The organism is Thermoanaerobacter brockii subsp. finnii Ako-1, assembly GCF_000175295.2.
Taxonomy (GTDB): Bacteria; Bacillota; Thermoanaerobacteria; order Thermoanaerobacterales; family Thermoanaerobacteraceae; genus Thermoanaerobacter; species Thermoanaerobacter pseudethanolicus.
The window spans coordinates 610,515-725,857 of record NC_014964.1; the positions used below are offsets into that span (position 1 = coordinate 610,515).

At 33.6% G+C, this 115,343-nt stretch carries 105 protein-coding genes, 3 pseudogenes and 2 riboswitches (2 of these 110 cut by a window edge); of the genes and pseudogenes, 100 read left to right on the forward strand and 8 right to left on the reverse strand.

Going from position 1 to position 115,343, the window contains the following annotated elements; translation table 11 throughout:
• On the reverse strand, positions 1-243 hold the 5' portion of the coding sequence (locus THEBR_RS02950; RefSeq protein WP_012269069.1) for a biotin--[acetyl-CoA-carboxylase] ligase. Its footprint begins 738 nt before the window's first position; 243 of the gene's 981 nt are visible here — the first part of the coding sequence; it begins with the start codon at positions 241-243; its stop codon lies off the left edge, out of view.
• 146 nt (positions 244-389) lie between these two features.
• Here THEBR_RS02950 and hprK point away from each other — a divergent pair, with 146 nt between their 5' ends.
• From hprK to THEBR_RS03045, 20 genes and pseudogenes are all read left to right on the forward strand, one after another.
• Complete coding sequence (hprK, locus tag THEBR_RS02955) at positions 390-1,307, forward strand: HPr(Ser) kinase/phosphatase (protein WP_009052761.1); 918 nt, start codon at positions 390-392, stop codon at positions 1,305-1,307.
• A gap of 15 nt (positions 1,308-1,322) precedes the next feature.
• Positions 1,323-2,060 carry a phosphatase gene (locus tag THEBR_RS02960; RefSeq protein WP_003866606.1) on the forward strand — a complete coding sequence of 246 codons (738 nt, stop codon included), beginning with the start codon at positions 1,323-1,325 and terminating at the stop codon, positions 2,058-2,060.
• Complete coding sequence (locus THEBR_RS02965) at positions 2,057-2,995, forward strand: ROK family protein (protein WP_012269070.1); 939 nt, start codon at positions 2,057-2,059, stop codon at positions 2,993-2,995. The genes THEBR_RS02960 and THEBR_RS02965 overlap by 4 nt, the downstream gene beginning before the upstream one ends.
• A 12-nt stretch (positions 2,996-3,007) precedes the next feature.
• The gene (locus THEBR_RS02970) at positions 3,008-4,486 is read left to right on the forward strand and encodes a long-chain-fatty-acid--CoA ligase (protein WP_012269071.1); all 1,479 of its coding nucleotides are present in this window, start codon (positions 3,008-3,010) and stop codon (positions 4,484-4,486) included.
• 13 nt (positions 4,487-4,499) lie between these two features.
• The gene (locus THEBR_RS02975; RefSeq protein WP_012269072.1) at positions 4,500-5,099 is read left to right on the forward strand and encodes a YesL family protein; all 600 of its coding nucleotides are present in this window, start codon (positions 4,500-4,502) and stop codon (positions 5,097-5,099) included.
• Between the two features lie 132 nt (positions 5,100-5,231).
• Positions 5,232-6,638, forward strand: coding sequence for an AmmeMemoRadiSam system protein A (amrA, locus tag THEBR_RS02980; RefSeq protein ID WP_012269073.1), 1,407 nt, complete (start codon positions 5,232-5,234; stop codon positions 6,636-6,638).
• Between the two features lie 112 nt (positions 6,639-6,750).
• Positions 6,751-6,921: pseudogene (locus tag THEBR_RS11710) on the forward strand (MerR family DNA-binding transcriptional regulator); the annotation flags it as partial.
• 48 nt (positions 6,922-6,969) lie between these two features.
• On the forward strand, positions 6,970-8,406 hold the full coding sequence (locus THEBR_RS02985) for an IS200/IS605 family accessory protein TnpB-related protein (RefSeq protein ID WP_012269074.1): 1,437 nt from the start codon (positions 6,970-6,972) through the stop codon (positions 8,404-8,406).
• 149 nt (positions 8,407-8,555) lie between these two features.
• Complete coding sequence (locus THEBR_RS02990) at positions 8,556-8,783, forward strand: hypothetical protein (protein WP_004404829.1); 228 nt, start codon at positions 8,556-8,558, stop codon at positions 8,781-8,783.
• Positions 8,784-8,851: 68 nt separating this feature from the next.
• On the forward strand, positions 8,852-9,190 hold the full coding sequence (locus THEBR_RS02995) for a hypothetical protein (RefSeq protein WP_004404828.1): 339 nt from the start codon (positions 8,852-8,854) through the stop codon (positions 9,188-9,190).
• A gap of 252 nt (positions 9,191-9,442) precedes the next feature.
• Positions 9,443-9,868 carry a hypothetical protein gene (locus THEBR_RS03000; RefSeq protein WP_004404827.1) on the forward strand — a complete coding sequence of 142 codons (426 nt, stop codon included), beginning with the start codon at positions 9,443-9,445 and terminating at the stop codon, positions 9,866-9,868.
• Complete coding sequence (locus THEBR_RS03005) at positions 9,847-10,065, forward strand: type II toxin-antitoxin system HicA family toxin (protein ID WP_003866615.1); 219 nt, start codon at positions 9,847-9,849, stop codon at positions 10,063-10,065. Before THEBR_RS03000 ends, THEBR_RS03005 begins: the two co-directional genes overlap by 22 nt.
• Before the next feature lie 285 nt (positions 10,066-10,350).
• Positions 10,351-10,944 carry an IS607 family transposase gene (locus THEBR_RS03010; RefSeq protein WP_013570789.1) on the forward strand — a complete coding sequence of 198 codons (594 nt, stop codon included), beginning with the start codon at positions 10,351-10,353 and terminating at the stop codon, positions 10,942-10,944.
• On the forward strand, positions 10,925-12,361 hold the full coding sequence (locus tag THEBR_RS03015) for an IS200/IS605 family accessory protein TnpB-related protein (protein WP_012269077.1): 1,437 nt from the start codon (positions 10,925-10,927) through the stop codon (positions 12,359-12,361). Before THEBR_RS03010 ends, THEBR_RS03015 begins: the two co-directional genes overlap by 20 nt.
• 149 nt (positions 12,362-12,510) lie before the next feature.
• The gene (locus THEBR_RS03020) at positions 12,511-13,503 is read left to right on the forward strand and encodes a LacI family DNA-binding transcriptional regulator (protein WP_004404819.1); all 993 of its coding nucleotides are present in this window, start codon (positions 12,511-12,513) and stop codon (positions 13,501-13,503) included.
• Positions 13,504-13,560: 57 nt separating this feature from the next.
• Complete coding sequence (locus THEBR_RS03025) at positions 13,561-14,649, forward strand: Gfo/Idh/MocA family protein (RefSeq protein WP_012269078.1); 1,089 nt, start codon at positions 13,561-13,563, stop codon at positions 14,647-14,649.
• Positions 14,650-14,663: 14 nt separating this feature from the next.
• Positions 14,664-15,713 carry a Gfo/Idh/MocA family protein gene (locus THEBR_RS03030; RefSeq protein ID WP_012269079.1) on the forward strand — a complete coding sequence of 350 codons (1,050 nt, stop codon included), beginning with the start codon at positions 14,664-14,666 and terminating at the stop codon, positions 15,711-15,713.
• A gap of 17 nt (positions 15,714-15,730) precedes the next feature.
• Entirely contained in the window at positions 15,731-16,480 is a 750-nt protein-coding gene (locus tag THEBR_RS03035; protein ID WP_012269080.1) for a sugar phosphate isomerase/epimerase family protein, read from the forward strand.
• Position 16,481: 1 nt separating this feature from the next.
• Positions 16,482-17,408, forward strand: coding sequence for a sugar phosphate isomerase/epimerase family protein (locus THEBR_RS03040; RefSeq protein WP_012269081.1), 927 nt, complete (start codon positions 16,482-16,484; stop codon positions 17,406-17,408).
• 107 nt (positions 17,409-17,515) lie between these two features.
• Positions 17,516-18,436 carry an AEC family transporter gene (locus tag THEBR_RS03045; protein WP_009052751.1) on the forward strand — a complete coding sequence of 307 codons (921 nt, stop codon included), beginning with the start codon at positions 17,516-17,518 and terminating at the stop codon, positions 18,434-18,436.
• Positions 18,437-18,590: 154 nt separating this feature from the next.
• Here THEBR_RS03045 and THEBR_RS03050 read toward each other — a convergent pair whose 3' ends face one another.
• A complete protein-coding gene (locus tag THEBR_RS03050; RefSeq protein ID WP_172632708.1) occupies positions 18,591-19,829 on the reverse strand; it encodes an IS110 family RNA-guided transposase in 1,239 nt (412 codons plus the stop codon).
• Between the two features lie 501 nt (positions 19,830-20,330).
• On the opposite strand from THEBR_RS03050, the gene THEBR_RS03055 reads away from it, so the two are divergent.
• From THEBR_RS03055 to THEBR_RS12000, 5 genes and pseudogenes are all read left to right on the forward strand, one after another.
• Positions 20,331-21,302 (forward strand): 2-hydroxyacid dehydrogenase, encoded by a 972-nt coding sequence (locus THEBR_RS03055; protein WP_012269082.1) that lies wholly within the window; start codon positions 20,331-20,333, stop codon positions 21,300-21,302.
• Between the two features lie 246 nt (positions 21,303-21,548).
• Entirely contained in the window at positions 21,549-22,304 is a 756-nt protein-coding gene (locus THEBR_RS03060; RefSeq protein ID WP_012269083.1) for a DeoR/GlpR family DNA-binding transcription regulator, read from the forward strand.
• Positions 22,305-22,342: 38 nt separating this feature from the next.
• Positions 22,343-22,918 (forward strand): annotated as a pseudogene (locus THEBR_RS03065) (NAD(P)-dependent oxidoreductase); the annotation flags it as partial.
• A 56-nt stretch (positions 22,919-22,974) separates the two neighbouring features.
• A complete protein-coding gene (gene gndA / locus THEBR_RS03070) occupies positions 22,975-24,381 on the forward strand; it encodes an NADP-dependent phosphogluconate dehydrogenase (protein WP_009052747.1) in 1,407 nt (468 codons plus the stop codon).
• 108 nt (positions 24,382-24,489) lie between these two features.
• Positions 24,490-24,669, forward strand: coding sequence for a hypothetical protein (locus THEBR_RS12000; RefSeq protein WP_012268654.1), 180 nt, complete (start codon positions 24,490-24,492; stop codon positions 24,667-24,669).
• A gap of 14 nt (positions 24,670-24,683) precedes the next feature.
• Here the strand turns inward: THEBR_RS12000 and THEBR_RS12005 are convergent.
• Positions 24,684-25,036 (reverse strand): annotated as a pseudogene (locus THEBR_RS12005) (DDE-type integrase/transposase/recombinase); the annotation flags it as partial.
• A 17-nt stretch (positions 25,037-25,053) separates the two neighbouring features.
• Here THEBR_RS12005 and THEBR_RS03080 point away from each other — a divergent pair.
• Positions 25,054-26,574 carry a gluconokinase gene (locus THEBR_RS03080; protein WP_009052745.1) on the forward strand — a complete coding sequence of 507 codons (1,521 nt, stop codon included), beginning with the start codon at positions 25,054-25,056 and terminating at the stop codon, positions 26,572-26,574.
• A gap of 61 nt (positions 26,575-26,635) precedes the next feature.
• Here the strand turns inward: THEBR_RS03080 and THEBR_RS03085 are convergent, their stop codons facing one another.
• On the reverse strand, positions 26,636-26,995 hold the full coding sequence (locus tag THEBR_RS03085) for a Uma2 family endonuclease (protein ID WP_009052744.1): 360 nt from the start codon (positions 26,993-26,995) through the stop codon (positions 26,636-26,638).
• Between the two features lie 310 nt (positions 26,996-27,305).
• Here THEBR_RS03085 and THEBR_RS03090 point away from each other — a divergent pair, with 310 nt between their 5' ends.
• The 16 genes from THEBR_RS03090 (at position 27,306) to THEBR_RS03165 (ending at position 50,033) form a co-directional block, all read left to right on the forward strand.
• Complete coding sequence (locus THEBR_RS03090; RefSeq protein WP_012269084.1) at positions 27,306-28,883, forward strand: UDP-glucose--hexose-1-phosphate uridylyltransferase; 1,578 nt, start codon at positions 27,306-27,308, stop codon at positions 28,881-28,883.
• A complete protein-coding gene (locus tag THEBR_RS03095; RefSeq protein ID WP_012269085.1) occupies positions 28,880-30,043 on the forward strand; it encodes a galactokinase in 1,164 nt (387 codons plus the stop codon). The genes THEBR_RS03090 and THEBR_RS03095 overlap by 4 nt, the downstream gene beginning before the upstream one ends.
• Before the next feature lie 13 nt (positions 30,044-30,056).
• Complete coding sequence (gene galE, locus THEBR_RS03100; protein ID WP_012269086.1) at positions 30,057-31,046, forward strand: UDP-glucose 4-epimerase GalE; 990 nt, start codon at positions 30,057-30,059, stop codon at positions 31,044-31,046.
• Between the two features lie 14 nt (positions 31,047-31,060).
• Positions 31,061-32,251 carry a transcriptional regulator GalR gene (gene galR / locus THEBR_RS03105; protein ID WP_012269087.1) on the forward strand — a complete coding sequence of 397 codons (1,191 nt, stop codon included), beginning with the start codon at positions 31,061-31,063 and terminating at the stop codon, positions 32,249-32,251.
• A gap of 91 nt (positions 32,252-32,342) precedes the next feature.
• Complete coding sequence (locus THEBR_RS03110) at positions 32,343-33,248, forward strand: TTE1925 family mutarotase (protein WP_012269088.1); 906 nt, start codon at positions 32,343-32,345, stop codon at positions 33,246-33,248.
• A gap of 439 nt (positions 33,249-33,687) precedes the next feature.
• The gene (locus tag THEBR_RS03115; RefSeq protein WP_012269089.1) at positions 33,688-34,989 is read left to right on the forward strand and encodes an ABC transporter substrate-binding protein; all 1,302 of its coding nucleotides are present in this window, start codon (positions 33,688-33,690) and stop codon (positions 34,987-34,989) included.
• Positions 34,990-35,113: 124 nt separating this feature from the next.
• The gene (locus THEBR_RS03120; RefSeq protein WP_012269090.1) at positions 35,114-35,989 is read left to right on the forward strand and encodes a carbohydrate ABC transporter permease; all 876 of its coding nucleotides are present in this window, start codon (positions 35,114-35,116) and stop codon (positions 35,987-35,989) included.
• Positions 35,986-36,798: a carbohydrate ABC transporter permease gene (locus THEBR_RS03125; RefSeq protein ID WP_012269091.1), complete on the forward strand. Its 813-nt coding sequence runs from the start codon at positions 35,986-35,988 to the stop codon at positions 36,796-36,798. Before THEBR_RS03120 ends, THEBR_RS03125 begins: the two co-directional genes overlap by 4 nt.
• Before the next feature lie 20 nt (positions 36,799-36,818).
• The gene (locus THEBR_RS03130; RefSeq protein ID WP_012269092.1) at positions 36,819-39,008 is read left to right on the forward strand and encodes an alpha-galactosidase; all 2,190 of its coding nucleotides are present in this window, start codon (positions 36,819-36,821) and stop codon (positions 39,006-39,008) included.
• 3 nt (positions 39,009-39,011) lie between these two features.
• Positions 39,012-41,243, forward strand: a complete 2,232-nt coding sequence (locus tag THEBR_RS03135; RefSeq protein ID WP_012269093.1) for a glycoside hydrolase family 2 TIM barrel-domain containing protein — start codon at positions 39,012-39,014, stop codon at positions 41,241-41,243.
• 206 nt (positions 41,244-41,449) lie between these two features.
• Complete coding sequence (locus THEBR_RS03140; RefSeq protein WP_012269094.1) at positions 41,450-44,611, forward strand: alpha-mannosidase; 3,162 nt, start codon at positions 41,450-41,452, stop codon at positions 44,609-44,611.
• Positions 44,612-45,183: 572 nt separating this feature from the next.
• On the forward strand, positions 45,184-46,566 hold the full coding sequence (locus THEBR_RS03145) for an ABC transporter substrate-binding protein (protein ID WP_232195909.1): 1,383 nt from the start codon (positions 45,184-45,186) through the stop codon (positions 46,564-46,566).
• A gap of 82 nt (positions 46,567-46,648) precedes the next feature.
• Entirely contained in the window at positions 46,649-47,551 is a 903-nt protein-coding gene (locus THEBR_RS03150; RefSeq protein WP_012269095.1) for a carbohydrate ABC transporter permease, read from the forward strand.
• A gap of 24 nt (positions 47,552-47,575) precedes the next feature.
• Positions 47,576-48,418 (forward strand): carbohydrate ABC transporter permease, encoded by an 843-nt coding sequence (locus THEBR_RS03155; protein WP_012269096.1) that lies wholly within the window; start codon positions 47,576-47,578, stop codon positions 48,416-48,418.
• A gap of 131 nt (positions 48,419-48,549) precedes the next feature.
• The gene (locus THEBR_RS03160) at positions 48,550-48,999 is read left to right on the forward strand and encodes a glycosyl hydrolase-related protein (protein ID WP_232195911.1); all 450 of its coding nucleotides are present in this window, start codon (positions 48,550-48,552) and stop codon (positions 48,997-48,999) included.
• Between the two features lie 143 nt (positions 49,000-49,142).
• Positions 49,143-50,033, forward strand: a complete 891-nt coding sequence (locus tag THEBR_RS03165) for an AraC family transcriptional regulator (protein ID WP_232195938.1) — start codon at positions 49,143-49,145, stop codon at positions 50,031-50,033.
• 217 nt (positions 50,034-50,250) lie between these two features.
• Here THEBR_RS03165 and THEBR_RS03170 read toward each other — a convergent pair whose 3' ends face one another.
• Entirely contained in the window at positions 50,251-51,150 is a 900-nt protein-coding gene (locus THEBR_RS03170) for an acetamidase/formamidase family protein (RefSeq protein ID WP_003866662.1), read from the reverse strand.
• Between the two features lie 573 nt (positions 51,151-51,723).
• On the opposite strand from THEBR_RS03170, the gene THEBR_RS03175 reads away from it, so the two are divergent.
• The 4 genes from THEBR_RS03175 to THEBR_RS03190 all read left to right on the forward strand — a co-directional run bounded on the left by THEBR_RS03175 (position 51,724) and on the right by THEBR_RS03190 (position 56,931).
• Positions 51,724-53,133 carry a sodium-dependent transporter gene (locus THEBR_RS03175; protein WP_012269097.1) on the forward strand — a complete coding sequence of 470 codons (1,410 nt, stop codon included), beginning with the start codon at positions 51,724-51,726 and terminating at the stop codon, positions 53,131-53,133.
• Positions 53,134-53,448: 315 nt separating this feature from the next.
• A complete protein-coding gene (locus tag THEBR_RS03180) occupies positions 53,449-54,756 on the forward strand; it encodes an ATP-binding protein (protein WP_012269098.1) in 1,308 nt (435 codons plus the stop codon).
• A 120-nt stretch (positions 54,757-54,876) separates the two neighbouring features.
• A complete protein-coding gene (gene fsa / locus THEBR_RS03185; RefSeq protein WP_009052728.1) occupies positions 54,877-55,527 on the forward strand; it encodes a fructose-6-phosphate aldolase in 651 nt (216 codons plus the stop codon).
• A 96-nt stretch (positions 55,528-55,623) separates the two neighbouring features.
• Positions 55,624-56,931, forward strand: a complete 1,308-nt coding sequence (locus THEBR_RS03190; RefSeq protein ID WP_009052727.1) for an ABC transporter substrate-binding protein — start codon at positions 55,624-55,626, stop codon at positions 56,929-56,931.
• Between the two features lie 23 nt (positions 56,932-56,954).
• Here the strand turns inward: THEBR_RS03190 and THEBR_RS03195 are convergent, their stop codons facing one another.
• A complete protein-coding gene (locus THEBR_RS03195) occupies positions 56,955-58,616 on the reverse strand; it encodes a peptidoglycan D,D-transpeptidase FtsI family protein (RefSeq protein ID WP_009052726.1) in 1,662 nt (553 codons plus the stop codon).
• Positions 58,617-58,781: 165 nt separating this feature from the next.
• Positions 58,782-58,841: riboswitch (Fluoride riboswitch) on the forward strand.
• A 52-nt stretch (positions 58,842-58,893) separates the two neighbouring features.
• Between THEBR_RS03195 and THEBR_RS03200 the strand changes: the two genes are divergently transcribed.
• The 10 genes from THEBR_RS03200 to THEBR_RS03245 all read left to right on the forward strand — a co-directional run bounded on the left by THEBR_RS03200 (position 58,894) and on the right by THEBR_RS03245 (position 68,447).
• Positions 58,894-59,550: a DUF6062 family protein gene (locus THEBR_RS03200; protein ID WP_013570791.1), complete on the forward strand. Its 657-nt coding sequence runs from the start codon at positions 58,894-58,896 to the stop codon at positions 59,548-59,550.
• A 268-nt stretch (positions 59,551-59,818) separates the two neighbouring features.
• A complete protein-coding gene (locus THEBR_RS03205) occupies positions 59,819-61,144 on the forward strand; it encodes an ABC transporter substrate-binding protein (RefSeq protein WP_012269100.1) in 1,326 nt (441 codons plus the stop codon).
• Between the two features lie 80 nt (positions 61,145-61,224).
• Positions 61,225-62,109 carry a carbohydrate ABC transporter permease gene (locus THEBR_RS03210; protein WP_013150613.1) on the forward strand — a complete coding sequence of 295 codons (885 nt, stop codon included), beginning with the start codon at positions 61,225-61,227 and terminating at the stop codon, positions 62,107-62,109.
• The gene (locus THEBR_RS03215; RefSeq protein WP_012269102.1) at positions 62,109-62,936 is read left to right on the forward strand and encodes a carbohydrate ABC transporter permease; all 828 of its coding nucleotides are present in this window, start codon (positions 62,109-62,111) and stop codon (positions 62,934-62,936) included. The genes THEBR_RS03210 and THEBR_RS03215 overlap by 1 nt, the downstream gene beginning before the upstream one ends.
• Positions 62,937-62,955: 19 nt before the next feature.
• On the forward strand, positions 62,956-64,431 hold the full coding sequence (locus tag THEBR_RS03220) for a glycoside hydrolase family 32 protein (RefSeq protein ID WP_013570792.1): 1,476 nt from the start codon (positions 62,956-62,958) through the stop codon (positions 64,429-64,431).
• A 66-nt stretch (positions 64,432-64,497) separates the two neighbouring features.
• Positions 64,498-65,466, forward strand: a complete 969-nt coding sequence (locus THEBR_RS03225; RefSeq protein WP_012269106.1) for a carbohydrate kinase family protein — start codon at positions 64,498-64,500, stop codon at positions 65,464-65,466.
• A gap of 87 nt (positions 65,467-65,553) precedes the next feature.
• Positions 65,554-66,528 (forward strand): LacI family DNA-binding transcriptional regulator, encoded by a 975-nt coding sequence (locus THEBR_RS03230; protein ID WP_003870830.1) that lies wholly within the window; start codon positions 65,554-65,556, stop codon positions 66,526-66,528.
• A gap of 143 nt (positions 66,529-66,671) precedes the next feature.
• Entirely contained in the window at positions 66,672-67,748 is a 1,077-nt protein-coding gene (locus THEBR_RS03235) for a bis-aminopropyl spermidine synthase family protein (RefSeq protein ID WP_004403525.1), read from the forward strand.
• A gap of 96 nt (positions 67,749-67,844) precedes the next feature.
• Positions 67,845-67,994, forward strand: a complete 150-nt coding sequence (locus THEBR_RS12010) for a hypothetical protein (protein WP_156770930.1) — start codon at positions 67,845-67,847, stop codon at positions 67,992-67,994.
• Between the two features lie 27 nt (positions 67,995-68,021).
• Positions 68,022-68,447, forward strand: coding sequence for a hypothetical protein (locus tag THEBR_RS03245; RefSeq protein WP_004403529.1), 426 nt, complete (start codon positions 68,022-68,024; stop codon positions 68,445-68,447).
• 17 nt (positions 68,448-68,464) lie between these two features.
• Here THEBR_RS03245 and THEBR_RS03250 read toward each other — a convergent pair whose 3' ends face one another.
• Positions 68,465-69,094 carry a class I SAM-dependent methyltransferase gene (locus tag THEBR_RS03250; RefSeq protein WP_003868041.1) on the reverse strand — a complete coding sequence of 210 codons (630 nt, stop codon included), beginning with the start codon at positions 69,092-69,094 and terminating at the stop codon, positions 68,465-68,467.
• Positions 69,095-69,422: 328 nt separating this feature from the next.
• Here THEBR_RS03250 and THEBR_RS03255 point away from each other — a divergent pair, with 328 nt between their 5' ends.
• The 9 genes from THEBR_RS03255 (at position 69,423) to THEBR_RS11725 (ending at position 75,113) form a co-directional block, all read left to right on the forward strand.
• On the forward strand, positions 69,423-69,782 hold the full coding sequence (locus tag THEBR_RS03255; protein ID WP_003868042.1) for a DUF5320 domain-containing protein: 360 nt from the start codon (positions 69,423-69,425) through the stop codon (positions 69,780-69,782).
• Between the two features lie 194 nt (positions 69,783-69,976).
• Positions 69,977-70,339: a NifB/NifX family molybdenum-iron cluster-binding protein gene (locus THEBR_RS03260; RefSeq protein WP_012269107.1), complete on the forward strand. Its 363-nt coding sequence runs from the start codon at positions 69,977-69,979 to the stop codon at positions 70,337-70,339.
• Positions 70,340-70,353: 14 nt separating this feature from the next.
• Positions 70,354-71,202 carry an ATP-binding protein gene (locus tag THEBR_RS03265; protein WP_009052721.1) on the forward strand — a complete coding sequence of 283 codons (849 nt, stop codon included), beginning with the start codon at positions 70,354-70,356 and terminating at the stop codon, positions 71,200-71,202.
• Positions 71,199-72,074, forward strand: coding sequence for an ATP-binding protein (locus THEBR_RS03270; protein WP_012269108.1), 876 nt, complete (start codon positions 71,199-71,201; stop codon positions 72,072-72,074). Before THEBR_RS03265 ends, THEBR_RS03270 begins: the two co-directional genes overlap by 4 nt.
• A complete protein-coding gene (locus tag THEBR_RS03275) occupies positions 72,071-72,415 on the forward strand; it encodes a NifB/NifX family molybdenum-iron cluster-binding protein (protein ID WP_012269109.1) in 345 nt (114 codons plus the stop codon). The genes THEBR_RS03270 and THEBR_RS03275 overlap by 4 nt, the downstream gene beginning before the upstream one ends.
• A 10-nt stretch (positions 72,416-72,425) precedes the next feature.
• A complete protein-coding gene (locus tag THEBR_RS12015; protein ID WP_156770931.1) occupies positions 72,426-72,563 on the forward strand; it encodes a hypothetical protein in 138 nt (45 codons plus the stop codon).
• 32 nt (positions 72,564-72,595) lie between these two features.
• Positions 72,596-74,032 (forward strand): IS200/IS605 family accessory protein TnpB-related protein, encoded by a 1,437-nt coding sequence (locus THEBR_RS03280; protein WP_012269110.1) that lies wholly within the window; start codon positions 72,596-72,598, stop codon positions 74,030-74,032.
• A gap of 149 nt (positions 74,033-74,181) precedes the next feature.
• Positions 74,182-75,000: an MBL fold metallo-hydrolase gene (locus THEBR_RS03285; protein WP_012269111.1), complete on the forward strand. Its 819-nt coding sequence runs from the start codon at positions 74,182-74,184 to the stop codon at positions 74,998-75,000.
• Positions 75,001-75,035: 35 nt separating this feature from the next.
• The gene (locus THEBR_RS11725) at positions 75,036-75,113 is read left to right on the forward strand and encodes a 4Fe-4S binding protein (RefSeq protein ID WP_255345465.1); all 78 of its coding nucleotides are present in this window, start codon (positions 75,036-75,038) and stop codon (positions 75,111-75,113) included.
• 23 nt (positions 75,114-75,136) lie between these two features.
• Here THEBR_RS11725 and hydE read toward each other — a convergent pair whose 3' ends face one another.
• Entirely contained in the window at positions 75,137-76,180 is a 1,044-nt protein-coding gene (hydE, locus tag THEBR_RS03290; RefSeq protein ID WP_003868047.1) for a [FeFe] hydrogenase H-cluster radical SAM maturase HydE, read from the reverse strand.
• A 200-nt stretch (positions 76,181-76,380) separates the two neighbouring features.
• Between hydE and THEBR_RS03295 the strand changes: the two genes are divergently transcribed.
• The 35 genes from THEBR_RS03295 to THEBR_RS03465 form a co-directional block, all read left to right on the forward strand.
• Entirely contained in the window at positions 76,381-77,721 is a 1,341-nt protein-coding gene (locus THEBR_RS03295) for an FAD-dependent oxidoreductase (RefSeq protein ID WP_009052718.1), read from the forward strand.
• A 171-nt stretch (positions 77,722-77,892) separates the two neighbouring features.
• Positions 77,893-79,029, forward strand: coding sequence for an iron ABC transporter substrate-binding protein (locus tag THEBR_RS03300; RefSeq protein WP_003868049.1), 1,137 nt, complete (start codon positions 77,893-77,895; stop codon positions 79,027-79,029).
• 61 nt (positions 79,030-79,090) lie between these two features.
• Complete coding sequence (locus THEBR_RS03305; protein ID WP_003868050.1) at positions 79,091-80,155, forward strand: FecCD family ABC transporter permease; 1,065 nt, start codon at positions 79,091-79,093, stop codon at positions 80,153-80,155.
• The gene (locus THEBR_RS03310) at positions 80,152-80,904 is read left to right on the forward strand and encodes an ABC transporter ATP-binding protein (protein WP_009052717.1); all 753 of its coding nucleotides are present in this window, start codon (positions 80,152-80,154) and stop codon (positions 80,902-80,904) included. The genes THEBR_RS03305 and THEBR_RS03310 overlap by 4 nt, the downstream gene beginning before the upstream one ends.
• Before the next feature lie 23 nt (positions 80,905-80,927).
• A complete protein-coding gene (gene tsaA, locus THEBR_RS03315) occupies positions 80,928-81,344 on the forward strand; it encodes a tRNA (N6-threonylcarbamoyladenosine(37)-N6)-methyltransferase TrmO (protein WP_012269113.1) in 417 nt (138 codons plus the stop codon).
• A 17-nt stretch (positions 81,345-81,361) separates the two neighbouring features.
• Positions 81,362-81,871 carry an FmdE family protein gene (locus tag THEBR_RS03320; RefSeq protein ID WP_041589947.1) on the forward strand — a complete coding sequence of 170 codons (510 nt, stop codon included), beginning with the start codon at positions 81,362-81,364 and terminating at the stop codon, positions 81,869-81,871.
• 85 nt (positions 81,872-81,956) lie between these two features.
• Positions 81,957-82,559, forward strand: coding sequence for a DUF1847 domain-containing protein (locus tag THEBR_RS03325; RefSeq protein WP_012269115.1), 603 nt, complete (start codon positions 81,957-81,959; stop codon positions 82,557-82,559).
• A 154-nt stretch (positions 82,560-82,713) separates the two neighbouring features.
• Positions 82,714-83,006: riboswitch (cobalamin riboswitch) on the forward strand.
• A gap of 105 nt (positions 83,007-83,111) precedes the next feature.
• Entirely contained in the window at positions 83,112-85,190 is a 2,079-nt protein-coding gene (locus THEBR_RS03335) for a ribonucleoside triphosphate reductase (protein ID WP_012269116.1), read from the forward strand.
• Positions 85,187-85,873: an anaerobic ribonucleoside-triphosphate reductase activating protein gene (locus tag THEBR_RS03340; protein WP_012269117.1), complete on the forward strand. Its 687-nt coding sequence runs from the start codon at positions 85,187-85,189 to the stop codon at positions 85,871-85,873. The genes THEBR_RS03335 and THEBR_RS03340 overlap by 4 nt, the downstream gene beginning before the upstream one ends.
• 165 nt (positions 85,874-86,038) lie before the next feature.
• Positions 86,039-86,233: a hypothetical protein gene (locus THEBR_RS03345; protein WP_041589949.1), complete on the forward strand. Its 195-nt coding sequence runs from the start codon at positions 86,039-86,041 to the stop codon at positions 86,231-86,233.
• A 75-nt stretch (positions 86,234-86,308) separates the two neighbouring features.
• Entirely contained in the window at positions 86,309-86,665 is a 357-nt protein-coding gene (locus THEBR_RS03350; protein ID WP_012269118.1) for a DUF134 domain-containing protein, read from the forward strand.
• A gap of 62 nt (positions 86,666-86,727) precedes the next feature.
• The gene (locus THEBR_RS12020; protein ID WP_156770932.1) at positions 86,728-86,886 is read left to right on the forward strand and encodes a hypothetical protein; all 159 of its coding nucleotides are present in this window, start codon (positions 86,728-86,730) and stop codon (positions 86,884-86,886) included.
• Between the two features lie 34 nt (positions 86,887-86,920).
• Positions 86,921-87,667 (forward strand): cysteine hydrolase family protein, encoded by a 747-nt coding sequence (locus THEBR_RS03355; RefSeq protein WP_012269119.1) that lies wholly within the window; start codon positions 86,921-86,923, stop codon positions 87,665-87,667.
• 367 nt (positions 87,668-88,034) lie between these two features.
• Positions 88,035-89,078 (forward strand): IS30 family transposase, encoded by a 1,044-nt coding sequence (locus THEBR_RS03360; RefSeq protein WP_011025138.1) that lies wholly within the window; start codon positions 88,035-88,037, stop codon positions 89,076-89,078.
• Positions 89,079-89,259: 181 nt separating this feature from the next.
• Positions 89,260-90,600, forward strand: coding sequence for an ISLre2 family transposase (locus THEBR_RS03365; protein WP_156770933.1), 1,341 nt, complete (start codon positions 89,260-89,262; stop codon positions 90,598-90,600).
• A gap of 287 nt (positions 90,601-90,887) precedes the next feature.
• Positions 90,888-91,457, forward strand: coding sequence for a TetR/AcrR family transcriptional regulator (locus tag THEBR_RS03370; protein WP_009052951.1), 570 nt, complete (start codon positions 90,888-90,890; stop codon positions 91,455-91,457).
• A gap of 14 nt (positions 91,458-91,471) precedes the next feature.
• Complete coding sequence (locus THEBR_RS03375; RefSeq protein WP_003868725.1) at positions 91,472-92,335, forward strand: patatin-like phospholipase family protein; 864 nt, start codon at positions 91,472-91,474, stop codon at positions 92,333-92,335.
• A 750-nt stretch (positions 92,336-93,085) separates the two neighbouring features.
• Positions 93,086-93,991, forward strand: a complete 906-nt coding sequence (gene murB / locus THEBR_RS03380) for a UDP-N-acetylmuramate dehydrogenase (RefSeq protein ID WP_009052950.1) — start codon at positions 93,086-93,088, stop codon at positions 93,989-93,991.
• 12 nt (positions 93,992-94,003) lie between these two features.
• Complete coding sequence (locus tag THEBR_RS03385) at positions 94,004-94,735, forward strand: PHP domain-containing protein (protein ID WP_012268667.1); 732 nt, start codon at positions 94,004-94,006, stop codon at positions 94,733-94,735.
• Between the two features lie 5 nt (positions 94,736-94,740).
• Positions 94,741-95,595, forward strand: coding sequence for an RNase adapter RapZ (rapZ, locus tag THEBR_RS03390; RefSeq protein WP_003870534.1), 855 nt, complete (start codon positions 94,741-94,743; stop codon positions 95,593-95,595).
• A 1-nt stretch (position 95,596) separates the two neighbouring features.
• The gene (locus THEBR_RS03395) at positions 95,597-96,571 is read left to right on the forward strand and encodes a gluconeogenesis factor YvcK family protein (RefSeq protein ID WP_003868730.1); all 975 of its coding nucleotides are present in this window, start codon (positions 95,597-95,599) and stop codon (positions 96,569-96,571) included.
• Positions 96,572-96,757: 186 nt separating this feature from the next.
• Entirely contained in the window at positions 96,758-98,338 is a 1,581-nt protein-coding gene (locus tag THEBR_RS03400) for an alpha-amylase family glycosyl hydrolase (RefSeq protein WP_012269122.1), read from the forward strand.
• Between the two features lie 56 nt (positions 98,339-98,394).
• The gene (locus THEBR_RS03405) at positions 98,395-99,684 is read left to right on the forward strand and encodes a sugar ABC transporter substrate-binding protein (RefSeq protein ID WP_012269123.1); all 1,290 of its coding nucleotides are present in this window, start codon (positions 98,395-98,397) and stop codon (positions 99,682-99,684) included.
• Positions 99,685-99,753: 69 nt separating this feature from the next.
• Entirely contained in the window at positions 99,754-101,043 is a 1,290-nt protein-coding gene (locus tag THEBR_RS03410; RefSeq protein ID WP_012269124.1) for a carbohydrate ABC transporter permease, read from the forward strand.
• Positions 101,040-101,930: a sugar ABC transporter permease gene (locus tag THEBR_RS03415; RefSeq protein ID WP_012269125.1), complete on the forward strand. Its 891-nt coding sequence runs from the start codon at positions 101,040-101,042 to the stop codon at positions 101,928-101,930. Before THEBR_RS03410 ends, THEBR_RS03415 begins: the two co-directional genes overlap by 4 nt.
• A 247-nt stretch (positions 101,931-102,177) precedes the next feature.
• Positions 102,178-104,451 (forward strand): alpha-amylase family glycosyl hydrolase, encoded by a 2,274-nt coding sequence (locus THEBR_RS03420; protein ID WP_012269126.1) that lies wholly within the window; start codon positions 102,178-102,180, stop codon positions 104,449-104,451.
• Between the two features lie 405 nt (positions 104,452-104,856).
• A complete protein-coding gene (locus THEBR_RS03425; protein WP_003868313.1) occupies positions 104,857-105,846 on the forward strand; it encodes an acyl-CoA dehydratase activase-related protein in 990 nt (329 codons plus the stop codon).
• Positions 105,843-106,919, forward strand: coding sequence for a 2-hydroxyacyl-CoA dehydratase (locus tag THEBR_RS03430; RefSeq protein WP_012268668.1), 1,077 nt, complete (start codon positions 105,843-105,845; stop codon positions 106,917-106,919). Before THEBR_RS03425 ends, THEBR_RS03430 begins: the two co-directional genes overlap by 4 nt.
• A 99-nt stretch (positions 106,920-107,018) precedes the next feature.
• On the forward strand, positions 107,019-107,819 hold the full coding sequence (locus THEBR_RS03435) for a helix-turn-helix domain-containing protein (protein ID WP_012269127.1): 801 nt from the start codon (positions 107,019-107,021) through the stop codon (positions 107,817-107,819).
• Between the two features lie 14 nt (positions 107,820-107,833).
• Positions 107,834-109,558 carry a glycoside hydrolase family 13 protein gene (locus THEBR_RS03440; protein WP_012269128.1) on the forward strand — a complete coding sequence of 575 codons (1,725 nt, stop codon included), beginning with the start codon at positions 107,834-107,836 and terminating at the stop codon, positions 109,556-109,558.
• 92 nt (positions 109,559-109,650) lie between these two features.
• Positions 109,651-109,884 carry a hypothetical protein gene (locus THEBR_RS03445; protein ID WP_003868318.1) on the forward strand — a complete coding sequence of 78 codons (234 nt, stop codon included), beginning with the start codon at positions 109,651-109,653 and terminating at the stop codon, positions 109,882-109,884.
• A gap of 106 nt (positions 109,885-109,990) precedes the next feature.
• Positions 109,991-110,947 (forward strand): DNA-binding protein WhiA, encoded by a 957-nt coding sequence (gene whiA, locus THEBR_RS03450; RefSeq protein ID WP_012269129.1) that lies wholly within the window; start codon positions 109,991-109,993, stop codon positions 110,945-110,947.
• Positions 110,947-111,213: an HPr family phosphocarrier protein gene (locus THEBR_RS03455; RefSeq protein ID WP_003870522.1), complete on the forward strand. Its 267-nt coding sequence runs from the start codon at positions 110,947-110,949 to the stop codon at positions 111,211-111,213. Before whiA ends, THEBR_RS03455 begins: the two co-directional genes overlap by 1 nt.
• Positions 111,214-111,263: 50 nt before the next feature.
• A complete protein-coding gene (locus THEBR_RS03460; RefSeq protein WP_003870521.1) occupies positions 111,264-112,571 on the forward strand; it encodes a DRTGG domain-containing protein in 1,308 nt (435 codons plus the stop codon).
• 10 nt (positions 112,572-112,581) lie between these two features.
• Positions 112,582-115,343: the 5' portion of a DNA polymerase III subunit alpha gene (locus THEBR_RS03465; protein ID WP_012269130.1), read on the forward strand. Its footprint extends 676 nt past the window's final position; 2,762 of the gene's 3,438 nt are visible here — the first part of the coding sequence; its start codon is at positions 112,582-112,584; its stop codon lies off the right edge, out of view.

The following is a 115,343-nucleotide window of genomic DNA, read 5'->3' on the forward strand; positions in this document are numbered from 1 at the left end:
TTTTCCTATAAAATTTGTAGTAAGATAAGGGGATACTTCTTCATAAATTAACAAATCAGGCTCAGAAACTAACATATACCCCAGCTTGTGATGGGCTTCTATTTGGTATCCTTCATTTTTTAATTCATTTATATGTTTCCATATAGCAGTTCTTGAGACGTTGAGTTGATCAGAAAGTTTTTGCCCAGAGATATATTCCCCTTTGTTTTCTTTTAAAAGTTTAAGAAGCTTTGACCTTAACATTTTTTCACCTCAAAAGTTTATATAGCTATAAACATATTATAATTTACATCTTCCAAGAAGAAAAGGTTTTGTCTATTTACTTATTTTACATTAAATAATATAATTGAATTAAATGCAGCGTTTTGTTGCTGGCTGGAGGTGAAAAAGTGGATAAGATTCCTGTTGAAACTTTGATAAAGGATTTAAATTTGGAAGTTATTGTTGAGGCCAAAAATAATAAAATAGATATAACTACAAGTGATGTAAATAGGCCGGGCTTACAATTTTCCGGCTTTTATGAGCATTTTGCTTACGAAAGAGTGCAAATCATTGGAAAAGTTGAAACAACTTTTATAGAACAGTTGCCAGATGATGTATTAGCTGAAAGAGCAGACAGGTTTTTTAATTATCCCATTCCCTGTCTTATTGTAACGAGAGATTTAAATATTCGTCAAGAGATCATAGATGCTGCGCAAAAACACGATAGATACCTTTTAAGGACAAAAGAAGCTTCTACCAAGTTTATAAATAGATTAATTAATTACCTTGATGAAAAGTTAGCACCACAAATTACTATTCACGGAGACCTTGTAGATGTGTATGGTATAGGTGTTCTTTTATTAGGAGAAAGTGGCATAGGTAAAAGTGAAACGGCATTAGAGCTAATCAAAAGGGGACACCGACTGGTTGCTGATGATGCGGTGGAAATCAGCAAGATAAGTGAGGACAAGCTTCAAGGGAGTTCACCTGAGATAATAAGGCATTTTATTGAAATAAGAGGTATTGGCATACTTGACATAAAGACATTGTATGGTGTGGGTTCTGTTAGAAATTCTATGAACATAGACTTAGTTATTCAATTGGAAGAATGGGACGAAGATAAGTACTACGACAGGTTAGGATTAGAAGACGATTATATCAAATTTTTAGATGTCAAAGTTCCAAAGCTTACTATACCTGTAAGACCAGGAAGAAATCTCGCGATAATAGTAGAAGTAGCAGCGATGAACCACAGGCAAAAACAAATGGGATACAACGCTGCTCACGAACTTAACAAAAAATTATTAAAACAAATAGGGAATTAAAGGGAGAGGATAAAGTTGAAGTTAGTTTTGGATACTCACACTCACACAATTTCCAGCGGTCACGCTTACAGCACTATTACAGAAAACGCAAGGGAGGCTTATAAAAAAGGGCTTCAACTTATATGTATGACAGACCACGGACCTAAAATGCCAGGAGCTGCTCACCTTTGGTATTTTGGAAATTTAAAAGTGTTACCTGAAAAAATAGAGGGGGTGGAGATATTAAAAGGGGTAGAAGTTAATATAATGGATGAAGAAGGAAATTTGGACTTACCAGAAGGAATACTTAAAAAACTAGATATAGTGATTGCCAGTTTACATGACGTGTGTTTTGAACCAAGTGACGATATAGAAAGAAACACAAAAGCTATTATAAATGCTATAAAAAACCCTTATGTAGATATAATAGGACATCCTGGGAATCCCATCTATCCAATAGATATTGAAAAAGTTTTAATGGCTGCTAAAGAATATGGCAAATTTATTGAAATAAACAACAGCTCCTTTGTAAGTTCAAGAAAGGGCAGTGAAGAAAATTGTTTTCTCATTGCTAAAAAAGCGAAAGAAATGGGAGTAAAAATTGCTGTGGGAAGCGATGCACATGTAAGCTTTGATGTAGGAAGGTTTGAGGAAGCTCTCAAAGTTATTAAGAATGCCGGTATAACTGAGGATTTAGTGCTTAATACTGATGTTGGAAAAATAAAAGAATATCTTAAAGAGAAAAAACGGAAAATTGGAGGAGAGGAAGAATGAGAATTGGTGTTGACCTTGGAGGCACTAATATTGCTGTTGGATTGGTAGATGAGGAAGGACGTATAGTAGCAACAGGCAGTAGACCCACAAAACCAGAAAGAGGTTATGAAGCGGTTGCCAAGGATATAGCAGAAATAGCTCTTGAGCTTATTAATAGAACTAATACTGATATAAAAGAGATTAAATCAATGGGTATTGGAGTTCCAGGAGTAGCAGACAGTGAAAAGGGTATAGTGATACGGGCAGTTAATCTTTTTTGGACAAAAGTACCTCTTGCAAAAGAAATAAGAAAATATATTGATTTGCCAATATATATGGACAATGATGCAAATGTAGCGGCTTTGGCAGAGGCGGTATTTGGTGCTGGCAGAGGTTCAAAATCATCTGTGACAATTACTTTAGGCACAGGAGTAGGGTCTGGATTTGTTCTAGATGGCAAAATATATAACGGTGCTCACCATTTTGCACCTGAGATTGGGCACATAGTAATAGGTAACAATGGCGTAAGGTGTAATTGTGGTAAAGTTGGTTGTTTGGAAACATACGCTTCAGCTACTGCTTTAATAAGAGAAGGGAAAAAGGCCGCTAAAAAAGACCCTAACTCTCTTATTTTAAAATTTGCAAATGGGGATATAGAAAATATAACGGCTAAAAATGTAATTGATGCCGCAAAGCAGTATGATGAAGAGGCTATCAAGATTTTTAATGACTATGTCAAATATTTAGCTATTGGAATTGTAAATGTCATAAACATGCTTGATCCTGAAGTGATAATATTAGGCGGCGGTGTCGCAAATGCGGGGGATTTTCTTATAAAGCCTCTCAAAAAAGAAGTGGCGGAGAATATTTTGTTTAAAGACCTTCCTTATGCTGACATACGAAAAGCAGAGCTTGGAAATGATGCGGGAATCATCGGTGCTGCTATACTAGGTTAAAGGAGGATAATTATGAAAATATATGAAATTTACAAAAACTCAGGAGTATCGGATAACCACATTGCTATAAAATTTAAAGACAAAATTTATACTTACAGAGAAGTTGATTTTTTAATAGATAAATACGCTTCTTTCTTTCAATCAATAGGTGTAAAAAAAGGTGATAGAGTAGCATTGAGTTTTCCCAATTGCCCTGAGTATATATTTTCTTTTATGGGGGCATCCAAGGCAGGGGCTATTGTTGTCCCATTGAACATGATGCTTACACTTGAAGAAATTGCTTATATAATTATGGAATCGGGAACAAGTACCATTGTTTTACATCCTGTAATAGCTCAAAAAATTGACAAGTCTCAATTGGGAAGATTGAACATTAAAAATGTTGTCATTTTAGATGAAAATACGATTGCTACTATATTAAAGATGAAAGTAGCTAAACCTGTTGATGTAGAAGCTGATGAAGTTTGTGCTTATTTATATACGTCAGGGACGACTGGAAAACCAAAAGGCGCAATGCTTACTCACAATAATTTCCTTGCTGATGTAAAAGCGTTGGATGAAGTTTCTGATTTGGGACCAAACGATAATTTTTTGGCTTTATTGCCTTTATTTCACAGTTTTTCATGGACAGTTAACATACTTCTTGGGTTTTATTTAGGTTCTACTATTACGATAAAAGAAAGTTTTATGCCAAAAGATACATTGGAAACGCTAACCAATGAAGATGTAACCGTATTCTGCGGGGTGCCTTCAATGTTTGCAGTTTTAATGAGAATGGCAGAAAAAGGTCAGTTTAAAGCATTAAGGTTAGCAATATCTGGAGGAGCTCCTTTAGCTCCTGAGATACAAAGGGGATTTGAGGAAAAATTTAATTTTCCGCTTGTAGAAGGTTATGGTTTAACTGAAGCGGCTCCTGTTGCACTTTTGAATCCTTTAGAACCTGATGCTATAAGGAAACCGGGGTCTATAGGATTGCCACTTCCTTGTGTTGAAGCGAAAATAGTAGATGAAAATGACAACGAACTTTCCGTTGGAGAAATAGGAGAGCTTGTTTTAAAAGGGCCTAATATAATGGTGGGGTATCACAACATGCCAGAAGAAACTGCCAAGACTTTAAGGGGTGGTTGGCTTCATACAGGTGACCTTGTAAAAAAAGACGAAGACGGATATTTTTATATTGTAGACAGACTAAAAGATATGATAATATTAGGTGGATTTAATGTATATCCAAGAGAAGTAGAAGATGCTTTGTTAGAGCATCCTGATGTTTTAGAAGTGGCTGTAATAGGTGTAGGTGACCAGTTAAAGGGAGAAGAAGTCAAAGCTTTTGTGGTATTAAAAGAGGGAGCAAAAGCCGACAAAAAGGAGCTTCAACACTTTTTAAAGAATAAACTAGCATCATATAAAATTCCAAAGATTTTTGAGTTTGTACCTAAACTACCTAAGAATGCGGCAGGAAAAATAGAAAAGAAATTATTAAAAGAGATGTAAAGGTGAAAATGCAATGAGAGATTCAAAACTTTATGACATAGCTTATTTTATAAGTGATTTAATGATATTAAACTTTCTGTGGATTGTATTTTCGCTTCCTATAGTGACGCTTTTTCCCTCTACAGAAGCTCTTCTTCATTCTATGCATCTTTTAAGAAAAGACGAAGGAGAAGGAGTATGGAGAGAATTTTGGAAAGCTTTTAAAAAACACTTTCATTGGATGCTTATAAATTTTGTGGTTACTGTTGCTGTTATTTTAATACTTTATGTAGATGTAAAATTTTTTACACATCAAAACACAGCTTTTGCATACCTTCTTGCTGGTTTATTATTGTCAATAGGGTTTATGTTTTTAATTACATTAATTTATACTTTTTTGACAAGCCAATATTATGAAGGAAGTCTCTTTAACTTATGGAAGACTTCATTTATATTAGGACTTGGACATTTACCCCAAACAATGCTTATAATTTTGACGTTGTTAGCTGCTTTTATTCTTGCCAATATTATACCAATATTGGTTTTTATAATATTAGCAAGTGGCTCAGCTTATATAATAGATATGATTTTTGAGGGAATAATTAGGAAGTATATAAAGAAAGATGAGGAATAAAATAATTAACACAGGCATTAAAATTATGTAATTTTTAAAAAGCTTCACCCTAATATTAATTTATAAGGGATGAAGCTTTTGTTATTGTGGTATAATCAATATATGAAAAATAAATTTTTCGAGGTGTTAAAAATGGGAACCTTGTTGTCTTGTTATCTCATGCCTCATCCACCTATAATCGTACCTGAAGTAGGGAGAGGAGAAGAAAAAAAGATTCAAAAGACGATAGATTCACTTAATACTGTTTCAATCAACATAAAAGAAAAAAAGCCTGATACAATTGTAGTTGTCACTCCTCATGGATACGTTTTTAGAGATGCTGTGGCAGTGACTGTTTTTCCTAGTTTAGAAGGGGACCTTGGACAGTTTGGTGCAAGAGATGTAAGGTTTAATTTTGAGAATGATTTGGAACTTGTTGAAAAAATTGTAGAAGAATCGAGAAAAAAAGATATACCTATTGCAGAAGTAAATGATGAATTGACCAAAAAATATGTGCTTTCAAAAAAGCTTGACCATGGAACTATTGTACCTCTATATTTTGTTACAAAACATTATTCTAACTTTAAATTAGTCCATATTTCTTATGGATTTTTGTCCTTTGAACAGCTTTACGAATTTGGAATTGCAATTGGAGATGCTATAAGGAATTCAAACAAAAAGGCTGTTCTTATCGCTAGTGGGGATTTATCTCACAAATTGACTCCCAATAGTCCAAATGGCTATACGCCAAAGGGAGAAGTTTTTGACAGAAAACTTCTAGACTTGCTTTCTGAGATGAAGGTAGAAGAAATAATTGGAATGGACAAAGGCCTAATTGAAGAAGCTGCAGAGTGTGGATTTAGATCGGTTTGTGTTATGCTGGGAGTCCTTGATGGATATGAAGTTAAAGCGGAAGTATTATCTCATGAAGGACCTTTTGGTGTAGGATATGGTGTTGTACAATTTGACGTTGGGGAGTACAAAGGCACAAGTCTGATAGAAAAATTGTACAGATTAAAAAGACAAAGGATTGAAGAGATAAGGCAAAAAGAAGACCCCTATGTCAAACTTGCCAGAGAAAGCCTTGAATATTATGTGAAAAATAGAAAGCCAATGCTAGTACCACAAGGTTTGCCGGAGGAGATGTATAGTAGGAGAGCAGGAGTTTTTGTTTCTCTTCACAAAGATGGGGAATTAAGAGGATGCATAGGTACAGTGTTTCCACAGCAAAAGAACATAGCAGAGGAGATAATAAGAAATGCTATAAGTGCAGGTTTTGAAGACCCCCGCTTTGAGCCTGTCGAAGAACACGAGTTAAAGGATATAGAGTATTCTGTTGATGTTTTAACTCCTCCTCAACCTGTTAAATCAAAAGAAGAACTTGACCCTAAAAAATACGGAGTAATAGTAAGAAGCGGCTATCGTTCAGGATTGCTTTTACCTGACTTAGAAGGAGTAGATACTGTTGAAGAACAAATTTCTATTGCCTTGAGAAAAGCTGGAATTAGTCCAGATGAGGATTACACCATAGAAAAATTTGAAGTTGAAAGACATAAATAGTAAGGTAAAAAGGAGGTCAAAACAGTTGGAATTAGTAGTAAAAAATGATACACCTTTAATTGAGTGATAATGAATGTTATTAACTATAAAAAAGGTTAAATAGCTATATGATATAAGCAGAATTACATTAATAAACTGGGAAAAGGAAGGATTAATAACCCCAGTTAGAACACCAAAAGGAAGAAGATACAAAAAAGAAGATATAGAGAAGTTATTAGGCATGCTGGAAGAAAAACCAAAACCTAAAGTAGTTTTGTATGAAGGAGTGTCCACAAAAAAGCAATAGTAACATCTTTCGCAGCAAAAATTTACGGACAAAGGAGCAAAAAGCATGATAGTAATACAGGCTAAACTCATTTTTCTAAATCAACAAGACAAACAAATAGTATTAGACTTAATGAGAAGATGGTCCTCCTGCATGAGATTTGCATACAAAAGGCTTCTAGAAGGTTATGATAGAAAAACATTAAAAAGAGACCTTCAAGGGATTTTCAATTTAAACTCAAGATATGTAGATGATGCAATAATGAAAGCAATAGGTGTATTAAAATCATCTAGACAATTAGACAACAATCCAAAGAAAGTCATTTTTGGAGGAAGAGACTTATTTAGAAAACTTCAAAAGCGCCATATAAATGGGAAAGAATATCAAAAGCTAAAAACAAAGTGGCAAGAAAGAAGAAAAGGAAATCTCTATTCAAGAGGGGATAAAAGCAAAAAGGGAAATCTCAACACAAGGATAGAAGTAAAAGAAAATGGCACTTTCTTAAGGATAAATGTAGGGGAAAGAAAATATGTCTATGCCAGAATAGAAGTAGGCTACAAAAAGAATAAGAGAAGAGAAGAACTTCTACAGGAAATTAGAGAATCAAACATACCCTACTCTGTAGAATTAAAACTTAAAAATGGCAATATATACGCCTATTTTGCTATTGAAGAAGAATATTCAGAAATAAAAATAACAAAAGAAAAAGGAGCAATAGGGATAGATATAAATGCATATCCGTACAACATATCATGGGCAGAGACAGATGAAAAAGGGAATCTAATAAACTATGATAAAATGTCAATGCCAGAGCTTGCAAGTGGAAATAAAGACAAAAGAGAATACTTCAGATGGCACTATGCTCATGAAATAGTAAAAATAGCAAAAGAAAAAGGAAAAGCAATTGTAATTGAAGAATTAGAAATAAAAGACAAAGGCAGAAGAGGGGACTTTTCAGGGAGAAAATCAAGAAGAATAAGACATAACTTTAGCTATAAATCACTTCTTTCAAAAATAAAAACACTGGCAAAAAGAGAAGGGATAGAAGTAATAGAAGTCAATCCTTCTTACACCTCAATAATAGGCATGTTAAAATATGCACCGCAATACATGATAACGAAAGATATAGCAGCGGCCTATGTAATAGCAAGAAGGGGATTAGGACTACAAGAAAAGATACCAGATAATTATATAAAGTTTCTCAACGCATTGACTGTAGATGAATTAGAAGAATTAAAAGAGTACGTAAAGAAAACAGTCAGAAACAAGCATTTGAAGAAAAAGCATATAAGGGAAATAAATAAAGCAATAGAATTTTTACAAAGCCTTGAGAGTGAGCCAGGGAGGGTGCTAGAACCTCTGTATGGAACAAGTTTTAGTGCCTATAATTTGTGGCAAGTTCTCAAGGTAGCGGTGGTAACGCCACTCTCTCCTGAGAAGGTACCAAGAGACTTCTCTGTCCTGAAGGAATTACTAATTCAGGGCAAGTGGGGAGGCCCGTAAGGGCGCAAGTTCCTGCTTCTTGGGGCAGGGGCTATGGCTTTCCCAAATACCGCCTGCTGGGGTTGGGAAAGCCTGAAGGGCGGACTACAAATACCCCAGCTATCTAAACTGTACAGTTTTGTACAGTTTGGGTAACCAGGTAAATAATAATGGATGACATAAAAAAAGAATTTCAAAAGGCAGTTGATGCCTTAAAATATGCGATGGAATTGTCTTTTAAGGAATATAAAAAAGACCCGTCTAAAAAGAATGAAATAGTAAATTTATGGCAAGAGACAATAGGAGAATTTTTACAATATTTTTCTAAAATTAGTGAAAAATATAATGCAAAGGATTTATATAAAGCGATAACAAAAGTTATGATTTTTGGTAAATAACACATTAAATTATATAAAAAATTGAGGGCAAAATATTAATGGAGCAAAAGAGAGGAGGAGAGAAGAAAATGGGTATTTTAAAATTTCTTTCCTCCAGAAAGCTTTACTGGGGGATTGGAGCAGCAGCTTTAAGTTTAATGCTCTACCCAAAAGCAAAAGAAAATATGAAACCCTCAATAGAAAAGAGCATAGAAGAGATGCAAGATGCTGTTAATAAAGCTATGGAGTTTTTTGACAATAGCAAACAAAAAATAGTTGAAACAGTTAAAAATAAGATGGAAGAATTAAGACAGCAAGGCAGTCAAAAAGAAGAGATGATGCAACAAAAACAACAAGCACTACAGCAATTAGAATACCTTAAAAATAAGATACAAGCTCTTGAAGAGCAGATAAAAACATTAGAATGATAGTTTTGCTCAACCGATAAGGTTGAGCTTTTTGTAAGAGGAAATTACCTCAACAACTTTTTGAATCAAGCGGTAAATTTCATAGTCAAGTATTGTTTACAAGGTAGGTTATATGTCATTACAGAAAAAGAAAATTCGGTTCACAAAGAGGCGGAATAAATTTGTTTTGTATAAAAACTTAGCAATATGTACATACTGTACATATTGCACATAATATGATATAATGGAGGTGAAAAAGGGGGAATGAATGAAATGTTTACAGTAAATGCAACAGATGCTCGAAATAAATGGAGTGATTTTATCAATTCGGTCATTCGTGAAAAGCCAAAAATTATTAAGCGCACAAAAGATTATATTTTTGTTTCAAACTTAGAAATGGCAAAAGAAATGTTAAAAATATATACATTTACAGCAAATATTTTTAAAGAAGAGGATGGGAGTGTAACAATTTCATTAAACGAAATTGATATTGTTACTAATGGAAAAGACGAAGAAGAAGCTTTAAATCGTTTAGTAAATGATTTAATTGAATATGCAGAAGACTTTTATAACGACTTTCAATATTGGTATTCAGCTCCTAACCGTAAAAAACATTTACCATATATTTTAAATGTCTTATTACAAGATAGTCATGAAGGAGTAAAAAAACTAATAAAATGCCAACGTGGAGAGAATTAAAGCGTTTTTGTGAAAGAGATGGTTGGGAGTTATACAAACAAACGGATCATTATTTCTACGTTAAACGTGATAAAAATGGCAATATTAGACGGACAAAAGTTTCAATGGGAAGTGGTGAAATTCCAAAATATTTATGGAAAGAGATTTTAAAAAATCAGCTTCAAGTTTCAGAAGAATATTTTAACAGCAAAATATAGTATCGAGGTACAGTATTTTTACTTCGATGCTTTTTATTTTGTTAGACTGCTTCGGCAGTCTTTTTTAAATAAAAAAACAAAATTTAAAATAAAAGTATGAAAATTTATTTGTTGCTATTGATTTTTTTTAATTTAGAGGTATAATAGTAAATGTAATGCGTTACATATTTTATTAGATATGTCTCTGAAAATCAATGAAAAATATTATGTAATCTGTTACACAAGAGGTTATAACAGTTGGCGATAATCGTGCAAAAAGGTATAATTTTAATTAGGTGATGATAGATGTTATTAAGTATGCAAAAAGTAAAAGAAATATACTCGATTAGTCGAAGGACACTTATAAACTGGGAAAAAGAAGGGTTAATTACTCCTCTTAGAACTCCAAAGGGTAGAAGAAGGTATAGAAAAGAAGATATAGAGAAGTTATTAGGCATGCTGGAAGAAAAACCAAAACCGACTGTAGTTTTATATGCAAGAGTGTCCACAAAGAAACAAGAAGAATATCTTAAGAATCAAATTAGAAGGCTTGAAGAATACGCTAATTCCCAAGGATGGCAGTATGAAGTCATATCCGAAATAGCAAGTGGAGTAAATGAAAATAGAAGAGGCTTATTAAAGCTTTTGAACAAGATAAAAAGAGGAGAAGCTGAAAAAGTTGTAATAGAATATCCTGATAGACTAACGAGATTTGGCTTTGAATATCTCAAATTTTTCATGGAAAGCTTTGGGGTGGAGCTTATAGTTTTAGACGGGAAAGAAGACGAGGAAGATGCAAAGAAAGAACTAGCAGAGGACTTAATAGCAATAGTAACATCTTTTGCAGCAAGAATTTACGGACAACGGGGTGGCAAAAAGCATGATAGTAATACAGGCTAAACTTATTTTTCTAACTCAACAAGACAAACAAATAGTATTAGATTTAATGAAAAGATGGTCTTCTTGTATGAGATTTGCATATAAGAGACTCTTAGAAGGTTATAATAGAAACACATTAAAAAGAGACCTTCAGGGAACATTTGATTTAAACTCAAGATATGTAGATGATGCAATAATGAAAGCAAGAAGCATACTAGAATCTGCTAGAGAATTAGGTAAGAGTCCAAAGAAAGTCATTTTTGGAGGAAGAGACTTATTTGGGAAACTTCAAAAGCGCCATATAAATGGGAAAGAATATCAAAAGCTAAAAACAAAGTGGCAAGAAAGAAGAAAAGGAAATCTCTATTCAAGAGGAGATAAAAGCAAAAAAGGAAATCTCAACACAAGAATAGAAGTAAAAGAAAATGGTACTTTCTTAAGGATAAATGTAGGGGAAAGAAAATATGTATATACCAAAATACAAGCAGGCTACAAAAAGAATAAGAGAAGAGAAGAACTTCTGCAGGAAATTAGAGAATCAAACATACCCTACTCTGTAGAATTAAAACTCAAAAATGGCAATATATATGCCTATTTTGCTATTGAAGAAGAATATCCAAAAATAAAAATAACAAAAGACAAAGGAGTCATAGCAATAGATACCAATGCATATCCAGACAACATATCATGGGCAGAAACAGACGAAAAAGGAAATCTAATAAGCTATGGCAGTATACCAATGCCAGAACTTGCAAGCGGAAATAAGGACAAAAAAGAATACTTCAGATGGCAGTATGCTCATGAGATAGTAAATATAGCAAAAGAAAAAGGAAAAGCAATTGTAATTGAGGGATTAGAAATAAAAGACAAAGGCAAAAGAGGGGACTTTTCAGGGAGAAAATCAAGAAGGATAAGACATAATTTTAGCTATAAATCGCTTCTTTCAAAAATAAAAACACTAGCAAAAAGAGAAGAGATAGAAGTAATAGAAGTCAATCCTTCTTATACATCAATAATAGGAATGTTAAAATATTCTCCGCAGTATATGATAACAAAAGATGTAGCGGCAGCCTACGTAATAGCAAGAAGAGGATTAGGACTGCAAGAAAAGATACCAGACAATTATATAAAGTTTCTCAACGCATTGACTGTAGAAGAATTAGAAGAATTAAAAGAGTACGTAAAGAAAACAGTCAAAAACATATATTTAAAGAAAAAGCATTTAAGAGAGATAAATAGAGCAATAAAATTTTTACAAAGCCTTGAGAGTGAGTCAGGAAGGGTACTAAAACCTCTGGAGGGAACAAGTTTTAGTATCTATGATTTCTGGCGAGTTTTCAAGGTAGCGGTGGTAACACCACTCTCTCCTGAGAAGGTACCAAGAGACTTCTCTATCCTGAAGGAATTATTAATTCAGGGTAAGTGGGGAGACCCGTAAGGGCGTAAGTTCCTGCTTCTTGGGGCAGGGGCTATGGGAGTGCTTAAATACCGCCTGCTGGGAATAGGCACTCTCTGAAAGGGCGGACTATAAATAGCCCAGCCTTCTAAACTAGTGCAGTTTTGCACAGTTTAGATGACCAGGTTACAATGGCTAATATTAGAGAAGTTGCTAAAAGAGCAGGAGTCTCTGTTGCAACAGTATCAAGAGTTTTAAATGACAGTGACTCGGTGTCTGAAGAAACAAGGGAAAGAGTATTAAAAGCGATAAAAGAATTAAATTATCATCCAAATCTCCTTGGAAGAAATTTAAGACGTTCTGAAACGAAAATGATATTGGCTTTGATGCCTAATGTCTCAAATCCTTTTTATGCAAGGGTTGTAAAAGGAATAGAAGATGTAGCACATAAAAATGGTTATAATGTAATGCTTTGCAATACTGATTCTGATATTAACAGAGAAAAAGTATATCTTGAAATTTTAAAAAACAGATTAGCGGATGGCGTTATTTTTATGGCGCCTGTGATGGGAAAAGAAGAATTGACATTGATAGGCCAAAATTATCCTGTCGTTCAGTGTTGTGAATACATAGAAGGAGCTGGCGTTTCATATGTATCTATAGACAACTTTTCTGCAGCTTACAAAGCGGTGAAGCATTTGATAGGATTGGGACATAAAAGAATAGGAATGATAAGCTGTGAAAATAACTTTGTATCTACAAAGCAGAGGGAAGCGGGTTATAAAAAAGCTCTTGAAGATTCAAGGATAGAATTTGACGAAAAGCTTATAAAATACGGAGATTACAGCTTTAAAAGCGGAGTAAGAGCAGCGAAACAGCTTTTGGCGATGGAAGAAAGGCCTACTGCTATATTTGCAATCTCTGACATCATGGCTATTGGAGCTATAAGAGCGATAAAGGAAGAAAGGCTTAAAGTCCCTGAGGATATAGCGGTTGTAGGCTTTGATGATATAAGCTTTGCTTCTATGTATGACCCTATGCTTACAACTATTTCACAGCCAAAGTACGATTTAGGATGTGTTGCTATGGAACTACTGATAAAACACATGTGTGGCAAATTAGAAGAACCACAGAGGATTTTTTTAGAGCATGAGCTAATAATAAGAGAGTCGACAGTAAAATAAAGAATAAAGTTTTGTCTTAAAAATACAAATTTAAATATAATCAGGGGAGGAATTTTTATGGTAAAAGAGAAACTGAGAGTAGGAATTATAGGTTGTGGAGGAATTGCTTTTGGTAAACACATGCCCTCTTTGGCAAAACTAGACAATATTGAAATGGTGGCCTTTTGTGACATCATAGAAGAGAGGGCTCAAAAAGCGGCAAAAGAATATGGTACAAAAGACGCGAAAGTATATACGGATTACAAAAAACTTCTTGAAGATAAAACGATAGATGTGGTTCATGTTTGTACTCCCAACAAGTCTCATGCAGACATAACTATTGATGCTCTTTATGCAGGAAAACATGTAATGTGTGAGAAGCCTATGGCTAAGACTGCTGCAGATGCCAGAAGAATGGTGGAAGCATATAAGAAAACAGGTATGAAACTCACTATAGGGTATCAAAATCGCTTTAGACCAGATTCTCAATATTTACATAAAGTTTGTCAAAATGGTGAATTAGGGGAAATATATTTTGCTAAGGCTCATGCTATACGTCGCCGCGCGGTACCTACATGGGGTGTTTTCTTAAATGAAGAAGAGCAAGGTGGTGGGCCTTTAATCGATATAGGAACACATGCCCTTGATTTGACATTGTGGATGATGAATAACTATAAGCCTAAAGTTGTAATGGGAAGCGCCTACTATAAATTAGGCAAAAAGGCAAATGCTGCGAATGCTTGGGGACCATGGGACCCTGAAAAGTTCACAGTTGAAGATTCAGCTTTTGGATTTATAGTAATGGAGAATGGGGCTACCATTATATTAGAGTCCAGTTGGGCTTTAAATACTTTAGAGGTTGGCGAGGCTATGACCACTTTGTGTGGAACAGAAGGCGGAGCTGACATGAGAGATGGACTTCGCATAAATGGAGAGAAATTTGGAAGACTTTATACAACTAAAGTTTCTACTGATGTAGGTGGAGTAGATTTCTATGAAGGTAAATCAGATGACCCAGGATTTTTAGAAGCAAAAGCTTGGATTGATTGCATCATAAACGATACAGAGCCTGTTGTAAAACCAGAAGAAGCTCTTGTAGTAACTGAGATACTAGAGGCTATTTATACATCTGCGAAAACAGGAGAACCAGTATATTTTAACAGGTAAATGGAGGCTTTTGTATGGAAAAACTTAAATATGCATGTGTTGGTGCAGGGTCAGTTGCTGATTACAAACACTTAAACGGTTATTCAAAAGTAGAAGGAGTTGAAATTGTAGCCATATCTGATCCGGATATAGAAGCTGCAAAAAGATTAGCGGAAAAGTACAATATACCTCACGTTTATACAGATTATGAAGAAATGTTTGAAAGAGAAGAACCAAACTTAATAAGCGTATGTACTCCTAATTATTTACATGCGCCTATTTCTATAAAAGCGATGGAAAAGGGAATTCATGTGCATTGTGAAAAACCTATAACTCTAAGCGCAAAAGAAGCTTATGAGGTCATTGAATCAAAAAATAAATACAAAAGGAAGTTTATGATAGGATTAAATAATAGGTTTACAAATGAATCTTTCTTTGTAAAAAGATATATAGAGGAAGGGTATATAGGCGAAATATACCATGTAAAGACTGGCTGGAGGAGAAGGAGAGGCATTCCTGGAAAGGGCGGATGGTTTACAAATAAGAAATTGTCTGGAGGAGGCCCATTAATTGATTTAGGTGTACATTTTTTAGACTTAGTCTTGTATTTCATGGGATACCCAGAGGTGCAATCTGTGTCAGCAGCTACTTATTCTAAGTTTTCAAATAGCAACAGTTTAAACAGCTGGAATTATGCAAAAAGCGGGGATGGAATTTACGATGTGGAGGATATGGCAGTAGGCTTTGTAAGGCTTAAAAATGGTGCCACAATTGACTTTGAATTCAGCTGGGCTTCCAACATTGAGGGAGATTACAATCACTATGAAATTTTAGGTGATAAAGGTGGCATATGGTTTAAAAACGGACAGCTTAAAGTATTTTCGGAAATTGTTGAGACATTGATTGAAATAGTTCCCGACACCAATTATCCAAAGTCGCCTTTAAATGAATTTGAACATTTTGTTGACTGCATAAAAAATGACAAAGAGCCTCTGGCTTCTGCTGAAGAAGGGGCAAAACTCATGAAAATAATAGACGGTGCCTATGAATCAGCTGAAAAAGGTAAGGAAATAGTTTTAGGTTAAAGGGGGAAAAAATTAAAATGAGCATACCTATAGCACTTCAACTTTACACTTTGAGAGAGGAGACACAAAAAGATTTTACAGGTACTCTTGAAAAGGTTGCGGAAATAGGATACGAAGGAGTGGAGTTTGCAGGATATGGCGGTTTAAAAGCATCAGAATTAAGAAAAACGCTTGATAAATTAGGACTAAAAGCTGCTGGTAGTCATGTAGGAATAGATTTATTGAAAAACAATCTTGAGGAAGTGATAGATTATAACCTTGAAATAGGCAATAAATACATCGTATGTCCGTGGAATGAGTACAAGTCAAGAGAGGATTATATTGAAACAGCAAAGTTGTTTAATAAAATAGGTGAAAAGTGTAGGGAAAAGGGACTTGAGTTTTGTTATCACAACCACAATCACGAATTTGAAATATACGATGGAGAATATGGACTTGACATACTTTACAAAAATACAGATAAAGAACTTGTAAAAGCTGAAATCGATGCATATTGGGTTACATATGCGGGAGTTGACCCGTTAGAATATCTTAAAAAATTCTCCAATAGACTACCTTTAATTCACTTAAAAGACATGGATAAAGAGGACAGGTCTTTTACTGAAATAGGAAATGGAATTATCAATTTTAAAGAAGTAATAAAAATTACAAAAGAAAATGGAGTTAAATGGCTAATTGTTGAACAGGATGAGTGTAAAAGACCTCCAATTGAAAGTGTGAAAATTAGTTTTGAAAATTTAAAAAAGATTTTAGAGGAGGAAATGTAAAATGTATTTAGGATTTTTAACAGTATGTCTTGGGAATATGCCTCTTAAAGAAAAAGCTAAGTGGGCAAGTGAAAATGGGTTTAAATCACTGGAAATTGCATGCTGGCCTAAAGACAATACGAGGGATTATTCTGCAAGTGACATAGATGTAGAAAATCTCACACCTGAAGAGGCGGAAGAAATAAAAAAATATTTTAAGGAGTACGGGCTCACAATTTCATCTCTTGCATATTATGACAACAACCTTGACAGAGACCCAGAAAAGAGAAAGTTTATAAACAATCACTTAAAAAAGTGCATTGATGTAGCTAAAATGCTTGGGACTGACATGGTGGGGACTTTTGTAGGGAGAAACATTGAAAAGAGCATAAAAGACAATTTTGATGAATTTGAAAGAGTTTTTACTGATATAATAAGCTATGCGGAAGACAAAGGAATAAAAATTATAATCGAAAATTGCCCTATGGAAGGATGGCAGGTACCTGGCCTTCCAGGAACCATATCTTTTACACCAGAGCTTTGGGAGGAGATGTTTAGAAGGATACCTTCTAAAAACTTTGGTTTAAATCTTGACCCTTCCCATCTTGTTTGGCAGTTTATAGACTATATAGATGTGATACCAGAGTTTAAAGATAGAATATTTCATGTACACGCAAAAGACACAGAAGTGTTTGAGGATAAATTTAAGCGATATGGAGTTTTCAACAGACAGCTTTACACAGGAACGCATGGCGAATTTGGATACTGGAGATACCGAATGCCAGGTATGGGAAATGTAGATTGGGGCAAGTTTATAAAGGCGCTAAAAGACAATGGATATGATGGAGTAATAAGCATAGAACATGAAGACCCTCTATATGAAGGCAGTGAAGAAAAAGTAAAAGAAGGGCTTCTTTTAGGTCTAAATCATCTAAAACAATTTATATAACTTTAATAACTTTAAAAAAAGCTCAACCTAATAATCGGTTGGGCTTTTTTTTAATGTAAACATACTGTAAAATATAAGATATACGTTAAGTGATGGGGGAGATAAAATTGGTCACTTCAAAAATCGCTGAAGTGCTTCTACAAATATTCACTGTTATGGCAGTAGGATTTTATGTGGCAAAAATAAAAATAGTAAAGGAAGAAAATTTTAAAGCTTTTGCTGATCTAACTGTCTTAGTGGCAATACCTGCTCTTATATTTTACGGCATATACACAAACTACACCTTAGATATGTTAAAAACTTCTTATATGATACCAATAGTGGGAGTGGCTGTTCCTTTTTTAACCTATCTAGTGAGCAAAATTATCTTTTTACTTTTAAAAGTTCCTGAAGAGATAGAAAAAGAACTTTACCTCATTTCTTCTTTTAGCAATACCTTGTTTGTAGGGTTACCTGTCAGTTTGGCTCTTTTTGGAGAAAAAAGTCTGCCTTTTGTCATATTATATGATTTTGGACATACTTCACTTTTTTGGACATTGGGTGTGATGATTATTACAGGTGACAAGCTTTTTAATGCGAAAAACTTTAAAAAGTTAGTTAATCCCTCCACAATTACTCTTTTCTTTAGTTTTTTAGCTATAACTTTACATATTAAAATTCCTTCTTTTTTATTAAAAAGCCTTCAAATGATAGGTGGCATTGCTGTACCTCTTGCTATGATGTTTATAGGGATGAATATGGTCCATATCGATTTTAAAGAAAGAAATGGTAGCAAATATGTTTATATCGCAGCAGTAATTAAACTTATTTTAGCTCCTCTTATTGCTTATGGAGTGGTGAGCTTTTTGAGTATACCTTCACTTGTGAAAAAGATAGTCATTTTAGAAAGCGCTATGCCTGCAATGGCTAGTTCAGCAATTATTGCAAAACAATATGATAAAAACCACAAATTTGTCTCTATAAGTGTATTTTTGACAAATATTTTGTCTTTTATAACAATATCTGTTATACTATACTTGATGGGATAAATTTGTATGGAGTATTTCGGTAATATGTCAAGAGGGTGGTAAAAAAAATTCAAAAAAAATTTAATAAAATAACCTAAAAAAGGGTATAGCAAAGCTAACCATCACGCAATAAGCTAATGGAAAATAATGTAAAATATGGTTATGGGGTAATATGTTAACTTATACAATCATCTCCTTTCATTATTGGGGATTTATAAAGTTTTTCTTCGCGCAGCAGAGCGAAGACTAACCTTACAGTTTTACGTGCAGTCAATACAAGAGCACGTTTATGCTTGTGAGTTTTGCTTTCTTTAAATTTGCGGGCATAGTATTGTGAGAACTCAGGTAAATACTTCCTGAGCTGGTCAGCTGCTTGAATAAAATAATATCTGAGATACTCATTACCAGTACGCTTGAGATATGTGTCCTCCGCTTTAAAATCAGCAGACTGGTACTCTGACCAATAAAGGCCGGAAAACTTTGCAAGGGCATTATCATTATCAAACCTTGAAATTCCGCCTATCTCAGATATTAAGCCGGCTGCGATGGTTGGGCCAATACCTTTTACTGATGTAAGACAAAGAAATTCATTGTTAAATCCTTTTACCTCATTAATAATGGCTTTTTCTACAGCTTTCTTCTGCTTTTCAAGGGACTGTAGATTGTCAAAGCAAGACTTGATAACAAAGTTTAAAGAATCATCTACAGTAGCATTAATTCTATAAGACTTGCGAACAGCCTCTTGAAGCAATTTAGCTGTAGCTTCTGGATCATCAAAGCGATCTTTACTCTTATCAACCAAAAAGCCGGCAAGTTCATCAAGCGGTCGAGCCGCAATATCATCAAGGGTGAAAAACTCATTAAATATTTCAGTAGCAGTTGCTCCAAAATTATTACTAAAGACTTTATTTTGGCACAAACCGCTAAACTTAAGGAACAAATTGCTGAGTAAATAATTTTTTTCTCTAACAATACTATTAACAATGTGAAAGCGATGGCGAGTAAGCCTCTGGAGAGCAAGATATCTAAAATCTACAGAACAAGATTTAGGGAGTCTACCGAATCTCAGTTTTTCGGCAATAGCAAAGGCATCAATCCAGTCATTTTTAGGTAAATTGCCGAGAGACTTTTTAAAAGCATTAATAATATTTGCATTAAAAGTAGTAATAGAAGGTTGATAAGGCTTAAGAGCAGAATGATCAGCCAAATAATACTGGAGGTGCCAGCCATAGACTGAGGTAGATTCCAAACCAATAAAGACCTTTTGAATATTGTATTTATTACAACACTCCAAGATACGTGATACTATAACATCACAACCATGAGGGTTATTTTCTACAGAAAAACGGGAGGAAGCATCATTACCCTCCTGGTCGAGAATATGAACCTTGACATCATTCAGGCTTACATCCATACCAACAAAAAGCTTATTCAAGATTGTTACACCTCCTTTCAAAAGTGATAAAGTAAGTAAAAGTTAATTTGAGATAACCCTAGCAACCAGATTATGTAGCAACCTCGCAATTAGCTCTTAATATATAAGCCTGAATCCTCTGCTGCCAGGGGCTTATATATGACAAAGCAGATTTCGCGTAAGAAAAGGCAAATCTGGTGTAGGGACCACACTTTAAAGAGCGGTCAAGCCGCATGGAGGACGAAAGCCTGTCCCACATTAACTTTACAGTATAATAATGCTACAAGTTATCTCAAAAGTAAATAATAAGGCCGAAAAAAGATGAGACGGCCGCGCCATGAATCCTGCATATTGCGCAATATTACGGATTCATGGCAATAGATAAGATTTTAGACAAGATGAGAATATTAAAGATTTCCAGTTATAAATGCGCTTTATTAAATTTTTAAGAAGTGAGACAAATTTATTGTCTTTAAAATTAATTATACGAGGAGGATTCTTATGTTTAAAGTGTATGTTACAAGGATGATTCCTGAGGAAGGGATTGAACTTTTAAAAAAGTACTGCGAAGTTGAAATAAACCCAGAAGACAGACCTCTTAAAAGAGAAGAATTGCTTGATGTAATAAAAGACAAAGATGCCGTTGTGACGCAGCTTAATGAAAAAGTTGATGCAGAATTTTTTGATTCAGCAAAAAATTTAAAAATTGTGGCAAATTACGCTGTAGGATTTGACAATATCGATCTAAAAGAGGCAACTAAGAGAAAAATTTATGTTACAAATACGCCAGATGTTTTGACAAATGCAACAGCAGAACTTGCATGGGCACTCCTCTTTGCAGCAGCTCGAAGGGTTATTGAGGCAGATAAATTCACAAGAGAAGGAAAATTTACTGGATGGGCACCGAACCTCTTTTTAGGTAAAGCTGTGACGGGAAAAACATTGGGAGTAATTGGTGCGGGGCGTATAGGACAAGCTTTCGCAAAGATGTCGAAAGGGTTTGACATGAAAATTTTATACACTGCAAACACTCCAAAAGAAGAATTTGAAAAAGAGACAGGTGCAAAGTATGTTGACTTGGAAACACTTTTGAAAGAATCGGATTTTGTATCACTTCATGTGCCGCTGACACCTCATACACGCCATTTAATAGGGGAAAAAGAATTAAAACTTATGAAAAAAACCGCAATTTTAATAAATACAGCGAGAGGTCCTGTTGTAGATGAAAAAGCGCTGGTAAATGCATTAAAAAATAAAGACATTTATGCAGCAGGTCTTGACGTATATGAAAAAGAACCGGAGATTACAGAGGAATTAAAAGCTTTAGATAATGTAGTAATACTTCCACATATAGGAAGTGCTACAGATGAGGCAAGGAGAGATATGGCAGTACTTGTTGCACAAAATATAATAGACGTAATAGAAGGAAGAACGCCGCGCACCCTTGTAAATAAAGACATATTGGAGAAGTAAATTTTTAAGGAATCCCTAAAATGGGATTCCTTACTTTGTTCTTATAAAACCATACAAAGTAATAAAAAAATTTTAAAACAAAGAAGGATTTTTTGGATTTGTGTAGAATTAATATATTAAAGTCAATAAAATCCACAAACAAAAACGGAATTTCCAACTTGAAACTGTGTTTTATTTTTATTTGCTTTATATTTTAGGTTTTGAGCAAAATAAAAAACAAATTGATATTTTTAGGAGTGGATGTAGATGCTGGTTTCGACAAGGAGAGATAAAATCAAAGAAATCATTTTAAAAAAGAAAGCCGTTAAAGTCTCTGAGCTTTGTGAGATTTTCAAAGTTTCTGATGAGACAATAAGAAGGGACTTAGAAGAATTAGAAAGACAAGGACTGGTAGAGAGAAACTATGGAGGCGCAGTACTGAAAGAAAATATTATTATTCCTCCCCTTGTCAAAAGATTTAAAGAGCACACAGAAGAAAAGCAAAAAATTGCTGCAAAAGCGGTAGGAGAAGTAAAAGAAGGAGATGTCATTTTTTTAGATGCAGGTTCTACTACTTATCACATAGCCCGACTCCTTAAAAATTTTAATAACATAACTGTTGTGACAAATGCTTTAAACGTTGCTACAGAATTAGCTAATAATCCTAATATTAATCTTTTTATTACTGGTGGAAAATTAAAAACTGACAATCATTCAATGGTAGGCTTTGAAACACTAAATTGCATTGGCAGATACAACATTGACATCTTGTTTTTAGGAACTGGTGGCATTTCTTTAGAAAAAGGGCTTACGACGTCTGATATTTTTGAAGCAGAAGCTAAAAAAGCCATGATAAAATCAGCCAGCAGAGTAATTGTCGTGGCTGATAGCAGCAAATTTGGGAAAGTTGCAATGGTGTCCTTTTGCACATTTGAAGATGTAGAAAAGATAATAACCTCTGGAGAACAAAACAAAGAGATAGTAGAGGAATTAAAAAATTATGTAAAGATTGAAGTGGTATAGAAAATTTAAAAGGAGAAGATTACTTATGAGGCGTAAAAATGGGTGTTAAAATTGCTATTGTAAATTCCAGTAGTTTTGGTAAGCATTTTCCTGAACATATCGAAAGGTTAAAAGCGTTAGGAGAAGTAGAAAGATTTGAACTTCCCCACGATATAAGAGGGAAGGCTTTAGCAGAAAAGCTAATGGGCTATTCTGTAATAATTGCCAGTGTCAAGCCATATTACGATAAGGAGTTTTTTGAGCATAAAGATAAAACTCTTTTAATAACACGCCACGGCATAGGTTATGATACAATAGACATTAAAAGCGCTACTGAAAAGGGAGTTATTGTAACGAAAGTTGAAGGCATTGTAGAAAGGGAAGCTGTAGCCGAAAATGCTGTTGCACTTTTATTAGATGTTATGAAAAAAGTAAGGTCTGCATCCCTTAAAGTGAAAGAAGGAAAGTGGGAGGAAAGAGCGAGCTTCATTGGATATGAGATAAAAGACAAAGTTGCAGGAATTATAGGTATTGGAAATATTGGAAGCAGAGTTTGTGAAATTCTGAAATATGGGTTTGGTGCTAAAGTAGTGGCTTATGACCCTAATCTTTCACCTGAAAACTTTGACAAAAGAACTTAAAAAATTATTTGAACTGCACACTAAATTATAAAAAACGAGGAGGTAATTAGATGAAAGACATTGGATTAATTGGATTGGCAGTAATGGGACAAAATCTTGCTCTAAATATTGCGAGGAAAAAGTATAGTGTATCTGTTTTTAACAGGACACCTGATAGAACACAAGAATTTATGAAAAACAAAGTAAAAGACGAAGAAATCGCAGCTTATTATGATATCAAGTCTTTTGTAGAATCTTTAAAAAAGCCGCGAAAAATCATCCTCATGGTTAAAGCAGGAAAACCAGTAGATGAAATGATTCAAGAACTTTTACCTTATCTAGATAAGGGAGATTTGATTATTGATGGAGGAAATTCCTACTTTAAAGATACCTCCAGGAGAATTAATGAATTAAAAGAAAGAGGCATATTGTACCTTGGAATGGGAGTGTCAGGAGGAGAAGCCGGAGCTTTACACGGGCCTTCTTTGATGCCAGGGGGATCTTACGATGCTTATGAGATGGTAAAAGAAATTCTTTTAAAAATTGCTGCTCAGACGGAAGCAGGTCCTTGCTGTACATACGTTGGAAATGATTCTGCAGGACACTTTGTCAAAATGGTTCACAACGGTATAGAATATGCCATAATGCAAGCAATAGCTGAGGTTTACGATGTACTTCGAAAGGTGTTAAAACTTTCTCCCGAAGAGATAGGAGAGATATTTGAAAAATGGAATAATGGGGTGTTAAACTCCTTCCTGATGGAAATTTCTTATAAAATAATGAAGTACAAAGACAAAGAAACAGGAAAATACCTCGTTGACCTCATATTAGACGAAGCAGAACAAAAAGGCACAGGCAAGTGGACTTCTCAAACTTCTTTGGATTTAGGAATCCCAACTCCTTCTTTAAATCTTGCAGTAGAAGCAAGAACTTTGTCTTTCTTTAAAGAGGCGAGAGTAGAATTGTCTAAAAAAGTAACAAAAACTTATCCTAGCATTAAGGTGGACAAAGAGAAAGTAATAAATGATTTGGAGAATGCATTGCTTTTTAGTGTTTTCGTCTCTTTTTCTCAAGGACTATGGCTTATATCTGAGGCTTCAAAGGCTTTTAACTATAACATTGACCTTTCAGAAGTTTTAAGAATTTGGAAAGGCGGATGCATCATAAGAGCCAAAATTTTAGATTTCTTAAGAGACATTATTAAAGAAAATAAAGAAAATGTAAATCTTCTTAACAGTGAAAAGGCGTTATCTTTCTTAATGGATAAAATTGATTCAATAAAATATATCACTAATTTAACAAAAGATTTTTACCTTCCAACGCTTGTACTTAATTCTTCATTAGATTATTTCTTGAGCATGATAGAAGAAAACTTGCCTGCTAATCTAATCCAAGCTCAAAGAGATTTCTTCGGTGCTCACACTTACAGAAGAATAGACAAAGAGGGAATTTTCCACACTGAATGGGAGGCAAACTAAAACCTAATTGACATCATTTAGTTAATGTTGAATTAATGGGAGTTTTTTGCTCCCCATTTTCTTTCAATAAAAATTCAATAAAAAAATTTAAAAATCAAGAAGGATTTTTTGGATTCGTACATGCTTTTAAACAAAGAAGGCATAAAAGACATTAACAAATGGCAGCAAGCAGGTATAAAGCTTCCGGACTTTGATGTAGAAAAAATAGCAGAACAAACCAAGAAATATCCTACATGGGTGCATTTTGGAGCAGGGAATATATTTTTAGAGGATTTATTGCACTCTTGAAGCAAGTTATTTTGACTGTTTGCTGATTCAAATGAACTAAATCCTTGCTTAGTTTTATACCAGGCTTTAAATTGGTGATGGAAAGATTCTATCAAATTATTAGAAATGTCATCTTTAAAGCTTTCAACTCTAATATGTTTAACATTGTCATCAAAGAGAGATTTAACAGGTACTTTATAGGCGCTGTAACGATCACTGACTATAGCAGAGGGAGTTCCTAAACCTTAACAGAATTAAGCAAAACAAAAGCTTGTTTAGAGTTTCTATAAGGTGATAGATGGAAGCCTAAGATGAAACGAGTTTCTGAATCTATAATAAACCAGATGTAATATTTTTCACCTGCGATTTTAAATACAGTTTCATCCACAATTAGGAGGTAATTTTATGGAATATTTAATAGGGGTAGATATAGGCACGACAGCTACTAAGGCTATAGCATTTAATAGGGAGGGTGTTATTATATCTAAAAAGAGTGTTGAGTATCCTATATACCATCCAAAACCTACATGGAGTGAGCAGGACCCTGAAGAGATATTTCATGCGGTTTTAATTTCTATAAAGGATGTAGTTGAAGAAAACAATGCAATGGGTAATAAACTTGAGGGTATAAGTTTTAGTGCAGCTATGCATAGTTTAATAGCTGTAGATCCTGAAGGGAAACCATTGACCAATTGTATAATCTGGGCTGATACAAGAAGTGAAGAATATGCAAAGAAAATGAAAGAAAGTAAGGTCGCACATTCCATATATCTAAAAACGGGAACTCCGATACACCCTATGTCACCACTTTGTAAACTTTTATGGATGAAGGAGAATAATAGTGAGATTTTTAATAAGGCGTATAAATTTATATCAATAAAGGAATATGTCTTTTACAAATTATTTTCAATATATATCGTTGATTATTCTATTGCATCTGCAACAGGGCTGTTTGATACTTATAAATTAAAATGGGATGATGAGGCACTGAATCTCATTGGCATTTCGCCTGATAGACTATCTATTCCTGTTTCTACAACACATACTGTTAGAGGGCTAAAAGATGGATATGCGAAGTTTTTAAATATACCTAAAAGTACACCATTTATAATTGGGGCTAGCGATGGATGTTTATCAAACCTAGGTACCAATGCTGTAAAACCTGGTGTAGCTGCTGTCACAATAGGTACCAGCGGTGCGATAAGGGTAATTTCAAACAAACCGGTGTCAGATCCAGGCGAGAGAATATTTTCTTATATACTTACTGAAAATCATTATGTAGTAGGCGGTCCAATCAATAACGGAGGTATAGTGCTAAGATGGTTTAGAGACAACTTTTATCCGTTAGAAGTTGAAAATGCAAAAAAAGAAAATATTGATTTCTACGATATTTTAACTCAAAAAGTAGATAGTATTCCTGTGGGAGCAAGCGGATTAATATTTCTCCCTTATTTACTAGGAGAGAGAGCACCCCATTGGGATGCCAATGCTCGAGGCGTTTTTTTTGGAGTAAATATAACCCATACGAGAGAACACTTTCTAAGGGCATTAATGGAGGGTGTAATATTTGGAATATATAGTGTAGGAAAAGTCTTAGAGCAGATTACTGGTAACATAGAAAAAATTTATGCTACTGGTGGGTTTGTAAGGTCATCACTATGGGTTAAGATCCTAGCGGATGTTTTTAATAAAAAGGTTTTGGTAGCAGAAAGCTATGAGAGTTCATGTCTTGGTGCAGTTGTTCTAGGGATGAAGTCTCTCGGTTTAATAAGCTCAATTGAAGATGTTGAAAAAATGGTTCCGATATCACAAACCATATATCCAGATAAAAATCACCATTATACTTATACAAGGTTATTTGAAATATATGAACGTCTATATGATCAACTAAAAAATGAGTTTATTAGAATAATAAATCTGCAATAATATAATAAGAACTGAGTTATAAACTTGTTTTAATGCACTTTATATTATTTTGGGAAGATACTTATGATAAAGGTGATTGCAATTGCATACAGATATTGGGATTATTGGACTTGGTATAGTTATTTTCAGTGAGTCCTTTTTCATCACAAATAACAGCTATATCTGGCTGTACTTTGTGCTTTTCTTGAGCATTTTGTAGTATAACATCTAAAGGGGCAACAAAATGTTTGCACTTTTTATCTCTAAAATATATTCCAAATTCTGTCGATAAGTTCGTTAAAATTCTTTGGTGTGCCACTGAAGGTGCGGATAACAAATATATTTCGCCGTTTATGAATTCGAGCATTTCATCAGTTTTAGAGTCTATTTCTTCGAATTCTTCATAAGTAATTCTTTTATTTTTAGGTATTATATTTTCCATTATATCATCCCCATTTACTACGTTCTAAATATATTTTAGCACATTTTTCAATATTAACAATTATTCATTACCTTTATAAAAATATCTAAAAAACTTTTTATAAACTAGAAGGAATTTTTAAATGTGTGTCGAATATAATAAAAAAGAGGTTAATTAAAATAATAAACAAACTCTCTTAAATGTTTTTCATTGCATGTGAATGTCATGTTTTAATAAATCTGCTGTTTTAACAAAGTCATTGTATACTGTAGATTTCTTTTTTATTACAGACTTAATTAAAAAATATAATAAAGTTAGTGGAGGATATATTATGGATTCAAGAGAGGCAGCTATGCATATTGAGCGGCTTATAAAGTTTGCACTTAAAAAAGGCTTGATAGAGGAATTAGATGTGATTCCAAGCCGCAATGCACTTATGGATTTATTTAAAATAGAAGTTCCATATGAGGGTGAAGTACCTGAAGAGGAGTTAGATAGTCCTTCTTCTATTTTAACCAAATTGCTTGATTATGCGGTGGAGATAGGCCTTATTGAGAATACTATTACCTATAGAGATTTAATGGATGCAAGAATTATGGGGCTTTTGATGCCAAGAGAATCAGAAGTTGTAAAAAAGTTTAATACCATTGCCTCTGAAAAGGGGATTGAAAAAGCCACAGAGTATTTTTACAAATTATCTCAAGCTTCCAATTACATCAGGATGGATAGAACTTCGCAAAATTTATATTGGCGTACTCCCACAGAATACGGTTCTTTAGAAATCACTATAAATCTTTCTAAGCCAGAAAAAGATCCAAAAGAAATTGAGGCGGCAAAGAAAATTCCTCAGTCAGGATATCCAAAGTGCCTTTTGTGCATTGAAAATGTAGGTTTTGCGGGAAATTTAAATCATCCAGCAAGGCAAAACTTAAGAATAATCCCAGTAAAAGTTGCGGGAGAGCAATGGTATTTCCAGTATTCACCTTATGTATATTACAATGAGCACTGCATTTTGCTCCATGAATCCCATATTCCAATGAAAATATCAGAAAAAACTTTTGTGAGGCTTTTTGATTTTATTGAACAATTTCCCCATTATTTTATGGGCTCCAATGCGGATTTGCCAATTGTGGGAGGCTCAATTTTATCCCATGAACATTTTCAAGGGGGAAGGCACGTTTTTCCAATGGAAGAGGCTTCTATAGAAGAATACTTTATACATCCTCAATATCGTAACATTAAAGCAGGAATAGTCAAATGGCCTATGTCTGCCATTCGCCTTTCAAGTAAAGACAGGGATAAATTAACAGAGCTTTCTTCACATATATTGAATACCTGGAAGGACTACAGTGATGAATCCTGTAACATATTGGCATATACTAAAAAGAATGGGGAACTCATCCCTCACAATACTATCACACCAATTGCGAGGTTTAATAAAGAGGGAGAATTTGAAATTGACCTTGTCCTTAGGAATAACAGGACAACAGATGAATACCCCTATGGAATTTTTCATCCTCATGAAGAACTTCACCATATAAAAAAAGAAAACATTGGACTTATAGAAGTTATGGGATTAGCAGTTTTGCCAGGAAGGCTGAAATTTGAGTTGGAGGAAATTATTAAGTTTTTAATAGGGGAAGAAAAATTTAGCCCATACTTGTATGGTGAAAGCAGTCCTTTATACAAACATATTCAATGGATTGAAGAATTACTTTTAAAATATGGTACTAACTGCACTCGAGAAGAAGCCGAAAATTATATAAAACAGGAGGTTGGAAACAAATTTTTGAAGGTTCTTTTAGATGCAGGAGTTTTTAAAAGAGATGAAAAAGGGAAAAAAGGCTTTGAAAGATTTATGAAAACAGTAGGTTTTGAAAAAATAGATATGAAAGGAGACCTTAAATGAAAACGGCTGTAATTGAGGCACTTGAAAAATTCTACGGTAAAAATGATGCTGAAATAAGGCTTTTCTATTCTCCGGGACGAGTAAATCTAATAGGGGAGCATACAGATTACAATGGAGGTTATGTATTTCCTTGTGCCCTTGACTTTGGAACATATGCTGCGATTAGAAAAAGAAATGACAAAAAAGTCTTCATGGCTTCTTTAAATTTCGATTTAAAGGTGGAAGTAGACCTTGATGCATTTATTTATGATAAAAGCCATGATTGGGCCAACTACCCGAAAGGGGTTTTAAAAGTACTACAGGATGAGGGGTATGACTTTTCTGGATTTGAAATTGTGTTTGAAGGGAACATTCCAAATGGTGCTGGACTTTCCTCATCTGCTTCAATAGAGCTGGTTACTGCTGTTGCAGTGAATGAAGTTTTCAATTTAAATATTGACAGAATAAAATTGGTGAAATTGTGTCAAAAAGCAGAAAATACTTTTGTTGGGGTAAATTGTGGCATAATGGACCAATTTGCTGTTGGAATGGGTAAAAAAGACCATGCAATTTTATTAAAAAGCGATACATTAGAGTATTCATACGTGCCTTTGAAGTTAGAAGGTTATAAAATTTTGATAACAAATACAAATAAAAGGAGAGGGCTCTTGGATTCGAAATATAATGAAAGAAGAAGTGAATGTGAAAAGGCCCTTTCATATCTTCAAAAGGCTTTGCCTGTAAAAAATCTATCTGAAATTACAATTGAACAATTTGAAGAATACAAAGATTTGATACCTGACGAAGTGCTTAGAAAAAGGGCAAAACATGTTATAACTGAAAATAAAAGAGTTTTAGATGCAGTAAAAGCACTTAATGATAAAGACTTAATCAAATTTGGAGAATTAATGATTGAATCTCACAATTCTTTGAGAGATGATTACGAAGTTACAGGGAAAGAACTGGACACTTTGGTAGAAGAAGCGTTAAAATTAAAGGGAGTAATAGGTTCCCGTATGACTGGAGCAGGCTTTGGTGGCTGCACTGTAAGCATTGTAAAAGAAGATGCAGTAGAGGAATTTATAAAAGTGGTTACTCACAATTACACTCAAAAAATAGGCTACAGGCCAACAGTCTATATAACGGGAATAGGTGAAGGAGCAGGAGAAATTAAATACTGAAGGAGGTAAAAATATGGCGGTTTTAGTATGTGGTGGTGCAGGTTATATTGGAAGCCACACAGTTGCAGCACTTTTAAGGAGAAATGAAGAAGTTGTCGTTGTAGATAACCTCGTCACAGGACATAAGGAATCTGTTTTGGGAGGAAAACTGTATATAGGCGATTTAAGGGATGAAGCTTTTTTAGACAAGGTATTTACAGAAAATGAAATTGAAGCGGTAATTGATTTTGCAGCTTTTTCACTTGTGGGAGAAAGTGTAGAGGAGCCATTTAAATATTATGAAAACAACGTATGCGGGACATTGAGCCTTTTAAAAGCGATGAAGAAACACAATGTCAACAAAATCGTGTTTTCTTCAACAGCTGCAACATATGGAGAACCAGAGAGAATTCCAATAGAAGAGGAAGATAGAACTAATCCCACAAGCCCTTATGGTGAGACAAAGCTTGCCGTTGAAAAGATGCTAAAATGGGCAGACAGTGCTTATGGAATCAAATACGTCGCTTTGCGATATTTTAACGTTGCAGGGGCTATTGAAACAGGCGAGATTGGAGAGGACCATTCGCCTGAGACGCACCTTATACCGATTATACTTCAGGTTGCACTTGGGAAAAGAGAAAAGATAATGATTTATGGTGATGATTATCCTACTAAAGATGGGACATGTATAAGAGATTATATTCACGTGATGGATTTAGCAGATGCACATATACTTGCGTTGGACAAATTGAGAAAAGACAATAATAGCGCAATTTATAACCTGGGAAATGGAGAAGGTTTTAGTGTAAAGGAAGTGATAGAAGTTGCAAGAAAAGTGACAGGGCATCCTATTCCAGCAGAAGTTGCTGGGCGCCGTCCGGGAGACCCTGCAGTACTTGTGGCATCTTCCAAAAAGGCAATAGAAGAGTTAGGTTGGGTGCCAAAACATTCATCTTTAAAAGAAATAATTGAAAGTGCTTGGATGTGGCACAAAAATCATCCAAATGGCTTTAAGAGAGGGTAAAGGAAGGGGTATAAATGGAAAACTTAATACCAGTCAGCTACAAATTGTTAAAAGGAATGAACGAATCAGTTATATTAAATATTATAAGAAAAATGGGACCTATTTCAAGAGCGGATATTGCCAAAGAGACAAATTTAACGCCGCCGACTGTGACTAACATTGTAAACAAACTCATTGCTGAAAATATTGTAATGGAGTACAAAGTTGGCGAATCAAATGGTGGAAGGCCTCCTGTACTTATCAAATTAAATCCTGATTTTATGAGTATTATTGTCATTCATATAAGCACCTACAACTTACATCAATATACTCTTGATGCAGAACTTAAAACAAAAAAGAAAGAGAAGAATTCTATTAGAGGTTTAAAGCAAGAAGAAGTTTTAGAATTGTTGACATCTGTTCTTGATAAAGCAATAAAAGAATCTCCACAAAATGTATCGGGGATAGGAATTGTGGTTAGAGGACCTGTAAAAATGAAAGAAGGTATATCTGTATTTGCTCCCAATATAGGGTGGAGAAATGTGCCTTTAAAATCAATTGTAGAAGAAAAATTTGGTGTACCTACCTATGTTATAAATGACGTGCGAGCTATGGCTTTAGGAGAATTTCATATGGGCAAAGCAAAAGATGTGGAAAATATGATATTTTTAAAGGTTGGCTATGGAATAGGTTCAGCAATACTTATAAATGGCAGGATATATACTGGAGCCAGTGACGGTGCGGGTGAAATAGGGCATACAACTATTGATGTAGCAGGGCCACAATGTAGTTGCGGCAATTACGGTTGCTTTGAAGCGTTGGCTTCAGAAAAAGCCTTAGTGAATTTAGTTGTTAAATCTATTAAAGAGGGTATGGATTCTATTGTGTATCAAATGGCAGAAGGGATGTTAGACAGTGTTACTCCTGAGATGATATACGAGGCAGCAAAACTAAACGATAAATTAGCAGTTAATGCTTTAAAAACTATAGGAAGATATTTAGGAATAGGTATAGCCAATACAATAAATACATTTAACCCAGAGCTCATTTTGATAGGGGGAGGGATTGTGCAGGCACGTGAGCTTATTGAAGATATCATTATAGAAACTGCTAAAAAGCGCACTTTTGAGAATTCATTTTCTTCCTGCAGAATAGCTTTTGCTGAATTAGGTGATGATGCTACACTCATCGGTGCTGCCAATATGGTCATGGATGAAGTATTGTAACCCATCTCTGTTATTCTGAGCGCAGCGAAGAATCTTACCTACTGAGGTAGTGAAAAAAATAAAAAATTATGCAGAAAGGAATGAAAATAGTATGGCAATAAAAATTGACAAAATAAACTTTTTAGGATGGGAAAATAGTATAAAACTGTCTAATGGCATTATTGATGTTGTGGCTACAACTGATATAGGCCCAAGAATTGTGAGGTTTGGATTTGAAAATGATGTAAACGAATTTAATTTGGACCCTAAAACTATTGGCTTAAAAGGAGGTGACGAATACAGATATTATGGCGGCCATAGACTGTGGCATAGCCCCGAAGATAGAAAGAGGACATATATACCAGACAATGATGAAGTTGATTGGCATGAAATAGAAAACGGTGTGAGACTTATTCAAAAGCCAGAAAAATGGGTTAATACACAAAAGCAAATCGATATAATCTTAAGTCCTGATGAGAGTAGAGTAAGGCTTGTACACAGGATAACCAATCTTGGAGCGTGGCCTATTGAGCTTTCAGCGTGGACAATTACAGTATTAAACACAGAAGGCATCGAAATAATTCCTCAACCAAATAAAGACACAGATTTACTTCCAAATAGGCAAATTGTACTCTGGCCTTATTCTAAAATGAATGATAAAAGGGTGTATTGGGGAGAAAAATATATTGCACTGAAACAAGATCCTAATAACAAAGCTCCCTTTAAGTTAGGAATTAACAATCAAGAAGGTTGGGCTGCTTACGCAAGAGGAGGACATCTTTTTGTAAAAAGGTATTATCCACAGCACGACACAACATATCCTGACTTTGGCGTATCTTTTGAAACATATACAAACGATTGGATGCTTGAAATAGAAACATTAAGTCCATTTACAAAATTACAACCCGGTGAAACTGTTGAGCATGTTGAAGAATGGGAGCTTTACAATAATGTAAATGTAAAAGATATAGATGAAGGTGCATTTGATGAGGTTGTAGAAAAGTATTGCAGGAAGTAAATTTTTGGTTGCAAAAAGTTTATAAAAATTTTTAATAAATTACGCTTTCGAAGAAGGAATTTTTGAATTCATGTCGAATATATAATATAGGAGTTAGTTAAAATAAAAAATAAAGTTAGAGAAAATGATAAGTTTTGAATTACAATAAAAATGTTTACATCAAGAATTTATGACATTAGAGAATATTAATAGTTAAATGTAAATAAAATATTTTAATAAAATATCAATAATTAGGAATTAAGAAGAAAGTTAAAAAGGAGGTGGGGAATATACATTAATTATAATATTTAATAAAGATTTAGCATAAGAAGCGATGACGTTACCTAAAATTGGCGTATTGTTAGAGATTTGGGCATTAAAACAAATTTTAATTTTGATTTTAACATTAAAAGTTTAATTGAGTTAATCACAAAATATTGAGATAGGGGGAAATTGAATTATGTTAAAGAAAAGGTTTTTAAGTATGACAATAATAATTTTAATGATTTTATTGTTATATTTAACAGGTTGTGGAAATAGTTCTACTACTACAGAAAAAGCTAATGCAGAAAAGACGAATGGTTCTATTACTTTAACATTAGCCGTTAATTTCCCAGAAACAGACGTCACGACCCAAAATTTAAAAACAATAGCTAAAAATTTTGAGCAAGAGAATCCTAATATTCGCGTAAATGTTACATCACTTCCGGACTATGAAGCAACTATGAAAACTAAGATGGCAGCTAATGACCTTCCTGATATGTGGACAACACATGGTTGGTCTGTAATGAGATATAGTGGATATTTGCTACCTCTTCAAGATCAACCTTGGGCATCAAAAATTAATCCGCTTATCAAACCTATTATCACAGATAAAGAAGGTAAAATCTATGTATTACCAATGGACGTAGATGTTGCTGGTATAGCATTTAATAAAGATGTACTTGATAAAGCGGGTGTAGATCCTGATTCAATAAAAACTTGGGATGATTTTAAAGTGGCTTGCGATAAAATTAAAGCTATTGGTAAAATACCAGTTTATTTAGGTGGCTCAAAAGACGATTGGACTGTAGGTAATTTCTTTGATTGGGTTGCTCCTTCTTTTCTAGTTACAGATGATAATCATAATTTTAGAAAAGAACTGAAAGATGGAACATTTGATTGGAATAATTATAGACCGGTAGCTCAATTGTTTGTGGATTTTATAAAAGCTGGATATTTTAATAAAAATGCAAATGAAGGTACATGGCAAGAAGTAGGAGAAGCCTTAGCAAAAGGTGAAGCAGGTTTTGCTTTTTTTGGTAATTATGTTATAGGCGAAGCGATGAAATATAATCCTAATGGAAATTATGGATTTATGCCTTTACCAGCAGCTTATAAAGATGGTGAACGTACAGTTATTGTTGGTGAGCGTACAGCTATAGGTGTTTGGAAAGATTCAAAATATAAAAATGAGGCTCTTAAATTTTTAGAATATTTGGCTAAACCAGAAAATATTAACTTAGTAGCCAAAGGTAATATGACGCCGACTGGATTAGTTGGTGATGGATATAAGTTGGATGCTGGAAAATTAAGTCCATATTTCGAAAATGCGGCTAAGTATAAAGGTTTTGGATATTTTGATAGAGAGTATTTACCCAATGGTATGTGGGATTCTTTATGCAAGACTGGAACTGGTATGCTTGCTGGTACTATGTCTATTGATCAAGTAATTGCTCAATTAAAAGCTGATTATCAACGACTTTATCAGCAACAAAAATAAAAAAATAAGAAAGGAGAGAAAAAATCAATTATTACTACTCTACAAAGCATATATTTCTAATATATGCTTTGTAGAGATAAATGTTTTTATTTGTTAAAATGCTGGATAAGGAGGAGTTACCAACTTGGAAAGGGAACTTAAACGTTCAAATATTATGTATATTCCTGCTATTATTTTCCTTGTAGTATTTATTGTTTATCCTTTTTTAACCGGATTTAGGATTTCTTTTACGGACTGGGATGGTTATTCACAAACGTATCGCTATATAGGTATAGAAAATTTTAAACTATTGTCTAGAGATCAAAATGTGCGAATAGCCTTTGTTAATACTTTGATTTATGGCTTTGGTAGTACTTTTTTTCAACAGATTTTGGGACTTGCATATGCTTTACTTTTGAATAAACCATTTAGAGGACGGACTTTAGCAAGAACTGCTGTTTATTTGCAAGTTTTAATTTCACCAATTATAATGGGTTATATGTGGTACTTTATATTAAAATATGATCACGGGGCACTTAATGATTTGTTAGGATTGTTTGGAATAAAACCTATCTTATGGCTGTCTGATCCTAAAATTGCGGTATGGGTAATAGTAGCATTGAATACTATTCAATATGTAGGAGTTTCTATGGTTATATATCTTGCTGGTTTACAAGGAATACCTTCTATGTATTACGAGGCAGCGGCTATTGATGGTGTAACTGCTTGGCAAGAATTTAGGTATATAACTTTACCTTTGTTGTATCCTTCGATAGTTAGCAGTGTTATTATAAATGTAATAGGAGGCTTAAAATTATTTGATATTATAAGAGCGTTAACTGGTGGTGGACCGGGGTACACAACTCATTCACTGTCAACATTGATTTATACAACTTACTTCCAATCACAGTCAGCAGGATATGCTGCAGCTATAGGGGTATTGCTCTTTATTTCAATATTAGTGGCTACAATTATATTACAGATCTTTTTTAAGAAAAAAGGTGGTGGTTATGTATTATGAAAAAATCGACATGGCACAAAACTGTATTGGCAATATTAATTACTATAATACATCTTATCCCCATTTATATTGCTTTAACAGTTTCTTTCAAAAAAATAACAGACTTTTCATCATACTGGACTTTACCAAAACAATTATTTTTGGAAAACTATAAAATTGCATGGCAGAATGGCGGAATGGCTATTGGTTTTAAGAACACAATAATAATAACAGCGATAGCTTCTGTATTGATTATATTAATATCTGCTATGGCTGCTTATCCATTGGCACGCAATAACAGTAAATTTAATAATATTATTCTTACAATGATTTTATCTGTCATGATGATTCCACCTCTTAGTTTGTTAGTTCCGCTGTATGTATTAATGAGAAATATTGGAGCAATAAGTACCTATTGGGGAATAATATCAGTACATCTCGCTTTTCAGTTACCATTAGCTATCTTTCTGTATACAAATTTTATACGTGCGTTACCAAGAGAATTAGATGAAGCAGCTTTGATAGATGGTTGTAGTATATTTACTATATTTTATAGAATAATTTTACCGCTTTTGAAACCTATTACTGTGACAGTTTTGATAATGACTGGGTTGAATATATGGAACGATTATCAACTTTCATTATTTTTCTTACAAAAGCCCGAAATGAAAGTAATCACACTTACAATAGCAACATTCTTTGGAATATCAGGTGCAAATCCTAACGTTGCAGCGGCTGCAGCAATTATGGCTGTTTTACCTGTGATAGTAGTATATTTATTCTTACAAAAGTACTTTATCCAAGGTATGGTTGAGAGTGCAATAAAATAGTTTGGGAAGGAGGACTTACTATGCCTATTCATTTTAATGATAAAACAAGAACCTTTCATTTAACAGCAAAAGATACAAGTTATATAATTCATGTTTTAAAAAACGACGCTGTTTTGCATGCATATTTTGGTAAAAAGATAAAGAACGCGAATATATATCACGTGTTAAAATTGTCTCATGTAAGTATAGATACTGATAATATTAACTTTGGGAATTACCTAATGTTAGATTTTTTACCACAAGAATATCCTGCGTATGGCAATACTGATTTTAGAAGTCCTGCATATCAAATTCAGCTTGAAAATGGTTCTACTGTTTCTGATCTAAGGTACTTATCTCACAAAATCTATAAAGGTAAGCCTAAATTAGAAGGGCTTCCGGCTACTTATGTTGAAAATGAAGATGAAGCTGATACTCTTGAAATAGAGTTATATGATAAAGTAGCAAATTTAAAAGTAACTTTAATTTACACAGCATTTAGAGATTATGATGTTATCACAAGGTCAGTGAGATTTGAAAACATGGGAAAAGAAGACATAAAATTGTTAAGAGCTTTGTCTATGAATGTTGATTTTAATGATGATAAGTTTGACATGCTTCAATTGTCAGGGGCTTGGGCGAGAGAAAGACATGTTATAAGAAGACCACTTACTCCTGGAGTTCAGTCTATTGAAAGCAGAAGAGGTGCAAGCAGCCATCAGCAAAATCCTTTTATAGCACTTTTAAGGAAAGACGCTGATGAATGGCATGGAGATGTTTATGGATTTAGCCTTGTTTACAGTGGCAATTTCTTGGCACAAGTAGAAGTGGATCAATATAAGATGGCGAGAGTCTCTATGGGAATTAATCCATTTGATTTTTCATGGCTTTTAAAACCAGGTGAAACATTTCAAACACCAGAAGTCGTTATGGTTTATTCGGATAGTGGCTTAAATAAAATGTCAAATACCTATCACAAACTGTACAGAAATAGACTTATGAGAAGTAAATTTAAGGACAAAGAAAGACCAATTCTTATAAACAATTGGGAAGCTACTTATTTTGATTTTACCGAAGAAAAACTTAAAGAACTTGCTAAAGAAGCTAAAGATTTGGGTATTGAATTGTTTGTTCTTGACGATGGATGGTTTGGAAAGAGAAATTCTGACAATTCTTCACTGGGAGATTGGTTTGTAAATAAAGAAAAGATTCCAAGTGGTTTGGATGGTCTTGCAAAAGGGATAAATTCTTTAGGTTTAAAATTTGGATTATGGATGGAACCAGAAATGGTGTCTCCTGATAGTGACCTCTATAGAGAGCATCCCAATTGGTGTATACATGTACCTAATAGGCCGAGAAGTGAAAGCAGAAATCAACTTGTGTTAGACTTGTCGCGCAAAGATGTACAAGATTATATTATAAAAGTAGTGTCAGATATTTTGGAAAGCGCCAACATAAGTTATGTAAAATGGGATATGAATAGAAATATGACAGAGATAGGCTCTGCACTTTTGCCTCCTGAAAGACAAAGAGAAACTGCTCACAGATATATTCTTGGACTTTACAGAATATTAGAAGAAATAACGACAAGGTTTCCTGATGTTTTGTTTGAAAGTTGTGCTGGTGGTGGCGGTCGTTTTGACCCTGGAATGCTTTATTATATGCCCCAGACTTGGACTAGTGATAATACAGATGCAGTTGAAAGACTTAAAATACAGTATGGTACAAGTATAGTTTATCCTCTTATTTCAATGGGAAGCCATGTGTCTGCTGTGCCCAATCACCAAGTTCATAGAATAACTCCTTTAAAGACTCGCCTTGATGTGGCGATATCAGGTAATTTTGGATTTGAGCTTGATTTAACAAAGCTTAGTGAAGAGGAAAAAGACCTTGCTAAAAAATATGTTAAAAAGTACAAAGAGATAAGAAAATTGATTCAATTTGGAGATTTTTACAGATTATTAAGTCCTTTTGAAGGAAATGAAACAGCATGGATGTTTATTAATGAAGAAAAAACTGAATTTGTGGCTTTTTACTTTAAAGTCTTGGCAACTCCTAATGACACGATAAAAAGGATTTATTTAAAGGCTTTAAACCCCGATTACAAATATGCATTGCAAGATACGGGTGAAGTGTATGGTGGTGATGAGCTTATGTATGCAGGCATTGCAATACCACAATTGGAAGGAGATTTTCAAAGTGTTATGATGCATTTTAAAAAGGAGGCGTAAAAGATGGGTAGAGATGTATTGAATTTTAATGTAGATTGGCTATATATTCCTGAAGACTTAAATGATGCATATAAATTTGATTTTGATGAGAGCAATTTTGAAGTTGTTAGTCTTCCTCATGCAAACAAAACATTTCCTCACCACTATTTTAAAGAAGAAGACTACAGGTTTGTTTCATGGTACAGAAAACATTTTAAAGTAGATGAGAGATACAAAGGGAAAAAGGTTTATATTCATTTTGAAGGTGTTATAACTGTTGCGAAGGTTTATGTAAATGGCGAATTTGTAGGAGAACATAAAGGAGGATATACTCCTTTTGAATTTGATATTACAGAGTATATTAAATACGGTAATTTTGAAAATTTAATTGCTGTACAAGTGGATTCAAGAGAGCATAAAGATATTCCTCCAGAAGGTCATCTTGTAGATTACATGTTGTTTGGTGGAATATACAGAAATGTATGGCTGAAAATTTTAAATGATACCCATATAAAAGATGTTTATTTTGTTGTTGATAAATTGCAAGATTCTGTTGCTGAAATTTCAATTACTACAACTATTGCAGGAAAAGAAATAAGCAATGGAAAGATATTGACAGAGGTTATAAATAAAGAAGGCGTTGTGTGTTCATCAGTGGTTACTGACATAAAAGAGATGCAAAAAGAGATTGTACAGCAAATAAAGATGGACAATCCATTAACTTGGCATCCAGATCATCCGTATTTATATAATGTGTCTGTAAAACTTATTGCAGAGAATGAAATTTTAGATAATTATACTTTTAAGACAGGAATAAGGACAGTTGAATTTAGAGATGACGGCAAATTTTATATTAATGGTGAACCTTTAAAATTGAGAGGATTAAACAGACATCAGACTTTTCCTTATGTTGGCGGTGCTATGCCGGATAGGGTTCAAAGAAAAGATGCAGATATACTAAAGTATGAATTGGGATTAAATTATGTTAGGACGTCACATTATCCGCAGGCTGTTTCATTTTTGGATAGATGTGATGAGATAGGTTTGTTAGTTTTTGAAGAGATACCTGGATGGCAGCATATAGGCGATGAAAATTGGAAGAACATTGCAAAAGAGAATTTAAAAGAAATGATTTTAAGAGATAGAAATCATCCTTGTATATTTATGTGGGGTGTGCGAATAAATGAGTCTTTAGATGACCACGATTTTTATAAAGAAATGAATGAAATAGCTCATAAATTAGACAGAAGTAGACCAACAGGTGGTGTTAGATATTTAAGAGATAGTGAAAAGCTAGAGGATGTATTTACATATAACGACTTTATATACAATTTAGAAGGCAAAATACAACTTCCAAATCACAAAAAGTATATGGTAACAGAATATATGGGTCACATGTATCCGACAAAATCTTATGATAACCTTAATCGACTTATTACTCATGCAAGGTTGCATGCTCTTATTCAAGACAAACAATATGGGATACCAAACATGGCTGGTGCATCAGGCTGGTGTGCATTTGATTATAATACCACAAGTGCTTTTGGTTCAGGAGACAATATATGCTATCATGGAGTCTGTGATATATTTAGACTTCCAAAGTTTGCAGCTCATTTTTACAGGAGTCAAGCCGACCCGCACTTATATGGACCCTATGTGTTTATAGCTTCGTACTTAATACCATCATTTGAGGAAGAGAACGGCGATAAATTGCTTGTATTTAGCAATTGCGAAGAAGTAGAACTTTATATAAATGATAAATTTGTGAAAAGACAAATGCCCAATAGAGTTGATTTTCCTAGTTTACCACATCCGCCTTTTGAATTTTCAATGAAGGAATGCGGAATCAACTATATGGAGGTAAGAGTTAATAACGCTTCTATTACTGCGATAGGTTTGATAGACGGTAAGGAAGTAGCAAGACATACATTAAGGCCATATGGGAAACCACATAAATTAATTCTTTCTTGTGATGATAATGAGATTATGGCAGATGGCGCTGATTGTACAAGGGTTGTTGTAAGTGTTGTAGATGAAAATGGATCTATTCTTCCTTATGCTAATATACCAGTATCATTTGAAATAGAAGGTGAAGGAAAGCTGATTGGGGAAAATCCGTTGACATTAGAGGCTGGCAGAGGAGCAGTTTATGTAAAATCGACACGAAAGCCGGGAGAAATAATTTTAAAAGCTAAATCTCATTATGTAGCGGAAGAAAGCAATGTATCTATAAAAACTAAGTCAATAGGATATTAAAAACCCACCCTTTGGGGTGGGTTTTATTATAGTATGTATAATTTCCTATTGGTAGCTAATCAATAATTTTTGAAAAAATAAATTCCTACAAACTAAAAATGTCTCAAAAACTTAAAAGAATGTCTATAAATCGAATTTTATAAACTTTTGTTGCAATTTATAATATTAAACGAGAATATTATGCTATGAAAGGAGAGAAGAAGACGATGTATTTTCAATTAGAAAGAATAGAGCGTATTTTAAAGGAATTAGAAAGTTATATTTATTCGCAAGAGGTTCCAGTAGATATGTATAGATTTAAAGAATGTGGTTATAACTCTTATCACTTGTTGGAGGAAGATGGGGAGAATTGGGATATATTCAAAAGAGGAGACCGATATGGAGGAACAGATAAACATTTTTGGTTTAAAACACAAATAGCTATTCCAGAAACTTTTGAAGGCAAAACAGTAGTATATAAAGTGTCAACAGGCAGAGAAGGCGAATGGGATGCATTAAACCCTCAATTTTTTATCTATGTTAATAAAAAATTAATCCAGGGATTGGATGTTAATCATAGAGAAATAATATTAACTGAAAATGCAAAGGCCGGAGAAAAGTATGATATAGATTTATATGCTTTTGCTGGGATGTTAGAAGGGTACATAGACCTTTATACAGAGATAGCTATTTTAGAAAAAGAAATTGAAAAGCTTTATTATAATATAAAAGTTCCATTGGATATAATTAAACTGTTAGAAAAAGATAGTTTAGAATATATAAATACCATAAAATATTTGCAAACAGCTATTAATATTTTAGACCTTCGAAAACCATTTAGTAAAGACTTTTATAATTCTATAAATAAAGCTAATGAATATTTAGAAAAGGAGTTTTACGAAAAGTATTGCGGACATGATGATGTAATCGAAATATGTGTTGGACATACGCATATTGATATTGCTTGGTTATGGACATTGTCACAGACAAAAGAAAAAGCAGCAAGGAGTTTTTCAACTGTTTTAAATCTTATGAAACAATATCCAGAATATATATTTATCTCGAGTCAACCACAATTATATAAGTTTATAAAAGAAGACCATCCAGAGATATATGAAGAAATAAAGAGAAGAATAAAAGAAGGAAGATGGGAAGCAGAAGGTTCGATGTGGGTAGAAGCAGATACAAATCTTACATCGGGAGAATCACTTGTCAGACAAATCTTATTTGGAAAACGATTTTTCAAAAAAGAATTTGGAGTAGATAACAAAATATTATGGTTACCTGATGTATTTGGTTACAGTGCTGCTTTACCACAAATTCTTAAAAAAAGTGGAATAGACTATTTTATGACAACTAAAATTAGTTGGAACGAATACAACAAAATGCCTTATGATACCTTTATGTGGAGAGGAATAGATGGAACAGAAATACTAACACATTTTATAACAACTACTGATTATGTAAAAGGAGAACCTAAAGGATGGTTTACTACATATAATGGTAATTTAAATCCTTCACAAGTTATGGGGTGTTGGCAAAGGTATCAACAAAAAGAAATAAATAATTACGTTTTAAATAGCTATGGTTACGGAGATGGTGGTGGTGGTCCTACTAAAGAGATGCTGGAAAATGGAAAGAGACTCGCAAAAGGTATACCAGGTGCTCCTAAAGTAAAAATGGGAAAAGCGATAGACTTTTTTAAACAGTTAGAAAAAATTGTAAAAGGTAATCCTAAACTTCCTAAATGGGTAGGCGAACTCTATTTAGAATATCATAGGGGAACCTATACTTCTATGGCAAGAAACAAAAAATATAATAGAAAGACGGAATTTCTAAATTTAGATTCTGAATTATTTTCTACTATGAACATGATTTTACAAGGGAAAAAATATCCTCAAAGTGAAATTAATAAAAATTGGGAAATTACTTTGCTTAATCAATTTCACGATATAATTCCAGGTTCTTCGATAAAAGAAGTTTATGAAGAATCAAAAAAGCAGTATGAAGAAATTAATGCTAGAGGGAAAAATATAATAAATTCTGCCTTAGATAGTATATGTTCTAATATTAATTTAAAAAATATTTCTTTAGTTGTATTTAATCAACTTAGTTTTGAAAGATCTGATATAGTTGAATTTGAATTACCTGAGGGTTGGTCTAATGTTTTAGTGTATGATGGAGAAAAATTAATAACTTCACAGAAAGTCGGAAGTAACAAAATAATATTTTTTGCAGAAAATGTTCCATCAAAAGGATACAAAGTATATACCTTAAAGAAAGCAGAGAATTTCTCTCAGACAAGTAGTGAAATTAAAATAAACGAAAAAGAGATACAAAATAAATTCTTTAATATTAAACTTGATGACAATGGTAATATTATCTCTATTTATGACAAATTAAACGAAAGGGAAGTACTTAAAAATAATCAAAAAGGTAATGTACTCCAAGCTTTTGAAGATAAACCACATAACTTTGATGCCTGGGATATTAATATTTATTATCAAGAAAAGATGTGGGAAATTAATGATGTAGAAAAAATTGAAGTTTTAGAGACAGGCCCAGTTAGAGGAGCACTTAAAGTAAAAAAGAAATTTTTAGATTCAACTATTGAACAGATAATATATGTGTATAACGATATACCGAGGATAGATTTTAATAATAAAATAGACTGGAAGGAAAAGCAAATATTGCTCAAAGTGGCTTTTCCAGTTGATATACACGCAGATAAAGCAACTTATGAAATACAATTTGGAAATATAGAAAGACCAACCCATTGGAACACGAGTTGGGATTATGCGCGTTTCGAAGTTCCTGCGCATAAATGGGCTGATTTATCTGAAGGAGGATATGGAGTAAGTTTATTAAATGATAGTAAATATGGGTACGACATTAAAGATTTAGTAATGAGACTTACTCTTCTTAAATCTGCGATTTATCCCAATGAGGAGGCTGATAAAGAAATTCATGAATTTGTATATTCCCTATATCCTCATAAAGGAGATTGGAAAGATGGGAATACTGTAAAAATGGCATATAATTTAAATTGTCCAATGTATGCTAAAATTGAAGGGCCACATGATGGTGTTTTGCCAGAAAGATTTTCTTTACTTAATGTAGATAAAGAAAATGTGATAGTCGAAACTGTAAAAAAAGCAGAAGAAAGTGATGACATTATTGTAAGATTATATGAATATCAAAACAAAAGAGAAAAAGTTACCTTAACTTTATTTAAGGAAATAAAAGATGTAATTGAATGTGATCTTATGGAAAATGAAATAAACAAAATAGATTTCGAAGGGAATAGCTTTAAATTTGAAATAAAACCTTATGAAATTAAAACATTTAAAATAATATTTTATATGACTACTATTTTTTTATATATTTAATATTTTCAAGAGATTACAGCCATAACATGAAAATGTCCTAAAAACTTAAAATAATGTCCTGGATTAGAATTTTATAAATTTTATGGTTTAGTTATAATAATAAACAGGAATAAAAACATATCTGAGTTTAACTATCTACCCTTTATTTAAACCTTATTTACTATTAAACGGCTGTCAGAAAACTATTCCAAAAAAAGTATTTCCGTTAATTACCATTGATAGTAAACACCGAGAATGTTTTCTTTAAATTTTAAAAAAGAAAATATATACATAAAGTTTTATTATAAGGAATTATAAAAACGTTTTAGTAAATATTAATTGCAAAAAGCGGAAATCCAATTTTAGTTCAGCAGTAATAGAGACGTGTAAGAGGAGAGGGGGATATTGTAAAGGACATGGCTATACATTAAAAAATAGTTAAGATAAAAGTCATCCGCGTTTTTAAGACTTGCTTTCAAAGGAGTCTCCTATTCTTTCATGAAAAAAAGGGAATTCCTTTGAAATAGAGAGTAGAACCATTTAAACAATTTTGTGGTTCTACAATAGCAAATATGAATAAAATAAAAAGGGGGATGAATGTTGTGGGTAAAACAAAAAAGTATCTTTCGTTGATGGTAGTTATTGTTTTTGCACTCACGATAATGTTGGCAGGGTGTGGAGGACAAAAAACTTCCCAGTCATCTGAAGGAGCTCCAGCGCCTCAAACAGAAACTTCACAAAAGAAAGTAGAAGTTGTTTTCTGGCATAATATGAAGGTAGTGACTGATAGACAGTCTATTGAAGAAGCAGTTCAAATGTTTAACAAAGAACATCCGAACATTGAAGTAAAAGCGGTATTAGTTCCAGGTGACGAAACAGATGCAACGAAATTAATGACAGCTGTTGCAGCAGGGGAAGGACCTGACGTTTATTATCTTGATAGATTTACAGTAGCACAAAGAGCTCATGCAGGCATGTTAGAACCCTTAGAAGATTATCTAACACAATTGGGTACAAATATTGATGACTTAAAGAGTAAATTTTTCGATTTTGCAATTGAAGAAGCAACTTATAAAGGAAAACTTTATGCACTTCCGTGGGATACTGATGCAAGGGTTTTATATTATAATAAAAAATTATTTAAAGAAGCAGGATTAGATCCGGAAAGACCACCACAAACTATATCAGAACTCGATGAATATGCTAACAAACTCACGAAAGTGCAAGGGGGAAAAATTTTGCAAATAGGTTTTATTCCTTGGCGTGGTCAAGGATGGCCTTACACTTGGGGTTGGGTATTTGGAGGAAAATTTTATGATCATGAAACCAAAAAATTTACTTTTGCAGATGATCCTAAGATTGTTGCTTCACTAGAATGGCAGAAAACCTATGCTGATAAATATGGAATAAAAAATATTGATTCTTTCTTTGCTGCTTTTGGGGATGGTGGAGGAGCAGAGCCTGTTGATCCATTTATGATGGGAAAAGAAGCTATGAGGATAGATGGTAACTGGTTTTTGAGCACGCTGAGAAAATTTGCAGATCCTAAAGTATGTGAATGGGGAATAGCTCCAATACCATATCCTGGAGGTAGGGAAAAAGATTCAACTTGGGCAGGAGGTTGGAGTTTAGTTATTCCAAAAGGTGCAAAACATCCAAAAGAAGCAGCTGAATTTATTCAATGGATGGCTACAAAGGGTGCTATAAAATATGCCAAAGATACTGCTCATTTTTCTGCAATTAAAGAAGGTACATTGGAGGTTGTAAAAGAAGATCCAGATCAAAAATTGTTTTATGAACTTTTAAATGGCCCCAATGCTCACAGCCGCCCTGTTGTACCAGTAGGAGCACTTGTTTGGGATGAGTTAGTAAGGGCTAGAGATGACGCACTTTATGGTAAAAAAGTACCTCAACAGGCTTTGAAAGAAGCACAAGAGAAAGTTCAAAAAGAACTTGATAAAGCTCTGAGTGAATAAAAAGGATAAATGTTTAACCTCAGCCTTGCTCTTTGTAAAGGGCAAGGCTGAGGGAAGTAAGTAAAAGGAGGCTTAATATTGGATGTTTAAAACAAAAAAATTATCATTAGAGATGAGAAATAACATAACAGGTCTTTTATTTACCCTACCGTGGATAATAGGTTTCTTAATTTTTACTTTTTATCCTATAGTAGCTTCTTTCTATTACAGCTTCACAGAGTATAATGTTGCAACACCCCCAAAATGGGTAGGTTTAGAAAATTATATTAATTTGTTCAAAGATGAATTGTTTTTAGAAGCTTTTTATAATACAGGATATTACGCTGCGGGATTAGTTCCTCTCGGACTTATTGTTGGTTTAATATTAGCACTATTATTAGTACAACCATTGAAAGAAAAATATTTATACAGGGCTTTAATTTATCTGCCGAGTATTGTACCGGTTTATGCTCTTGCTGTTATTTCGTTGGTTTTTTTTAATCCATATTTCGGTCTTGTAAATGGTTTCTTGTCTATTTTCAGAATAAATGGACCTATGTGGTTAAATGATGAGAACTGGGTTAAATTTACTATTGTGCTTCTTTCACAATGGGGAGCAGGAGGAACAGCTTTAATATTTATGGCAGCGATAAATGATATACCAAAAGATTTATATGAAGCTGCTATGCTTGATGGAGCTACTGGTTGGCAAACTTTTTGGAAGATAACATTACCTCTTATGTCACCTGCTATTCTTTATTATTTAATTACTGCTACGATAGGAGCAGTGCAGATTTTTGATTTGCCTCAAATAATGACAGGTGGAGGACCAGCTAACGCTTCTTTGTCTTATGTAATGTATTTGTACCGACATGCGTTTAGGTATTTACATATGGGGATAGCTTCTGCAATGGCATGGATATTATTTATCGTAACAATTATTCTTACCATTTTAATATTTAAAACTTCCGCAAGATGGACTTTTTACGGTGGTAGTGAAAAATAGTTAAAAAGGGGGATTTCAATAGCGATGTTTAAAAATCTGAAAATAAAAAAAATATTTCATACCAATATGACAAGATTATTATTGATATTAGTAACTTTTATATACATGCTTCCACTTCTTTGGATGGTAACAACATCTTTAAAAGCGAATCAAGATCTTTATGCGTCTCCACCAAAGATAATATCTATTCCTCTTGTTTTTGAAAATTACAAAAAAGCCACAGAATATTTTCCTTTTTGGAGATATTTCAAAAATAGTGTAATAATTACTACTGGAGTAATAGTCGGTACTCTTTTCTCTTCTCCGTTAGTTGCTTACAGCTTTTCTAAAATTAATTGGAAAGGGCGAGATATACTTTTTTACATTATGTTATCCACGATAATGCTACCTTTTGCAGTTACTATGATACCTCAATTTTTAATTTTTAAAAAACTTGGATGGATAAATACTTTCTTACCACTCATAATTCCCAGTTTCTTTGGCAATCCCTTGAGTATTTTCCTTGTAAGACAATTTTTTATGACAATACCTGATTCACTTCTAGATGCTGCGAGAATTGATGGGGCATCAGAATTACAAATTTATACAAGAATAATGCTACCTCTTGCTAAACCTGTATTATTTTTGATAACCTTGTTTACTTTTATAGGTGCGTGGAATAACTATTTAGGACCTTTGATATATTTAACCGATGAAAGTAAATATCCTCTTGCGCTAGGGCTTCCTCAGTTTCTAGACAGATATGGTACTTATTGGAATTGGATGATGGCAGCAGCTACTATTTCCGTGGTACCCACTATCATTTTCTTTGCATTTGCTCAAAAATATTTGATAGAAGGTATAAAATTGACAGGTTTGAAAGAATAAAAATTAGGTTCAAAAGTAGAGGTGGGAATTATGTATGTATCATCCAATGAATTAAAATCAAATCTACGTCAATATATATTAGCTTTAGAATTTACTATTATGGGTTTGATTTTTTAGGTGATACTATGCGCATGTCTTTAATAAGAAGTTCTTATTTTCCTGATCCGCTTCCTGAGATAGGAGAACATGAGATTGAGTTTGCAGTATATCCTCATACTGGAAACTGGACAAATGCACGCTCTACGAGATGTGGATATGAATTTAACAACAGATTGGAAGCTTTTTATGATGATCCTCATGAAGGGATATTAGGAGATGTAATGACTACAGTAGAAGTAGAACCGGAAAATATCATTATAGCGGCTATAAAAAGAGCTGAAGATGATGATTCTATAATATTGAGGATGTACGAAACAAATGGAGTAGAGACGGTAGGAAATGTGAAAATATCATTGTTTGCTGAAACAGTGGTAGAGACTGATTTATTGGAACAACCTGTAGGAGATATAGTAAAGATTCAAAATGGTGTTTTTAGTAGCGTATTTAAACCGTATGAAATAAAAACTTTCAAAGTTAAGTGATATAAGTTAGAATAAAAGATAGTTATTAATGAACATATAACGTTAATTAAAAAATTTTTTTAAGTAATTTTAGCTTTGATAAGAATAAGTATGTATTAAGTTTATATGTAGTGCTCCTATTGTGGGGGTGGCATTTTGTGAATATGTATAGAGCTTCTGAAGAATTATCTAAACTGGATATTCAAGTTTCTATTGATGATTTTATAATAAATGTATTATGGTTTAGAGTGATGGTTAGAGAAGGGGAATGGGAAATACCAAGACATACTCATTCTAGTTTTGAATTTCATTTTGTTCCGGAAGGGGATTCACTAGTTATTCTTGATGATGAGCAATTTGTAGTCAAAAAAGGTGAATTTTATGTTACAGCACCGGGAATTTATCATGAGCAACGTTCAATAGGGGAAAAATATATAGAATATAGCATAAATTGTGATTTTAAAAAAACAGAGAAAGAAGTTTTCTCTGAAATAGATATTATTTTTGAAATATTAAGCTCAGCAAAATGTTTTCCAGTCAAAGATCGATATGGAGCAATGAAGTATTTCGAATTAGCTCTACAAGAGGCATATGCACAAAAAATAGGATTTTACAATAATATAAAAAGTTTAATTGTCATGATACTTACTATGGCTGCACGTGCCTTGGTTTTTGATAACAAAATATCTTCTTATTATCCTGTGCCTAAAAAATTAAAAGAAACTGATTATAGGTTTACTTTGATAAAAAAATTTATTGAAGATAATATTTCAGATGTTCGTAAAGTAGAAGATATAGCAAATTATCTTCATCTCAGTCCTAAACAGATAAATAGAATTGTAAAAGAAAAAACAAATAAATCTACAAAAGAGCTAATAAACTTTCTTAAGCTTCAGGAGGCAAAAGAAATGCTAAAAAATACAAATATTTCAATTAAAGAAATAGCTAATAGACTAGGTTTTTCTAGTGAATATTATTTTAATCAATTTTTTAAAAGAGAAGAAGGATATCCTCCGGGACTTTATAGAGATAATATTAAGAAGTATTACTATTAATATTTTATTTTTTTATTGAAAGTGAAAGTATTACTAGAGGAATTCAAAAAATTCATAAAGAGCTGGAATCAGTAGATCCCAGCTCTTTACATAATTTAGAGCAGTAATTAAATTATGTGATAATTTATCCTATTACCTTTGTCCAAAGAAATACTTTTATATAAAATTATATAAATAGAAATATTTATCCATAGCAAATTGTTCTAATAAAAAATCTTCACACCCCTATTCCATAACTTTCCAATACCCAATTTGGCAAACTAAAGCGTGAGGTTTTAAGTGGATCTACTACTTGTGAAATCTGTACATTTCCTGCTATGCTAAAAAGTGTAGCTATCTCTTCTATTGATAATTTAGTAAAGCTTCGGAATAAGTTTGCCATATCATGAACAGCTAACTTTACTGCTTTATCTAAAGATTCATCTGATGCTATTGTTGCTGTTACATCTTTTGTTTTTACCATTGGGTTAGAAAGTTTGAGATTATTTAAAACTCTAAACTCCACTGTAACAGAACCTGCCACTTCTACACCTGATACTCCTACTTCTCCATCTCCCATTGCAGCATGTAAATCTCCCAAAGCAAATAATGCACCTTCTACAAATACTGGCAAGTAAAGTTTTGAGCCTTCACTGATAAGTAGGGTGTCCATGTTTCCGCCATGAGAACCAGGTGTTCCACAGTTTATATTGCCTTCTTTTGGTGAAACGCCTATTACTCCTATCATAGGTTTAATTGAGAGAGAAACTTTTTCATCAAAAATAACTTTTCCATCTTTTATATTAACTACTCTGGAATACAGTCCCTCCATTAAATCTCCCAATACGCCCAAATCCTTACCTGTTGCCACTACACCTTTATTGGCTATTTCAATTTTTTTAATTGTGACTTCCAAAATATCACCTTCTTTTGCACCTTCAACATAAATAGGGCCTGTTGCAGGGTTTACTTTGTTCCAATCCATTTGCTCAAGCTTATCTTCATTTGACTTGATTTGATTTGAAAAGCAATCTAATGTTTCAATCTCTACTTCATCGCCGTCTTTTACGAATAGTACAGGCTTATTATCTTTTGTAAAACTAAATATGTGATTTTCACTTGATATTTTGTAATGCATTTACACGACTCCCCTTTCGTATTTGTGTTGATTTAATTTTCAATTTTGTGATTTGAAATAATCACTCCTTTTTTGGTTATACTGCTTTCAAAAACATTTTATTTTCTAATTGAGAATATTATACTCTCCCAAAAGTCATTTTTGTCACTTTCTCTATTTTCAACTTTTGTGAATTCAATGTTAAGCTCATCTATCTTCATTCCTTTCATTACTTCTGTTATCATCATTATAGCACATAATTATAACAAAAGATAATATGTACTAAAGTTACAGCTTATTGAACCTCATAAGCATAAAAAAGTTGGTTGGTGTAGCTGTTGCTTGTTGAATAATTTTGTATTATAATTTCATATTATAATTTATCAAAGAACAGTTTATTTGGAGGTTTAAAATTTCCTGTTTAAGTTTTTAAACCTTAACTGGAAATTTTATATACAATCATATTATACGAGAGAGATGAGGTGAAAAATGAAAAATAAAAAATAAAAAATAAAAAGGTTATTCCGTTTATAGAATCCTTATTTAAGTGTTGCATTTAATATGCAATTTACATACTTAAGGAGGGAATATTTGATGGAAAAAAGACAAAGAGAAAGTTGGGGTTCTCGGATTGGATTTATCCTGGCAGCTGCAGGTTCAGCAATTGGGCTTGGTAACATCTGGAGATTCCCATACATGGCCGGTTCAAACGGTGGTAGTGCATTTATTTTAATTTATTTTGTATTCGCATTAGTCATCGGTCTCAGTATCATGATCGCAGAATTTGCTATCGGACGTAGAACCGGCTTAGCAGCAGTTGGAGCGTACAAATCTATTAACAAAAATTGGACCTTTGCAGGGGTTCTTGGTATACTTACTGCCTTCTTTATAATGGGATTCTATCCTGTTGTAGGAGGTTGGGCACTTGCCTATGTAGTAAAATCTGTAACAGGCCTACTGTCAAATGCAGGATCAATTGCTGATGCCTTTGGTGGCTTTATCTCTAGCCCAGTGGAGCCTTTGATTTGGATGGGCATATTCTTAGCAATGAATATCTTTATCGTTGCCAGAGGTATTGCAGGGGGAATTGAAAAAGCAAGCAGTATTCTTCTGCCTACATTATTTGTGCTACTTATTCTAATCGCACTTAGAAGTATAACATTACCAGGAGCGGGAGCGGGTATTGAATTCCTATTCAAACCTGATTTTAGTGCTGTTACTGGTCAGACCTTTCTTGCAGCTTTGGGACAGGCATTCTTCTCTCTAAGTTTAGGTATGGGCTGTATGATAACATACGGTAGTTATCTAAGTAAGAGTAAGAACCTTCCAAGCAACGCGTTGATAGTTACATTAATGGATACTATTGTTGCTATTCTTGCAGGTTTGGCAATATTCCCAGCGGTGTTTGCTTATGGAATGGAACCAACAGCTGGACCAGGGTTGGTATTCGTAGTTGTTCCTACAATCTTTGCTGAAATGGGAGCATTGGGAATTCTCTTCTCAGTTATATTCTTCATTGCTCTTACAGTTGCAGCTCTTACTTCATCAATATCATTACTTGAAGTAGTTACAGCTTATCTGATTGACGAAAGAGGAATGGAAAGAAAGAAAGCTGTTTACATCTCCGGAACTATTATGTTAGTTACAGGAATTTTTTCATCCCTATCATTGGGAGTTATGTCAGATGTAAAATTCCTTGGAGTTGGAGCATTTGACTTCTTCGATATCTTAACAGATAAGATATTCCTTGCAATCGGTGGATTGCTACTGGCTATATTTGTTGGCTGGGTCGTTAAGAAGGAGGACCTTGAGGATGAGCTTACAAATGGTGGAACTATTAAGTTTCCACTGTTTAACGTATGGTACAATCTTATTAAGTATGTAATTCCAGTAGCTATATCTATTGTTGCTATTATGGGTATTATCTCTATTGAACAAACAAGCCTGATGATATTTGGTTTGGCAATCATAGGAGTATTAGCAATTTTTTCTAAGAAGCTATAAAGATAGTTTAAATATTATAAATAAAGGGTATTATCTCACGATGAGATAATACCCTTTTAAAATTGCAGGAGGGGAGAAAAGTGATACTTCAAAGTATGAAAAATATAATATAGAAAAATTAAGAAAAACAAGCCTTACAGAAAAGTTACGATTTAAGATATTTCATGGGTTGTTGCTAAAAATTATCCTACAGTATCTTGACACTATCTCACAGGACACAATAAATTTTAGGAAATATTGCTTTTATGATATAATTTAATAAGATAAAGAGATAAAGTAGAAATTTTTTAAACTATGTTATAGGAGATGATGCAGTTGGGAAATAAAGAAAAATTAAAAAATATTTTAAACGGGTTAAATGAAATAGTGATTTATAGAAATATTACAAATCATAGCTTAATAAGAAAATGGATTAAAATTTTACAAGAACTTTTAAAAGAAGAGCCCTCTATTGAGTTTATTTATTCTGAATATAGCAGTTTTTACAAAGGTATTACTGAATATGCTTTTAAAAAGAGGATTCATAAAAATATTTGGCCTACTTTTTTGGCAGAAGAAATCGCTTATGATGAAAACCCCTTTAGCCACATTTCAGAAAAATATGGTTTTAATGCTGTGAGCAATTTAATTATTAAGACTATTGAAAAAGAAATAGGGATTTTAAAGGAATTTTGCTATGTAAACATAGCAGAAACTGTAAATAGTTTATTAAATACGGAATTACCTGACTTTGAAAACTCTGTTAATAATATTTTTTATGAAAAAGTTAACAATACCACTTTCATGTTAGGAAATTTATGGGAACTAAAAGAGGGTAAAATTGCTGAATATCTATCAAATTATTACCATTCAAACGGTTGCGGCATTTTTGGAAAATATAAAGCTTTTCGATGGGTTAAAGAAAATTGGGCTGGAAGATTAAAAGGTATTGAAAGTGTTGACCCTGTAACTTTTGAGGATTTGATAGGATATGAAGAAGAACGGAAAATAGTTATAGAAAACACAGAAGCTTTTTTAAAGGGTTTTCCTGCGAATAATGTGCTTTTATATGGAGATAAAGGTACTGGAAAGTCATCTACTGTTAAGGCTTTGCTCAATGAGTTTTACAAAGAGGGATTGAGACTTATAGAAATTAATAAAAATGATATAAAAGATTTATCATACATACTTGATATAATTAAAGACAGAGGAATGAAATTTATATTGTTTTTTGACGATTTGTCTTTTGATGAAAGTGAGGCGGATTATAAAGAACTTAAGTCAGTATTAGAAGGTGGAGTAGAGGTTTTACCTTCAAATATAGTAATTTATGCAACGTCAAATAGGAGGCATATTGTTACAGAAAATATAGAGGACAATGAACTTCATAATACAGATGCGAGAGAAGAAAAACTTTCTTTAAGCGATAGATTTGGGATAACTATTACCTTTGTTACTCCAAGTCAAGAAGAGTATTTAAAAATTGTTAAGGGTTTAGCTCAAAAGCACAATATAGAAATTGAATGGAATCTCTTAAAGGAAAAAGCATTGCAATGGGCTATTTGGCATAATGGCAGGTCGCCTCGAAGTGCAAAGCAATTTATAGACCATTTAAGATATGAGTTATCTAAGAATACTGTTTGAGTTTTTGAAGGCTTGTTTTGAAGATAAAATAAAAATTGCATAATATAAAGCATGGCTTTTAATTTTTTAAAGTTAGATATATAATAAAGGTAAATAAATTGATAACGGAGGGATGAAATGATGAAATTTTTTCTTGACACTGCAAATGTTGACGAAATAAGAGAAGCTAATGCATTAGGTGTAATATCAGGTGTTACTACAAACCCATCTCTTATTGCTAAAGAAGGAAGAGATTTTATTGAGGTAGTAAAAGAAATTACTCAAATTGTAGATGGTCCTATAAGTGCAGAAGTTATAAGTGATGACAGTGAGGGCATGATTAGAGAGGCAAGAGAGCTTGCAAAGATACATAAAAATATAGTAATAAAAATTCCTATGACGGCTGAAGGGTTGAAAGCAGTAAATGTTCTTTCCAAAGAAGGGATTAAAACAAATGTGACATTAATATTTACAGCAAATCAAGCATTACTCGCAGCTCGTGCAGGTGCGACATATGTAAGTCCTTTTGTAGGAAGGCTTGATGATATAAATACAGATGGCTTGCAGATTATTGAGGATATTGTTACGATATTCAATAATTACGACATAGATACAGAGATAATCACTGCAAGTGTAAGACATCCTATACATGTTTTACAGGCAGCAAAACTAGGGGCACATATAGCGACAGTACCATATAAAGTGCTCATGCAGATGGTAAAACATCCGTTGACAGATGCGGGAATAGAAAGATTCAAAGAGGATTGGAGAAAAGCAGGGCTTAAAATATAAATTGATAAAAAAGCAGGGTAGAATTAGGAAAGCTATCCTGCTTTTTAAGTTATTTAAGAGTAATTTTGAGAATATAGATAGTAAGAGGTGGTTAATGTGAGAAAGCCTTTTACTATTTTCTTATATTTGTTAGTGATATTTTTTCTTATATATTGGCCTTACTATATGAATCTTTATGAAAAAGAACAAATACAAGAAAAAAATCAGGTAGAAGAGGAGTTTAGGGGGATAATAACTTTTTGGGATTTCCCTCATCCTTCAATAGGAGACCCGGGAGGATTTGAATTTATAAAAAAGAAAATAGAATTATTTCAGTACAAATACCCGGGTGTGGTAATAGATTTTGAGCCTCTTTCATACAAAGACGGATATGAAAAACTGATTAACTCTTCTAAAGATGGCTCTTTGCCAGATATTTTACCTGTTGGGGCAGATTTTTATTTTATTTCAAAGGATTATTTAAGTCCTATCAATAAATATGTAGATGAAGAGTTTAAGAAGCAATACAAGGAAGGCGTTATTGATGCTATAAGTTATAAAGGCAATATTTATGGAATGCCTTTAGGAATGTATACTAATGTGCTTTTTTTAAATGTGGATATGTTTGATGAAAAAGAAATTAAACTTCCTGAAAACGGCGAGTGGAATTACGAAGAATTTGTGGATAGTATGATAAAATTGACTTATACTGAAGGTAAAAAGGATAAAAAATACTTTTATGGATTAGGCATTTCTCTTGCACCTGATAATTATAATTTATGGGGGTTTTTACTTTTAGATGGTGCGAGAGCTTTTGACAAAGAAAAGTATTCTTTTTTTGGCCCTCAAGCAGTTTCAGGAGTGCAAAAAGTTTTGGATTTATTTAATAAATATAAGGTGGTCAATCCTGTTTCACTTGAGGGAGAGAGGGAAAAGTTGTGGCAAGACTTTATTACTACTAAAAACACTGCAGTATTAGTAGAAGAAAGTTATAAAATAGCACAGCTTAAAAATTTACAGTCAAAAGGAAAGTTGTTTGAGTTTGATGTAGCGATGTACCCCGAAGGGGAAAGTGGCATACCATTGACATTATCACCTAAAATATATGCCTATGGCATAAAGAAGGAAAAAGATGAAAAAAAGCTTGAGATGGAGTATAAATTTATAAAGTTTCTTACAGAAGACCAACAAAAGGTGATTGAGTTAGGTTATGTACCAGTTAAAAAAGATAAAGTTACTGAAGATGACAAAATGAAAAGAATTGAATTAGCTACTAATTATACAAATATCATCCCACAATTTGACGGATGGAGAAAAATAAACAACACAGTGATAGCAAAAATAAAAGAAGGAATAGGAAATAACAAAAATGCCTTTGATATAACAGAGGAAATAAAAAACAGTGTAAGTCAGTTGGTGCACTAAAAATAACGGGTATTATTATTTTTTTACTTTTTTACTGTGTCATAATACCTAAGAGTATCTCTTAATATTTCTTGTGCTATTGGCGCGGCTACTTCTCCTCCCATATGACCATTTTGTGTTGGATTTTTAACAAGAACTAATACTGCAATTTTTGGGTTTTCAACTGGTGCAAATCCAGCAAATGATGCTACGTATTTCCCTGGAGCATAATTTTCCGTTGTACCTGTTTTTCCACCTACTGTATAGCCAGGTACTTTTGCTGCTTGGCCGGTACCCTCTGTTACTGTTTTTTCAAGTATATGTCTCATTGTATCGGATGTTTTTTTAGAGATAACTTGTCTAACTATTTGAGGCTTATATTCTTTAATTTTTTTATCGCCGTTTTCGATATATTTTACAATATGTGGAACCATGAGGTTTCCACCGTTTATCACGGCTGAAAAAGCTGTAATCATTTGGATTGGAGTTACAGCGATTCCTTGACCAAAAGACATAGTAGCGAGGTCGACAGGATATATCTTTGACTTTGGCAAGATCATTCCACTGGCTTCTCCAGGAAGCTCAATTCCTGTTGGAGTACCAAAACCAAAAGCTTGTATGTATTTATAAAAGGCATCGACACCTAATCGTTCTACTACTTGGACAAAAACTGTATTACTTGATTTTTCAATAGCTTGCGAAAAAGTTATATCTCCCAAAGCTTTCCAACTTCTAATTTTTTTACCAGAGACTATATAATATCCAGGGTCGTAGAATTTTTCGTCTGGTGTAACTACAGCTGATTCTAATGCTGCAGAAGCGGTTATTACTTTAAATACTGAAGCGGGTTCGTAAGTACTTGACACTGCCGGGTTTGACCAGTATTCCTTTGAAGGCACATTTTGCCAATTATTTGGGTCAAAATCGGGCAAATTAGCCATGGCAAGTATTTCACCAGTTTTTGGATTCATAACTATTGCTGTTATGCCATCTTCTGGTTTATATTTTTCATATGCTTTTTTTATAGCTTTTTCTGTATAACTTTGTATTACAGAATCAATTGTGAGGACAATATTATCACCGTTTGTAGGTTCTTTGTAAAACTTTGGAACTCCTACTTTTCTACCTTCTCTATCTACAAGAGAGATTTCACGGCCAGGTACACCACCCAAGTATTTATCTAAAGAGTATTCAAGGCCATACAAACCATTACCATCAATTCCTGCAAAACCTAATACTTGTGATAGCATTTTGTCGTTGGGATAATTTCTCATAAAAGTATCTTCTACATATATGCCTGGTATGTTAAGACTTTTTATTTTATTTATATTTTCAAGAGGAATGGACCTGCCAAGTACAGCCCACTCTGAGTTTTTATTTGAAAGAATTTTATAAAGCGAGTCTTTGTCCATATTTAAGTATTTATAGAGTTCTTCTGAAGCTTTTTCTGGATTTTTTATAAATTTAGGAGCCGCAAATACATCTCCTGCTGGAACATTACAGGCAAGGATATTCCCGTTTACATCATAAATATTGCCCCGTTGAGGCTTTAATATGATATCAGCAGTACTTTGCCTTTCGACTGCCATGGCAAGTTTTTCAGAGTTTATACCCTGTATCCATATAAGCCTTACGATAAGGGCGAAAATCATAATAGTAAAAAAGATAAATATGGTAAATGTTCGTTTTTTTACATATGATGTCAATTTTATTCTAACCCCTTTTTATAAAGATTTTGTTTATCCAATATAATTATACCATAGATATTTTGCAATTTAATTAAATAAAAGTATAGAAATGTTTTTGCTTGGGTGGAGGCTTCACTTGTATTTTTCTTATAAAAAATATATAATTATAAATAAGAGATAAAATTAAATAACGGTGATGAAGCTCACCTTATTGCCGTGAAGGCTAATGGCTTCTACGCGCTTTCGTAGAAGCCATTTTTGTTTATTTGACAAAAAAGAGAGGATGAGAATCTGCATGAAGTTAGAATTTATTCCATTGTATGAGGTTTTTGAAAAATATAAGGGAGGTTGTCCAATATGCAAGGTTATAAAAGACGAAGAAAAAGCCTATTGTGAGCATTTGTTTGAAGATGAGGTTTTAAAAGACCCTGAAATGTATGTCAAAATAAGAGAGACAAATTTCTGCCATTATCATTTGGAATTATTGAATAATTCATATGATAAATTGGGTTTGGCAATTGCATTAAAAGAGAACGTCACTTATAAATTACAGCAAATTACGGAGAAAGGAAAATCTTTAAAGAAAAAAAGGAAAAAAGAAACAAAAAACAAATGCCTTGTTTGTGATTATTTAAGTGAAAGAGATAAATACCAGATGCATATATTGATAGATATTTTACATGCTGATAAAGAATTTGTTGAAAAGCATAGTGAAGGGCTGTCTAAATTGTGTTTTCATCACCTAAATATGTTTATGGAAGCTAAAAAGGATGTTACACCACAAATTGAGAAAATATTTAAAATAAATAAAGCGGCAATTGAAAAGAATATAAATGACCTTGAATGGTTTATAACAAAATTTGATTATAGATTTCATGATGAACCATGGTATGACTCCAAGGATTCGATTGAAAGAGCATTGAAATTATTGAGAGGTGGTTATTATGATTAGGATTTCTTTTGAAATTACTGATAGTTAAATCTGGCTCTAATGTTTTTAAGTTACGATTTGAATTTTCCCAAAAAGAAAAGGTAGAACGATTAGTTGAACAAATTAATAAAATAGCAAGATATTATAATATTAATAAGTTTCAAAAATGTCAACCGTATTATAAACGGTTGACATTTTATCAAAAAATTTATGTCAAACGGTTGACATATAAAAATTAATCAAGTATAATAAAAGTAAGTTAAAAAGATTTCAAAGAAAGGGGATTGTCATGAAAAGAAAAATTTTATCCATTATGTTGACGTTTGCATTGGTTTTTTCGCTCATGGCAGGCTGTGATACAAAAGGCAGCAATAATGGAGAAAGTAATAGTACTGTCACGGCAACAAAGACTGTAAAAATTACTTTGCTAAATTCTAAGGGGGAAATTCAGGCTCAATTAGAAGAGGCAGCTAAAGTTTTTACAAAAGAAAATCCAAATATTACTGTAGAAGTTATTCCTGCAGCGGCTGGTCAGTCACCTTTTGAAAAGGTTACCGCTATGTATGCATCTGGTAATGCACCGACAATGGCGATGCTGGATCCGGGTGATATAGCAAAATTCAAAGATAAATTTTTAGATCTAAGCGGAGAAAAATGGGTTGAGGATGCGATCGATTGGACTTTAAGTGTAGCCAGAGTAGATGGGAAGGTTATAGCATTCCCATTTGCAGTTGAAGGGTATGGGCTCATTTACAACAAAGCTGTATTAGATAAAGCTTATGGTGGAAACTTTGATCCGAGTTCTATAAGGACGAGAGATGCTTTGGAAGAAGCATTTAAAAAAGTAGAAGCAATTGGTGTCAAAGCTTTAGAAATTTCTCCAATGGATTGGTCTTTAGGCGCACACTTTCTGACAATAGCGTATGCTGCTCAATCGAAAGATCCTGCACAAGTAGCTCAATTTTTATCAGACTTAAAAGCTGGAAAAGTTGATTTGGCAAATAACAAAGTGTTTAATGGTTTAATGGATACTTTTGACATGATGAAAAAGTACAACATAGATAAAAATGATCCATTATCTCCGACTTATGATAGAGGACCAGAGCTTATTGGTAAAGGTGAAGTTGGATTTTGGTTTATGGGAAATTGGGCATGGCCACAGATAAAAGAATTTGATACTGCAAATGAACAATACGGCTTTATACCTGTGCCCATAAGCAATAATCCTGGGGATTATGGCAATTCACAGATAGCTGTAGGCCCATCGAAGTTTATAGGAATAGATAAGACACAGAACAATGCTGTTCAACAGGATGCCGCTAAGAAATTTTTGAATTGGTTAGTTTACAGCCAGACAGGACAGGATGCTCTTGTGAACAAAGCCAATGTTATACCTGCTTTTAAAAATATAACATTAGAGCCACAAGATCCTTTGGCTAAATCTATAGGACAATATATGAAGGAAAGTAATACATTAAAATTAGAGTTTAATACTATATTGCCACCAGACCACTGGTCAAAGTTAGGAGCTTCAATGCAAAAGTATTTGGCAGGCAAAATTGACAGAAAAGGCTTGATTGATGAAATAGAAAATTATTGGAAAAATGTTCAATAATATGTAAGGTTTGATTGAATAACGGATAGAATGTTATTGTCTATCCGTTATTCAATATAAAAGTGAAGGAGGATATGAATGTGAATCAAGAGAAAACTTTATTGGCTAAACTCAAAACGTACTTGATATTTGCAGGACCTACTACCTTTGCTTTTCTCACAGTAATAATATTACCGTTTTTATATGGAATATATTTAACTTTTACTGATTGGAATGGTATTTCTGCTACGCATGCTTTTGTAGGTTTTTCAAATTATTTACAAGCGTTTAATGATAAAGTGTTTTGGACATCTTTTTTATTGACATTAAAATATGTATTTTTCACAGTAATATTAATTAATGTCATAGCTTTTTTCTTGGCTTATATGTTAACGAGTGGCGTAAAAGGTCAAAATTTCTTTAGAGCAGGGTTTTTTACTCCAAATTTGATAGGCGGAATATTGTTAGGTTTTATATGGCAATTTATTTTTTCAAACATTTTAGTATATTTGGGAAAATCATATAATATACCAATTTTCTCAGGTTCTTGGCTATCAGATCCTGACAAAGCTTTTTGGGCTTTGGTTATTGTGACAGTTTGGCAGTATACTGGTTATATGATGGTAATATATATTTCGGGTTTTATGAATATACCGAGAGATTTGTTAGAGGCGGCAAGTATAGACGGTGCAAATTTTTATCAAAGATTAAAAAATGTAATACTTCCGTTAATGGCGCCTTCTTTTACTATAAGTGTTTTTTTGACTTTACAACGAGGGTTTATGGTTTACGACATAAACTTGGCTTTGACAAATGGAGGGCCTTACAAAAGCACCGAGCTCATATCACTTCATATATATAACACTGCTTTTTTAAGTCAACAGTATGGTATTGGTCAAGCAGAGGCGTTTTTTCTCTTTTTTGTGGTAGCGGCTGTGACGTTGCTTCAAGTGTATTTTAGCAAAAAGCTGGAGGTGGAAAATTGATGGAAAAGAATAATCGCCTACTTAATGGAATAAAATTTTTTGCTTTAAGTATTTTTTTGGTACTTTATATATTTCCATTTTTTATAGTTTTAATTAATTCCTTTAAAGAGAGAAAGGAAATACTAGAAAACCCACTCAAGCTTCCGTCGGTGCTGAATTTAAGCAATTACATTGATGCTTTTACAAAAATGAATTATATGCATGCTTTTTTGAATTCTTTGATTATAACTGCTTTTAGTGTATTTTTGATTACATTGCTGTCATCAATGACTGCTTATATTTTTGTAAGAAAAAAGTGGAAGTTCAATCAGTTTATGTTCTTTTTTATGGTGGCGTCTATGATTATTCCTTTCCAAGGGATAATGATACCCCTTGTAAAAATATATGGTTCTATCGGGATGATGAATAGCAAATGGGCATTGATTTATATGTATGTAGGTTTTGGTGCATCTTTGGCTGTATTTATGTATCACGGTTTTATAAAGAGTATACCATTGGAATTAGAAGAGGCTGCTACTATTGATGGATGCAGCCAGCTTCAGACTTTCTTTAAAATTGTTTTTCCGCTTTTAAAGCCAGTAACAACAACAATAGCTATATTGGATATATTATGGATATGGAATGACTTTCTATTGCCATATTTAGTACTTATGGCACCAGAGCAGAGAACTTTACCGCTATCTGTTTTCTATTTTTATGGAACTTACACGATTGAATATGGGCCTGCTATGGCAGCTCTTATGTTAGCTACAATTCCTGTAATAATTGTATATTTACTAATGCAAAAGCAGATTATAGAAGGCGTTTTAAAGGGTTCAATAAAATAAAGGTCTGGAGGTAGTAGAATTGGAATTGAGAAATATAAATGATGCAAATAAGTATATTCAAGCAAATAAGAGTAGATTAAATTTACAATATAGATTGAAATACCATCTAATGGGTGAATATGGTTGGATTAATGACCCTAATGGATTTATATATTACAAGGATAATTACCATTTGTTTTATCAGCACAACCCTTATGATGCAGTTTGGGGGCCGATGCATTGGGGGCATGCGATTAGTAAGGATTTGGTTAAATGGACTTATCTTCCAATAGCGTTAGTGCCGGGAGATGATTTTGACAAAGATGGGTGTTTTTCAGGTAGTGCCATTGAAAAAGACGATATGTTATGTTTGCTGTATACTGGACACATATATACAGGACCTGATAAGAGTAAAAATTATAAGCAGGTTCAAAATTTGGCTTACTCGAAAGATGGTATTAATTTCGTAAAATATAGTAAAAATCCTGTAATTGGAGAAAAGCAAATTCCAGAAGAAGCAAGTAAAAAGGATTTTAGAGACCCTAAAGTTTTTAAAAACGGACAATATTATTACATGATGTTAGGTTCAAATGATGGGAAGGGACACGGGCAGGTATTATTGTATAAATCAACAAATTTAAAAGATTGGGATTTTGTAAATATACTTGCGAGAGGGAATGAAAACACAGGTTACAATTGGGAATGTCCTGATTTATTTGAATTACAAGGTAAGTATGTACTGATGGTATCTACAGAACATATAAAGACTAGAGGGAATGATTTTAATAGTACTCACTCATCTATATATTTTATTGGAGATTTAGACATAAACAAAGGGATATTTAAGTTTGATATTGATGGTTATCAACAGATTGACTATGGATTTGACTTTTATGCTCCACAAACTACTAGTGATAAATTGGGAAGAAGGCTTATGGTTGCATGGATGGATATGTGGGGGGAAGTTATGCCAACACAGGAAAGAGGCCATAATTGGGCTGGAGCCATGACATTACCAAGGGAAATTTTAATGGTTAATAGTAAATTATATTTTAGGCCGATTAAAGAAATAGAAAACTACAGAAAAAATCATTATAAGCTTATAAACTTGAAGATAGATGGAGAAAAAAACTTAGACACATATGGTGACTGTTATGAACTTGAAGTTGAGTTTGAGGGGGGTAAAGCAGAGGAATTTGGTTTAAAAATAAGAAAAGGAGACAATGAAGAAACTATTTTATCATATAAAAGAGATGAATCATTATTTATATTTGACCGCAATGAATCAGGTATAGGACCTAAAGGAGAAAGGAAAATAAATGTAGCTTTAAAAAATAATAAACTTAAACTCAGAGTATTTGTAGATGTAAGTTCGGTTGAGATATTTATTAATGATGGGGAAAAAGTAATGAGTGGAAGGATATATCCTAGCAAAGATTCGGTAAATATATCTGTATATTCCAAAGGGGAATGCAAAATTAATTATTTAAATAAATGGGATATTGTTGTAGATTAAATTTATTGATAAATTTAAAGTGAGCGTTACCACAGTGTAAAATAAATTCTGTGTGGGGTGATTATAATGTGTGATGTTATAGCTTTAGGTGAGTTGCTGATTGATTTTACTCCTGCAGGGTTTTCTGATAATGGAAATACACTATTTGAAATGAATCCTGGGGGAGCACCTGCAAATGTGTTAACTGCTGTTACAAAATTAGGAGGAAAAGGTGCTTTTATAGGTAAAGTAGGTGATGACCAATTTGGATATTTTTTAAAAAAAGTGCTTGAAAATAATCAAATTAACACAGATGGTTTAAAATTTACTACAAAAGCAAATACAACTCTTGCTTTTGTACATCTTGATGACAAAGGAGACAGAAGCTTTACTTTTTATCGAAATCCGGGAGCTGACACAATGTTGGAAGAAGAGGATATTGAACTGGATTTAATAGAAAAAGGAAAAATATTTCATTTTGGGTCTTTATCTATGACAGATGAACCTTCGAGAAGTGCCACATTAAAAGCTATTGAATATGCAAAACAAAATAAAAAAATTATTTCATATGACCCAAATTGGAGACCACCTTTATGGGAAAATGAAACTGTTGCGAAAAAAGAAATGGTTTTGGGATTACAATATGCAGATATAGTGAAATTATCTGAAGACGAACTACAATTTCTGACGGGAGAATCAAACTTGGAATATGGCAGTAAAACATTATTTGATATGGGGATAAAACTAGTTTTAGTAACTTTAGGAGCAAAAGGTTGCTATTATAGACATACATCGGGCACAGGACATATACCTGCATATCGTGTAAATGTGGTAGATACAACAGGAGCTGGAGATGCTTTTTTAGGAGGAGTTCTTTATAATATATCAAAAATAGATTATCCCCTAGATAAATTAAAAACTCAAGAACTCGAAAAAATTATTGACTTTGCTAATGCTACCGGTGGACTATGCACAACTAAAAGAGGAGCAATTCCTGCAATGCCAACATTAGAAGAGGTAAAATATTTACTAGTACATGGTGTAAAATCGTTGTAAAATATGCCATTATGAAGACTTTAATTGTAATTACGATAAAGGTATAATAGAAGAGGAGACAAAAAGTAGTAATAGAAGGTGATAGACATGCCAACTATAAAAGACGTAGCGAAAAAAGCAGGAGTTACAGTTACGACTGTATCGAGGGTTTTAAATAACAGAGGCTATATAAGCGAGGTAACGAGAAAAAAAGTTTATGAGGCGATGAAAGAGTTAAATTACCAGCCTAACGAGTTAGCAAGGTCCTTATACAGAAAAAAATCCTATTTAATAGGTTTATTAATTCCCAATGTAGCGCACCCTTTTTTTGCAGAATTGACCGGTTATATAGAATATTATGCTTATCAAGAAGGTTATAAAATTTTGTTGTGCAATTCTGGGCAAGATAGTAGCAAGGAAAAAGAGTATATAGATATGCTGAAAAGGCATCAAGTTGATGGTATAATTATTGGCAGTCATACCTTAGAAGCAGAGCAATATTTAAATGTGAAACTTCCTATTGTGGCAATTGATAGATATTATTCCAATATACCTTATGTAGCTTCAGACAATTATAAAGGTGGAATTTTGGCTACAAAACTTTTAATACAAAAGGGATGTAAAAAAATTGCTCACATAAGCGGCCCATTGATTTTGAATACACCGGCAAATAATCGTTATAAAGCGTTCAAAGAGGTAGCAACACAAGAGAATGTTGAGTATTTTGTTGTAGAAACAAAGTTAAACAGGTTTGAGATAGAAGAATATAAAAAAATAGTAAGAGGCCTTTTTAAAGAACATCCAGACATTGACGGTATATTTGCCAGTGGCGATTTAATCGCTGCTTCTGTAATAAGTGTGGCTAAAGAGTTAAATAAAAAAATACCTCAAGATTTGAAAATTGTAGGTTATGATGATATAAATGTCGCTAATTTGGTAGTTCCATCTTTAACAACCGTAAGACAACCAATTAAAGAAATAGCAAGAAAAGCTATTGAACTGATATTACGCCAAATAGATGGTGAAAAGGTGGAAAAAGAAAATATTTTGCCTATAACTCTGATAGAGAGGGAGACTACGTAATTTTGACCTCTCTTGACTTTTTTATTCAATTAAATGTATAATTTTATGTGCTGGCCTAAATATTGGCTTAAATGGAATATACCCCTGTATGGTATTTTGAAGGTGTAAAAAGCTTGTAGAAATACTATTATGGGGGTGAGAAGATGGAAAGTCTACAAGATATAGCGCACCAAATCTACCAAAAAACAGGGGTTATGACTTCCTCTAAGGATGTGGAAAAAATATTGTCAGCTGCTGCAGCAACTCCGCATTTTTGGGAGATTATATCCTTATCTCAAAAACCTTTTTCAGTTGTAGCAGAAATAATTGAGTTACTACGTCAAAGAAATTTGTTGAAAGTTGAGAAAAATGGAGATATAAAATTTAATTCTAAAGGTTTAGAATATCTTGGGAGTCTTAAAATAGCTCCAAAAAGAACATATACTTGTCACGCGTGTGAAGGACGAGGGATAAACTTTTCTAAATTAGAAGACTTGATCAAAAAATTTGACCAAGTGACAGTAAATCGCCCAAAAGCTATTAGCGATTATGACCAAGGTTTTGTTACGACACAAACAGTGGTGGGCAGAATAGCTCTCCTGGCTGAAAGAGGAGATTTAGAGGGGAAAAAGCTTTTAGTTTTAGGTGATGATGACCTTGTAAGTATAGCAGCAGGACTTTCAGGTATGCCAACGGAAATTGTTGTGATGGAAATAGACGATAGACTAGTGGAATACATCAATGAGGTGGCAAATAAATATAATCTGCCTATAAAAGCCATGAAATACGATTTTAGAGACAAACTACCAGAGGAATATGTAGGGTATTTTGATACTTTTATTACTGACCCGCCAGAGACTATAGAAGCTTTGGAAATTTGCATAGGAAGAGGGATTTCTGCTCTTTCCAAAGAAGGGTGTGCGGGGTATTTTGGACTGACGTTAATAGAGGCCTCATTGGAAAAGTGGAATGTTTTCCAGCAAATTTTAGCAAGTAAATTTAAAGTGGTAGTGACAGATATTATCCATAACTTTAATCATTATGTAAATTGGGACTATCTTTTAAATACAGTAGGTAAACAATATGAATTTGTGCAAGTAGAGCCAAAACTTAATTGGTACCGGTCTTCTATGTATCGTATAGAGACCTTAAAAGATTCAAAAGGAATTGAAAATGAATATAAACCTTGTGAATTATACGTAGACGAAGAAGCTTTAATATACAGAGGAGACAAAGCATAGGCTTCCATACTAATGTGGAGGCCTATATTTATTATTCAGTACAAGCACAAGACAAACTATAAAATCATATATAAAAATGAGTATATAAAATTTTATATGAAAAGAGTGATCGCTATGAAAGAAGAAAAAGAAGGATTAAATGCTTATTTGCTTGTAATTGTACTTTCGTTGATTCTCTATTTCGGTTTGGGTTATGCAAAACCTGAAGAGCCAGCGATAATAATTTTTCCACTGCCAATAAGATGACATAAAAGTTATAGGGGGAGAAAATACATGTTTTCATCGGATAATTTAGAATCCCAATTGAAAGATTTGCTATTAAAGCTAGGATTAAGGGAAAATAGCGAAGAGAATGGTCAAAAAGAAAATAAGGAGGAGGATAAAGATGAAGAAGGTGGAGAACATCCTGATGTAGATGGAGGGAATGGTGATAAAGGGAATGGGGAAAATGGTGAAAAAGATAATACAGGTGGAAAAGGAGGAGATGAAAAAAAGAAGGGAGTCTTAACCCCTTCACAGATAATGGTTATTTTAGGTATACTTAGTGGAGCTTTGGAACCTATCTCAATAATTGTGGATAGAAATCAAAATGTGCAAATTGTTTTATCAGGTACATTGATAGAAAAAATAGAATCAAAAGAGGATACGCAACCCAAAGAAGGGGATTTTTTAGACAACGTAATAAAAGCTTTGCTTTAAAAAGTGTAGTTCAAATATCATTTTTTAGCGCTTATTACTATGAAGGAGCCTTTGCCAAAGCCATATCTTACAGGTTCTTTTTCTTTTATTTCATCAAGTTTTTTAAAAATGGTTTGTGAGAAATTGAAATTTTTAAATCCTGCTTCGTAAAGCAATTCAACTATTTCACTTGTAGAATAAAACGTTGCTTCTTTGTAAAATAGACTTTTTTCTTTATTTGCTTGATATATTTTGCCAATTGTGCTCTCTCTATCTACAAAACCTATTAAAATTGTACCGTTATTTTTAAGCACTCTAAAACATTCTTTGAAAGATTTTAGCACATCGTCTACAAAACATACAGTCGTCACCATTAAAACAAGGTCAAAAGAGTTGTCTTCAAACGGAAGATTTTCTGCTACTCCATCTACCACATTAAGACCCCGTTCTAAAGCTATTTTTCTCATTTCTGAAGAAGGTTCAACTCCATTTTTTATATTGAGAGGTACCGCGAATCTTCCTGTGCCAATTCCTATTTCTAATCCCTTTACAAATTTCGGCATGAGTAGTTTCACTGCGTCTAATTCCGATTGATAGGCGTATTCATTTTTTTCAAACCATTCTTCATATCTGTCAAAATGTTTTTCAAAAGCAGATATTTTAGGCATATTTTAAGCCCCCTTCTTTTTATTATTTTCTTCCTGGATATGCTTTTTTAAATCAATCTTATTTATCAGTTCATCCTCTGGTAAATTTATTATAGATTATCTCAGTTTTTTTCGAAATAGTCTAAATTTTTATAGTAAACCTTCCATTGATTTCATTATATCATATAACAGAAATATAATGAAAATACGTGAAGAATTAAATCAGGTTTTAAAAATTCAACAATAAAAAGCTTTTTTTGGGTAAAATATTATTGACATAAGTCCATAACAGTGATATTATATAACTAGGTAATGGTCATATGACCAAAATAAAAGAGGAGGGATTGATATGCCAAGAGGAGATGGAACAGGTCCAATGGGATTAGGCCCAAGAACAGGAAGAGGCTTAGGATATTGTTCAGGATATAATGTACCTGGTTATTTAAATCCCGGAGGAGCATACTGGGGATTTGGCAGAGGCTTCGGTTGGTTCGGCAGAGGAAGAGGATTTAGACATATGTACTATTTAACAGGACTTCCTGGTTGGGCAAGAGGATGGTATGGTTATGGGTATCCTCAATATCCTGGCTACAATATAAATGAAAAAGATGTTTTAAGTGCTGAAGCAAAATATTTGGAAGACCAATTAAAATATATAAAAGAAAGATTGGACCAATTAGAGAAAAAAGACGATAAAAAAGAGGAATAATTAGTTTTAAAAGTCGCAGTCACGCAAGTGGCTGCTTATTTTTATGCTTTAATTTGATATAATTTGGCTAAAGTGTTATAGTAAAACAGATTAAGTGCGCTTTTTGTTTAATAAATTTATTGACATATGACAAAAATAATAATATATTAATAAATGTAAGTAACATATGTCAATAATGAAATGGAGGATGCAATATGAAAATAGCTATTTCCTCAGAAGGAAAAACTCTTGAAGCTAAGGTGGATTCAAGATTTGGACGAGCTCAATATTTTATTATAGTTGATAGTGAGACGATGGATTATAAAGTTATTGACAACGCTGCAGTAGCCCAAAGCAGTGGTGCGGGCACTAAAGCGGCACAGACTCTTATAGATGAAGGGGTGCAAATTCTCATCTCAAGCAATGTAGGACCAAATGCTATGGAAGTATTTAAAGCAGCAGAAATTCCAGTTTATAAAGCAATAGAAGGAGATGTAAAAACAAACATAGAGCTTTTTAAAAATGGAAGCCTTGAAAAGATAACAGAAGCGACAAATCAAGGACATCACCATCATTAAAAGGAGCATTGAAGATGAGAAGAGTCAAGATTTCTGTATTGAGTGGTAAAGGTGGGACAGGAAAAACAACTGTTTCTGTTAACCTTGCCAAAACTTTTAATAATAGCCTGTATGTTGATTGCGATGTAGAAGAGCCTAACGGCTATTTATTTTTAAATCCTCAAATAGAAGATGAAAAAACGGTTGAAGTCATAATACCTGAAATAAACTCCGACAAATGCACATTATGTGGTGAGTGTGTAAAAGCGTGTAGATTTGGAGCTTTGACAAAATTAATCAAAAAAATTCTCGTCTTTGACCACTTATGTCATTCCTGCGGAGCTTGTTTTGAGATGTGTCCTTATGATGCCATAGTAGAAAAATACAAACCTATTGGAACGATAAGGAAGGGCAAAGCCCAAAGCGTAGATTTTATAGACGGAAAATTAAATTATGGAGAAGCGACTGGAGTGCCTATTTTAAAAGAGATTAATAAATTGATTGAGAATGTAGATAAACCTGTAATAGTGGATAGCCCGCCAGGGACTTCCTGCCCAGTTATACATTCTATTGAAGGAAGTGATTTGTGCATTCTGGTTACAGAACCTACCCCTTATGGTTTGCACGACTTTGATTTAGCTGTACAGCTTGTAAAACAGATGGGCATTCCTATGGCCGCTGTCATTAATAAAGCTGGGGAAGGAGACAATATTATCGAGGAATACTGCGAAAAAGAAGGCATAAAAGTTTTAGCGAAGATTCCTTTTAAAAAAGAGTTTGCAGAGGCCTATTCAAAAGGTAAATTGTTGATTGAGGTTAATGAAGAGGTAAAAGGAATATTTGAGAAGTTGACGACTGATGCATTGGGGTTGATAAAAAAATGAAGCAGTTAGCAATTTTAAGCGGGAAAGGTGGTACAGGGAAGACCACAGTTGCCACTACTTTGAGCACCATTGTCAAAAATAAGATTATGGCGGATTGTGACGTAGAAGCTCCTAACCTAAATATAGTTTTGCAAGGAGAAATAATAGAAAAACGAGACTTTTACGGCAAAGAGACAGCAGTAATTGACAAAGACAAATGTATTGAATGTGGACTTTGCGAAGAACTTTGTAGGTTTGACGCTATTTCAAATTTTGAGGTAAATCCTTATTATTGTGAAGGTTGTGGCCTTTGCATGTATAAATGCCCTGTTGAAGCGATTAAATTGATAGAGGAAAAAACAGGCCATGTAGTATATGCCAAGACAAAGTCGGGAGAAAAAGTAGTATATGCTGAGCTTTTTCCTGGAGCAGATGGTTCAGGGAAATTGGTGACAGAGGTGAGAAAGAAGGCGAAGGAAGTAAGTGACGACAACGATGAGTATTTGATAATTGATGGCACTCCAGGAATAGGATGTCCTGTCCTTGCTGCTGCTACGGGTGTTGATTTGGTATTAATTGTTACAGAACCTACACTTTCTGGTTTTGCTGACATGAAGAGAGTATTGTCAGCGATAGAAAGTTTTAAAGTTCCTTCCGTAGTGTGTGTCAATAAATGGGATTTAAATAAAGAAGTATCACAACAAATAGAAAAATATTGTGAGGAAAACAACATTGTGGTTGTTGGGAAAATAGATTTTGATGAAACAGTTGTAAAAGCTTTAAAAAATTTACAAAGCTTAAGTGATTATCCTGACAGTACTGCTTACCAGCAAATTTATAAAATGTGGCTTAGGATTAAAGAAATTTTAGATGAAGGAGTGGAAAGTAAATGAAAATTGCAGTTGCTTCAGAAGGCGAAGAAGTTTCAATGCATTTTGGGCACTGTGAAGGTTTTTGGATTTTTGATGTAGAGAATGAGGAGATAAAAAACTCTACTTTTTTACCGAATCCCGGTCATAGGCCAGGATTTCTCCCAGAGTTTTTAAAAGACAAAGGAGTAGATTGTATAATTTCTGGAGGTATGGGGACCAGTGCTATTGAGCTTTTTAATAGTTATGGAATAGATGTAATAACTGGCGCTGAAGGAAATGTTACAGAAGTGGCAGAGAAGTACATCAATGGTACTTTGATATCTTCTAACAGTCCTTGTGAAAAACACGAACATCACCATTAAAGAAGGGAGGTTGCAACAGTTAAGAATAACAGTACAAAATGGTATAATTTTAATTGACGGATTGCAAATGTTATTAAATATACAAAAAGTTAAAAAGATTACAACATTGACAGAAATACATCATAGCAATAAATCACCTCACTTGTAAAAAGAATTTACATAAAAGAGGTGGTAAAAAACATGATAGTAATACAGGCTAAACTCATTTTTCTAAGTCAAGAAGACAAACAAATAGTATTAGACTTAATGAGAAGATGGTCATCCTGCATGAGATATTCATACAAAAGGCTTTTAGAAGGTTATGATAGAAAAACATTAAAAAGAGACCTTCAGGGGACGTTTGACTTAAACTCAAGATATGTAGATGATGCAATAATGAAAGCAAGAGGTGTATTAAAATCATCTAGACAATTAGACAACAATCCAAAGAAAGTCATCTTTGGAGGAAGAGACTTATTTGGAAAACTTCAAAAGCGCCATATAAATGGGAAAGAATATCAAAAGCTAAAAACAAAGTGGCAAGAGAAAAGAAAAGGAAATCTCTACTCAAGAGGGGATAAAAGCAAAAAAGGAAATCTCAACACAAGAATAGAAATAAAAGAAAATGGCACTTTCTTAAGGATAAATGTAGGGGAAAGAAAATATGTATATGCCAGAATAGAAGCAGGCTACAAAAAGAATAAGAGCAGAGGAGAACTTCTACAGGAAATTGCCCAATCAAACATACCCTACTCTGTAGAATTAAAACTTAAAAACGGCAGTATATACGCTTATTTTGCTATTGAAGAAGAATATCCGGAAATAAAGATAACAAAAGGAAAAGGGGTTATAGGAATAGATATAAATGCATATCCGTACAACATATCATGGGCAGAAACAGATGAAAAAGGGAATCTAATAAACTATGATAAAATGCCAATGACAGAGCTTGCAAGTGGCAGTAAAGACAAAAGAGAATACTTCAGATGGCAGTATGCTCATGAGATAGTAAATATAGCAAAAGAAAAAGGAAAAGCAATTGTAATTGAGGGATTAGACATAAAAAACAAAGGTAAAAAAGGAGACTTTTCAGGGAGAAAATCAAGGAGAATAAGACATAACTTTAGCTATAAATCACTTCTTTCAAAAATAAAAACGCTGGCAAAAAGAGAAGGGATAGAAGTAATAGAAGTCAATCCTTCTTATACATCAATAATAGGGATGTTAAAATATTCTCCGCAGTATATGATAACAAAAGATGTAGCAGCAGCCTACGTAATAGCAAGAAGAGGATTAAAACTGCAAGAAAAAATACCAGACAATTATATAAAGTTTCTCAACGCATTGACTGTAGAAGAATTAGAAGAATTAAAAGAGTACGTAAAGAAAACAGTCAGGAACAAGCATATAAAGAAAAAGCACATAAGGGAAATAAATAAAGCAATAGAATTTTTACAAAGCCTTGAGAGTGAGCCAGGAAGGGTGCTAGAACCTCTGGATGGAACAAGTTTTAGTGCCTATAATTTCTGGCGAGTTCTCAAGGTAGCGGTGGTAACGCCACTCTCCCCTGAGAAGGTATCAAGAGACTTCTCTGCCCTGAAGGAATTACTAATTCAGGGCAAGTGGAGAGACCTGTAAGGGCGTAAGTTCCTGCTTCTTGGGGCAGGGGCTATGGCTTTCCCAAATACCGCCTGCTGGGTCTGGGAAAGCCTGAAAGGCGGACTACAAATATCCCAGCTATCTAAACTGTACACTTTTGTACAGTTTGGGTAACCAGGAGAGAATAATTGGAAATACAAGTGCTTATAGAAAATGTGGTTTTTAATAAAAATTTTGTAGCAGAACATGGATTATCAATTTTAGTAAAAAAAGATGATAAAGAAGTTTTGGTGGATACCGGCCAGAGTGAAAACTTTATAAAAAATTGCGGTTTAATGGGTATAGAGGTGGGAAGAATACAAAAAGTGGTTCTCACCCATGGGCATTATGACCATATTGGTGGGCTCAAAGGTTTGCTCGAAAAGAATCCCTATGTAAAAATATATGCTCATAAGAGGATTTTAGATAAAAAATATGTATTGAGGAAAAATGGAAATATAGATGAGATAGGTTTTAACTTAGCAATTTACAATAAATACAAAAATAATTTTGTGCTAATAGAGGAAGATACAGAAGTAGAAAAAGATTTTTTTGTGATCACAAGCACTGACATAGTTTATGACAATGAATTTACTACTAAGAATTTTTTAATTGAAGAAAAAGGAGAAAAAATAAAGGATAATTTTTTAGATGAGGTTTTTGTGGTAGTAAAAGAGGAAGATGGAATTAATGTAATTACGGGATGTTCCCATGCAGGTATATTAAATATTTTGGGAACGGCAAAAAGGCGTTTTGAAGGAAGTTCTCTCAAGTCATTAATTGGAGGTTTTCATTTAAGAGGTATGCCAGAAGAAGAAATCATAGAAATAGCCAAAAAAATAGATAGCTATGGAATAAAGAAAATATATACAGGTCATTGCACGGGAATAGACGAATATGGAATCCTAAAATCTGTTTTAAAAGACAAACTATCTTATTTAACTACAAGTTCTTCTATTGTTGTTTAAAAGCCCGTTAAATTTAACATAAGTTAAAAGATGGAATTGCCTATATAGACCCTAAGAAGTGCAGAGACTGTGGCAGATGTATTGATATTTGCCCTGTAGGAGCAATTTCATAGAAAAAAGGCTATCGTATATCAATTTAATATTTTTTACGATAGCCTTTATCTTTTCCAATTGTCCTATTTTGGGATAAAATAAGCTTTTTGATATTTTCAAGGCTATTTACAGCTTCAGAGGGATTGTCAGGTACTTTTCCAGGATAAAGTTTATATAATTTTTTATACTCATCTATACCTATATTTGGCATTATTACATTAGCTCCACACTTTAGTCCTTTAATATAACCTGCTTTGTCTTTAACAGCCAAAGCAGTAGTAGCAGGTATGTTAATGTCAGGCAATAGTAGTCTTGATAAAGCTAACATTTTTAATACAATTTCCACATTGCCGCCTTTTTCCCTTTCTAAAGGTGTGTTTTCGCAAGGTATAAAAGGACCTATTCCTAGCATATCTGCATCTATTTTTTTAAAGAATATGAGGTCTTGTGCCAGCATTTCTAAAGTTTGTCCCGGGAGGCCTACAAGGCTTCCTGTTCCGACTTCATAACCTAATTCTCTTAAATCCATAAGGCACCTTACGCGATTTTCATAACTCATGCCGGGATGTAATTTTTGATAAAGCTCTTTGTTTGTAGTTTCAATGCGAAGTAGATATCTATCGGCTCCTGCTTTTTTTAATTCAGCGTAGTCTTTAGTGGAAAGTTCTCCAATACTTAAAGTTACTGCAATATCTAATTTTTTAATTTCTTCTATTATTTTACATAAAGTAGTTATTTTAAAATATTTATCCTCACCGCTTTGAAGGACTATTGTTTTTAGTCCAACTGATGCTCCATATTTTACACATTGTAGGATTTCTTCGGGTTCCATTCTGTATCGTTTAATTGTCTTGTTAGGACCTCGAAGGCCACAATAAAAACAAGTGTTGCTGCAGTAGTTACTGAATTCTATGAGACCTCTTAAATGTACTTCATCTCCTACATATTTTTTTCTAACTCTATCCGCAGCTTGATAAATCTTGGAAGGGTCTTCTAAAGCTAAAAGCGTTACAAGTTCTTCTTTATCAATGTTGTGATGTGTTTCTAATTTTTCAATTAACGCATCAATATCTTTTTCTTTTATCATGAATATCACTCTCTCTTTCCCTAATTAGTATAAAACAATTGTTAATAAAAAATCAATAAAATTGTTAAACTATTTTCTTAACAAATTTTTGATATTTTATTGACATAAGTTTATTATAATCCTATAATTTACGTAGAGGTACCCTACAGGGTAGGGGGTAGTTTCTAGCAAAATGCAAAATATAGGAGGTAATAGAAGTGATGGAAACTGATGTTTTGGTCATTGGAGGAAGTGCAGGTGGAATTTTAGCAGCTTTATCTGCTAAAAAAACTTACAAAGATAAGAAAGTAACTGTTGTAAGAATGGGAGAACGGGTAATGGTTCCTTGCGGTATCCCGTACATTTTTGGAACATTAAAAGACACATCTAAAAATGTTATACCCGATGCAATGCTTACCAATGCTGGTATTGATTTAATAATAGATGAAGTTCTTTCAATTGATAGGGAAAACAAGAAAGTTAATGCTAAAAAGAGTGGAGAAATTTCCTACAAAAAACTAATTTTAGCGACAGGTTCTTTGCCAATAGTTCCTACTTTTATACCAGGGCATGACTTAGAAAATGTATTTACAATAAAAAAAGACGAAGAATACTTAAAATTTGTTCAGCAAAAGATTAACGAGGCTCAGGATGTTGTAGTAATTGGCGGTGGATTTATTGGTGTTGAAATGGCAGAGCAGGTGCAACTTCTTGGCAAAAATGTAACAATAATTGAGGTTGCTGACAAGCTTTTGTGGCAAGCCTTTGACCATGAATACAGTGATATGGCAGAAGCCACATTAAAAGAACATGGTATAACAATAAAAACAAATACAAAAGTTACAAAACTTGTAGGGGATACAAAAGTAAAAGAAGTTGAATTAGATACAGGTGAAAAAATAAAAGCTGACGTTGTCATATTAGCTATGGGCGTAAAACCAAATACTAAATTAGCTGAAGCTGCAGGTATAAAACTTAATGAAAAAGGAGCAATAACAGTTGATGAATACATGAGAACTAACGATCCAGACATATTCGCCGTTGGTGACTGTGCAGAAAAGAAATGCTTCTTTACAAGAAAGAATGTTCCTATACTTCTTGCCTCTACTGCGGCTAATGAGGCAAAAATTGCAGGTGTAAATGTATTTCAATTAAGATTGGTTAGGGAAAATAAAGGTACAATAAGTGCTTTTTCTACAAAGATATACAATACTGCTTTTGCTGCTGCAGGTCTTACAGAAACGCAAGCAAAAGCTGAAGGCTTTGATATAGTAATCGGAGAATTTAGCACAATGGACAAACATCCTGGAACTTTGCCTAATGCAAAGAGTGTGAAGATAAAATTGATTTTCTCAAGATATTCTGGAGTCATATTAGGAGCTCAAATAGCAGGAGGAGAAAATGTTGGTGAAATGATTAATATTTTAAGTCTTGCAATACAAAAAGGAACAACAGCGTCAGAACTAAATACATTCCAAGTGGCGACACATCCACTACTCACATCTTCTCCTGTGTCATACCCAATAAATTCAGCTGCTTTAGATGCTATGTCAAAGATATGAGAATTTTAAGAATTAAAAAAACAGGCCAAATTTGGTCTGTTTTTTTAATGCCTATTGTTTTCGCTATTTTTTCGTGTTATAATTTTTAAAAAAGTAACACCGTATTATACTACTCGTATACATTATACATGGACCGATAATAGTAAAAATTTATTAATGGAGGGGTAATTAGTGTCAAAACAATTAAAAAAATTTAATGGAATAGTTGCTATTTTGTTAGTGATTGTTATTTCTTTGACAGCTTGTAGTAAAGCTTCACAAAATCAATCTCAAACTTCTCAAACTTCCAAGGAAACAGTTCAAACAGTTACAGATTTAGTTGGAAGACAGGTAGAGATAAAGACCCCAGTACATAAAGTTGTAGGGATAGGTCCAGGAGCTTTAAGACTTATAACCTATATAGATGGGATTGATAGAGTCGCAGGAGTAGAAAATATAGAGAAAAAACTTGTAGATGGTAGAACCTACAATATGATTTTTCAAGAGAAATTAGCTCAACTTCCTACTATTGGACAAGGTGGTCCTGATTCTACAGCAGATGCAGAGAAATTAGTTGAAGTAAATCCTGACGTTATTTTTGTGATATCTTTGCTCGACAAAGCCAAAGCTGATGACTTGCAGGCCAAAACAGGAATTCCTGTGGTAGTTTTAAGCTATGGCAAACTCGGGACTTTTGAAGAGGATGTATATACCTCATTAGAGATTATAGGAAAGATTATGGGAAAAGAGGATAGAGCTAAAGAAGTAGTTGACTACATCAAAGGAATTCAAAAAGATTTACAGGACAGGACAAAGGATATACCAGAGGATAAAAAGCCAACCGTTTATATAGGTGCACTAGGATTTAAAGGTGCACACGGTATAGAGAGTACACAAGGGAATTATCCGCCTTTTATGGCTGTAAATGCAAAAAATGTAGCTGATACTTTAGGACAAAAAGGAAGTATCATGATAGAAAGAGAAAAATTATTAGATTGGAATCCTGATATAATATTCATTGATGAAGGGAACTTTGATTTAGTTAAACAAGATTATCAAAAAAATACTGATTTTTATAAAAGTTTGAAGGCTGTTAAAAATGACAATGTATATGGAATTTTACCTTACAACAATTACACTACAAATATTGACACAGCTTTGGTAGATTCCTATTGGGTTGGAAAAGTTCTTTATCCAGAAGCATTTAAAGATATCGATCCTGTAGAAAAGGCAAAAGAAATTTATAGTTTGTTTTTTGGAGATTACGGAAAAAATGTGTATGACAAAATGGAAGAAGTGTATGGGGGTTTTGAAAAAATTAAGTTTTAGAGTATAACATAATTCCTCCGCTTTTCGAGTGGGGGAATTACAAAGATAAGGGGATGAAGCTTTGAGACAGTCATATATATATACTGTACCGGATAGCTATAATAAATATATCAAAAGAAAAATATTGATTATATTTTTAACAGCTTTGGCTACACTTGTACTTGCAGTATATGCTATAAATGCAGGTTCGGCTGGCATTAGTACCTATGATGTCATAAAAACGTTGTTAGGTAAGGGAGAAGAGAGATTTCGTATCATAGTTTGGAACATTAGGATGCCAAGGGTTTTAACAGCAATTGTAGCAGGAATTGGTCTTTCAGTTGCAGGATGTGTAACACAAAGCATTTTAAGAAATCCCTTAGCCTCTCCTTTTACTTTAGGTATTTCTCAAGGAGCAGCTTTTGGAGCAGCAGTAGCTATAATTGTGTTTGGTGCAGGTAGTACTGCAAATTCTGATTCTGTGATTATAAACAATCCTTATTTAGTAGTCTTTTTTGCTTTTTTGGGTTCTATGGGTTCGACAATAGTCGTATTGATGTTGGCAAAAAGTTTTAGAGTAACTCCTGAGGCTATGGTTTTGGCAGGAGTAGCTTTAGGGTCTTTGTTTTCAGCTGTTACTATGATTTTGCAGTATTTTGCTGATGATGTAAAAGTGGCTTCTGTAGTTTTTTGGACTTTTGGAGATATAGGAAGGGCATCATGGAAGGATTTAGGTATAATGTCTGTAGTTGTAGGCATTTCTCTGATATATTTTATGTTTAACAGATGGAACTATAATGCTTTAGACAGTGGAGAAGAAACGGCAAAAGGCCTTGGAGTTGACGTGGAAAGAGTAAGATTATTGGGCATGTTTGTCTCTTCTTTAATTGCTGCCGTTATTACCTCCTTTGTAGGAATTATAGGCTTTATTGGACTTGTTGGGCCTCACATAATGAGGAGATTAATTGGAGGAGACCATAGATTTTTAATTCCTGCTTCTTCTGTAATGGGAGGTTTAATACTTTTAGCATCAGACACTTTAGGCAGAACTATTATTTCTCCGGTAGTGTTACCTGTGGGAGCTATAACCTCCTTTTTGGGAGCACCGATTTTCCTCTATGTGCTTTCAAGGGGGTATAAGAGATGATTTTGGATATAGATGGTATTGAATTCAGCTATACCAGTGTACCTGTTTTAAAAGATGTTAAATTTACTCTTCAAAGAGGAGAATTACTTTCTATCTTAGGAAACAATGGGGCTGGTAAGTCTACTCTTTTGAAGTGTATAAATAAAATTTTAAAGCCTCACAAAGGGACGATATATATCGAAAAAGATGAAATTTCAAAACTAAGTAGAATAGAAGTAGCTAAAAGGATAGGTTATGTGGCTCAAAGGAATGAGAATGGTCGATTTACTGTATTTGATGCGGTACTTTTAGGAAGAAAACCTCATATAAAGTGGGATGTGACTGAAAGGGATATAAAGATTGTAAATGAGGTATTAAAAAAATTTGACTTAGAAAAGTTATCACTGCGTTATTTAAGTGAGTTAAGTGGAGGAGAATTGCAAAAAGTGGTCATAGCAAGGGCATTGGCACAGCAACCTATTGTAATGCTTTTGGATGAGCCGACAAATAATTTGGATTTAAAAAACCAAATCGAGGTTTTAAGAATTGTGAAAGAGACAGTGAAAGAGCAAAATATAGCAGCAATTGTTATAATCCATGATTTAAATTTGGCACTTAGATTTTCTGATAAATTTTTACTTTTAAAAGATAACACCATTTTTGCCTATGGTGGAATGGAAGTCATGACGGAGGAAAATATACAAGCTGTTTATGGTATACCTGTTGCAGTAGAAAAATGCCGTAATATACCAATAGTTATACCACTCTAAATTGTAGAAAGGGGTAGTTTAGCTTGGATTTAATACCTATAGGAATTGTTCACAGCCCTTATGAAAAAAGAGGAGATGCTCCAAAGCAAGGTAGGATGTCGGATAAAGAGGCAGTTTTAAAAATATACCCTGAATTTGTAGATGGGCTTTGTGATATTGAAAGCAAAAAACACATAATTGTGCTTTATTGGTGCCATTTAGGAAAACGGGATGTTTTAAAGACAGTTACACCTTGGGGACCAGAGGTAAAAGGGGTTTTTGCTACTCGATCTCCTTCAAGGCCAAACCCTATTGCTTTTTGTGTTGCCGACCTTGTAAAAGTTGAAGGAAATAAACTTTATGTAAAAGGTGTGGATGCTTTAGATGGAAGTCCTATACTGGATATAAAGCCTTATGTTTATGAACTTGACAGTATAAAAGGTCCAGAGGATACATTGTAATGTTAGGAGGATGCAAAGTGGAAAAAGAATTATGGGAAAAGTGCGTAGCTTTTCATGGTCACGAATGTCCAGGTCTTGCGATAGGCTTTAGAGCTTGTGAGGCAGCGATCAAAAAACTAAACCTTTCATTTTCCAAAGATGAAGAGGTAGTCTGTGTGACTGAGAACAACGCTTGTGGTGTTGATGCAGTTCAATATATTACAGGTTGCACTTTTGGGAAAGGAAATCTCATTTACAGAGATAGAGGCAAGCAGGCTTTTACTTTTTTCAGGCGTGATACTAATGAAGGTATAAGGATAGTGCTAAAAGCTTTTAATCACTCCAATGACAGAAAGAAATGGCAAGAATATTTATTGAATGCACCATTAGAAGAAATATTTGATTTTAAAACTCCTACTTATGGTATACCACCAAAGGCAAAAATATACCCTTCAATACAATGTGAAATATGCGGCGAATATGCTGCGGAAAACAAGATAAGATTTAAAGAAGGGAAAAAGGTCTGTATAGATTGTTTTGGGGAGTAGGAGGTATATCCCCTTGCAGAAGGGGGAGGGTTATGGTATAATTTTTTTAATAAATATTGTATACAGTATACAAGAGGTGAATAAAATGAAAGCAATTTATACTTGTGGAATATGTCCTAAAAAGCCTTGTGCTAAAGGGGAGGCTAATTTCCCGAAAAATTGTCCTACTGTTGAAAGAAGGGATATAGTAGAACAATCAGTAGCAATATATAAACAAGATGAAATGGTTCATAAAATAATGAACTTTGCCAATACTCTTCCTAAAAAGAAAAATGGAGAGTTGAGAAGTAGAACTGAGGAAATAATAGAGTTTATTAAACAGATGGGATTTAAAACTATTGGCGTTGCATTTTGTTATTCTACGAGTAAAGAAGCGAAACAATTTGTAAAATTATTAGAACAATATGATTTAAAAATTGTTCCTGTTTGCTGTAAAGTCGGTTCTATTGATATAGAAGATATAGACATTCAAAAAGATAAAGAGGGATTTGTTGCTACTTGCAATCCTATAACACAGGCAGAGATAATGAACCAAGAAAATACAGAACTCAATGTAGTAATAGGTCTTTGCGTAGGCCATGACATACTTTTTAATAAATATTCTAAAGGGTTAGTCACAACACTGGTGGCAAAGGACAGAAAATACGCTCATTGTCCTGTAAAAGGATTAGAAGCTGTTAAGGTATAAAAAGGCACGATTTAGTGCCTTTTTTATAATGATTTAAAATAGGCAAAAATAATGGCCTATTTTAAATCATTTTTTATATTGACAATGCAAGAAAGCAGTGGTATACTACATGTTGAGGATATTAATAAATAATATACTAGATTTTGTGCAAAATAGAATATACACAGATACAGGTGCCCAATTTCAAAGGGAAATTGGGTTAAAAGGGAAGCAGGTGAGAATCCTGCACGGTCCCGCCACTGTGATGGTGAGCTCTTTACAAAAAGCCACTGCCTGGCACTTCCTTTTAGGTAAGTGGAGTAAAAAAACAGACAAAGGAACCATCACCTTGTCTTCTTGCCTTTTTGGTTTGATTTGTAAAACATTGGGAAATATTGGGTGCCGGGTGGGAAGGCGTAAAGAGCGATGAACCTAAGTCAGGAGACCTGCCTGTATTTGGATTACACTTGCTCTACGGTCGATAGAGGAGGTGAGGTACTTTGTACACCTCTTAACTTGCCGTAGAAGTTAAGGGGTTTAATTATTTTTACAAAAGAATGGAGGCTTAAAATCATGAAAATTGCTATAAAGGTTATAAAAAGAGATGGAAGGGAAGTTGAGTTTGATAAGATAAAGATTGCAAATGCTATATACAAAGCTTTTAAAGCAGTGGGAGAAGGGGAATACAAAGATGCCCTTGAAATAGCAGATGAAGTGACAGAGTACGTAGAAAATAATTTAGAAGGAATAGCCAGTGTAGAGCAGATTCAAGATATTGTAGAGCAATACTTAATAAAGCATGGTTATGCTAAAGCGGCAAAGGCCTATATTTTATACAGAAAACAGCATCAAGAGATAAGAGAATTTAAAAAAATGTTTATGGACATTGAAAAAATGGTGGATGAATACATAGGGAAGCAAGATTGGAGAGTAAATGAAAATAGCAATATGAGTTATTCACTTCAAGGTTTAAATAATCATATCTCCAGTACGATAACAGCTTATTACTGGTTAAACAAAATATATCCTCCAGAAGTTAGAGATGCCCATGTAAATGGAGATTTGCACATTCATGACTTAGGCCTTTTATCTGTGTATTGCTGTGGATGGGATTTAAGGGATTTACTGCTTTCTGGATTTACAGGGGTAGAGGGGAAAGTTCAAAGCAAACCTCCAAAGCACTTTAGGTCCGCTCTTGGACAGATTGTCAATTTTTTCTATACACTTCAAGGGGAAGCAGCCGGTGCACAAGCTTTTTCTAATTTTGATACCTATTTGGCACCTTTTATATATTACGATAATCTTTCTTACAAAGAGGTTAAGCAAGCTTTACAGGAGTTTATATTTAACATAAATGTTCCAACTAGAGTGGGATTTCAAACTCCTTTTACAAACATAACTATGGATCTTGTGGTACCGGAGATTATGGCAGATGAACCTGTTATAATTGGCGGTCAATTGATGGATAAAACGTATAAAGAATTTCAAAAAGAAATGGACATGCTAAATATAGCATTTGCAGAAGTTATGATGGAAGGAGATGCCAGCGGCAGGATATTTACTTTTCCAATACCCACTTATAATATAACTAAAAATTTTGACTGGGATAGTCCTGTCATAGATAAAATAATGGAAATGACTGCGAAGTATGGTTTACCTTATTTTAGCAATTTTGTAAATAGTGATTTAGATCCCAATGATGTGCGTAGTATGTGCTGTCGGTTGAGGTTGGACAACAGAGAATTAAGAAAGCGTGGGGGCGGGCTTTTTGGAGCGAACCCTCTTACAGGTTCAATAGGAGTTGTAACAATAAATATGCCAAGAATTGGATATTTATCTAAATCAAAAGAAGAGTTTTTCCAAAGGTTAGAAAGGCTTATGGATATTGCAAAAACAAGCCTTGAAATAAAGAGAGAAGTTTTAGAGAAAATGACTGAAATGGGATTGTATCCTTATTCAAAATTTTACTTAAGAGATATAAAAAAGAGATTTGGATTTTACTGGCAAAACCATTTTAACACGATAGGACTCATTGGAATGAATGAAGCACTATTAAATTTCATTGGAGTAAGCATAGCCAGTGAAGAGGGAAGGAAATTTGCACTTGAAGTATTAGATTTTATGAGGCATAAATTAGAACAATATCAATTAGAATCTAATTTCATGTACAATTTAGAAGCCTCCCCTGCAGAAGGAGCTTCCTATAGATTGGCTAAAAAAGATAAAGAATTATTCCCAGATATAATAACTGCAGGTAGCGATGTGCCTTACTATACAAATTCCACCCAGCTTCCTGTGGACTTTACTGAAGATATATTTACTGCTTTAGACTTACAAGAAGAGTTACAAACAAAATACACAGGAGGTACAGTATTTCACGGATTTATTGGAGAGAGTATAAACGATGTTACTACCTGCAAAGCTCTAGTCAAAAAAATAGCTTATAATTATAGAATTCCTTATTACACTATAACTCCAACTTTTTCAATCTGTGAAGACCATGGGTATATTTCGGGTGAACATTTTGAATGTCCTTACTGTGGGAAAGAATGTGAGGTTTACAGCCGCGTAGTGGGATATTATAGGCCAGTAAAGAATTGGAATGAAGGAAAGAAAAAAGAGTTTAAGGACAGAAAGGAATTTGTTGTATGATGTACGATTTTATGCTTGTTTCTTTTGCCGATTTCCCAGGAAAAATTGCAGCCACTGTTTTTGTAAGTGGTTGCAATTTTAAGTGTCCTTACTGCCATAACTCTTATTTAATTCAAATAAGGGAAGGTATACGGAGTGAAAAGGAGTTTTTTGATTACCTTAAAAAGAGAGCAAATTTAATAGAAGGAGTGTGTATTACAGGTGGAGAACCTACTCTTTGGAAAGGGCTTAAAGATTTTATAAAAAATATAAAGGACTTAAATTTTGAGGTTAAGCTTGACACTAATGGTTCAAGACCACAAGTGTTAGAAAATTTATTAGATGAAGGATTGCTCGATTATATAGCTATGGATATAAAAGCGCCAATAGAAAAATATGGCATATTTTTAAAAAACAAAAAAGAGATAGATAATGTTCAAAAAAGTGTAGAGATAATTAAAAATTCTGATATAGATTACGAATTTAGAACTACTGTAAATGACAAACTACTTACTTTAGAAGATTTTGAGGCTTTAGCTGATTGGATTTCTCCTGCGAAAAGGTATACTTTACAAAGGTACAAGTATGCTGAAGGAGTATTGGATAAGGAGAAAAGTGGAATTCAAGATTGTGATATTAACTTTTTAAAAAAAATAAAAGAAAAACTGAATGGAAATTTTGGAGAAATATTAATAAGAGAATGAGAGAGTCACCTCTCTCTTTTTATTTTTCGGAAAAATGAACTTGATAATGGACATAAATTAAAAATGGATTTATGATGTATTTAGAAACATTTGTTTTTCTAGGTAGAGGGGGAATAGGATGGCTAGCAATATACATATTTCAATAAATACCAGATATTAATTTTGTTGATTTTAGCAATATTTTATTTATTAGTGCATAATGCAGAAAAGGAAAAATATATTCTATTTTGGGGAAGTGCTTGGGGCCTTGATTTAATAAGATACGCTATGGAATATGCAATAGAATATGGGGATTTGCCTAATACATTTTTGACACAGGTGATAGTATATGGTTTGCTTGTAATAAGTTCTACTTTATGAAGGATTGATATTTTTCTTTAAAAAGTATAAAATATTAAAGTAATCGTCATTTATTAAACAATAGGGTGTGATAAAATGCCAAGACCTCCAAAATGCAGATGGGTTAGAAGTGAACCAAACGTGACGCATTTTAAACCTGTTGGCGTGCCTATGTCTATGTTAGATGAAGTTATACTAACAGTAGAGGAATTAGAAGCCATAAGACTTAAAGATTTGGAAGGTTTAGAGCAAGAAGAATGTGCTGAGATGATGAAGGTGTCAAGGCCTACGTTTTTTAGAATAATCAATTCAGCTAGACAAAAGGTAGCGGATGCTTTAGTCAATGGCAAGGCGATAAGGGTAGAAGGTGGCAATTACAGAGTTTATGATGAAGACCAAAGAGGTCATAGAGGCATGCGACATAGACATGGCCAGTGGGGTAGAGAAGATTAAAATTCTACTAAAATTTCATATATTTTTACAAAACCTTTCATTAATTACAAGGTGAAACAGCAATGATTTTGGCTTCCCAGGACTGTGTTTATGGCATTATAGCTGTTGCAGATACTGTAAAAAATGACTCTGCAAAAGCTATTAAAAAGTTACAAACTCATTCTTGTATAGGTATTTCAGTGGCAGTATGGAATGTTCTGTTTTTTTGTTTTATGGTATAATTTAGGCAAAGAGCCTTTGTGTGGAGGGATTTTTATGAATTTTGATAGTTTTTTGTATAATACCAGACCTTTTCTAAATTACCTTTTTGATTTTTACAGCAATCTTGACAATAAGAGTCTCAGCAGTGTTATTTATGACGCTGGTGGGGTTGATAAGGTTTCAATACTGATTGTGGATATGGTAAATGGTTTTTGCAAAAGTGGTCCATTAGCCAGTCCAAGAGTAGCGGGCATAATAGAACCCATAAAAAATTTAATCAAGGCTTCTTATAGAATGGGCATAAAAAATGTCTTTTTTATAAATGATTCTCATACTGTAGGTGCAGCAGAATTTGGGGAGTTCCCACAACATTGCGTAAAAGGAAGTTTTGAAAGTGAAATTGTGGATGAATTGAAGGAAGTAATTGAAGGGGAACCGGTAGTTTTTGAAAAGAATTCTTTAAATGCGTTTTTCGGTGGGGAATTAGAAGGTGGAAATGAATTTTTAAAAAAGACTTTGGAAATGATAAAAGAAGGAAAATCTACTTTTATTGTAGTAGGAGATTGCACTGATTTATGCGTTTACCAGACGGCTATGTCTATAAAAATGATTGCAAATGCCAATAATCTTAAAGTTAATGTAATTGTACCAGAAAATTGTGTCGAGACCTATGACATTTCTGTCAAAACTGCCCAGTCCCTCAAGATAATGCCTCATGATGGTGATTTGGTACATACTATGTTTTTGTACCATATGAAATTAAACGGTATAGAAATTGTAAAGGAATTGTTGGAAGAGTAAAGAGTAGGATTAGATGAATTTGCAAAAATCATTGCCAATATTTATTTTAAAGGCATGCCAAAAAACATAGTGTAAAATTATCGTAGGATTTTTTGGGTGAAAAAAAACAAGAGACAACCCCTGTGATAAAATAGATTATGGAAAACAAAACAATACAGAAAGGGGTGTCTCTTGTGAAAAAACATATCTTTGAGGATATTATACTACAAAATGCTCTAAATTTCACTAAGGAAGTAGTAGAAATTTTTGGTGATTTATTAAAGGTTAGTTGTATAATTAAATGCAACAGATAAAAGAATAGAAACCATAGTGAAAATCGTGTATGATATAGGTGTCAACTAAACATCATACAAGGAGGATTTTCACTATGGTTCATAATAATGATACCACAAAAAAGCGTTCTTTTAAACACTTAAGTAGCTATGAACGAGGAGAAATCTATGCATTACTCAAAGAAGGAAGAAGTATTCGGTATATTGCTAAAAAACTTAATCGATCTCCAAGCACTATAAGCCGTGAAATTAAACGTGGAACTACTACACAACTTAGAAGTGATTTATCTTCTTATACAAGCTATTTTCCTGAAACCGGTCAAGCTATCTACGAAAAAAATCGCTCAAATTGCGGAGCTAAATTTAAAGTAGCTAAAGCAGAAGATTTTTTGAAATATGCTGAAAATAAAATATTAAATGAAAAATGGTCACCAGATGCAGTTGTAGGCTATTGTAAAAAAGACCCAAGCTGGAATAATAAAACTATTGTTTGTACTAAAACACTGTACAACTATATAGATAGAGGATTATTAAAAGTTAAAAACATTGATTTACCTTTAAAACTACGTTTAAAACCAAGAAAGAAACAAAATCGTAAAAATAAACGTATTATGGGTAAAAGTATTGATTTTAGGCCTAAAGAAGTTGAAAGCCGTGAAGTTTTTGGGCATTGGGAAATAGATACGTTAATTGGCAAGAAATCTAATGACAAGGTCCTTTTAACATTAATAGAGCGTAAGACTCGCCATGAAATAATATTCTTATTAGATGCAAAAGACAATAAATCTGTTAAAGATGCATTATCAAAATTAAAAGATATGTTTGGTGACAATTTAAGCAAGGTCTTTAAAACAATAACATCTGATAATGGTACAGAGTTTAGTGATTTAGAAAGTGCTCTTTTAGAATATGGCGTAGAAGTATATTATACACATCCATATTCATCTTGGGAAAGAGCTACAAATGAACGACATAACGGTCTTATACGACGTTTCATCCCTAAAGGTAAAAGTATTAAAGATTTATCTATAGATACGATAAAGAGAGTAGAAAACTGGCTTAATAACCTTCCACGAAAATTGTTAAATTACAAAACGCCTAAGGAATACTTTTATGAAGAGCTGGCAAAAATCTGTTAAGCCCATCCATTATAAAGTTTAGAGCTCGTTCGTGATTTGTCAAGGGGCAGGCTTCGCCTGACTTTAACCCTTGACAAATCACGACCTTCGCTCAACTTGTTAACTAAGATGGGCTTAAGGTTATATATGATTTGTTCCAAATCCTATATCTACATGATTTTCATTAGGTGTTGCATTTAATATTGCAATTTATAGTGATTTATTAAATAAAGGAATGAATATTACAGAGCTTGCAGCAAGGATAAAGGAACTGACGGACAAACTAGGTAGAGAGGCAATAGAAGCAATTATTGAAGAGTTAGATAGGATAATAAAAGAAGATAAGAGAAGGAAAGAAAAATGGGTAGTAGAGAGGAAAGATAAAAAGAGATTAACGACAGTCCTTGGGGATATTGAATATGAGAGGACATATTACAAATCTAAAGAGGATGGAAGATATACATATTTGGTGGATGATGCATTAGAGATAGGACGGCACGATAGGATAGAAAAGGGAGTAAAAATAAAGTTAGTAGAAAACGCAATAGAAGAATCATATGAAATAAGCAGTAAAAAAGCATGTCCAGAGGAGTTAAGTAAACAGACGGTATTAAACGCAATAAGGGAAATAGGAGAAGTAGAGGTAAAGAGAGAAATAAAAGAGAAGAAAGAAGTAAGGGTATTATACATAGAAGCAGATGAAGACCATGTGCCTTTGCAAGATGGCAGCAATGAAACACCGCGATTGATATACATACATGAAGGTAAAGAAGAGAAAAATGGTAGAAATGTACTGAGAAATGTGCATTACAAGGCATACGTAGGAGAGAAAGCTGAAGACATATGGATAGATGTAGCAAATTACATAGAAGAAAATTACAAGGAAGAGAAGATAGAGAAGATATACATAGCAGGAGATGGAGCACCGTGGATAAAAGAGGGATTAGAGTGGATAGCAAAATCAAGGTTTGTGTTAGACAGATATCATTTAAACAAATACGTATTAAAAGCAACATCAAAAGAGCCAAAGTATAGAGATAAGATATGGAGAGCAATAAATGAAGGGGATAAAGAAGGAGTAAAGAAGGTATTGGATGAGTTAATAAAGGCAGCAGAGGAAGAGAGAGAAAAAGAGAAGGTAAAAGAGGCCAAGAGGTACATACTAAATAATTGGGAAGGAGTAGAGATATACAGTAAAGACAAAGATGTAATAGGGTGCAGTGCAGAAGGGCATATAAGTCATGTATTTTCTTCTAGATTAAGTAGGAATCCACTAGGGTGGAGTAGAGAAGGATTAAAGTTAATGGCGAAATTAAGAGTATTTAGCAAGAACGGAGGAGATTTAAGAGAAATAGAATGGGGTAAGAAAGAGAATATAAATGCAGGGAGCTACAAATTAACAAAGAAGCAAATAAAAGAGGCGGTAAGGAGAATTAAAACGTCTACAAATGAAAAGATAAATAATATTACAGTTTTAAATATAGGGAAAGTTACACCAATATATAGGATTTTAAGAGCAATAAAATATGCGCAAGTTATATAAAAAAAATGATAGTTAGAAACCTTGAATTAATAATTTTTAGGGGTTGTCTTTAAAAAATATCCTACAGTATCTTGACACTATCGCCAAAAAATTCTATATTGACTTTTTTAAAATTTGGTATATAATATTTTTAAAAGAAAATTAGGACGGATGTCCGAATTAATTTCAAAGGAGAGGTTGCCATGACAAATTTGATAGAAAAATCTATTAATTTTGGGTTAGGATTATTTGCATTATCGCGAGAGAAAATAGAAAAAATAGTAGAGGAACTTAAGGAGTAATCCAATATGGAAGAAAGAAACCAATCACAAAGAATATTAAATGCTGCATATAAATGCATTTCAACTAAAGGCTATGCTAATGTTTCGTTAAGAGATATTGCAGAGGAAGCTGGTGTTGTATTAAGCCAATTGCATTATTATTTTGGTAGTAAGGAAGGGCTTTTTACAGAGGTAATAAAGATGATGATAGATAAATATTTAGAAGAAATAAATGAAGCTTTGAGTATTGGAGAAACTGCAAAGGATAAGATGCTATCCTTAGTGAAATTTTTTAAAGACCTGTTAAGTAATAATCCGGGACTTTTTAAACTGTTGTACGATTTTACAGGTTTAGCCATGTGGTCCTCTTCTTTTAACAGTTTATTAAAGGATTTATTTAATGATTTATCTAAAATGATTGAGGAAAAAATTTTAAGTAATAGTGCTTTAGGAGACAATTTTAAAAGTTATTCTCCACGAGCAGTAGCGAGAATGATACTTGGTGCAATGTTTGGTACGGGAATTCAAGTGATTTTAGATTCTAATGAAAATGAAATTTTGGATGCGTTAAATGCCATACAAATTATTTTTGAGTAAAATGGTGATGGAAAATGAGACCAAAAGTAGGACTTATACTAGGTGGTGGAGCAGCAAGAGGATATGCGCACTTAGGTATACTAAAAAGATTTGAAGAAGAAAATATTCCTATTGACTTTATAATAGGCATAAGTATGGGAGCGATAATAGGAGCAATCTATGCTTCAGGACATAATGTAGACAAACTTATAAGTGATGCAAAAAAGATTAATATGTTAAAATTTTTAAACTTATTGGATTTTAAAACATCACAAACTGGTTTGGTAAAAGGCGAAAAAATAGAAAAATATTTGCAGGTCTATATAAAAGAAAGATTTGAAGAGCTTAATATCCCTCTATATATTGTGGCTACGGATATTCACACAGGAAAAGAAGTAGTATTCTCAGAAGGAGACTTGATAAAAGCTATAAGAGCAAGTATTTCTATTCCTGTCATTTTTGAACCTGTGGAATACAATGGAACCAAGTTAGTTGATGGGTCAATTATTGATTTTGACGCAGTAGGATTAGCAGCTAAATTGGGTGCAGACATAATTATAGAATGTGATGTGAGCTCTAGCATAGATATGGGAGTTTTTGAAAAAACCTTTTATTCTTTAGCTAATAGTGATAAGTTGCTGCCTCTAAAAAAATATTTCAATTTAAAAAGGACAGCGCCTGAAATTATATCCATTACAGCTACAACTATGAAGTTATTAAAAGACAGTTCTAACAAAAATTCTGAAAAAACAGAGAGGGGTAAAAGAGTCTATACAATAAAACCTAATGTTAATAATATTCGCTGGTATAGGTTTGACCAGGCGGGAAAATGCATAAATATGGGATTTGAAGCTGCCGATTCTATTGTTTGGAGAATAAAGAGAGAACTGGAAGTATAGAATAAACAACTCCCATTGATGTGAAAAAAGGAATGGAAAATACTTTTATAACTTTAAAAATCATATTGAACACCTCATATAATTATATGCTCTAGGTTTTAGCAAAAAACATAGAAAAACGGATATTTTTTTTGCTAAAGGGAGAAATACTGAATAAATATAAGGAAAAATTCAAAATATTAGAAGATATGAGGTAATTTCAAGCTATATCCGATTTCTTCCCCTGTGGTATAATAAAAATTGAAATGGAAATCAAAATTTTAAGATTATTTAATGCACAAATCAAAAGCTGCTTATACTGGAATAAATTTAATTACAGGAGGTGTGTTGGACACGCCAGAGAAGGAACAGATGGCAGTCTGTGACTCTGCAGCCCACTAATTCATTGGCGATGCAGTTCATAGTGTAAGCAGCTAATTAAGAGGTGATTGCTGTGGAATGCCCAAATTGCAAAAGTACGAATGTGGGCAAAATAGGGAATAACCTGTATTTTTGCAGGGATTGCAATTGCGAGATAAAGATAAAAAAGTGCACAGCTGTTGTGAGCATGTATGATTCGGAAGGTTGCATAAGCAAGAGATTTAAAGTTTGTTACAATGCATAAAGGAGGGGTAGTCCCCTCTATTTATTTTGTGAAAAAAAAGTGATATTATAAAATTGCATATAAAGTTTCATTTTGGAATGAAAACAATATATTATTGATAGACTATAGATGGAGTAGTTAAACTTTAAATTTTGAGGAGTGGTAGAGTGATTGAGATAGTTGACAAATTGAAGGATATCCTTAGAGAAGGGAAATTGTATTTAAACGAGCCCATGAAAAGACACACTTCTTTTAAAATAGGTGGACCTGCAGATGTGTTAGTTGTACCAAATAATCGTAAAGAATTATTGGAAGTCATATTTTTGTTGAAAGGAGAAAACATTCCTTTTTTTATACTAGGAAATGGTACTAATTTATTGGTAAGTGAAAAGGGCATTAGAGGAGTTGTAATAAAATTATCCTCTTTAAGGAATGTAATGGTAGAAGGTAATAGCATAATTGCTGAAGCGGGAGCCCCTCTTTCCTATATTGCCAATGTGGCACTTGTACATGAACTTGCGGGATTTGAATTTGCTAGCGGGATTCCTGGCACTTTAGGTGGAGCAATAGTGATGAACGCAGGAGCTTATGGGCCTGAAATGAAGGACGTGGTAGAAAAGGTAGAGGTTTTAGATGAAAAAGGCAATATATTGATTTTATCAAACGAAGAAATGAATTTTTCCTATAGACACAGCATTATTCAAGAAAAGGATTGGATTGTTTTAAGAGCATGGCTTAGTTTAACAAAGGGGAAATACGAAGAAATAAAAAGCAAAATGGAGGAACTAAATGCAAAAAGAAAGGAAAAACAGCCTTTAGAGTATCCCAGTGCCGGAAGTACTTTTAAAAGGCCACCTGGATATTATGCTGGAAAATTGATTGAGGAGGCAGGACTTAAAGGTTATTCAATTGGAGGGGCTAAAGTTTCTGAAAAGCATTCGGGATTTATTATAAATACTGGCAATGCAACTTTCTACGATGTTTTAAATTTGATTGAACATATACAAAAAGTAGTAAAAGAAAAGTTTGGAGTGGAACTTGTACCAGAAATAAAAATAGTAGGAGAGAAATAGGTGATTAGACAAATGAGAATTTTTGCTGATTATCACACCCATACGGTATACAGCCATGGCAAAGGTACAATAGAGGATAATGTGAAAAGGGCAATAGAAATTGGACTTGAGGTAATTGCGATTACTGACCATGGACCAGCTCATGTATTTTATGGTTTAAGAAAAAGGGATTTTAAAAAAATGAGGGAGGAAATAGATAAGATTAATGAAAAATATCCTCAAATTAAAGTGCTGATGGGAGTAGAAGCTAATTTAATCAGCTTAGAAGGAGATATTGATGTTCCAGATGAACTTATGAAATATTTAGATATTTTGCTTATGGGATATCATGAAGGAGTTATGCCTAAAGACTTTAGAAGTACTTTACAGCTTTTTGGTAAGAACATGGCAAGTAAATATTTTATTTCCTTGCGGGAAGAGATGAGAGAAAAAAATACTCAAGCGATGATTAATGCTATAAAAAAGTACAAAATTGACATAATAACACACCCCGGAGCAAAAGTAGACATTGATACACAAAAGCTTGCAAAGGCAGCAAAAGAGAAAGGAACGGCTCTTGAGATTAATTCTAGTCATGGTTATATGACAGTTGAATATGTAAAGATAGCCAAAAAAGAGGGGTGCAAATTTGTAATAAACAGCGATGCCCATACGCCTCATAAAGTAGGAGACTTTAAAAGGGGAATAGAAATAGCAAAAGAGGCGGGACTAACAGAAGAAGATATAATAAACGCAAAGAGGTGATATTTATGAGGTTTGTCATAATAACAGGGCTTTCTGGCGCTGGAAAAACACAGGCATTAAAAGCGATGGAGGATATGGGCTTTTTTTGTATAGACAATTTTCCACCTGCTCTTCTTCCAAAACTTGCTGACCTTTTTTATCACTCAAAAAATGTTGATAAGGTAGCCCTTGGTATGGATTTAAGAGGTGGCCAGTTTTTTGAGGACATCTATTCTAGCCTTGAGTTTTTGAAAAAAAACAACTACGATTACGAAATAGTTTTTTTGGAAGCTTCTGACGAGGTTTTGATAAAGAGGTTTAAAGAAACCAGAAGAAAACATCCTCTCTCTGAGGAAGGTAGAATAGTTGATGGAATAAATGAGGAAAGAAAGAGACTTGCAGAAATAAGGAAAATTGCCAATAGCATAATAGATACTTCTAATTTAACTTCTTCCCAGTTAAAAGAGGAATTGTCTAATATCTTTTTAAAAGGGAAAAAGTTTAAAGGAATCATAATAGATATTATGTCTTTTGGATATAAATATGGAATACCTCTTGATGCTGACCTTGTATTTGATGTGAGGTTTTTGCCTAATCCTTTTTATATTGAAGAGTTAAGACCTTTAACAGGAAATGATGATAAGGTAAAAGAGTACGTGATGAAGTGGGAGGAAGCAAAGGAGTTTTTAAAAAAATTAGGGGACATGATTAAATTTTTAATCCCGTATTATATAAGAGAAGGTAAATCTCAACTTGTTATAGCTATTGGATGCACAGGAGGAAAGCATAGGTCTGTTACTATTGCAAATGCCCTTTATGAGTTTCTAAAAAAAGAAGATTATTCTGTTATTTTGCACCATAGAGATATAGGAGAGGAGTAATATGATTATGAAAAATAATTCTAAAGGAGGACCTCGTATTGTTGCTATTGGTGGAGGTACAGGGCTTTCTACTATGTTGAGGGGGTTAAAATTTTATACAACTAATATTACTGCGGTAGTTACAGTAGCAGATGATGGCGGTGGCTCGGGAATCCTAAGACAGGATTTAGGGATACTGCCGCCTGGAGATATAAGAAATTGTATACTGGCTTTAGCAAATACAGAGCCTACAATGGAACAACTTTTGCAGTACAGGTTTACTGAGGGAATGTTAAAAGGACAAAATTTTGGGAATTTGTTTTTGGCAGCCATGATAGGTATTTCTAAAAATTTTGAAGAAGCTGTAAAAAAGATGAGTGATGTGCTTGCTGTATCTGGAAAAGTTATTCCTGTAACTCTTAATGATGTAAGGCTTGTAGCAGAGCTGGAAAACGGGACTATTATTAAAGGGGAATCGCAAATTCCTGTTGTACAACAAAAAGAAAACAGCAAGATAAAGAGGATATATATTGAACCTTCTCATGCAGCGCCTTTTGAAGAAGTGTTAGTGGATATATTAAATGCTGATGCCATTATATTGGGTCCTGGAAGTTTATATACAAGTGTAATACCTAATCTTTTGGTAGATGGAATGTGTGATGCTATTGAAACCTCCAAAGCGGTTAAAATTTATGTATGTAATATCATGACACAGCCAGGAGAGACTTTGGGTTATACTGCTTGTGACCATGTGAAGGCTCTTTTTGAACATGGGCTTAAATCTATAGATTACATTATTGTCAACAATGGCGAAATTCCTCATGATTATATGGAGCGCTATATAAAAGACATGTCACAACCTGTTGAATACGATAAAAATCAGTTAGAAAGAATGGGAATTAAAGTAGTAGAAGAAAATTTAGTAGCTTTAAAAAAGGAATTTATAAGGCATAATGAGCAAAAGCTTGCAGAAGTGATTATAAGCCTATTAGTATAAATGCAAAATTTTAGTCTATGTTGTACAAAAAAATATATTGACATTTGTTGAAATAAGATATACAATATTATTAAAAGCAAGCGCAAGCGATTGCAATGAAATTGCAATTGGGCGCGCTTTTTAAAAATACGTTTCGAGAAAGCGATTGCTGTAACATATTGGCAATTACTTGTAAGGGGGAAAGTGATGAGAAAAAATGTAAAGCTATTTGCGGTGATAATTTTAGTCTTTTCTTTATTGCTGACCAGTTGTGGTGTTAAAGATACCACTTCTAGTAATGTTCCTGAGTCGGATGTAATATATCAGGTTATGATAGATAGGTTTTACAATGGGGATAAGTCCAACGATGACCCGGAAGTAAGTAAAGGTATGTTTGACCCAACCTATACCAATTGGAGGATGTATTGGGGTGGAGATTTAAAAGGTTTGACAGAAAAAATTCCTTATATAAAAGGGATGGGAGTAACAGCTATTTGGATTTCTCCTGTTGTAGACAACATCAACAAACCGGCAATATATAATGGCGAAATAAATGCACCTTATCACGGATATTGGGCAAGGGACTTTAAAAGAGTAGAAGAACATTTTGGTACATGGGAGGACTTTGACAATTTTGTAAAGACTGCTCATGCTAATGGGATAAAAGTTGTACTAGATTTTGCTCCCAATCATACGAGTCCTGCAGATGAAAATAATCCTGACTTTGCTGAAAACGGTGCACTTTATGACGATGGGAAATTATTGGGAACTTATAGCAATGATGTCAATAAACTTTTTCATCATAATGGTGGAATTACCAACTGGAATAATTTAAAGGACTTGCAGGATAAAAATTTGTTTGACCTTGCGGACCTTGATCAAAGTAATCCTATTGTTGACAAGTATTTAAAGGATTCTATCAAGTTATGGTTTAGTCATGGAATTGATGGGGTAAGGCTAGATGCTGCAAAGCATATGCCTATGGAGTGGGTGAAAAGCTTTGCTAATACTATTTACAGTGTTAAAAAAGATGCGCTCCTTTTTGCTGAATGGATGTTAAGTGGTCCTACTGACCCATTGTATGGGTATAACATCCAATTTGCTAATACTACTGGCTTTTCTGTGTTAGATTTCATGTTAAACAGGGTTATAAGAGATGTGTTTGGAAAGGGATATGGTTTTGATAGATTGAATGACACAATAGAAGAGACAAACAAGGATTACGATAATCCTTATAAATTGATTACTTTTATAGACAATCACGACATGCCAAGGTTCCTATCAATTAATTATGATAAGGATAAAATGCATGAAGCTATCGCTTTTATAATGACTTCCCGTGGAATTCCAGCTATATACTATGGGACAGAGCAGTATCTTCACAATGATACAAACGGCGGAAATGACCCTTACAACAGACCAATGATGGAAAAGTTTGATGGGAATACTAAGGCTTATGTTTTAATTAGAGAACTATCAAAATTGCGTAAGGCTACACCGGCATTACAGTATGGGAAGACTGTAGCAAGATATGTTAGCGATGATGTTTATATCTATGAGAGGCAATATGGCAAAGATATAGTTGTAGTTGCAATAAATAAAGGAGAAGAGACTACTGTAAAAAATATAGAGACTTCTCTTCGAAAAGGCAAATACAGCGATTATTTAAAGGGTTTATTAGAAGGAGTTAATTTAAAAGTTGAAAGAAGAAATAGTGAAAACAACATTTTAAGTATAACTTTACCTAAAGACAGTGTCAGTATATGGACTAATGTAAGAGTGAAATAAGATTTTGGGTTTTTCCCAAAATTATAATAAAATTAAAAATTAAGAGGAGGATTTGTATGAAGAAGTACACAAAAATAATTGCTTTATTGACTGTGATGGTATTTGCTTTGTCAGCTGCTTTAACAGGTTGTGGTGGCAGCAAAATTACAGAAACAGAAGAAAAAGCACAAGTATCTGAAACTGAAACAAATCAAGAGTTAAAACCTGAGCCAGGTGCAAAATTGCTTGTATGGGAAAGTGAAGGTCCAGAGGGAGAATTCATTCAGTATGCAGCAAAAAAATTTACTGAAAAATATGGTGTTGAAGTAGTATATGAGCCTGTTACTCATACTGATGCACGTGGAAGATTAGCTACTGATGGCCCTGCAGGCATTGGTGCTGATGTATTTGCGGCACCTCATGACCACACAGGAGAATTAGTAGTTTCAGGTTTAATTCAACCAAATGATATTTTTGCAGATCGAATTCGAAATGAATTTATGCAGGGAGCAGTAGATGCCGTTTCATATCAAGGCGTTGTATATGGTTATCCAACAGGAATTGAAACTTATGCACTTTTTTATAACAAGGATTATGTAAAAGAACCACCCAAAACTTATGAAGATCTTATCAAATTTGCTAAAGAATTTAATAATCCTGCAAAAAATCAATTCGCATTTATGTGGGATGTAGGCAATGCTTATTTTTCTCATAGTTTTATAGCAGGATATGGTGGCTATGTTTTTGGCGATGGAGGAACCAATAAGGATGATATAGGTTTAAATTCCAAGGAAGCAGTTGAAGGAGCTAAATTTTTAGTTTCCCTTAAAGAGATTTTACCATTAAAGACTGATGATACCAATTATCAAGTTATGGATGGTATGTTCAAGGAAGGAAAGGCTGCTATGATAATTAACGGACCATGGGCAGTAAGAGGTTATCAAGAAGCAGGTGTGAATTTTGGTATAGCTCCCCTTCCGTTGTTGCCGAATGACAAGCATCCCGCGAGTTTTTCTGGTGTTCGTACTATGTTTGTAAGTGCTTATACTAAGTATCCTAAAGCTGCAAAATTATTTGCTGATTTTATTACTTCAGAAGAAATGCTACTAAAGCGCTATGAAATTACAAAGCAGATTCCGCCAATGAAGTCGTTAATGGATGCAGATATTATTAAAAACGATCCATATGCAGCACCTTTCCTTGAACAGGCACAATTTGCCGTGCCTATGCCTTCAATTCCTCAAATGGGAGTTGTCTGGGAGCCATATGCTAGGGCGTTCCAAGTTATGTGGAATGACGGTGTAGATCCGCAAAAAGCATTGGATGAGGCCGTTCAGACAATAAAAGATGCAATTGCCATACAATAATTTTTTAAAGATCTAGTCATTTGCAATTGCGAATGGCTAGATCTTTTTAGAAAAATTGGAGGGACCAGTATGAAAAGATCTAAAAGAGCGGCGTTACTTTCTATATTGTTTATGGGACTCGGACAATTATACAATCGTGAAATTGCTAAAGGGATTTTATTTGCTATTGTTAATATCATTGTTCTCATTAATATTCCGTATTTTCGCTATGCTTATTGGGGGCTTATAACATTAGGGGAACAGCCTTTACACTATGTAAATGGGATTGCAGAGGGAGACCATTCTATATTTTTATTGATACAAGGGATTATAGCTGTTTTAGTTACATTATTGATTATACTTATCTATGTATTAAATATTATAGATGCTTTTAAAACAGGAGAAGCGATAGAACAAGGGGAAAAACCGATGGGTATAGTAAAGTTTGTAAGATATGTTTCTCATAAATATTTCCCTTATCTTTCCTTAAGTCCAGCATTTGTTTTAATATTGTTTTTTACTTTATTGCCAATTTTATTTACTATTTCCATTGCCTTTACTAATTATTCTGCTCCTAATCATTTGCCTCCCAGGAACTTGGTAGATTGGGTTGGGGTTACAAATTTTAAAAATTTACTAAATTTAAAAATATGGAAAAATACTTTTATTGGAGTAGGAATATGGACTATTATTTGGGCTTTACTGGCTTCATTAACTAGTTATTTCGGTGGGTTGTTGTTGGCTTTATTAGTTAATTCTGGAGATGTTCAACTAAAAAAGTTTTGGAGAACAATCTATATTTTACCTTATGCAATACCTGGTTTTATTTCGATTTTAACTATGAGATTGATGTTTACAGGGTTAGGTCCAGTCAATAATTTTTTAGTAAAACTTGGGTTTGAACGTATGCCGTGGCTTACAAATCCTACAATGGCGAAAGTTGTTCTCATTTTAGTAAATATCTGGCTTGGAGCTCCGTATTTTATGGCTCTAATGTCAGGAACTTTAACTAATATTCCTGGTGATTTATATGAAGCTGCAGATATAGATGGAGCTACTCCATATCAAAAATTCCGAAAAATTACTTTGCCGTTGGTATTGCACGCTACAATGCCTTTATTAATTTTGAGTTTCACACATAATTTTAACAATTTTACAATGATATATCTCTTGACTAGTGGTGGGCCTGCAAATCCTGCATATAGATATGCGGGACACACAGATATTTTAATTTCTTGGATTTACAAATTAACTTTGGAACAAAATCAATATAATATGGCTGCTGTTATATCAATTATTATGTTTATTGTTGTCGCAACTATTTCTGCTTTCACCTTTAGTAGGACAAAGTCCTTTAGGGAGGAGGACTTAATACAATGAGAAAAAAGCTTGTTGGAGGATTGGGTGAGTCAAATATGGGAAACAAAAAGAAAAAAAATACTTTCTTAGATTTTATACGCAAAATGATTATTTATATACTTCTTATAACTCTTTCTTTTATTGTAATAATTCCTATAATTTGGATAATTGGTTCTTCTCTTAACCCAGGAGATACTTTGTTTAGTTCTACATTAATTCCTAAAAATCCTAGCTTAGTTCATTATAAGACTTTACTTACTAATTCTGATTTTCCTTTATGGTATAAGAATACACTTAAAATTGCAACAGCTAATATGATTGTGTCGGTATTTTTATCTACAAGCACTGCCTATGTTTTTTCTCGATATCGATTTATGGGTAGGAAGTCCATGCTAATGACAATATTGGTACTTCAAATGTTTCCAAGCTTTTTAGCTATGACTGCTATTTATGTATTATTACTACAACTAGGGTTACTGGATACTCATCTTGGATTAATTCTTGTTTATGCTACTGGCCAAATACCTTATAATACCTGGGTGGCAAAAGGGTATTTTGACGGGATTCCCCGCAGTATGGACGAAGCCGCAAAAATTGACGGAGCATCCAACTTTACAATATTTTATAAAATTATTTTACCCCTAGCAAAACCCATTATTACCTTCATAGCTTTAACCAACTTTACTGGACCATGGATGGATTTTGTGCTACCGAAATTAATTCTTCGCAGTGCTGACAAAAAAACCCTGGCAATGGGATTATATGACATGGCCGTCCACCAACACAATACAAAATTTACTCTTTTTGCAGCCGGAGCCGTATTGGTAGCTATTCCTATTACTTTGTTGTTTGTCTACCTCCAGAAACATATTGTGGAGGGACTAACAAAGGGAGCAGTAAAAATCTAAAAATACTTGGGAACAGGTTGAAAACTATCATAAAAAATGAAGTAGTAGTCTATAGCATAAATAGGTTCTACAAGTAGAAGCTAGAGCGTCTGAGACATTGTCAAAGCTATATAGCAATGAAATCAGAAGATACTCTAAAAATTAATATAAGGCTAAATACCCATAAAAGTTGATTGGCGTAGCTGTTGCTTGCTGAAGAATGTTTTATTAATTTATTAAAGTAAATATTGAAATAGGGGGATAACCTGTGGCTGCTTTAATTAAGAAAAAAAGATTAAGTGTTTTAGTGGCTGTGATAATACTGCTGGCTTTCTCTTTCAATCTTCAGCCGGTTACTGTCGAAGCCACGAGTACTGGAGGATTAGGTCCTGTAACGCCAAAGGATACCATTTATCAAATTATTACAGATCGGTTTTATGATGGTGATCCATCAAACAATATTCCTCCAGGTTTCGATCCTACACTTTTTGACGGAACAGGAAGTGACTTGAAGCTGTATCAGGGAGGCGATTGGAAGGGAATTATTGAGAAAATTCCTTATTTAAAGGAAATGGGCATTACAGCAGTTTGGATTTCTGCTCCTTATGCCAATCGTGATACGGTGATTGAAGATTATCATCCGGACGGCAGCGTCGACAGGTGGACCAGTTTTCACGGATATCATGCTAGAAACTATTTTGCTACTAATAAACATTTCGGAGAAATGCAGGATTTTATTGCACTGCGAGATGCTCTCCACAGTAACGGAATAAAACTGGTTATTGACTTTGTATCCAATCATAGTAGTAGGTGGCAAAATCCTACATTAAACTATCAGCCGGAAGATGGAAGATTGTACGAACCTGACAAAGATGAAAATGGAAACTACGTATTTGACAGCAATGGGAATCCGGTGGATTATAACGGAGACGGAATAGTTGAAAATCTATTGGCTGATCCTCACAATGATATTCATGGTTTTTTCCACGGGTTAGGGGATCGAGGAGATGATAATACCAGATTTGGGTATCGCCATAAGGATTTGGGTTCGCTGGCGGATTATTCCCAGGAGAATTCCGTGGTGGTGGAATATCTAGAAAAAGCTGCAATATTCTGGAAATCAAAAGGTATAGATGGTATACGTCATGACGCAACTCTTCATATGAATCCAGCTTTTGTTCAAGGGTTTAAAGATGCGATTGATTCTGCACCAGGGGGGCCTATTACTCATTTTGGAGAATTTTTTATCGGACGTCCAGATCCTAAATATGAAGAATATCGTACCTTCCCTGATCGAACTGGGGTTAATAATTTAGATTTTGAATACTATCGTGCAGCGACCAATACTTTTGGTTATTTTTCTGAAACCATGAAAGACTTTGGTGAAATGATGATAAAAACCAGTAACGATTATATTTATGAAAATCAAGCGGTTACCTTTATCGATAATCATGATGTAACCCGGTTTAGGTATATACAGCCAAATGACAAACCTTATCATGCAGCGTTGGCAGTCTTGATGACATCCCGTGGGACACCTAATATATACTATGGTACCGAACAGTACTTATATCCTGCAGATGCCAGTGATATTGCCGGAAGAATGTTCATGCAGACATCAACTTCCTTTGATCAAACCACAACAGCTTATAAGCTGATTCGCAAACTTTCCGATTTGAGAAGAAGCAATGAAGCTGTTGCCTACGGTACGACAGAAATACTTTACAGTACAGATGATGTATTAGTCTTCAAACGGCAATTTTATGACAAGCAAGTAATTGTTGCCGTAAATCGACAACCCGATAGAAGTTTTGCTGTACCGGATTTAAAAACTACACTGCCTGTAGGAACCTATCAGGACGTACTAGAGGGATTACTATACGGAAAATCCATGACGGTGGTGGAGGAAAATGGTCAGCATAAGATTAAAGGCTTTACCCTATCGGGAGGAGAAGTAAACGTTTGGGCCTATAATCCTTCACTGGGGACAGAAATTCCAAGGATAGGCAATGTCATTTCTACAATGGGTCGTCCAGGTAATCTAGTTTATATTTATGGTACTGGTCTTGGAGGAAATGTAACGGTTAAATTTGATACAACACCGGCTCAAGTGGTGTCCAACAGTGATGAAATGATTACTGCCGTTGTTCCCAATACGCCGGGGATTAAGAGCATTACAGTAATAAAGGGAAACTATACCAGTAATTCTTTCCGCTATCATGTGTTATCTGGTGATCTGGTTCAGGTAATAGTTAAAGTAAATGCATCAACGGAATGGGGACAAAATATTCATATTGTTGGGAACTTGCCAGAACTAGGAGGCTGGGATCCTGCCATGTCGACAGAAGCAATGATGTGTCCCAATTATCCTGAATGGTTCCTGCCAGTAAGTGTTCCAATGGGAACAACCTTTGAGTTTAAGTTTATTAAAAAAGACAGTAATGGAAATGTTATATGGGAAAGTGGTGAAAATCGTATCTTTACTTCTCCCAATACGTCTACTGGAACCGTTGATACACCGGTATACAATTGGAGGTATTGAAAAAAGGAAGAAATTGAGTTTCAGCTCAATTACTTCATTTATCATCGGTTATTTGTTCTTCAAAAAAAGCAGCATGGATGGGGAAAAGGAAAGTTTGTCAGGTTTTAGTTTGATTAATCTATCATAGTTACACTGGGTCCTCAGAAACTTATACAGATTATGGGTTTTCCAATGTTTTTTTAATTTTATTTGATCGGTATGGTAAATCACTTCTTCCAGTAAAATTTTAGGTTCTGAGAGATACTTGCAAGCTGGTCTTGCAGCAGGTGCAGTAAAAGGATAAAAAATTGTTACACATGGAACAATTTGTAAATACCGGATTATTTCCGGTATTTTTATTTTGTATATAAATAAAAATTTATGGCAAGAATAAATATGTATTTGCTTTTAAAGGAGGTGTCAAAAATGAGTAAGACTGTAGGAATACCCAAAGGACTTTTATATTACGATTTTTATCCAATGTGGAAGACTTTTTTTGAAGGTGTGGGATCAAAAGTAGTGGTTTCTCAGGATACAAATAAAAAAATTCTTGATGAAGGAGTAAAAAACTGTGTTGAAGATGCTTGTCTTCCTGTAAAAACTTATGTAGGACATGTGATAAATTTAAAAGAAAAAAACGTTGATTATATATTTATTCCGAGGGTTGTAAGTGTAGAAAGAAAAAAATACCTTTGTTCAAAGTTTTTGGGACTGCCAGATTTTATAAAAAGCTTAATTGGTGATTTACCACCTATTATAGATATTGAGATTAATTATTATAAAAATAATGATAAATTTACTCAAAATGAATTTATAAAAATTGGCAGGATGTTTGGGAAGACTAAAGACCAATCTTTAAAAGCCTATTTTAAGGCTACCCACCAACAAAAAAAGTTCGAGAGTTTGTTGAAAGAAGGTCTTACCAATTTAGAAGCTTTAAAAGTTTGGGAAGGAAAGAATTTGGTAAAAGAAGAAAGTAATTATGACCTTAAAATAGCCGTCATTGCTCATCCTTATGATATTATGGATGAATACATAAGTATGGGGATTATTGAAAAGTTAAAAAACATGGGAGCGCAAGTTTATACCATGGAAATGTTAGAGAGAGATTTAATATTAGAAGGAGTGTCAATGCTTTCAAAAGAAATGTTTTGGAACTATGAAAGAGATATTTTGGGAGCGGGATTGTATTTTTTAAAACAAAAGAATGTAGATGGGGTAATTATGGTTTCTGCTTTTGGTTGTGGACCTAATTCTATGACAGAGGAATTGTTGGAGAGGATTTATAAAAGAGAGAAGGAGGTACCTTTTATGTTGATTACAATTGATGAACATTCGGGGGAAGCTGGCATTATGACGAGGTTGGAGGCTTTTACAGACCTTTTAAGATTTAATAAAAAGGCGGTGATGGTATGAAAATTACTTATCCTCACATGGGTTCTTTAAATATGATTTTAAAGACGATGTTTGAAGGAATTGGGGTAGAAGTGATAGACCCACCACCTTCTACTAATAAAACTTTGACCTTAGGAGTTAGAAATTCTCATGAATTTGCATGTTTACCCTTTAAAATCAATGTCGGAAATTTTATTGAGGCTCTTGATAAGGGAGCAGATACGATTATAATGTTAGGGGGAATTGGGCCCTGCAGATTTGGGTATTACGGTCAGGTGCAGAGAGAGATATTAAAAGATTTGGGCTATGACTTTAAAATGATAATTGTTGATCCACCCCATGGCAGGTTGATAGACTTTTTAAAAGAATTAGCTTCATATTTTCCTAATGTAGATGGAAAAATAGCTTTAAAATCTTTTGTATTTGCAGTGAAAAAAATGATAGCGGCTGATAAATTAGAAAAGTTTTTATTAAAATACAGAGCCCATGAAGATAACCCAGGTGTAACTACAAAAATATACGAAGAATATATGAAAAAGCTAGAAAAAGCTCAAAATGGTAAAGAAGTGGACAAAATAGTATCAGAGGCCATGAAAAAAATAAAGGAAAATGCAAATGTACGGAGGAAAATACAGCTTAAAGTAGCACTAGTGGGAGAAATTTATATGCTCCTAGAACCCTTTACTAATATGGATATCAGCAAATCTTTAAATGAATTGGGGGTAGAAGTTACAAAAACAGAATATCTTTCAGATTATTTAATTAACAGTGCTTTTAAATTGCCTCAAAGAATGGAGTTTAAGAAAAACGCAAGAGGATATTTAGAAAGAGATATAGGAGGACATGGGCTCAACACTGTTGCAAATACCGTAAAATATGCTAAACTAAATTATGATGGCGTGATTCACATACTTCCATTTACCTGCACCCCTGAAATAGTAGCTCAAGGAATAATTGCAAAAATTAGCCGAGATTACAATATTCCAGTGATGTCTTTAGTATATGATGAAAACACTGGACAAGCAGGTTACCAAACCCGTTTGGAAGCTTTTGTGGATCTTTTGTATAGAAAAAGGATGGAGGTAGTTTGCTGAAATCATCCTTTTAATTTTTATTTTTCCGAAAATAATGAAGGAAAAATGTATTTTGTGTGGAATATATAATAAGTGGATGGTTAGTAAGGGGTGATAGGTATGAAGGAATTGGGAGAATTTTTAAAAAGTGAAAGAATTAAAATGGGATTGACTCTTGAAGAAATTCAAGAAATAACTAAAATACGGATACGCTATTTGAAAGCTATTGAAGATGGAGATTTTAGCGTAATGCCTGCACTTGTATATGCTAAGGGCTTTGTAAAAAGTTACGCTGAGGCCTTAGGGTTAGATGGCAATGAGTTGGTAAAAAAGTATGAGTATTTGTTTCAGGAGAAAGAGGAGGAAGCCATACCTAATATAGAGACCACATCTTACAAAAAAGAGAGAAGAGATTTTTCACAATTTTTTTTGACTTTAAAAAAAGCAGTAATTGTTGTTTTAATAATAGGTATTATAGGATACGGTTTTTACTATTTTCTAATTCAAGTTAAAAAAGGACTTGCACCAATTCCACAACAAAATCAAAGTGAAGCTTCAACAATTTCGGAAGACAAAACAAATCTTCCACAGGAAAGCAATGTTTCTCAACCTATAGTAAAGACGTCGATTGAAAAAGTAGCAGAGACTTCTAAAAAAATAGAATATAAAGTTGTTCCCTTTGGAGAAAGTTATAAAGTAGAAATAAGCGTACCTGGCGAAAAATGTTGGTTTAGTGTAAAAGTAGATGGAAATGTCGTTTATGAAGGCCTTATGACAAAGGATATGTCTAAAATTTTTGATGTAAAAGATAGTATTACTATATTGATGGGATATCCGCCAGCTGTTAAAATAACTGTAGACGGTGAGGAGCTACCAACAGTACATACACCATCACCGGTTACTATAAATATTCATCCATAGAAAGGAGAAAAAAGATGATAAAAGAAGCTATATTCCATAAAAGCGATGTGCCTTACGCATATCCACTGAATGAAAATCAATTAAAGATAGTACTAAGGACTGCTGTATTTGATGTAGATAGGGTGTATGTTTTATACAAAGACAGATACGATTGGCTGGGAAAATTCAAAATAAAACCAATGGTATTAACTCATACCAACGAGTTATTTGATTATTATGAGACTACTTTAGAGCTTAATAAAAAATTTGTGTATTTTTTCTATTTGGTATCTGATGGGGGCGAGAAGTTATATTATACAGAAGCAGGATTTTACAAAAAAAGGCCAGAAAATCATTTTTGGGGATTTTTCCATTACCCGTATATAGGAGAAAAGGATGTCTTTTTTGCTCCAGAGTGGACAAGCGATTGCATGGTGTATCAGATATTTCCTGAAAGGTTTAATAACGGTGATAAATCAAATGACCCTGAAAATGTAAAGCCCTGGGGTGAAAAACCTACTGCAGATTCTTTCTTTGGAGGAGATTTGCAAGGAATAATAGATAAAATAGATTATTTAAAGGATTTGGGTATAAATGCCATTTATTTAACCCCCATATTTTTATCGCATTCCACCCACAAATATGATACTACTGATTATTATACAATTGACCCCCACTTTGGTGATACGCAAAAAGCGAGAGAACTTGTGCAAAAATGTCATGACAATGGCATAAAAGTTATATTTGATGCCGTTTTTAATCACTGCGGATATGACTTTTTTGCATTTCAGGATGTTATTAAAAATGGTAAAAAATCAAAATACTGGGATTGGTTTAATATATACGAATGGCCAATTAAAACTCATCCAAAACCTTCCTATGAAGCTTTTGCAGATACTGTATGGAGAATGCCAAAACTTATGACAAAAAATCCAGAAGTACAGAAGTATTTATTGGAAGTAGCGGAATATTGGATTAAAGAAGTGGACATAGACGGCTGGAGGCTGGATGTTGCTAATGAGATAGACCACCATTTTTGGAGAAAGTTTAGAGAAGTTGTAAAGGCAGCTAAACCGGAGGCCATAATTGTAGGAGAGGTTTGGCATGATGCTTCTCCTTGGCTTAGAGGGGATCAGTTTGACAGTGTAATGAACTATCCTTTTAGAAATGCGGTTGTGGACTTTTTTGCAAAAAGGAAAATAAGTGCTTCTCGCTTTAATACAATGATTACAGAGCAACTTATGAGGCATATGGATAGTGTAAATAGGGTTATGTTTAATTTAATAGGAAGTCATGATACTGAGAGGTTTTTGACTTTAGCTAATGGCATGGTTGCGAGAATGAAGTTAGCATTAGTGTTTCAATTTACCTTTGTTGGAATCCCATATATTTACTATGGGGACGAGGTAGGAATGGTGGGAGATTATGACCCTGATTGCAGAAGATGCATGATATGGGAGGAGGAAAAGCAAAATAAAAGTATTTTTAATTTCTATAAAAAGTTGATTTCTATAAGGAGAGAAAATGAGGAGCTCAAATACGGAAGTTTCTGTACTTTATATGCTATAGGAAGAGTGTTTGCTTTTAAGAGGGAATACAAAGGTAAATCAATAATTGTTGTACTAAATAACAGTAGCAAGCAGGAAGTGATATTTTTGAATGAAGTAGAAGGAAAAGAAGATATTTTAAAGATGAAGGAATTAAAAAGAAGTGGAAATCTCCTTTACTTGCAACCTAACTCTGCCTATATTTTAAAGTAACCAATCTGAGTTTAAGTGAATAATATGAAGATAGAAAAATATAGGGGAATTAAAATTCCCCTATATTTTTTAAAAAAAACAGGGGTGATGGTATGAAAGATACATCCCGCTATGGCAGAGATTATCAATATTATAAGGATTATGAGAGATTATATGGAAGTTACGACATTACAAAGCTTATCACATTAAAAAAATTAGTTGAAGCAAGTGAATATGAAGAGTGGAAAGATTACAAAGAGTTCAAGGAATGGTGTAATTCTGAAGAAAGACATAATTGGAAAAATTCACCTAAATATATTGAATGGGAAAAGAAAAAATTATTGTAGTTTGCTATAAACTTATAAACCCCTTTTTGTTCATTTGTTTTTTAAAGGGGTTTTTTTTTTGAAATAATGTAGTATAATAAAGATAAGCCTATTGAGGTGATGCTTTATGTCATTTTCTTCAGATACAAAAGACGAATTGGCAAGGATTTATCCTGAAGAGGAAGAAAGTAAAATAGCAGAGTTAGCTGCTTTGATTAGGACGATAGGCAGCATTTCAATGTATGGCAATGGAAAAATTTCTTTGACCTTTACTACAGAAAATGCTTCTGTGGCGAGATTAGTTTTTAAGTTAATAAAAGATTTATTTGGAATAATTCCTGAGACAATGGTAAGAAGAGGTAGATATCTAAAAAAAACCTTAAGCTACCTTATCTTTGTACCTGATACAAAAATTGCAGAAGAAATTTTAGGTAAAGTTAAGATATTGAATTATGAGAAAGGTCATATAAAATTAAATTATGGGATAGACCAAAAGATTGTAAAAAACAGTAAAGCAAAAAAAGCTTATTTAAGAGGAGCTTTTTTAGGGGGTGGTTCAATAAGCGATCCTGAAAAAGCTTATCATATGGAGTTTATTACTCATAATTTAGAACACGGGAAAGATTTAAGTAAATTGATAAATTCTTTTGACTTAAATTCAAAGGTTATTGCAAGAAAAAATAATTATGTAGTATACTTAAAAGAAGGAGAGCAAATTGTTGATGTTTTAAATATAATGGGGGCCCACAGTGCTCTTTTGAACTTGGAAAATATACGAGTATACAAAGAAATGAGAAACAATGTAAATAGAATTGTAAATTGTGAAACTGCAAATTTGACAAAAACTATTAATGCATCTTTAAGGCAAATAGAGAGTATAAATTACATTAAAGAGACAGTAGGACTTGATTATTTGCCGCCTAATTTGAAAGAGGTGGCGGAACTCAGGATTAATTATCCTGATCTGAGCTTAAAAGAATTAGGACAAATGCTAGTTCCTCCTGTCGGTAAGTCAGGAGTGAATCATAGACTTAGGAAAATTGAAGAAATTTCAAAGAAATTGAAAGAGAGGAGAGTTCAATAATGAAAGAAGTTACGATTGAAATTAAAAATAAGACGGGGCTTCATGCAAGACCTGCAGCATTATTTGTACAAACTGCTAGCAAATTTTCCTCACAAATATGGGTAGAGAAGGATAACAAAAAAGTAAATGCCAAAAGTATAATGGGAATTATGTCTCTTGGAGTTTCACAAGGCAATGTTGTCAAATTGAGTGCCGAAGGAGACGACGAAGAGGCTGCTATAAAAGCATTGGTCGACCTTATTGAATCAAAATTCGGTGAGGAGTAAACAAAAAAGGTTTCTTTTTAGAAACCTTTTTTGTATAAAGGATGATAGTTATGAAAAAAAATGAAATTGTATTGGAATATATAAAAAATTTACCTGAAGGTACAAAAATTTCAGTAAGAGGTCTTGCACAGGCTTTACATATAAGTGAAGGTACTGCTTACAAAGCTATAAAGGATGCAGAAAATTTAATGCTTGTGACTACGATTCCAAGAGTGGGAACTATAAGAAGGAAACAAAAAGATCCATTTTTTGACCGTCTTACTTATGAGGTTATTACAGATGTAGTAGAAGGGACAGTATTAGGCGGCCATGGTGGAATGGGGATGGAACTTCACAAGTTTCTAATTGGAGCCATGACCATTGATGAAATGGTGAAGTACATAACTCCAGGGGACCTTGTAATTTTGGGAAATAGAGAAGATGCGCAGGAAGCGGCTTTGAAAGCAGGGGCAGCAGTGATGATTACAGGAGGTTTTGATACGTTACCTCACATAAAAGAACTGGCGGATAAGCTTTCATTGCCGCTTATATCTACTTCTTATGACACTTTTACTGTAGCGACTCTTATAAACAAGGCGATCAATGAAAGTATGACACGAAAAAAGATTTTGTACGTCAGCGACGTAATGACATATAATCCAATCTATATGACGCCTCAACAAACAGTAAAAGATTGGAAAAAATTATATACAGAGACTAAACATACCAGATATCCCGTTGTTGATTCTAAAGGGATGTTAGTCGGTATGGTAACTTCAAGAGATGTTGCCACTGCATCGGATGATGATAAAATTGGGAGTATTATGACTCCTAACCCTGTATTTGTAACGGATACTACTACGCTCTCTTATGCAGCCCATCTGATGATATGGTGGAATGTAGAGATACTACCTGTGACTCGTGGCAGAGAATTGATAGGACTCATAAGCAGGGAAGATGTAATTAAGGCCCTACATTATACGACAAAACAGCCCCAGATTAGTGAAGCTATTCAAGATACAATTTTTAAAGATTTTGATATGGAAAAAATAGAAAATGGAGTAAAATTTAAAGGTAAGATTCCTTCGATGATGATTAACCAATTTGGTACAGTAAGTAGCAGTGCCTTGATGATGTTAATGTGTGAATCTGGTATTTTTGCTATAACGCAGAATAAAAGATATGATGCAGTTTTGGATAATTTCTCAATTTATTTTATAAAACCCATGCGCACAGAAGAAGTAATAGAAGTTTTCGCAAAAATAATAGAGGTTAGTAATAATTTTAGTAAGTTGGAAATTCAAATCATTCATGAAAAAGAAGAAATTGCAAAGGCGTTGATGTCTGTCAGGCTTTCTAAAAGAATAAAGATGGCTTAGGTGATATATTATGTTTGTCCATTTACACGTTCATTCTGAATACAGTTTACTTGACGGTTCTTGCAGAATCAAGGATTTGATTGCTAAAACTAAAGAGTTAAACATGAAAGCCATAGCTATTACAGACCATGGAGTGATGTATGGCGTAATAGATTTTTATAAAGAAGCCGTAGCACAAGGAATAAAACCTATTATAGGCTGTGAAATTTATGTAGCCCCTCGAAGCATGCAGGATAGAGAATATGGGATTGATAATGAAAATTATCACTTGGTGTTACTGGCAAAAGATATGACAGGGTATAAAAATTTAATGAAGATAGTGACTGTGGCTTCAATTGAGGGCTTTTATTATAAACCGCGAGTTGACAGAGAGTTTTTAAAAGAGCACAGTGAGGGGCTAATCGCTTTAAGTGCTTGCCTTGCAGGAGAAGTTCCTTCTTATATCTTAAGAGGTGAGTATGAAAAAGCGAAAGAGGCAGCACTTTTTTACGATTCTATTTTTGGACGAGGGAATTTTTATTTAGAACTGCAGGACCATGGAATTTTAGAACAGCAAAAGGTAAATAAAGAGCTTATAAGACTATCCAAAGAGACAGGAATACCTTTAGTTGCTACTAATGATGTACACTATCTTGAAAAAAAAGACGCAAAAGCTCATGAAGTGCTTTTGTGCATTCAAACAGGGAAGACAATTGATGATGAAGATCGCATGTCTTTTCCAACTGATGAATTTTATTTAAAATCTCCAGAAGAGATGGAGAATCTTTTTTCTTGTTGTAAAGAGGCCATTGAAAATACTGAGAAGATTGCAGACATGTGCAATGTAGAATTTGAGTTTAATAAGACGAAATTGCCCAAATACGATTTGCCAGAAGGCGTTGATTCCTGTGAATATTTGAGAAATTTATGTTATGAAGGATTGTACAAGAGGTACAAAAATCCAGGCAAAGAAGTGATTGAAAGATTAGATTACGAACTTTCTGTGATAAAGCAAATGGGATATGTGGATTATTTCCTCATAGTGTGGGACTTTATAAAGTTTGCAAAAGACAACGGGATTATGACGGGACCAGGAAGAGGTTCTGCGGCAGGTAGTTTGGTAGCCTATACGTTGGGAATAACTAACATAGATCCTATAAAATACAACCTTCTTTTTGAGAGGTTTTTAAACCCTGAGAGGGTCAGCATGCCTGATATTGATTCAGACTTTTGTTATGAGAGAAGACAAGAAGTAATTGATTACGTTGTAAAAAAATATGGTAAGGACAATGTGGCTCAAATTATAACTTTTGGTACAATGGCGGCGAGAGCGGTTATAAGGGATGTAGGAAGGGCTTTAAATTATCCCTATGCAGAGGTAGATACAATAGCTAAAATGATTCCTTTTGAATTGGGAATGACTATTGATAAAGCTTTATCTTTAAACCCTGAACTTAAAGCGCGATACGAAAATGAAGAAAAAGTAAAACAGCTTATTGATATTTCCAGGTCTTTAGAAGGCCTTCCTAGACATGCCTCTACTCATGCTGCGGGAGTAGTAATATCAAAAGAACCCCTTGTCAACTACGTGCCACTGCAAAAAAATGAGGATTCCATAGTGACCCAATTTCCGATGACCACCCTTGAAGAGTTAGGACTTTTGAAGATGGACTTTTTGGGACTGAGAACTTTGACGGTTATAAGGGATACAATTGAAATGGTAAAAAAGAACAAGGGTGTGATTATAGACTTTGATTCTATGGGGTACGATGACCTTAAAGTTTATGAACTTATATCAAAAGGGGAAACAGAAGGAGTTTTTCAATTAGAGTCTCCAGGAATGAAACAGTTTATGACAGAATTAAAGCCTAAAAACCTTGAGGACATAATAGCAGGAATTTCTCTCTATCGCCCCGGACCTATGGACCAAATTCCAAGATATCTTGCAAATAGAAATCACCCAGAGAGTATAGTCTATGACCATCCTCTTTTAAAGCCAATTTTAGACGTAACTTATGGCTGCATGGTGTATCAGGAGCAAGTTATGCAAATTGTAAGAGATGTCGCTGGTTACTCTTTAGGCAGGTCTGACTTGGTAAGACGAGCTATGGCTAAAAAGAAAATGGATGTAATGGAACAAGAAAGAAAGAATTTTATCTATGGGATAGTTGATGAAGAGGGAAATGTGATAGTTCCAGGGGCTTTAAGAAATGGATTAGACGAGGTAACTGCTAATAAACTTTTTGACGAAATGCTAGATTTTGCAAACTATGCTTTTAATAAATCTCATGCTGCGGCTTATGCTGTTATAGCTTATCAGACTGCATATTTGAAAAGGTATTATCCTGTAGAATTTATGGCAGCTCTTTTAAACAGTTTTGTAGATAACTTGGACAAGATTGCTTTTTATGTTCAGGTGTGTAAAAAAATGGGTATAAAAGTGCTACCGCCAGATATAAATGAGAGTGATTCATATTTTACAGTGGTAGAGGATAAAATAAGGTTTGGCCTTAGTGCAGTAAAAAATGTTGGTTTAAATATGACAATGGAAATCGTAAGTGAAAGAGAAAGAAATGGGAAATTTAAATCTGTAGTCGACTTTTTTGAGAGGATGCAGGACAGTCAATTAAATAAAAAAGCAGTGGAAAGCTTAATTAAAGCAGGAGCTTTTAGTTCTTTTGGAGTGCGGCGTTCTCAACTTCTATCAGTATATGACAAATTAATGGAAAATATAAAGAAAAATAGAAATAATAATTTAAATGGGCAGATTTCTTTATTTGGAGAAGTAGAACA

Coding starts and splice junctions, on each gene's coding strand:
- THEBR_RS02965 (WP_012269070.1), top strand. CDS start 2,057: ATGAGAATTGGTGTTGACCTTGGAGGCACTAATATTGCTGTTGGATTG.
- THEBR_RS02970 (WP_012269071.1), top strand. CDS start 3,008: ATGAAAATATATGAAATTTACAAAAACTCAGGAGTATCGGATAACCAC.
- THEBR_RS02975 (WP_012269072.1), top strand. CDS start 4,500: ATGAGAGATTCAAAACTTTATGACATAGCTTATTTTATAAGTGATTTA.
- amrA (WP_012269073.1), top strand. CDS start 5,232: ATGGGAACCTTGTTGTCTTGTTATCTCATGCCTCATCCACCTATAATC.
- THEBR_RS02985 (WP_012269074.1), top strand. CDS start 6,970: ATGATAGTAATACAGGCTAAACTCATTTTTCTAAATCAACAAGACAAA.
- THEBR_RS02990 (WP_004404829.1), top strand. CDS start 8,556: ATGGATGACATAAAAAAAGAATTTCAAAAGGCAGTTGATGCCTTAAAA.
- THEBR_RS02995 (WP_004404828.1), top strand. CDS start 8,852: ATGGGTATTTTAAAATTTCTTTCCTCCAGAAAGCTTTACTGGGGGATT.
- THEBR_RS03000 (WP_004404827.1), top strand. CDS start 9,443: ATGTTTACAGTAAATGCAACAGATGCTCGAAATAAATGGAGTGATTTT.
- THEBR_RS03005 (WP_003866615.1), top strand. CDS start 9,847: ATGCCAACGTGGAGAGAATTAAAGCGTTTTTGTGAAAGAGATGGTTGG.
- THEBR_RS03010 (WP_013570789.1), top strand. CDS start 10,351: ATGTTATTAAGTATGCAAAAAGTAAAAGAAATATACTCGATTAGTCGA.
- THEBR_RS03015 (WP_012269077.1), top strand. CDS start 10,925: ATGATAGTAATACAGGCTAAACTTATTTTTCTAACTCAACAAGACAAA.
- THEBR_RS03020 (WP_004404819.1), top strand. CDS start 12,511: ATGGCTAATATTAGAGAAGTTGCTAAAAGAGCAGGAGTCTCTGTTGCA.
- THEBR_RS03025 (WP_012269078.1), top strand. CDS start 13,561: ATGGTAAAAGAGAAACTGAGAGTAGGAATTATAGGTTGTGGAGGAATT.
- THEBR_RS03030 (WP_012269079.1), top strand. CDS start 14,664: ATGGAAAAACTTAAATATGCATGTGTTGGTGCAGGGTCAGTTGCTGAT.
- THEBR_RS03035 (WP_012269080.1), top strand. CDS start 15,731: ATGAGCATACCTATAGCACTTCAACTTTACACTTTGAGAGAGGAGACA.
- THEBR_RS03040 (WP_012269081.1), top strand. CDS start 16,482: ATGTATTTAGGATTTTTAACAGTATGTCTTGGGAATATGCCTCTTAAA.
- THEBR_RS03050 (WP_172632708.1), bottom strand. CDS start 19,829: ATGGATGTAAGCCTGAATGATGTCAAGGTTCATATTCTCGACCAGGAG.
- THEBR_RS03055 (WP_012269082.1), top strand. CDS start 20,331: ATGTTTAAAGTGTATGTTACAAGGATGATTCCTGAGGAAGGGATTGAA.
- THEBR_RS03060 (WP_012269083.1), top strand. CDS start 21,549: ATGCTGGTTTCGACAAGGAGAGATAAAATCAAAGAAATCATTTTAAAA.
- gndA (WP_009052747.1), top strand. CDS start 22,975: ATGAAAGACATTGGATTAATTGGATTGGCAGTAATGGGACAAAATCTT.
- THEBR_RS03080 (WP_009052745.1), top strand. CDS start 25,054: ATGGAATATTTAATAGGGGTAGATATAGGCACGACAGCTACTAAGGCT.
- THEBR_RS03085 (WP_009052744.1), bottom strand. CDS start 26,995: ATGGAAAATATAATACCTAAAAATAAAAGAATTACTTATGAAGAATTC.
- THEBR_RS03090 (WP_012269084.1), top strand. CDS start 27,306: ATGGATTCAAGAGAGGCAGCTATGCATATTGAGCGGCTTATAAAGTTT.
- THEBR_RS03095 (WP_012269085.1), top strand. CDS start 28,880: ATGAAAACGGCTGTAATTGAGGCACTTGAAAAATTCTACGGTAAAAAT.
- galE (WP_012269086.1), top strand. CDS start 30,057: ATGGCGGTTTTAGTATGTGGTGGTGCAGGTTATATTGGAAGCCACACA.
- galR (WP_012269087.1), top strand. CDS start 31,061: ATGGAAAACTTAATACCAGTCAGCTACAAATTGTTAAAAGGAATGAAC.
- THEBR_RS03110 (WP_012269088.1), top strand. CDS start 32,343: ATGGCAATAAAAATTGACAAAATAAACTTTTTAGGATGGGAAAATAGT.
- THEBR_RS03115 (WP_012269089.1), top strand. CDS start 33,688: ATGTTAAAGAAAAGGTTTTTAAGTATGACAATAATAATTTTAATGATT.
- THEBR_RS03125 (WP_012269091.1), top strand. CDS start 35,986: ATGAAAAAATCGACATGGCACAAAACTGTATTGGCAATATTAATTACT.
- THEBR_RS03130 (WP_012269092.1), top strand. CDS start 36,819: ATGCCTATTCATTTTAATGATAAAACAAGAACCTTTCATTTAACAGCA.
- THEBR_RS03135 (WP_012269093.1), top strand. CDS start 39,012: ATGGGTAGAGATGTATTGAATTTTAATGTAGATTGGCTATATATTCCT.
- THEBR_RS03140 (WP_012269094.1), top strand. CDS start 41,450: ATGTATTTTCAATTAGAAAGAATAGAGCGTATTTTAAAGGAATTAGAA.
- THEBR_RS03145 (WP_232195909.1), top strand. CDS start 45,184: ATGAATGTTGTGGGTAAAACAAAAAAGTATCTTTCGTTGATGGTAGTT.
- THEBR_RS03150 (WP_012269095.1), top strand. CDS start 46,649: ATGTTTAAAACAAAAAAATTATCATTAGAGATGAGAAATAACATAACA.
- THEBR_RS03155 (WP_012269096.1), top strand. CDS start 47,576: ATGTTTAAAAATCTGAAAATAAAAAAAATATTTCATACCAATATGACA.
- THEBR_RS03160 (WP_232195911.1), top strand. CDS start 48,550: ATGTCTTTAATAAGAAGTTCTTATTTTCCTGATCCGCTTCCTGAGATA.
- THEBR_RS03165 (WP_232195938.1), top strand. CDS start 49,143: ATGTATAGAGCTTCTGAAGAATTATCTAAACTGGATATTCAAGTTTCT.
- THEBR_RS03170 (WP_003866662.1), bottom strand. CDS start 51,150: ATGCATTACAAAATATCAAGTGAAAATCACATATTTAGTTTTACAAAA.
- THEBR_RS03175 (WP_012269097.1), top strand. CDS start 51,724: ATGGAAAAAAGACAAAGAGAAAGTTGGGGTTCTCGGATTGGATTTATC.
- fsa (WP_009052728.1), top strand. CDS start 54,877: ATGAAATTTTTTCTTGACACTGCAAATGTTGACGAAATAAGAGAAGCT.
- THEBR_RS03200 (WP_013570791.1), top strand. CDS start 58,894: ATGAAGTTAGAATTTATTCCATTGTATGAGGTTTTTGAAAAATATAAG.
- THEBR_RS03205 (WP_012269100.1), top strand. CDS start 59,819: ATGAAAAGAAAAATTTTATCCATTATGTTGACGTTTGCATTGGTTTTT.
- THEBR_RS03215 (WP_012269102.1), top strand. CDS start 62,109: ATGGAAAAGAATAATCGCCTACTTAATGGAATAAAATTTTTTGCTTTA.
- THEBR_RS03225 (WP_012269106.1), top strand. CDS start 64,498: ATGTGTGATGTTATAGCTTTAGGTGAGTTGCTGATTGATTTTACTCCT.
- THEBR_RS03230 (WP_003870830.1), top strand. CDS start 65,554: ATGCCAACTATAAAAGACGTAGCGAAAAAAGCAGGAGTTACAGTTACG.
- THEBR_RS03235 (WP_004403525.1), top strand. CDS start 66,672: ATGGAAAGTCTACAAGATATAGCGCACCAAATCTACCAAAAAACAGGG.
- THEBR_RS12010 (WP_156770930.1), top strand. CDS start 67,845: ATGAAAAGAGTGATCGCTATGAAAGAAGAAAAAGAAGGATTAAATGCT.
- THEBR_RS03245 (WP_004403529.1), top strand. CDS start 68,022: ATGTTTTCATCGGATAATTTAGAATCCCAATTGAAAGATTTGCTATTA.
- THEBR_RS03250 (WP_003868041.1), bottom strand. CDS start 69,094: ATGCCTAAAATATCTGCTTTTGAAAAACATTTTGACAGATATGAAGAA.
- THEBR_RS03255 (WP_003868042.1), top strand. CDS start 69,423: ATGCCAAGAGGAGATGGAACAGGTCCAATGGGATTAGGCCCAAGAACA.
- THEBR_RS03260 (WP_012269107.1), top strand. CDS start 69,977: ATGAAAATAGCTATTTCCTCAGAAGGAAAAACTCTTGAAGCTAAGGTG.
- THEBR_RS03265 (WP_009052721.1), top strand. CDS start 70,354: ATGAGAAGAGTCAAGATTTCTGTATTGAGTGGTAAAGGTGGGACAGGA.
- THEBR_RS03270 (WP_012269108.1), top strand. CDS start 71,199: ATGAAGCAGTTAGCAATTTTAAGCGGGAAAGGTGGTACAGGGAAGACC.
- THEBR_RS03275 (WP_012269109.1), top strand. CDS start 72,071: ATGAAAATTGCAGTTGCTTCAGAAGGCGAAGAAGTTTCAATGCATTTT.
- THEBR_RS03280 (WP_012269110.1), top strand. CDS start 72,596: ATGATAGTAATACAGGCTAAACTCATTTTTCTAAGTCAAGAAGACAAA.
- hydE (WP_003868047.1), bottom strand. CDS start 76,180: ATGATAAAAGAAAAAGATATTGATGCGTTAATTGAAAAATTAGAAACA.
- THEBR_RS03295 (WP_009052718.1), top strand. CDS start 76,381: ATGGAAACTGATGTTTTGGTCATTGGAGGAAGTGCAGGTGGAATTTTA.
- THEBR_RS03310 (WP_009052717.1), top strand. CDS start 80,152: ATGATTTTGGATATAGATGGTATTGAATTCAGCTATACCAGTGTACCT.
- THEBR_RS03325 (WP_012269115.1), top strand. CDS start 81,957: ATGAAAGCAATTTATACTTGTGGAATATGTCCTAAAAAGCCTTGTGCT.
- THEBR_RS03335 (WP_012269116.1), top strand. CDS start 83,112: ATGAAAATTGCTATAAAGGTTATAAAAAGAGATGGAAGGGAAGTTGAG.
- THEBR_RS03340 (WP_012269117.1), top strand. CDS start 85,187: ATGATGTACGATTTTATGCTTGTTTCTTTTGCCGATTTCCCAGGAAAA.
- THEBR_RS03350 (WP_012269118.1), top strand. CDS start 86,309: ATGCCAAGACCTCCAAAATGCAGATGGGTTAGAAGTGAACCAAACGTG.
- THEBR_RS12020 (WP_156770932.1), top strand. CDS start 86,728: ATGATTTTGGCTTCCCAGGACTGTGTTTATGGCATTATAGCTGTTGCA.
- THEBR_RS03355 (WP_012269119.1), top strand. CDS start 86,921: ATGAATTTTGATAGTTTTTTGTATAATACCAGACCTTTTCTAAATTAC.
- THEBR_RS03360 (WP_011025138.1), top strand. CDS start 88,035: ATGGTTCATAATAATGATACCACAAAAAAGCGTTCTTTTAAACACTTA.
- THEBR_RS03370 (WP_009052951.1), top strand. CDS start 90,888: ATGGAAGAAAGAAACCAATCACAAAGAATATTAAATGCTGCATATAAA.
- THEBR_RS03375 (WP_003868725.1), top strand. CDS start 91,472: ATGAGACCAAAAGTAGGACTTATACTAGGTGGTGGAGCAGCAAGAGGA.
- THEBR_RS03385 (WP_012268667.1), top strand. CDS start 94,004: ATGAGAATTTTTGCTGATTATCACACCCATACGGTATACAGCCATGGC.
- rapZ (WP_003870534.1), top strand. CDS start 94,741: ATGAGGTTTGTCATAATAACAGGGCTTTCTGGCGCTGGAAAAACACAG.
- THEBR_RS03395 (WP_003868730.1), top strand. CDS start 95,597: ATGATTATGAAAAATAATTCTAAAGGAGGACCTCGTATTGTTGCTATT.
- THEBR_RS03400 (WP_012269122.1), top strand. CDS start 96,758: ATGAGAAAAAATGTAAAGCTATTTGCGGTGATAATTTTAGTCTTTTCT.
- THEBR_RS03405 (WP_012269123.1), top strand. CDS start 98,395: ATGAAGAAGTACACAAAAATAATTGCTTTATTGACTGTGATGGTATTT.
- THEBR_RS03410 (WP_012269124.1), top strand. CDS start 99,754: ATGAAAAGATCTAAAAGAGCGGCGTTACTTTCTATATTGTTTATGGGA.
- THEBR_RS03415 (WP_012269125.1), top strand. CDS start 101,040: ATGAGAAAAAAGCTTGTTGGAGGATTGGGTGAGTCAAATATGGGAAAC.
- THEBR_RS03425 (WP_003868313.1), top strand. CDS start 104,857: ATGAGTAAGACTGTAGGAATACCCAAAGGACTTTTATATTACGATTTT.
- THEBR_RS03430 (WP_012268668.1), top strand. CDS start 105,843: ATGAAAATTACTTATCCTCACATGGGTTCTTTAAATATGATTTTAAAG.
- THEBR_RS03435 (WP_012269127.1), top strand. CDS start 107,019: ATGAAGGAATTGGGAGAATTTTTAAAAAGTGAAAGAATTAAAATGGGA.
- THEBR_RS03440 (WP_012269128.1), top strand. CDS start 107,834: ATGATAAAAGAAGCTATATTCCATAAAAGCGATGTGCCTTACGCATAT.
- THEBR_RS03445 (WP_003868318.1), top strand. CDS start 109,651: ATGAAAGATACATCCCGCTATGGCAGAGATTATCAATATTATAAGGAT.
- whiA (WP_012269129.1), top strand. CDS start 109,991: ATGTCATTTTCTTCAGATACAAAAGACGAATTGGCAAGGATTTATCCT.
- THEBR_RS03455 (WP_003870522.1), top strand. CDS start 110,947: ATGAAAGAAGTTACGATTGAAATTAAAAATAAGACGGGGCTTCATGCA.
- THEBR_RS03460 (WP_003870521.1), top strand. CDS start 111,264: ATGAAAAAAAATGAAATTGTATTGGAATATATAAAAAATTTACCTGAA.